The sequence below is a fragment of the Mucilaginibacter sp. genome (assembly GCF_025359345.1).
GTDB lineage: Bacteria > Bacteroidota > Bacteroidia > Sphingobacteriales > Sphingobacteriaceae > Mucilaginibacter.
Window position 1 is genome coordinate 173,015 of sequence record NZ_JANYGQ010000009.1, and the last position, 115,343, is coordinate 288,357.

Annotated in this window: 107 protein-coding genes (2 of these 107 running past the window's edge); 66 read left to right on the forward strand and 41 right to left on the reverse strand. The window is 44.1% G+C overall.

From position 1 onward, the window contains the following. On the forward strand, positions 1-719 hold the 3' portion of the coding sequence (gcvT, locus tag Q0R52_RS04475) for a glycine cleavage system aminomethyltransferase GcvT (protein ID WP_295792549.1). It extends 358 nt beyond the left edge of the window; only the last 719 of its 1,077 coding nucleotides appear in the window; its start codon lies beyond the left edge, outside the window; its stop codon occupies positions 717-719. 67 nt (positions 720-786) lie between these two features. Further along, on the forward strand, positions 787-1,512 hold the full coding sequence (locus tag Q0R52_RS04480) for a 2-phosphosulfolactate phosphatase (RefSeq protein WP_295792551.1): 726 nt from the start codon (positions 787-789) through the stop codon (positions 1,510-1,512). Positions 1,513-1,649: 137 nt separating this feature from the next. Here Q0R52_RS04480 and Q0R52_RS04485 read toward each other — a convergent pair whose 3' ends face one another. The 3 genes from Q0R52_RS04485 to dtd form a co-directional block, all read right to left on the reverse strand. Then, positions 1,650-1,976: a nucleotide pyrophosphohydrolase gene (locus tag Q0R52_RS04485; protein WP_295792552.1), complete on the reverse strand. Its 327-nt coding sequence runs from the start codon at positions 1,974-1,976 to the stop codon at positions 1,650-1,652. A 92-nt stretch (positions 1,977-2,068) separates the two neighbouring features. Further along, positions 2,069-2,443 carry a GxxExxY protein gene (locus Q0R52_RS04490; RefSeq protein ID WP_295792555.1) on the reverse strand — a complete coding sequence of 125 codons (375 nt, stop codon included), beginning with the start codon at positions 2,441-2,443 and terminating at the stop codon, positions 2,069-2,071. A gap of 137 nt (positions 2,444-2,580) precedes the next feature. Beyond that, entirely contained in the window at positions 2,581-3,039 is a 459-nt protein-coding gene (dtd, locus tag Q0R52_RS04495) for a D-aminoacyl-tRNA deacylase (protein ID WP_295792558.1), read from the reverse strand. 171 nt (positions 3,040-3,210) lie between these two features. On the opposite strand from dtd, the gene Q0R52_RS04500 reads away from it, so the two are divergent. Then, entirely contained in the window at positions 3,211-4,446 is a 1,236-nt protein-coding gene (locus Q0R52_RS04500) for a cystathionine gamma-synthase family protein (RefSeq protein ID WP_295792560.1), read from the forward strand. A 116-nt stretch (positions 4,447-4,562) separates the two neighbouring features. Here the strand turns inward: Q0R52_RS04500 and Q0R52_RS04505 are convergent, their stop codons facing one another. Continuing rightward, positions 4,563-5,489, reverse strand: coding sequence for a hypothetical protein (locus Q0R52_RS04505; RefSeq protein ID WP_295792561.1), 927 nt, complete (start codon positions 5,487-5,489; stop codon positions 4,563-4,565). A gap of 52 nt (positions 5,490-5,541) precedes the next feature. Beyond that, complete coding sequence (gene rsgA / locus Q0R52_RS04510; RefSeq protein ID WP_295792563.1) at positions 5,542-6,462, reverse strand: ribosome small subunit-dependent GTPase A; 921 nt, start codon at positions 6,460-6,462, stop codon at positions 5,542-5,544. Between the two features lie 46 nt (positions 6,463-6,508). On the opposite strand from rsgA, the gene Q0R52_RS04515 reads away from it, so the two are divergent. From Q0R52_RS04515 to Q0R52_RS04545, 7 genes are all read left to right on the forward strand, one after another. After that, a complete protein-coding gene (locus tag Q0R52_RS04515) occupies positions 6,509-7,297 on the forward strand; it encodes a carbon-nitrogen hydrolase family protein (RefSeq protein ID WP_295792566.1) in 789 nt (262 codons plus the stop codon). A gap of 60 nt (positions 7,298-7,357) precedes the next feature. Beyond that, positions 7,358-7,570, forward strand: coding sequence for a hypothetical protein (locus Q0R52_RS04520; protein ID WP_295792567.1), 213 nt, complete (start codon positions 7,358-7,360; stop codon positions 7,568-7,570). Between the two features lie 300 nt (positions 7,571-7,870). Beyond that, complete coding sequence (gene thrA / locus Q0R52_RS04525) at positions 7,871-10,318, forward strand: bifunctional aspartate kinase/homoserine dehydrogenase I (protein WP_295792568.1); 2,448 nt, start codon at positions 7,871-7,873, stop codon at positions 10,316-10,318. Between the two features lie 50 nt (positions 10,319-10,368). Then, positions 10,369-11,376 carry a homoserine kinase gene (locus Q0R52_RS04530; RefSeq protein ID WP_295792570.1) on the forward strand — a complete coding sequence of 336 codons (1,008 nt, stop codon included), beginning with the start codon at positions 10,369-10,371 and terminating at the stop codon, positions 11,374-11,376. A gap of 202 nt (positions 11,377-11,578) precedes the next feature. Further along, the gene (gene thrC / locus Q0R52_RS04535; protein ID WP_295792571.1) at positions 11,579-12,889 is read left to right on the forward strand and encodes a threonine synthase; all 1,311 of its coding nucleotides are present in this window, start codon (positions 11,579-11,581) and stop codon (positions 12,887-12,889) included. Positions 12,890-12,968: 79 nt separating this feature from the next. After that, positions 12,969-13,445, forward strand: a complete 477-nt coding sequence (locus Q0R52_RS04540) for a GNAT family N-acetyltransferase (protein ID WP_295792574.1) — start codon at positions 12,969-12,971, stop codon at positions 13,443-13,445. A gap of 18 nt (positions 13,446-13,463) precedes the next feature. Next, complete coding sequence (locus tag Q0R52_RS04545; protein WP_295792576.1) at positions 13,464-14,069, forward strand: HAD family phosphatase; 606 nt, start codon at positions 13,464-13,466, stop codon at positions 14,067-14,069. A 128-nt stretch (positions 14,070-14,197) separates the two neighbouring features. Here the strand turns inward: Q0R52_RS04545 and Q0R52_RS04550 are convergent, their stop codons facing one another. Both Q0R52_RS04550 and Q0R52_RS04555 read right to left on the reverse strand, forming a co-directional pair. Further along, positions 14,198-15,091: a flavin reductase family protein gene (locus tag Q0R52_RS04550; protein WP_295792578.1), complete on the reverse strand. Its 894-nt coding sequence runs from the start codon at positions 15,089-15,091 to the stop codon at positions 14,198-14,200. Between the two features lie 13 nt (positions 15,092-15,104). Continuing rightward, the gene (locus Q0R52_RS04555; protein ID WP_295792579.1) at positions 15,105-16,103 is read right to left on the reverse strand and encodes a fumarylacetoacetate hydrolase family protein; all 999 of its coding nucleotides are present in this window, start codon (positions 16,101-16,103) and stop codon (positions 15,105-15,107) included. A gap of 641 nt (positions 16,104-16,744) precedes the next feature. Here Q0R52_RS04555 and Q0R52_RS04560 point away from each other — a divergent pair. The 12 genes from Q0R52_RS04560 (at position 16,745) to Q0R52_RS04615 (ending at position 32,080) form a co-directional block, all read left to right on the forward strand. Continuing rightward, entirely contained in the window at positions 16,745-17,902 is a 1,158-nt protein-coding gene (locus Q0R52_RS04560; protein WP_295792580.1) for a homogentisate 1,2-dioxygenase, read from the forward strand. Between the two features lie 81 nt (positions 17,903-17,983). Continuing rightward, the gene (gene hppD / locus Q0R52_RS04565) at positions 17,984-19,108 is read left to right on the forward strand and encodes a 4-hydroxyphenylpyruvate dioxygenase (RefSeq protein WP_252788004.1); all 1,125 of its coding nucleotides are present in this window, start codon (positions 17,984-17,986) and stop codon (positions 19,106-19,108) included. A 134-nt stretch (positions 19,109-19,242) separates the two neighbouring features. After that, positions 19,243-19,914: a DNA alkylation repair protein gene (locus Q0R52_RS04570; protein WP_295792585.1), complete on the forward strand. Its 672-nt coding sequence runs from the start codon at positions 19,243-19,245 to the stop codon at positions 19,912-19,914. 185 nt (positions 19,915-20,099) lie between these two features. Next, positions 20,100-21,581: a PAS domain-containing sensor histidine kinase gene (locus Q0R52_RS04575; RefSeq protein ID WP_295792587.1), complete on the forward strand. Its 1,482-nt coding sequence runs from the start codon at positions 20,100-20,102 to the stop codon at positions 21,579-21,581. 167 nt (positions 21,582-21,748) lie between these two features. Next, on the forward strand, positions 21,749-22,627 hold the full coding sequence (locus Q0R52_RS04580; protein WP_252788007.1) for an AraC family transcriptional regulator: 879 nt from the start codon (positions 21,749-21,751) through the stop codon (positions 22,625-22,627). 209 nt (positions 22,628-22,836) lie between these two features. Then, positions 22,837-24,669 carry a sodium:solute symporter family protein gene (locus tag Q0R52_RS04585; RefSeq protein ID WP_295792589.1) on the forward strand — a complete coding sequence of 611 codons (1,833 nt, stop codon included), beginning with the start codon at positions 22,837-22,839 and terminating at the stop codon, positions 24,667-24,669. Positions 24,670-24,887: 218 nt separating this feature from the next. Further along, positions 24,888-26,072, forward strand: coding sequence for a glycosidase (locus tag Q0R52_RS04590; RefSeq protein WP_295792591.1), 1,185 nt, complete (start codon positions 24,888-24,890; stop codon positions 26,070-26,072). 202 nt (positions 26,073-26,274) lie between these two features. Beyond that, positions 26,275-27,471, forward strand: coding sequence for an AGE family epimerase/isomerase (locus Q0R52_RS04595; protein WP_295792592.1), 1,197 nt, complete (start codon positions 26,275-26,277; stop codon positions 27,469-27,471). Positions 27,472-27,524: 53 nt separating this feature from the next. Then, positions 27,525-29,276, forward strand: a complete 1,752-nt coding sequence (locus Q0R52_RS04600) for an alpha-L-arabinofuranosidase (protein ID WP_295792594.1) — start codon at positions 27,525-27,527, stop codon at positions 29,274-29,276. Between the two features lie 55 nt (positions 29,277-29,331). Then, a complete protein-coding gene (locus Q0R52_RS04605) occupies positions 29,332-30,549 on the forward strand; it encodes a glycoside hydrolase family 27 protein (RefSeq protein WP_295792597.1) in 1,218 nt (405 codons plus the stop codon). 55 nt (positions 30,550-30,604) lie between these two features. Then, a complete protein-coding gene (locus Q0R52_RS04610; protein WP_295792598.1) occupies positions 30,605-31,339 on the forward strand; it encodes a YoaK family protein in 735 nt (244 codons plus the stop codon). Between the two features lie 81 nt (positions 31,340-31,420). Beyond that, on the forward strand, positions 31,421-32,080 hold the full coding sequence (locus tag Q0R52_RS04615) for a carbonic anhydrase (protein ID WP_295792599.1): 660 nt from the start codon (positions 31,421-31,423) through the stop codon (positions 32,078-32,080). Positions 32,081-32,240: 160 nt separating this feature from the next. Here the strand turns inward: Q0R52_RS04615 and pruA are convergent, their stop codons facing one another. After that, positions 32,241-33,878 carry an L-glutamate gamma-semialdehyde dehydrogenase gene (pruA, locus tag Q0R52_RS04620; RefSeq protein ID WP_295792601.1) on the reverse strand — a complete coding sequence of 546 codons (1,638 nt, stop codon included), beginning with the start codon at positions 33,876-33,878 and terminating at the stop codon, positions 32,241-32,243. A 160-nt stretch (positions 33,879-34,038) separates the two neighbouring features. Here pruA and Q0R52_RS04625 point away from each other — a divergent pair, with 160 nt between their 5' ends. Next, positions 34,039-34,881 (forward strand): DUF2911 domain-containing protein, encoded by an 843-nt coding sequence (locus tag Q0R52_RS04625; protein ID WP_295792603.1) that lies wholly within the window; start codon positions 34,039-34,041, stop codon positions 34,879-34,881. A gap of 58 nt (positions 34,882-34,939) precedes the next feature. Here the strand turns inward: Q0R52_RS04625 and Q0R52_RS04630 are convergent, their stop codons facing one another. Next, positions 34,940-35,374, reverse strand: coding sequence for a hypothetical protein (locus Q0R52_RS04630; protein ID WP_295792605.1), 435 nt, complete (start codon positions 35,372-35,374; stop codon positions 34,940-34,942). 113 nt (positions 35,375-35,487) lie between these two features. Then, positions 35,488-36,198, reverse strand: coding sequence for a hypothetical protein (locus tag Q0R52_RS04635; protein WP_295792607.1), 711 nt, complete (start codon positions 36,196-36,198; stop codon positions 35,488-35,490). Positions 36,199-36,459: 261 nt separating this feature from the next. On the opposite strand from Q0R52_RS04635, the gene Q0R52_RS04640 reads away from it, so the two are divergent. Next, complete coding sequence (locus Q0R52_RS04640; RefSeq protein ID WP_295792610.1) at positions 36,460-37,689, forward strand: NADP-dependent isocitrate dehydrogenase; 1,230 nt, start codon at positions 36,460-36,462, stop codon at positions 37,687-37,689. A 274-nt stretch (positions 37,690-37,963) separates the two neighbouring features. Here Q0R52_RS04640 and Q0R52_RS04645 read toward each other — a convergent pair whose 3' ends face one another. Beyond that, on the reverse strand, positions 37,964-38,236 hold the full coding sequence (locus tag Q0R52_RS04645; protein WP_295792612.1) for a hypothetical protein: 273 nt from the start codon (positions 38,234-38,236) through the stop codon (positions 37,964-37,966). Positions 38,237-38,562: 326 nt separating this feature from the next. On the opposite strand from Q0R52_RS04645, the gene Q0R52_RS04650 reads away from it, so the two are divergent. From Q0R52_RS04650 to Q0R52_RS04665, 4 genes are all read left to right on the forward strand, one after another. Next, the gene (locus tag Q0R52_RS04650) at positions 38,563-39,543 is read left to right on the forward strand and encodes a type I phosphomannose isomerase catalytic subunit (protein ID WP_295792613.1); all 981 of its coding nucleotides are present in this window, start codon (positions 38,563-38,565) and stop codon (positions 39,541-39,543) included. Between the two features lie 695 nt (positions 39,544-40,238). Next, entirely contained in the window at positions 40,239-41,048 is an 810-nt protein-coding gene (locus tag Q0R52_RS04655; protein WP_295792615.1) for an ABC transporter permease, read from the forward strand. 5 nt (positions 41,049-41,053) lie between these two features. After that, positions 41,054-41,827 carry an ATP-binding cassette domain-containing protein gene (locus Q0R52_RS04660; RefSeq protein ID WP_295792617.1) on the forward strand — a complete coding sequence of 258 codons (774 nt, stop codon included), beginning with the start codon at positions 41,054-41,056 and terminating at the stop codon, positions 41,825-41,827. A gap of 18 nt (positions 41,828-41,845) precedes the next feature. Further along, the gene (locus Q0R52_RS04665; RefSeq protein ID WP_295792618.1) at positions 41,846-42,832 is read left to right on the forward strand and encodes an MlaD family protein; all 987 of its coding nucleotides are present in this window, start codon (positions 41,846-41,848) and stop codon (positions 42,830-42,832) included. A 75-nt stretch (positions 42,833-42,907) separates the two neighbouring features. Here the strand turns inward: Q0R52_RS04665 and Q0R52_RS04670 are convergent, their stop codons facing one another. From Q0R52_RS04670 to Q0R52_RS04680, 3 genes are all read right to left on the reverse strand, one after another. After that, positions 42,908-43,639, reverse strand: a complete 732-nt coding sequence (locus Q0R52_RS04670) for a hypothetical protein (protein ID WP_295792620.1) — start codon at positions 43,637-43,639, stop codon at positions 42,908-42,910. A 145-nt stretch (positions 43,640-43,784) separates the two neighbouring features. Next, positions 43,785-44,543: a hypothetical protein gene (locus Q0R52_RS04675; protein WP_295792622.1), complete on the reverse strand. Its 759-nt coding sequence runs from the start codon at positions 44,541-44,543 to the stop codon at positions 43,785-43,787. Between the two features lie 137 nt (positions 44,544-44,680). Continuing rightward, entirely contained in the window at positions 44,681-46,585 is a 1,905-nt protein-coding gene (locus Q0R52_RS04680) for an SPFH domain-containing protein (RefSeq protein ID WP_295792624.1), read from the reverse strand. Between the two features lie 317 nt (positions 46,586-46,902). Between Q0R52_RS04680 and Q0R52_RS04685 the strand changes: the two genes are divergently transcribed. Next, entirely contained in the window at positions 46,903-47,061 is a 159-nt protein-coding gene (locus Q0R52_RS04685; RefSeq protein ID WP_295792626.1) for a hypothetical protein, read from the forward strand. Positions 47,062-47,068: 7 nt separating this feature from the next. Here Q0R52_RS04685 and Q0R52_RS04690 read toward each other — a convergent pair whose 3' ends face one another. From Q0R52_RS04690 to Q0R52_RS04700, 3 genes are all read right to left on the reverse strand, one after another. Beyond that, positions 47,069-47,647, reverse strand: a complete 579-nt coding sequence (locus tag Q0R52_RS04690; protein ID WP_295792627.1) for a helix-turn-helix domain-containing protein — start codon at positions 47,645-47,647, stop codon at positions 47,069-47,071. Positions 47,648-47,754: 107 nt separating this feature from the next. Beyond that, entirely contained in the window at positions 47,755-47,925 is a 171-nt protein-coding gene (locus Q0R52_RS04695) for a hypothetical protein (protein ID WP_295792629.1), read from the reverse strand. 91 nt (positions 47,926-48,016) lie between these two features. After that, a complete protein-coding gene (locus Q0R52_RS04700) occupies positions 48,017-48,649 on the reverse strand; it encodes a chloramphenicol acetyltransferase (RefSeq protein ID WP_295792631.1) in 633 nt (210 codons plus the stop codon). Positions 48,650-48,777: 128 nt separating this feature from the next. Here Q0R52_RS04700 and Q0R52_RS04705 point away from each other — a divergent pair, with 128 nt between their 5' ends. Beyond that, a complete protein-coding gene (locus Q0R52_RS04705) occupies positions 48,778-49,224 on the forward strand; it encodes a hypothetical protein (protein WP_295792633.1) in 447 nt (148 codons plus the stop codon). 75 nt (positions 49,225-49,299) lie between these two features. On the opposite strand, the gene Q0R52_RS04710 is transcribed toward Q0R52_RS04705, so the two are convergent. Further along, a complete protein-coding gene (locus Q0R52_RS04710; RefSeq protein ID WP_295792635.1) occupies positions 49,300-50,838 on the reverse strand; it encodes an alpha-L-arabinofuranosidase C-terminal domain-containing protein in 1,539 nt (512 codons plus the stop codon). A gap of 83 nt (positions 50,839-50,921) precedes the next feature. Here Q0R52_RS04710 and Q0R52_RS04715 point away from each other — a divergent pair, with 83 nt between their 5' ends. The 4 genes from Q0R52_RS04715 (at position 50,922) to Q0R52_RS04730 (ending at position 52,955) form a co-directional block, all read left to right on the forward strand. Next, positions 50,922-51,323: a hypothetical protein gene (locus Q0R52_RS04715; RefSeq protein WP_295792637.1), complete on the forward strand. Its 402-nt coding sequence runs from the start codon at positions 50,922-50,924 to the stop codon at positions 51,321-51,323. Positions 51,324-51,466: 143 nt separating this feature from the next. Next, positions 51,467-52,003 carry a sigma-70 family RNA polymerase sigma factor gene (locus Q0R52_RS04720; RefSeq protein WP_295792638.1) on the forward strand — a complete coding sequence of 179 codons (537 nt, stop codon included), beginning with the start codon at positions 51,467-51,469 and terminating at the stop codon, positions 52,001-52,003. Then, entirely contained in the window at positions 51,984-52,256 is a 273-nt protein-coding gene (locus Q0R52_RS04725; protein WP_295792640.1) for a hypothetical protein, read from the forward strand. The genes Q0R52_RS04720 and Q0R52_RS04725 overlap by 20 nt, the downstream gene beginning before the upstream one ends. A 12-nt stretch (positions 52,257-52,268) precedes the next feature. Then, a complete protein-coding gene (locus Q0R52_RS04730; protein WP_295792643.1) occupies positions 52,269-52,955 on the forward strand; it encodes an ATP-dependent Clp protease proteolytic subunit in 687 nt (228 codons plus the stop codon). Positions 52,956-53,087: 132 nt separating this feature from the next. Here the strand turns inward: Q0R52_RS04730 and Q0R52_RS04735 are convergent, their stop codons facing one another. Next, complete coding sequence (locus tag Q0R52_RS04735) at positions 53,088-54,314, reverse strand: multidrug effflux MFS transporter (RefSeq protein ID WP_295792645.1); 1,227 nt, start codon at positions 54,312-54,314, stop codon at positions 53,088-53,090. A 155-nt stretch (positions 54,315-54,469) separates the two neighbouring features. After that, positions 54,470-54,868, reverse strand: coding sequence for a VOC family protein (locus tag Q0R52_RS04740; protein WP_295792648.1), 399 nt, complete (start codon positions 54,866-54,868; stop codon positions 54,470-54,472). A gap of 110 nt (positions 54,869-54,978) precedes the next feature. Here Q0R52_RS04740 and Q0R52_RS04745 point away from each other — a divergent pair, with 110 nt between their 5' ends. The 4 genes from Q0R52_RS04745 (at position 54,979) to Q0R52_RS04760 (ending at position 57,559) form a co-directional block, all read left to right on the forward strand. Next, positions 54,979-56,295 (forward strand): gluconate:H+ symporter, encoded by a 1,317-nt coding sequence (locus Q0R52_RS04745; protein WP_295792649.1) that lies wholly within the window; start codon positions 54,979-54,981, stop codon positions 56,293-56,295. A 119-nt stretch (positions 56,296-56,414) separates the two neighbouring features. Beyond that, positions 56,415-56,780, forward strand: coding sequence for an ORF6N domain-containing protein (locus Q0R52_RS04750; protein WP_295792651.1), 366 nt, complete (start codon positions 56,415-56,417; stop codon positions 56,778-56,780). Next, the gene (locus tag Q0R52_RS04755; protein ID WP_295792653.1) at positions 56,758-56,955 is read left to right on the forward strand and encodes a hypothetical protein; all 198 of its coding nucleotides are present in this window, start codon (positions 56,758-56,760) and stop codon (positions 56,953-56,955) included. The genes Q0R52_RS04750 and Q0R52_RS04755 overlap by 23 nt, the downstream gene beginning before the upstream one ends. A 76-nt stretch (positions 56,956-57,031) precedes the next feature. Then, positions 57,032-57,559, forward strand: a complete 528-nt coding sequence (locus tag Q0R52_RS04760) for a DinB family protein (protein ID WP_295792655.1) — start codon at positions 57,032-57,034, stop codon at positions 57,557-57,559. 174 nt (positions 57,560-57,733) lie between these two features. Here Q0R52_RS04760 and Q0R52_RS04765 read toward each other — a convergent pair whose 3' ends face one another. Together Q0R52_RS04765 and Q0R52_RS04770 are read right to left on the reverse strand one after the other, a co-directional pair. Continuing rightward, positions 57,734-58,756, reverse strand: coding sequence for a sterol desaturase family protein (locus Q0R52_RS04765; RefSeq protein ID WP_295792657.1), 1,023 nt, complete (start codon positions 58,754-58,756; stop codon positions 57,734-57,736). A 312-nt stretch (positions 58,757-59,068) separates the two neighbouring features. Then, entirely contained in the window at positions 59,069-60,877 is a 1,809-nt protein-coding gene (locus Q0R52_RS04770) for a DNA polymerase III subunit gamma/tau (RefSeq protein ID WP_295792659.1), read from the reverse strand. Positions 60,878-61,241: 364 nt separating this feature from the next. On the opposite strand from Q0R52_RS04770, the gene Q0R52_RS04775 reads away from it, so the two are divergent. Next, complete coding sequence (locus Q0R52_RS04775) at positions 61,242-63,929, forward strand: alpha-L-rhamnosidase (RefSeq protein ID WP_295792660.1); 2,688 nt, start codon at positions 61,242-61,244, stop codon at positions 63,927-63,929. Between the two features lie 90 nt (positions 63,930-64,019). Here the strand turns inward: Q0R52_RS04775 and Q0R52_RS04780 are convergent, their stop codons facing one another. Next, the gene (locus tag Q0R52_RS04780; protein ID WP_295792664.1) at positions 64,020-64,184 is read right to left on the reverse strand and encodes a hypothetical protein; all 165 of its coding nucleotides are present in this window, start codon (positions 64,182-64,184) and stop codon (positions 64,020-64,022) included. 30 nt (positions 64,185-64,214) lie between these two features. Then, positions 64,215-64,655: a hypothetical protein gene (locus Q0R52_RS04785; protein ID WP_295792666.1), complete on the reverse strand. Its 441-nt coding sequence runs from the start codon at positions 64,653-64,655 to the stop codon at positions 64,215-64,217. 174 nt (positions 64,656-64,829) lie between these two features. On the opposite strand from Q0R52_RS04785, the gene Q0R52_RS04790 reads away from it, so the two are divergent. The 3 genes from Q0R52_RS04790 to Q0R52_RS04800 all read left to right on the forward strand — a co-directional run bounded on the left by Q0R52_RS04790 (position 64,830) and on the right by Q0R52_RS04800 (position 68,525). Beyond that, complete coding sequence (locus tag Q0R52_RS04790) at positions 64,830-67,172, forward strand: DPP IV N-terminal domain-containing protein (protein ID WP_295792668.1); 2,343 nt, start codon at positions 64,830-64,832, stop codon at positions 67,170-67,172. Between the two features lie 139 nt (positions 67,173-67,311). Further along, the gene (locus tag Q0R52_RS04795) at positions 67,312-67,911 is read left to right on the forward strand and encodes a Crp/Fnr family transcriptional regulator (RefSeq protein WP_295792669.1); all 600 of its coding nucleotides are present in this window, start codon (positions 67,312-67,314) and stop codon (positions 67,909-67,911) included. Positions 67,912-68,105: 194 nt separating this feature from the next. After that, a complete protein-coding gene (locus Q0R52_RS04800; RefSeq protein ID WP_295792671.1) occupies positions 68,106-68,525 on the forward strand; it encodes an ester cyclase in 420 nt (139 codons plus the stop codon). Between the two features lie 161 nt (positions 68,526-68,686). Here Q0R52_RS04800 and Q0R52_RS04805 read toward each other — a convergent pair whose 3' ends face one another. Beyond that, positions 68,687-70,159: a SusD/RagB family nutrient-binding outer membrane lipoprotein gene (locus tag Q0R52_RS04805; RefSeq protein WP_295792673.1), complete on the reverse strand. Its 1,473-nt coding sequence runs from the start codon at positions 70,157-70,159 to the stop codon at positions 68,687-68,689. Between the two features lie 11 nt (positions 70,160-70,170). Next, a complete protein-coding gene (locus tag Q0R52_RS04810; RefSeq protein WP_295792674.1) occupies positions 70,171-73,410 on the reverse strand; it encodes a SusC/RagA family TonB-linked outer membrane protein in 3,240 nt (1,079 codons plus the stop codon). A gap of 963 nt (positions 73,411-74,373) precedes the next feature. Here Q0R52_RS04810 and Q0R52_RS04815 point away from each other — a divergent pair. Beyond that, on the forward strand, positions 74,374-74,973 hold the full coding sequence (locus Q0R52_RS04815) for a GDSL-type esterase/lipase family protein (protein ID WP_295792675.1): 600 nt from the start codon (positions 74,374-74,376) through the stop codon (positions 74,971-74,973). A 22-nt stretch (positions 74,974-74,995) separates the two neighbouring features. Here Q0R52_RS04815 and Q0R52_RS29310 read toward each other — a convergent pair whose 3' ends face one another. Then, positions 74,996-75,118 (reverse strand): hypothetical protein, encoded by a 123-nt coding sequence (locus tag Q0R52_RS29310; RefSeq protein WP_366520849.1) that lies wholly within the window; start codon positions 75,116-75,118, stop codon positions 74,996-74,998. A 157-nt stretch (positions 75,119-75,275) separates the two neighbouring features. On the opposite strand from Q0R52_RS29310, the gene Q0R52_RS29315 reads away from it, so the two are divergent. From Q0R52_RS29315 to Q0R52_RS04840, 5 genes are all read left to right on the forward strand, one after another. After that, complete coding sequence (locus tag Q0R52_RS29315) at positions 75,276-75,611, forward strand: hypothetical protein (RefSeq protein ID WP_366520850.1); 336 nt, start codon at positions 75,276-75,278, stop codon at positions 75,609-75,611. Positions 75,612-75,665: 54 nt separating this feature from the next. Further along, positions 75,666-76,781 carry a TonB-dependent receptor gene (locus tag Q0R52_RS04825; RefSeq protein WP_366520852.1) on the forward strand — a complete coding sequence of 372 codons (1,116 nt, stop codon included), beginning with the start codon at positions 75,666-75,668 and terminating at the stop codon, positions 76,779-76,781. An 11-nt stretch (positions 76,782-76,792) separates the two neighbouring features. Then, the gene (locus tag Q0R52_RS04830) at positions 76,793-78,382 is read left to right on the forward strand and encodes a RagB/SusD family nutrient uptake outer membrane protein (RefSeq protein WP_295792677.1); all 1,590 of its coding nucleotides are present in this window, start codon (positions 76,793-76,795) and stop codon (positions 78,380-78,382) included. Between the two features lie 10 nt (positions 78,383-78,392). Next, positions 78,393-79,442 carry a SusE domain-containing protein gene (locus Q0R52_RS04835; protein WP_295792678.1) on the forward strand — a complete coding sequence of 350 codons (1,050 nt, stop codon included), beginning with the start codon at positions 78,393-78,395 and terminating at the stop codon, positions 79,440-79,442. A 225-nt stretch (positions 79,443-79,667) separates the two neighbouring features. Further along, complete coding sequence (locus Q0R52_RS04840) at positions 79,668-81,059, forward strand: alpha-amylase family glycosyl hydrolase (protein WP_295792679.1); 1,392 nt, start codon at positions 79,668-79,670, stop codon at positions 81,057-81,059. A gap of 349 nt (positions 81,060-81,408) precedes the next feature. On the opposite strand, the gene Q0R52_RS04845 is transcribed toward Q0R52_RS04840, so the two are convergent. Both Q0R52_RS04845 and Q0R52_RS04850 read right to left on the reverse strand, forming a co-directional pair. Beyond that, positions 81,409-83,301, reverse strand: coding sequence for an AAA domain-containing protein (locus tag Q0R52_RS04845; protein ID WP_295792680.1), 1,893 nt, complete (start codon positions 83,299-83,301; stop codon positions 81,409-81,411). Between the two features lie 149 nt (positions 83,302-83,450). Then, positions 83,451-83,807: an endonuclease domain-containing protein gene (locus Q0R52_RS04850; protein WP_295792681.1), complete on the reverse strand. Its 357-nt coding sequence runs from the start codon at positions 83,805-83,807 to the stop codon at positions 83,451-83,453. 305 nt (positions 83,808-84,112) lie between these two features. On the opposite strand from Q0R52_RS04850, the gene Q0R52_RS04855 reads away from it, so the two are divergent. Beyond that, complete coding sequence (locus tag Q0R52_RS04855; protein ID WP_295792682.1) at positions 84,113-85,027, forward strand: hypothetical protein; 915 nt, start codon at positions 84,113-84,115, stop codon at positions 85,025-85,027. A 120-nt stretch (positions 85,028-85,147) separates the two neighbouring features. Here the strand turns inward: Q0R52_RS04855 and Q0R52_RS04860 are convergent, their stop codons facing one another. Next, positions 85,148-86,884 (reverse strand): phospho-sugar mutase, encoded by a 1,737-nt coding sequence (locus Q0R52_RS04860; protein WP_295792683.1) that lies wholly within the window; start codon positions 86,882-86,884, stop codon positions 85,148-85,150. A gap of 229 nt (positions 86,885-87,113) precedes the next feature. Between Q0R52_RS04860 and Q0R52_RS04865 the strand changes: the two genes are divergently transcribed. Continuing rightward, positions 87,114-87,311, forward strand: a complete 198-nt coding sequence (locus Q0R52_RS04865; RefSeq protein WP_295792684.1) for a hypothetical protein — start codon at positions 87,114-87,116, stop codon at positions 87,309-87,311. Positions 87,312-87,777: 466 nt separating this feature from the next. Here the strand turns inward: Q0R52_RS04865 and Q0R52_RS04870 are convergent, their stop codons facing one another. Further along, a complete protein-coding gene (locus Q0R52_RS04870; RefSeq protein ID WP_295792685.1) occupies positions 87,778-88,341 on the reverse strand; it encodes a carboxymuconolactone decarboxylase family protein in 564 nt (187 codons plus the stop codon). A 160-nt stretch (positions 88,342-88,501) separates the two neighbouring features. On the opposite strand from Q0R52_RS04870, the gene Q0R52_RS04875 reads away from it, so the two are divergent. Beyond that, a complete protein-coding gene (locus tag Q0R52_RS04875; RefSeq protein WP_295792686.1) occupies positions 88,502-89,230 on the forward strand; it encodes a hypothetical protein in 729 nt (242 codons plus the stop codon). A 145-nt stretch (positions 89,231-89,375) separates the two neighbouring features. Continuing rightward, positions 89,376-91,742, forward strand: coding sequence for a glycoside hydrolase family 127 protein (locus Q0R52_RS04880; protein ID WP_295792687.1), 2,367 nt, complete (start codon positions 89,376-89,378; stop codon positions 91,740-91,742). A 40-nt stretch (positions 91,743-91,782) separates the two neighbouring features. Here the strand turns inward: Q0R52_RS04880 and Q0R52_RS04885 are convergent, their stop codons facing one another. After that, the gene (locus tag Q0R52_RS04885; protein ID WP_295792688.1) at positions 91,783-91,959 is read right to left on the reverse strand and encodes a hypothetical protein; all 177 of its coding nucleotides are present in this window, start codon (positions 91,957-91,959) and stop codon (positions 91,783-91,785) included. Between the two features lie 50 nt (positions 91,960-92,009). Then, the gene (locus Q0R52_RS04890; protein ID WP_295792689.1) at positions 92,010-93,116 is read right to left on the reverse strand and encodes a C1 family peptidase; all 1,107 of its coding nucleotides are present in this window, start codon (positions 93,114-93,116) and stop codon (positions 92,010-92,012) included. Between the two features lie 326 nt (positions 93,117-93,442). Between Q0R52_RS04890 and Q0R52_RS04895 the strand changes: the two genes are divergently transcribed. From Q0R52_RS04895 to Q0R52_RS04905, 3 genes are all read left to right on the forward strand, one after another. After that, positions 93,443-94,060: a TetR/AcrR family transcriptional regulator gene (locus Q0R52_RS04895; protein WP_295792690.1), complete on the forward strand. Its 618-nt coding sequence runs from the start codon at positions 93,443-93,445 to the stop codon at positions 94,058-94,060. 5 nt (positions 94,061-94,065) lie between these two features. Further along, positions 94,066-96,195: a family 20 glycosylhydrolase gene (locus Q0R52_RS04900; RefSeq protein ID WP_295792691.1), complete on the forward strand. Its 2,130-nt coding sequence runs from the start codon at positions 94,066-94,068 to the stop codon at positions 96,193-96,195. Positions 96,196-96,480: 285 nt separating this feature from the next. Then, positions 96,481-97,914, forward strand: a complete 1,434-nt coding sequence (locus Q0R52_RS04905; protein WP_295792692.1) for an ATP-binding protein — start codon at positions 96,481-96,483, stop codon at positions 97,912-97,914. A 37-nt stretch (positions 97,915-97,951) separates the two neighbouring features. On the opposite strand, the gene Q0R52_RS04910 is transcribed toward Q0R52_RS04905, so the two are convergent. The 4 genes from Q0R52_RS04910 to Q0R52_RS04925 form a co-directional block, all read right to left on the reverse strand. Next, positions 97,952-99,859, reverse strand: coding sequence for a class II glutamine amidotransferase (locus tag Q0R52_RS04910; RefSeq protein ID WP_295792694.1), 1,908 nt, complete (start codon positions 99,857-99,859; stop codon positions 97,952-97,954). 218 nt (positions 99,860-100,077) lie between these two features. Beyond that, a complete protein-coding gene (locus Q0R52_RS04915; RefSeq protein WP_295792697.1) occupies positions 100,078-102,048 on the reverse strand; it encodes an amidohydrolase family protein in 1,971 nt (656 codons plus the stop codon). Between the two features lie 145 nt (positions 102,049-102,193). After that, entirely contained in the window at positions 102,194-103,087 is an 894-nt protein-coding gene (locus Q0R52_RS04920; RefSeq protein WP_295792700.1) for a pyridoxal-phosphate dependent enzyme, read from the reverse strand. Positions 103,088-103,358: 271 nt separating this feature from the next. Beyond that, the gene (locus Q0R52_RS04925) at positions 103,359-104,426 is read right to left on the reverse strand and encodes a DUF6588 family protein (protein ID WP_295792702.1); all 1,068 of its coding nucleotides are present in this window, start codon (positions 104,424-104,426) and stop codon (positions 103,359-103,361) included. A gap of 77 nt (positions 104,427-104,503) precedes the next feature. Here Q0R52_RS04925 and Q0R52_RS04930 point away from each other — a divergent pair, with 77 nt between their 5' ends. Both Q0R52_RS04930 and Q0R52_RS04935 read left to right on the forward strand, forming a co-directional pair. Then, the gene (locus Q0R52_RS04930; protein WP_295792704.1) at positions 104,504-105,544 is read left to right on the forward strand and encodes an RluA family pseudouridine synthase; all 1,041 of its coding nucleotides are present in this window, start codon (positions 104,504-104,506) and stop codon (positions 105,542-105,544) included. Positions 105,545-105,657: 113 nt separating this feature from the next. Further along, a complete protein-coding gene (locus tag Q0R52_RS04935; RefSeq protein WP_295792706.1) occupies positions 105,658-106,494 on the forward strand; it encodes an aminotransferase class IV in 837 nt (278 codons plus the stop codon). On the opposite strand, the gene Q0R52_RS04940 is transcribed toward Q0R52_RS04935, so the two are convergent. Beyond that, positions 106,489-106,776 carry a helix-turn-helix transcriptional regulator gene (locus Q0R52_RS04940; protein WP_252788065.1) on the reverse strand — a complete coding sequence of 96 codons (288 nt, stop codon included), beginning with the start codon at positions 106,774-106,776 and terminating at the stop codon, positions 106,489-106,491. The two genes, Q0R52_RS04935 and Q0R52_RS04940, sit on opposite strands and share 6 nt — an antisense overlap. 184 nt (positions 106,777-106,960) lie before the next feature. Between Q0R52_RS04940 and Q0R52_RS04945 the strand changes: the two genes are divergently transcribed. Then, the gene (locus Q0R52_RS04945; RefSeq protein ID WP_295792709.1) at positions 106,961-107,734 is read left to right on the forward strand and encodes a helix-turn-helix transcriptional regulator; all 774 of its coding nucleotides are present in this window, start codon (positions 106,961-106,963) and stop codon (positions 107,732-107,734) included. Positions 107,735-107,801: 67 nt separating this feature from the next. Next, positions 107,802-108,116: a hypothetical protein gene (locus Q0R52_RS04950; RefSeq protein ID WP_295792711.1), complete on the forward strand. Its 315-nt coding sequence runs from the start codon at positions 107,802-107,804 to the stop codon at positions 108,114-108,116. 81 nt (positions 108,117-108,197) lie between these two features. Here the strand turns inward: Q0R52_RS04950 and Q0R52_RS04955 are convergent, their stop codons facing one another. Together Q0R52_RS04955 and Q0R52_RS04960 are read right to left on the reverse strand one after the other, a co-directional pair. Continuing rightward, complete coding sequence (locus tag Q0R52_RS04955) at positions 108,198-108,431, reverse strand: hypothetical protein (protein ID WP_295792712.1); 234 nt, start codon at positions 108,429-108,431, stop codon at positions 108,198-108,200. Positions 108,432-108,506: 75 nt separating this feature from the next. Further along, on the reverse strand, positions 108,507-109,022 hold the full coding sequence (locus Q0R52_RS04960; protein WP_295792713.1) for a hypothetical protein: 516 nt from the start codon (positions 109,020-109,022) through the stop codon (positions 108,507-108,509). Between the two features lie 251 nt (positions 109,023-109,273). Between Q0R52_RS04960 and rpsF the strand changes: the two genes are divergently transcribed. The 6 genes from rpsF to Q0R52_RS04990 all read left to right on the forward strand — a co-directional run bounded on the left by rpsF (position 109,274) and on the right by Q0R52_RS04990 (position 112,413). Beyond that, entirely contained in the window at positions 109,274-109,636 is a 363-nt protein-coding gene (gene rpsF / locus Q0R52_RS04965; protein ID WP_252788075.1) for a 30S ribosomal protein S6, read from the forward strand. Continuing rightward, entirely contained in the window at positions 109,636-109,899 is a 264-nt protein-coding gene (gene rpsR / locus Q0R52_RS04970; RefSeq protein ID WP_252788076.1) for a 30S ribosomal protein S18, read from the forward strand. Before rpsF ends, rpsR begins: the two co-directional genes overlap by 1 nt. Before the next feature lie 16 nt (positions 109,900-109,915). Beyond that, entirely contained in the window at positions 109,916-110,359 is a 444-nt protein-coding gene (gene rplI, locus Q0R52_RS04975; protein WP_252788077.1) for a 50S ribosomal protein L9, read from the forward strand. Between the two features lie 307 nt (positions 110,360-110,666). Next, complete coding sequence (gene mtgA / locus Q0R52_RS04980; RefSeq protein WP_295792717.1) at positions 110,667-111,428, forward strand: monofunctional biosynthetic peptidoglycan transglycosylase; 762 nt, start codon at positions 110,667-110,669, stop codon at positions 111,426-111,428. Between the two features lie 87 nt (positions 111,429-111,515). Continuing rightward, positions 111,516-111,947, forward strand: coding sequence for a hypothetical protein (locus Q0R52_RS04985; RefSeq protein WP_295792718.1), 432 nt, complete (start codon positions 111,516-111,518; stop codon positions 111,945-111,947). A gap of 52 nt (positions 111,948-111,999) precedes the next feature. After that, positions 112,000-112,413, forward strand: coding sequence for a DUF1801 domain-containing protein (locus Q0R52_RS04990; protein ID WP_295792720.1), 414 nt, complete (start codon positions 112,000-112,002; stop codon positions 112,411-112,413). A gap of 44 nt (positions 112,414-112,457) precedes the next feature. Here the strand turns inward: Q0R52_RS04990 and Q0R52_RS04995 are convergent, their stop codons facing one another. After that, on the reverse strand, positions 112,458-113,069 hold the full coding sequence (locus Q0R52_RS04995; RefSeq protein WP_295792721.1) for a YdeI/OmpD-associated family protein: 612 nt from the start codon (positions 113,067-113,069) through the stop codon (positions 112,458-112,460). Between the two features lie 194 nt (positions 113,070-113,263). Here Q0R52_RS04995 and Q0R52_RS05000 point away from each other — a divergent pair, with 194 nt between their 5' ends. Next, positions 113,264-115,343, forward strand: the 5' portion of a protein-coding gene (locus Q0R52_RS05000; RefSeq protein WP_295792722.1) for a carboxypeptidase-like regulatory domain-containing protein. The gene runs 65 nt beyond the window's last position; the window shows 2,080 of its 2,145 coding nt (coding positions 1-2,080); its start codon is at positions 113,264-113,266; the stop codon falls past the right edge of the window.

Sequence of the window (115,343 nt, forward strand, 5' to 3'; positions counted from 1 at the left end):
GGGATTGGATATCAAAATTCAACACGATGGGCGCCGATATGAAAAACATATCCGACCGCACTTCACTTTTAGCTATACAAGGTCCAAAAGCTGCGGCCGCTCTGCAAAGCTTAACCGATATCGACCTGGCCTCGATGGAATACTATACCTTTAAAAAAGGAACTTTTGCTGGTATCGATAACGTAGTTGTTTCTGCAACAGGCTACACCGGCGCCGGCGGTTTTGAAATATATTTTGAAAATGCCAATGCTGAGCACATCTGGAACGCCATTTTTGAAGCCGGTAAATCATTCGGTATAAAACCAATCGGCCTGGGAGCACGTGATACCTTACGCCTGGAAATGGGCTTTTGCCTTTATGGTAACGATATTGACGACACTACTTCGCCGCTTGAAGCCGGCCTGGGTTGGGTAACCAAATTCAGCAAAGAATTTAACAACTCGGCTGCCCTGCAGCAGCAAAAAACCGAAGGACTGAAACGTAGACTGGTTGGTTTTGAAATGATCGACCGCGGTATTCCCCGCCACGATTATCCTATTGTTGATGCCGATGGCAACAACATTGGCCGCGTAACATCGGGCACACAGTCTCCATCACTGCAAAAAGCCATAGGCATGGGTTATGTTGATGTAGCATTCGCCAAAGAAGGCACTGAAATATTCATCAGCATTCGCGATAACAAGATTAAAGCAAAGATTGTAAAACCGCCGTTTGCGTAAATAGTCATTGGGCATCGGTCATTCGTCATTGTTGGCTTTGACCGATAACAATTTTTCAGTTCACCTAATGACTAATGACACAATGACTAATGACTTAAATGTCTGCCTCACCCCTGTTCTTATCCCACTTTACGATGTGGAAAAACATGTGGTGGTTATCATCGATATTTTCAGGGCCACATCATCAATTTGCTACGGCATTGAAAACGGGGCGGAGGCTATAATTCCCGTATCTGAAATTGAAGAATGTGAGGGCTATCGCCCGCATGGCCACCTGCTGGCCGCCGAACGTAACGGCGAGGTGGTTACCGGGTTTGATTTCGGCAATTCGCCATTCTCCTACACTGCCGAAAAAGTTGCAGGCAAAACCATTGTGTTAACCACTACCAATGGTACGCAGGCGCTGCATTTATCACGTGCTGCAAGGCGGGTTGTTATCGGCTCGTTTTTAAATCTTACTGCTATTTGCAACTGGCTTAAAACCCAGAATGAAAATATCCTATTGGTATGTGCCGGCTGGAAAAATAACTTCAACCTGGAAGATACCCTTTTTGCCGGCGCAGTAGTTGAACAGCTAAAACATTCCGGCTTTAAACTCGATGATGCCGCCATCGCCGCAAACGACCTTTACCAAACAGGTAAAGATGACATCAGCCAATACCTCAAAAAAACGTCGCACAGCGAACGCCTCAAAGCCCTGGGCATTGAAAAAGACATAGAATTTTGTTTGCAGGTTGATTTAACAACTGCAATACCAGTGCTGGACGGGGAGCGGTTAATTAAATTACAATAATAAATTTTGTCATTGCGAGCGAGGAACGAGCGCGGCAATCGCACGCATTCACAACCGTCAATGCAAGTCTACCCAATTCTATCCGCCCTATATAGTATGCGATTGCTTCGTTCCTCGCAATGACAAAAGATTAAAATTTACCTTAATTTTTCATTATTCCGGTGCCTTTCGGTGTCGCGAATGGTCTTCTTTTGAAGGTTCTTTTCCAGTGCGTCGGTAAGGTTAATCCCTGTTTGGTTAGCCAGGCAAATCAGCACAAAAAGCACATCGGCCATTTCATCAGCCAGGTTCACTTCCGTATCCGATTTTTTGAACGATTGCTCGCCGTACTGCCTTGCCATAATACGGGCAACTTCACCAACTTCTTCCATCAGGATGGCGGTATTGGTAAGTTCGTTAAAATAGCGGATACCGGTTGTTTTTATCCAGTTATCAACCAGTTGCTGTGCTTCTTCAATAGTCATATAAGCACTAATTACACGAATTATTTCGAATTACACGAATTAAAAAACAAATTTGAATGAGCTCCTGATTTATTTTGGCATAAAGCTGCAACCTAAAAGATTACACGTTGAGATTCCAGCGACGACTTTCCAAAATTTATAACAATACCTAGTCGAAGGCCTGATGCTTTAAGATAATTCAGCGTTTGTTTAATATAAGAATCACCAATGTAGCTCCCGATTTTTATCTCAAGAATGATAGTGTCATAAAGAACAAAATCTGCGACAAAGTAATGTTTTAGTTTTTGCTCTTTATATATAATAGTATACAGCTTTTCCCTCACGAAGGGAATTTCTAATCTCATTAATTCAAGCTCCAGTGCATCCTTATAAACCGCTTCCTTAAAACCATGCCCCAGTATTTTATGCACTTCGAAACAAGCTCCAATAATTTTATATGATTCCTCTTTAAATAATATTTCAGCCATAAAATTCTGCACTAATTACACGAATTTATTCGAATTTCACCAATCATGTTTTTAGCTCATGAAATTAAATTATAAACCTCTCTTCCGATTTCAATTCGTAAAATTCGCCTTAATTCGTGAAATTCGTGTATTTTGTTTTAGTGGTTGTCCTTATCCTTCGTATCCATAATAATAGTCACCGGCCCATCATTCAATAGGCTGATTTTCATATCAGCGCCGAAAATTCCGGCTTCCACTTTTTTACCAGTAAGTTCAGTCATGGTTTTTATCATTTGCTCGTACATAGGTATGGCTTTCTCCGGTTTTGCAGCCCTTATAAACGATGGCCGGTTTCCTTTTTTAGTTTGAGCGAATATGGTAAACTGTGATATCAATAAAATGCCACCATCAACATCTGCGAGGGCTTTATTCATTAACCCGTTTTCATCACTGAATACGCGCAGGTTAGCTATTTTCTGGGCCAGCCATTGCAGGTCATCGTCTGTATCGGCATCTTCAATGCCAAGTAATACCAAAAAACCTAAGCCTATCTCGCCCGTTATTTCGTCATTTACTTTACAGCTTGCTTGGGTCACCCGTTGTATAACAGCTCTCATAAATTATTAAACACTAATTGGCACGAATTTATTCGAATTTCACGAATTAGCCGCAATCAGTTCAAATTAAACCGTAACGGGGCAAATAATGTAAAAGTTCCGTCCAATTTTCATATCCTTTGGTTATTCAATTAGTGAAATTCGAATAAATTCGTGAAATTCGCGCCCATCATGACTACTAAAAGAGGCTTCACTACTACTATACTTCACTCCGACCGCTTAGGCAAACCCGAACACGGTGCATTACACAAACCCATACATACTGCTGTAACTTATGGTTACGACGATGTGCAAGACCTGGTTGATATTTTCCAGAATAAAAAGAAAGGGTATGCTTACTCTCGCCAGGGAAACCCTACTGTAACTGCGCTGGAAACCAAGGTTACTAATATGGAAAATGGCATGGCTACCATCGCTTTTTCAACCGGGATGGCGGCAATATCGGCAACTATTTTGGCGCTGATTAAGCATGGCGACCATGTGCTTGCGAGTTCCTTTTTGTTTGGAAATACACGAAGCGTGTTTCAGTCGTTTATGGATATGGGGCTGGATATTACTTTTACCGATGCTACATCTGTCGATAATATTAAAGCTGAACTAAAAGATAATACCCGTTTAGTTTTTGTTGAAACCATTGCCAACCCTGCTACCCAGGTTGCCGACCTTAAGCAAATCGGCGACTTATGCGAACAAAAAGGGATCATCTACGTGGTTGATAACACCATGACATCGCCCTATATTTTTAAACCGGTTGATGTAAAAGCCAGCCTTGTTATTAACTCATTGACCAAATACATTGGTGGCCATGGCAATGCGCTTGGCGGCAGTGTGACCGATACCGGCTTATTTGATTGGAGCAATTTCCCTAACATATTCCCAACCTTTAAAACCCAGGTTAAGCCCGAAGTTTTGGGAATGACCCAAATTCGCAAAAAAGGTCTGCGTGATGCCGGTGGTACTTTGGCGCCCGAAGCTGCCCACTCAATTTCTGTGGGATCCGAAACATTGGCCTTGCGGCTTGAACGCGCTTGCAGCAATGCGATGGCGCTGGCTACTTTTTTTGAAGGGCACCCGCTAATTAAAAAGGTATACTATCCGGGTTTAGAATCGCACCCGCAACATAAACTGGCAGACGAGCTATTTTACAAATTCGGTGGGTTGATGAGTATCGAACTGGATAACAGCATTGATTGTTTTGCGTTTTTAAATAAACTGAAGCTGGTTATTAAATCGAGCAACCTGGGCGATACCCGTACGCTGGCTATTCCTGTTGCACATACCATATTTAACGAGTTGGGCGCTGCTAAACGGGCCGAGATGGGGATATCTGATTCAATGATTCGCCTATCGGTAGGTATTGAGGATTTGGATGATTTGCTGGAGGATTTTAAGAAAGCGCTAGCATAGAATAAAACCGACGGGAGTCAAGAATTAAGGATGAAAAATACAAACAAACTTCTTTTCTTGATTCTTGCCTTCCGTTGTTACCGGTAAATAATCAGCCAAAGATTTATCGCAGTTGCTTATTTTCCAAAAAACCATTTAACCGTTTCCCAAAAAGTTTTGGTCGGTCCTTCTTCATCTTCTTCAACGTCCTTTCGCTGCCGCTTCGGTCCGGGGGGATTAACCGGCACGGTGTTTCCTGTCGCGGGGAAGGTTTGTTCATTAAATGCCTTAAACCTGTAAAGCGACTCGCGAAACCCGTCTTCGCCAAAGTTGTTAAGTTTGATCAACTCGTCTTTGTCAATCAATTCAATAAATACGTACGCTTTGGTATATAAAATGTGTTCGTTGATTATCGCGGTTATTTCATCCAGGGATTCTTCGGAATCATCATATACCGAGCCTAATACCTTTATTGTGTTTTCCAACGGCTCCATCAGGTACAATGTAAATTTCCCAAACTTTTGCAGCAGCAGTTCATTCATTGTCATATCAACCCGGAATAGAGGATTGTCCTTGTAAGCAACTGCCAGCCCCAACCCGAAAAACTTTAGCGGCCCGTCGTTAATTTGTCCCCAGATGCCTCCTTTTTTTTCAAAATACTCGCGGGTAAAAGGTTCGAAGTGCCAGGTTTGATAGTTGTCGCTGATTAATTTAAGCAGTTTTACATGTGCTATATGGTCAATTTCTTCATCGAGGATTACTTCCCCGGCCAGCATAACCTTCCCTTCAGAAGTGCATTGGCCCCCAAAACAATCCACCTCTACAAAAGCGATCTTTTTTTCAGGGTTCAGCTTCGATATTGCAGCCGGACTATTCTCCAGTATGTCGTCAATTTCTTCCCTGTCTATCTCCTTAAGGTCAATTTGTCCTACAATGCCTTTGAATGGATGTATAACCTGGCGGATTTTTGCCTGCGGAAACAGGTTGCTAATGTCGGTGTGTAATTTTGTATAATCACCGGTTCCATCAACCGCTGTAATTATGCTAAATGTGTTATAGCTCATATTTATTGCTAATTTTCAACTAACCTCTAAACTCCAGCATATAATCACTAACCTACGCCCTCGTATCATTTCCGTTATAAATACTCAAATAACTTTCATAGCGTGACAGTTCGATTTCGCCTTCCTGCACGGCTTCAAGCACGGCACAACCGGGTTCGTTAATGTGGCGGCAGTTGTTAAAGCGGCATTGGTTCATCCGGTCGCGCATTTCGGGGAAGAAGTGGCTTAGTTCCTGTTTTTCTATGTCGATAATACCGAGTTCGCGTATACCGGGGGTATCTATAATGAAACCGCCCTGCGGCAGTTCAAACATTTCGGCAAAGGTGGTAGTGTGCATGCCTTTGTCGCTCCAGTCGGATACCTGGTGGGTGCGCAGGTCGAGGTCGGGCAATAAAGCGTTTATCAGGCTCGATTTGCCCACGCCGGAGTGTCCGGAAAATAGGGTGACTTTATCTTTGAGTAATTCCTGCACCTGGTCAATATTGGTTCCCTCCAGGGCCGATACTTCAAAACAGGGATAGCCTACTTTTTCGTAGACTGCTTTATAATCTGCCAAAACTTCAAGGCCTTCATCGCTAAACAGATCCAGCTTGTTAAAAATCAGTTTGGCAGGGATATCGTATGCCTCGGCCGTTACCAAAAACCTGTCGATAAAACCTAATGACGTGCGGGGTGAAGCGAGCGTAACTACCAGCAAAGCCTGGTCGAGATTGGCAGCAAGTATTTGCCCCTGTTTCGACAGGTTGATGGATTTGCGGATAATGTAGTTTTTACGTTGTTGTAAATTGGTAATTACGCCGGTTTCCTGGTCGGGCTCCATTTCAAAATCTACGATGTCGCCAACAGCCAGGGGGTTAGTGGTAACAATGCCCATTGTGCGAAACTTCCCTTTTATGCGGCAGTCAATACGCTTGCCATCGGGTAGTTGCACCTGGTACCAGCTTCCGGTTGATTTTATAATTAATCCCTGCATTTTGAAGCAAAGGTATTAAATTTGTTAGCATCCGTTTATTTACGTTATGAAAGTAGCAGTTGCCTCTCCTCCATTCCCAAAATCTATTAACGACGGGCTTTACTGGCTTGAAAAATTGACCAAAGAAGCCGCCGGAAAAGGCGCAGCAATTGTTTGCTTCCCCGAGTCGTTTATTCCGGGTTACCCCTTGGAAGAAAATGAAATTGAGCCAGGCTCGCCCGAAAAAATGCAAACGGCACTTCAAAAAGCAAGTGCAATAGCCGCCGAAAACAACATCGCCATTATTTTGCCGATGGACTGGTACGACGACGACAAGGTTTACAACATCGCCCATGTAATTTCGCGCAAGGGTGAGGTACTGGGCTACCAGGCCAAAAACCAGTTAGACCCAAGCGAGGACAATATTTGGTCGGCGGGAACCACGCGCCATATATTTGAAATAGACGGAGTAAAAATTGGCGTCACCATTTGCCACGAGGGGTTTAGATACCCTGAATCTGTGCGCTGGGCTGCACGCAACGGGGCGCAGATAGTTTTTCATCCACATTGCACTGGCAGCAATATTGAAGGGCCGCAGCTAACAGAATTTGGTCACAAAAACAATCCTTATTACGAGAAAGCAATGATGATGCGTGCGCTGGAAAATACTATCTATTTCGCCAGTTCGAACTACGCATCCCTGTTTCCTGATTCGGCCAGCGCGCTGATCGCCCCCGATGGTAAATGTGTTGCCCACAGTGCGTATGGGCTACCGGGTGTTTTTGTGGCTGAAATTAATTTGGAAAAGGCGACAGGACTACTGGCTAAACGGCTTAAGCCGGAGAATTATTATTAAAGTCTGAAAGAATGTATACAGCGACAAATTTATTTCCAAATGGTATTTATATAAAGAGGTATGACAAAAATCAACACTAAAAAAGTAAAATTATCAAAGCACATGAAACAGTTGAAGTTGGATGGTGAATCTGTAGAAAATGATGAGCTGCCCTATACCGATGAAATAAAAAACACCCTCGACAAACGTTATAATGAATATAAAAATGGCATCGACCTGATAAGCCCGAGCGAAAGTCATCGAAAGATTTACAAACTACTCGCTTCGAATTAATTTAACTGCGAAACGCAAAGTATTGCGCCACTGCATGCTTTCAATTACCATAATCGCAATTGGCTTACCGAATTCGGCCACCTTATTCAAATTTTCATAAAAAATAAAATACCTCTTGCTTATTAAAAAAATATCTACTTCCTTTACAGACATTATATGATACTTACAATCACCACATCGACAACTACAACAACCACCAGCATTAAATCCGGAGGAAGATAGTCGTATGGTGTAAAAACATAAAAACCACATGAACGCCTTCCTCCGAAAAGAGGAAGGCGTTTTGTTTTAATAACCATTATGAAGATTCTAAAATTTGGCGGTACTTCCGTAGGCTCTGTTCAAAGCATCCAAACCTTATTAAACATTTTAAAGGCTGAAGTTGATAAAGGCGAAAAGCCTGTTGTCGTCCTCTCTGCCATGAGCGGTGTAACCAACCTGCTGGTATCAATGGCTGAAGGCGCCGCAAACGGGGTTGATTTTACGCCATCGTTAGCTGAATTGGAAAGACGCCATTTTGATGTAGTTAAGGCTTTATTGAACATTCAAAACCAAAACCCCGCCTTAACCCGCCTTAAGATATTTTTTAACCAGCTGGAAGATTTGCTGCAGGGCATACTTACTTTACAAGAACTTACCCCAAAAACCCGCGATCAAGTACTAAGTTTCGGCGAGCGCTGCTCGACCCTGATGATCTGCAAAATTGCCGCGCAGCATTTCCCGCAGTCGCATTGTGTGGATGCTGCGGATTTAATCAGGACCGATAGCTCGTTTGGCCAGGCAAAAGTAAATATCGAATTGACAGAGCAATTGATCCGCGGCTATCAGCAGGAACACAGCGAAAAAATGCTTTTTGTAACCGGCTTTATCGCCGCGAATGATCAAGGTCAGGTAACCACCCTCGGCCGTGGCGGCAGTGATTATACCGCCGCTATATTTGGCTCTGCCTTAAATGCGCAGGAAATACAAATCTGGACCGACGTTAACGGCATGATGACTGCGGACCCCCGCATGGTAAAAAAAGCGTTCAGTCTGCCCGAACTTACCTATACCGAAGCGATGGAGCTATCCTACTTTGGCGCGAAGGTTATTTACCCGCCAACCATGATACCGGCATTTTTGAAGAAGATCCCGATCGTCATCAAAAACACTTTTGAACCGGAGTTTGAAGGAACTGTTATCCGTCACGATTGCAAACCATCAAATCTGCCAATAAAGGGCATTTCGTCCATCAATAACATCAGCATTATTAACCTTGAAGGCAGCGGTATGGTGGGTAAATCTGGCTTTAGCGGCAGGCTGTTTTCATTACTGGCCAGGGAGCAAATCAACATTATATTGATTACCCAGTCGTCATCTGAGCATAGCATTACCTTCGCTGTTCAGCCAGGCGATACTGAAAGGGCCCGCCAACTGATTGAACAGGAGTTTGAGCTGGAGCTGCTTGCCAAAAAACTGGACGATGTGGTTATAGAGCAGAACCTCGCAATTTTAGCCATCGTAGGCGAAAACATGAAGCAAACGCCCGGCGTATCGGGCAAGCTGTTCCATGCCCTTGGCCGTAATGGCGTTAACGTAAGGGCTATTGCACAGGGTTCTTCAGAGTATAATATCTCCGTAATTATTAGCGCACATGATTTGGCCAAAGCGCTTAATGCGGTACACGATGGCTTTTTTACCCAGCTTACCAAAACACTGCATGCATTTTGTTTAGGAACCGGTAATATCGGCCAAACTTTGTTTAAACAATTGAATGCACACAGCGCTTATTTACAGGAGCACAACGGCATACAGGTTAAAATTGCAGGCATCAGCAATACCCGTAAAATGATTTTTAATGCGGACGGTATATCGTTGGATAGCTGGCAGGATGAATTACAATCATCGGACGAAGCGGCCGATTTAAAAGAGTTTGTGGCCCGCATGAAGAGCATGAACCTGCCCAACTGCGTATTTATTGATAATACCGCCAGCCCCAAACCGGTTGAGTTTTATGAAGAGGTTTTTAAATCGAACATCTCCGTTATCACCTGCAATAAAATCGGGAACTCGGCATCATATAAACAATACAAAACCTTTCATGATGCGGCACATCAGCATGGGGTTGACTTTTTTTATGAGACAAACGTGGGCGCGGGCTTACCCATCATCCGCACGCTAAAAGATTTGATGAACAGTGGCGACAGGATAGCGAAAATTGAGGCTATATTGTCGGGCACTATTTCGTTTATCTTTAATAATTTTAAAGGTGATGCCAACTTCCACGATGTGGTAAAAGAAGCACAGGAAAAAGGTTACACCGAACCCGACCCGCGCGATGATCTGAGCGGCAAAGACTTTATGCGCAAGATTTTGATACTCGCCCGCGATGCAGGTTACCCAATGGAGGAAGCCGATGTGCACATCGAGAATATGTTGCCGCAGGCATGTCTTGATGCCCAAACTGTCGACGATTTTTACGCGGCGCTAAAAGCTGAGGATGCGTTTTTCGCAAAGTTGAAAGCAAAGGCAGCAGCGGAAAATAAGGTAGTGCGGTACATCGGTAAACTGGAAGATGGCAAGGCAGCCATTACCCTGCAAATGGTTGATGAAAGCCACCCGTTCTTCACGCTATCGGGCAGTGATAATATTATTTCATTCACTACCGACAGGTACCGCGAACGGCCACTGGTAGTAAAAGGCCCCGGTGCTGGCGCCGAGGTGACCGCAGCGGGCGTATTTGCAGATTTAATAAATGTGGGAATCTAACGCCGAGCCCCCCTAACCCCCTGAAGGGGGAACTATAACTGATAATTAATATGGAAAATAATATACAAGAACTAAAAAGCCCGCTTGCTAATCAAGCTCTTCCGCCAGCTGGCGGAGGCGGGGGGGGCTCAACGATTGCTGTCTTCGCCCCTGCTACCGTTGCCAACGTAGTTTGTGGCTTTGATGTTTTGGGCTTTGCAGTTAATGAGCCCGGCGACGAGGTAATAATGCGCGTCACCAACAAACCTGGTATTACCATCAGCAAAATTACCGGCGACGATGGCCGTCTGCCGATGGATCCTGCAAAAAATACAGTAAGCGTAAGCGTACAACATTATTTAAACAGTATCGGTCGTGCTGATATCGGGCTGGATATTGAACTTCATAAAAGAATGCCTATCGGTAGCGGTTTAGGCTCCAGTTCGGCAAGTACCGTAGCTGGCTTGTATGCAATAAAAACGCTTTTAGGCGATGATACCGACCCCATAAACCTGCTGCCCTTCGCCATGAAGGGTGAGGAAATGGCCTGCGGTCATGGGCATGCCGATAACGTTGCCCCTGCCCTATTCGGCGGTTTTGTGCTGATACGCAGTTATGAGCCATTGGATGTAGTTAGGCTGCCACACCCGGAAGGTTTATATTGCGCAATTGTATTTCCGGATGTTGACGTGCCCACCCGCGAGGCCCGGCAGATTATCCGCAAGAACATCCTGATGAAAGATGCGGTTACCCAGTGGGGCAATATTGCAGGGTTGGTGAGCGGTTTGTTTATGAACGACATTGACCTGATTGGCCGCAGTATGAAAGATATTTTGGTTGAACCGGTACGCTCCATGCTGATACCCGATTTTTATAAGATGCGCGAAATGGCGATGGAGTTGGGCGCAGTAAGCTTTGGTATCAGTGGTTCAGGGCCATCTGTTTTTGCATTTGCAAGGGATGAAGACACTGCTAATCGCATCACCGAAAAATTGCAAAAACACTTAACCGAGATTAGTATTGGAAGCAATGCTTACATATCGACAATTAATGATAAAGGGCCGAGAGTGATTGGATGATGTGCGAATCACTCACCACGCGTCATTGCGAGGAACGAAGCAACCTCTACGCATGCCAATCATGGAGCAAAAGCATTGTGGGAACCAAAAAGCGGCTTTTATCTATCCACAAACATAAAGGTGCCTGATTGTCCTTAGCAGAGGTTGCTTCGTTCCTCGCAATGACGGAGCTTTTTGAGAAAAAATATTAAGAAACAACAAAATGCAACTATACAGTACCAAAAACTCATCCACCCGCGTATCCTTCAAAGACGCAGTTTTTAACAGCATGCCGCAGGACAAGGGCCTTTATATGCCCGTTACCATCCCGCGGCTTGACGACAAGTTTTTAAACAACCTCGACCAATATACCCTGCCTGAAATTGCCTTCCATGTAGCGCAAAATTTAATCGGCGACGATATACCGGCTCATGATTTAAAAGCTATTATTCATGATGCCATCAACTTTTTAGCCCCGGTAGTAAAGCTGGAAGAAAACGTTTATGTGCTGGAGTTATGGCACGGCCCTTCCCTGGCGTTTAAAGATTTTGGCGCGCGCTTTATGAGCCGGGTGATGAGCTACTTTTTGGAAGAAGGCGAAAAACAACTGGATGTATTGGTAGCAACTTCAGGCGATACCGGCGGCGCGGTGGCGCTTGGCTTTTTGGGTGTTCCCAATACCCGCGTTACCATACTTTACCCTAAAGGCAAGGTGAGCGATATACAGGAACTACAGCTAACCACAAACGGTCAGAACATTCGGGCTGTGGAAGTCGATGGTACTTTTGATGATTGCCAGGCGCTGGTTAAGCAGGCTTTTACTGATAAAGAACTGAATGAAAAATTCAGGTTAACTTCGGCTAATTCCATCAATATTGCACGGCTTATTCCTCAAACGTTTTATTACTTCAATGCTTACGCACAATTACTAAAGCAAGGTATCAGTAAAGCGATCTTCTCTGTACCCAGTGGCAATTTTGGCAATATTGGCGCGGGTTTGTTAGCCTGGAAAATGGGGCTGCCAGTTACACATTTTATTGCAGCCACCAACGCTAATGATACCGTGCCGGAATATTTGAAGTCAGGTGTTTATCAGCCAAAACCATCGGTGGCTACGTTAAGTAATGCCATGGATGTTGGCGACCCGAGCAATTGGGTGCGCATTGCTGATATGTTTAAGGAGGACGTTAATGTTCTCAAAACGCTGGTTACCGGTTATCGTTATAATGATGAAGAAACGCTTGAGGCAATTAAGTTTATTAACGACAATTATAACTACGTAGTCTGCCCTCATACGGCCATTGCCTGGCAAGCCTTGCGCGATTACCAGCAGGATAATTACAAGGCCGATACTGCCGGTGTGTTTTTATCAACCGCCCACCCCTGCAAGTTCCCTGATGTTTTCCCTGAAAGTATTGCCGAGAAAATTGAAGTACCGCAGCAAGTGGAAAATCTGCATAAAAAAGAAAAGCACGCAAAAAGTTTGGGTAAGGATTTTGAAGGATTTAAAAGATATTTGTTGGAGAATGAATAAGTAATTGTTGTTGGGAGGGCACAAACAACGGATTCTAATCCGCCAGCTGTGTCCCCACAGCCGGCCGTTTAAATTACAGATGAAAATACAAACTCAAACATATTTGACACCCGAACAAAAGCAGGCAGCTTTAAAAATCTGGAATTCGGAATACCCGGTTAAACTGCAAATGCCAGGGATGAATGAGTTTGATGCCTTCTTAAGTCCACTCGTCGATACAAAACACTACCTTTTAATTGATGCAGGTAGCCTCGCCGGTTGGGCAGCAACATTTGCCGCAGGGCCGGTACGTAGCTTTTTTATTATGCTAAACAGCGCATACTATGGAAAAGGTTACGGCACTATTTTACTGAACGAGCTAAAAAAAGAAGGTCCTAAATTATTCGCATGGGCAATTGACCATAACAATGATGTAAAACCGGATGGCCGGCCTTATCCATCGCCTATAGATTTTTATCTTAAAAATGGCTTCACAGTTAATAAGGAATTGCGGCTGGAAAATGAACAGTTATCGGCGGTGAATATTTTGTGGGAAGCGAATGGCACTTCCGCGTAAGATTTTTATTTTTACCCTATGATAACCACCATCATCTTCGACCTTGGCGCAGTTTTAATTGACTGGAACCCACACTACATGTACCGCACCATCTTCAGCGACGAGGAAGAAATGAAAAACTTCCTCGCTACTATAACCACTTCCGACTGGAACGAAGAACAGGACGCTGGTCGCCCGCTTGCCGAAGGCACCGAAATACTGGTTAAACAATTTCCGGAGCATGAAGAAAATATACGTGCATTTTATGGCCGCTGGGAAGAAATGCTGGGCGACGCTTTTCACGACACGGTTGAGCTCTTTAAAGAGCTGAAAGAAAGCGGCAAATACAAAACATATGCGCTAACCAATTGGTCGGCCGAGACGTTCCCGGTAGCGTTGGAGCGATTTGAGTTTTTGCATTGGTTTGATGGTATTGTAGTATCAGGCGCCGAAAAAATGCGTAAACCTGCGCCGGAGTTTTACCAGTTATTACTGGATAGGCATAATGTTAAAGCAGAAGAGGCTTTGTTTATTGATGATAACTACCGCAATATTTTAGCAGCTGAAAAATTGGGGATAAAATCGATACATTTTACTGGCGCGGATGTTTTGAGGGAGAAATTGAGTGAGTTAAATATCTTATAATTAGCGTTACAAAACTTTGTCAATGCGAGGGACGAAGCAATCGCAAACTTTGCGAGGCCGCCCTGTAAAGTTCGCGGTTGCCGCGCTCGTTCCTCGCTCGCAATGACAAAATGGATTTAACGGGCTTTTTAAGGTTTCATCAACAATATCTTCCACGCTTCGTCAACATTACCCATATCCAGCGATTCTTTAGCTTTCAAATGTAATTGTAGCTCACGGTTTTGATTATCGCCAATAGTGGCATTCAACAGCGCCTTAATCTCAGGTAATTGGGCGTAGTCTTCAATTTCTTCATCGACAGGTAGGTCCTCAACATTCCCTAACTGCCCCAAATTATTACCGGTAAGTATTTTTGAATTACGAATTGCAAAAGGTATGGCATCAATTCCGATCCCAATATTGCGATTTGGCTTTGCTACGTTGAATAGATTATCTGCGGTAACCCGGCAATACCAATCACCACCGAGGCGGGCGACTAAATCTATTTTTGCCTGGTCAATTTTGCCATAAGGATCCAAAATAGCTTCGTCAACATGTATTAGCTTCACCTCAGCGATTACCAGGTTACCTGCGCCGGCGCTGTCACCTAATGAAATAATATCCTTTACTATGCATTCTAATTGCACCGGCGACTCCGCAACTCTTGGCGGCTTAACCAGGTCAGACGGCAGCATGGTGAAGCCTGCTTTTATAAATTCATTAATGCCTTTTGGATACTCCACACTTGCCAACGATGCCTGCTGAACCATATCGTAGTTAACAATATTGATTACACATTCAGGCACTTCCTTAATGTTTTCCAGCGTGTGTTTGGTCGTATTATCCCTCACCCTACGCGATGGCGAGAACACACAAACCGGCGGGTTCACGCTAAAAACATTAAAATAGCTGAACGGGCTAAGGTTTATGTTGCCTTCTTTATCTATTGTAGACGCAAAGCAAATCGGCCGCGGTGCCACGGCGCAATTTAGTAGTCCTTGTATTTCAACAGGCGATAAATCGGATGTTTTCAGCGTGAGCATGATAAAAGCAGGCTTATTTTTTCTTCAGCTTCAATATCGAAAAGTCTGTATCAGCCTTTTCAATTACATTGCCCAGCATGCCCAGGCCGGTTACTTCCATTTCTACCAAGTCGCCGGGTTGCAGCCATTGGGTTTGATAGTTAGGGTCGTTAAGCAAGCCAGTTCCGTTAAGTTCGAGAAAACAGCCGGTACCTACAGTGCCCGAGCCTATTACATCGCCTGGGAGTACATCGCAGCCATAAGCGCAACGTTCTATTATTTCAGCAAATGTCCAGTCCATATCGGCCATATTGCCTTGCGATACCTGCTTGCCGTTAACCACGCATTTCATCTCCAGGTTATAAGCATTACCAGTATGACCTGCTTTTGGCGCTACTTTGTATTTTTCCAATTCATCGGGAGTTACCAGCCAAGGGCCTATAACGGTGGAAAAGTCTTTTCCTTTAGCCGGGCCAAGATTAAGCAGCATTTCTTCCATCTGCAAAGTCCGGGCGCTCATATCATTCATAATCATATAACCTGCAATCAGGCTATCCGCATCAGCAGCTTTAACGTTGCGCGCTTTTTTGTTGAGTACAACGGCCACTTCCAGCTCAAAGTCAAGCTTTTCAAAGTGGTCGGGCATACATTCAATTTCGCCGATGCCTTGTATGGCATTATGGTTGGTGAAGTAAAATATCGGGTATTGGTCGAACTCGGCTATCATCCCCACGCCCCTGTTTCTACGAGCAGACTCTACGTGTTGCCTGAAAGCATAGCCATCTCTGCAACTCGTAGGGTGTGGCACAGGCGCCAGCATCTCGAAAAACAGTTCTTCCTTAGCTTCCATTTTACCGGAGGTAATTGCAGCATTTACTTTCTGCGCGCGCTCCATTAGCTCATCACCGCCCCATAAAAATTCATTCATGTTATCAGGCAGCAACTTATCGCACGAGTTAAGGTTATAAATATGCCCTTTTATAAAAACGCCCAGGTGTTCGCGGTCTTCAGTTTTGTAGGAAACTAGCTTCATACGGTTATAATAATTGGTGGTTGGGCCAAAGCTAAGGAATTAGGTTGTAATTGTTGTAGTGGTTGGAATTGTTGTAAGGTTGAAAAGTTGTAAAGTTGGAATGTTCCCATGGTGTGTTATGGCTGCAGCTTTCTCGTCGCCGGGTAAAAACCGACACTACAACATGTGCCGAGCCGATGGCTCTTTAAAATACTTATCAATTACGCCGGGTTGAAACCCGGCGCTACAACACGGGCCGAGCCGATGGCTCTTTAAAACTTTCAAGCTATTTTTCGTCTTTCCGTCTTTCGGACTTCCCGACTTTCGGACTCCTTTGCATTTTTCAATTAAATTACCCTAACTTTGTATTACCAATTTATGAGCATACAAAGGCATTTTCTTTTTTCCCTCGGCCTCACTTCTATGAGTGATGCCTCTTCTTTCAGGGATGCCGTGCTCGCTAAAATTGTTCTGGCGCAGTACTAAATTTGTTGCAAGGTTTTAAGGTTGAAAAGTTGTAAGGTTTTTACCTGGCACGTTCAGCTAAAACTATTTCTATTATAAAACTGTTTAATTTATATTGCTGATAATAAGTTAGTTGATAACATTTCAACCTTACAACTTTTCAACTTTAAAACGTTTTAACATTTCAACATAAAAACATGCCTGTTTACCATAAATTAGGAGCTATTCCGCCAAAGCGGCACACGCAATTCCGCAAGCCGGATGGTACGCTTTATGCCGAAGAACTGGTATCGACCGAGGGCTTTAGCAGCCTGTATTCGCTGGTTTACCATTGCTACCCACCTACCCTTGTAAAGGAGCTCGGCGAGCCGTATTCTGTTGAGCCAAAAATTGCCCGCGAAAAACACCTTAAACATACCAGCTTAATTGGTTTTAAAATTGAGCCGGAAGATGATTACTTAAAGAGCCGCAAGCCCGTACTGGTTAACAGCGATTTACATATCTCATTGGCTGCCCCGCGCAAGTCAATGACCGACTATTTTTATAAAAACAGCCAGGCCGACGAGGTAGTGTTTATACACGAAGGCTCAGGCACTTTAAAAACCGGCTATGGTAATATCAAATTTGTATACGGCGATTACCTGATCATCCCCCGTGGCACCATTTACCAAATGGAATTCGACACGCCGGATAACCGGCTGTTCATCACCGAAAGTTTTAGCCCTATCCGCATACCCAAACGCTATACCAATGCCTACGGGCAGCTGACGGAACAAGCGCCTTATTGCGAACGCGATATTAAACGGCCCACCGATTTGGAAACCCATGATGAACAAGGCGACTTCAAAATCCTCATAAAAAAACAGGGGCTGATATACCCTTACATCTATGGCACTCACCCTTTCGATTTCATCGGCTGGGATGGATTTCATTACCCCTGGGCATTTTCGATACATGATTTTGAGCCGATAACCGGCCGTTTACACCAACCGCCGCCGGTACACCAAACATTCGAGGGGCATAACTTTGTGATCTGCTCATTTGTACCAAGGAAGTTTGACTATCACCCGTTGTCTATACCAGCGCCATACAACCACAGCAACGTGGATAGCGACGAACTGCTATACTATGTCGATGGTGACTTTATGAGCCGCAAAAGCGTGGTTAAAGGGCAAATAACCCTTCACCCCGGTGGCATACCACACGGCCCGCACCCAGGCTCGGTAGAGAAATCGATAGGCAAAGAAGCAACTGACGAACTGGCCGTAATGATAGACCCCTTTAGGCCATTAATGCTAACCGAAGACGCAATAAAAATAGAAGACGAAAATTATTATAAAAGCTGGGTAAGTTGAGGTGAAAGGTAAAAAGCTGAAAGGCGAAAGCTAAAAAGCGTCCGATTAATCACTAACTCACCAATTCACTAATTAAAAAAAATGGAAACACTTACCATAGATAAACAACAAAAAACAACTGATTTTTTACCGCTTAACGGTACCGACCACGTTGAATTTTACGTAGGCAACGCCAAGCAGGCAGCCTTTTATTACAAAACCGCTTTCGGCTTCCAGGATTTGGCTTATGCCGGGCCTGAAACTGGTATGCGCGACCGCGCTTCGTACGTGTTACAGCAAGGGAAAATACGCCTGGTGCTGACAACGCCGCTGCACTCGGACCACCCGATTGCCGAGCACATTAAAAAACATGGCGACGGGGTAAAAATCCTCGCATTATCTGTTGATGATGCTTACGATGCTTTTTACCAAACTACCAGTCGCGGCGCAGAACCATACCAGGAGCCGCAAACCATGACCGATGAATTTGGCGAAGTGCGCACCAGCGGGATAAAGCTTTATGGCGAAACCGTTCACCTTTTTGTGGAGCGTAAAAATTATACCGGCGCGTTTTTACCACATTACGAAAAGATGGATTCGGGCTACCATCCAACACCAACAGGCCTGGTGCACATCGACCATTGTGTAGGCAACGTAGGCTGGCACAAGATGAATGAGTGGGTTAATTTTTACGAGGAGACTATGGGTTTCCGTAACATTTTAACTTTTGATGATAAAATGATTTCGACCGAGTATTCAGCCCTGATGAGCAAGGTGATGAGCAACGGAAATGGCTTTGTAAAGTTCCCGATAAATGAACCGGCAGAAGGTAAAAAGAAGTCGCAAATTGAAGAATACCTTGAATTTTACGAAGGCGAAGGCGTACAGCACCTGGCCCTGGCAACCAATGATATTGTTAACACAGTTACCACGCTGCAGAGCCGCGGCATCGAGTTTTTAACTGTACCGACCACGTATTACGATGAACTCATTGACCGCGTTGGCCACATTGACGAAGACCTGGAGCCATTGAAAAAACTGGGCATTTTGGTCGACCGTGACGACGAAGGTTACCTGCTGCAAATATTCACCAAACCCGTTGAAGACAGGCCGACGCTGTTCTTCGAAATCATCCAGCGTAAAGGTGCAAAATCATTCGGTGCAGGTAATTTCAAAGCGTTGTTTGAGGCGATTGAAAGGGAGCAGGAATTAAGAGGGAATTTGTAAGAGGTTAGGATGACAGAGGTCAGATGTCAGAGATAACCACGGTATCGATTGTGTTCGAATATCGGACCTCCGATTTCTGACTTCCGTCATCATTCGCTATTTTTAAGCCGGGCATAAGTCCGGCTTTTTTTGTCATGACTATCGACGAAACCATCTCCTTTCTCAAACAAAAATCAAACGCTAAACACCATGCCGGCATGAAGCGTTTTGGGATTGACAACCAATCCGCATTGGGTATCCCCCTCCCCGAATTGAGGAAGATAGCAAAGGAAATAAAGACCAATCATGACCTTGCACTTACCTTGTGGAAAATAAATATTCACGAAGCAAAGCTGCTCGCTTCGATGATAGCCGACCCGAAGCAATTTACCGAACAGCAAGCCGACGAATGGGTACACGACTTTTACTCGTGGGACATCTGTGACCAGGTTTGCGGCAACCTGTTATACAGAACGAATTTTGCACTAAACAAGGCCCTTGAGTACACCAATTGCACCGAAGAATTTATAAAACGCGCTGGCTTTGTGCTAATGGCCGAATTCGCCATTCACAATAAAAAAGACCCTGACGATGCATTTTGGGCCTTTTTCCCTATAATGGAACGCGAAGCATGGGACGATCGTAATTTTGTAAAGAAAGCGATTAACTGGGCCTTGCGGCAAATCGGTAAAAGAAACAATACGCTGCGGACCCATGCCGTTGAAACCGCCCAACGGATTTTATTACAGAACACTAAGAGTGCCAGGTGGATAGCCTCTGATGCGCTAAATGAACTATCAGGCAAACCATTGATAATTAATGGTTAAGTTTTGCCGATTTTGCCCTCCAAATTGTTTAACCTCATAACATTTTACATATTATTGCTAACCATTTCGGGGTGGTTTTCGTATTAAGCAGGCTCGCCGGTTTCGCTCCCGGCCGGCTTTGGCATAGAATTTTCTATTACTAACCCTGTAGCTGTTGATTATAACAAAATGAGTTGGATAACAATATGAGCATTACCGTGGGGAACGACTTTTATTCAGATGATGCATCCCATCTTGCTCAAATAATTGATCAATTAAACGCGGGAATTTGGGAGTTTAACGTCAATACAAAAGAGGTTAAATGGTCTGCCGGTTTCTATAAAATTCTTGGGTACGTACCCGGGGAGATAGAGTGTTCCTACAACTTTTTTTTAGACGAACTGCTTTATCACTATGACAAGCCTGTTTTTTTAAAGGCTCTTCACACACGCAGCGCTGAGCCAAGCAATACTGTACAAATAAGGCTGTTAACCAAAACATCGGGCTACCAATGGTTTGAAAGCATTACCAATAAATGGGATGATAACGGTGCGCCAAAATATACCGGCTCGTTGGTAAACATCAACAAATCAAAAATACTGGGCCTGCGCTCGGCACAAAACGATTTCCTTTTTAACGAAACAGGCACTATCGCTAAAATAAGCGGATTCGAAATTGATGTGCCTACCATGAGCCTGTGGCTATCAAAAGAGGCTTTTGACATTTACGAGCTAAACGACCAGCTTAAACTAAGTATTGAAGAAGCAGTTAGTTTTTTTGAGCCCCAGTACCGCCCGCTGATAAATGATGCCATTGACAATGCCATAAAATTTTGCAAGCCTTATGACCTGGAGCTGATGTTCCGTTCGGCAAAAAATAATTTGATTTGGGTACGCGCTAAAGGGCTGCCCATTATTGATGATTATGGTAAATGCGTTAAAATAAGGGGTATACTGCAGGATATTGATAGCATCAAAAAGAAAGGTCTTGCCCTGCAGACGTCCATCGCCTCGTTAAACGACCAGAATAAACGCCTGCAAAACTTCGCTTACATTGTGTCCCACAACCTGCGTTCGCACTCGGGTAATTTGCAGTTTATGGTTAACCTGCACCAGGAAAGTGAATCGGCCGAAGACAGGGCCGAAGTGTTTGCGCATATCAAATCAATAAGTGCCAGCCTGGCTACTACCGTTGAGCACCTTAACGAGATTGTGATGATACATACCGATATCGACAAGGAGCGCAAAACGCTGGAGTTTGAAGAAGTATTTAAAAACGTGATGTCGGCACTGCAAAGCAATATAGACGCATCCGACGCCAAAATTGAATACGACTTTACCCAGTGCCCGGTAATTGAATACATACCAGCCTACCTGGAAAGCATATTCCAAAACCTGCTTACCAATGCACTCAAATACCGCCATATGGACAGGCAACCGGTTATTACCTGCCGCACCATAAAGGATAATAACCATATCTACATGTTATTTGAAGATAACGGCATCGGCATTGACCTTGAACGGTATGGCGATAAAGTATTTGGCATGTACAAGACCTTCCATCAAAACACCGACGCCAAAGGTATCGGCCTGTTCATCACCCGCAACCAAATCGAATCAATGGGTGGCACCATTAAGTTGGATAGTACAGTAAATGTGGGCACCAAGTTCACCATCCGTTTAGTATAACAACGTCAAAAAGTCTTCCTGGAATTTAACACAGGCACTGCCGGGCTGTAATACTGAGCTACCTGGCGCATTACCCGTAAAAAACTTACTCCAACATATCTAATAATTCAACAAAAGTGTTAAATTCGTATCACCAATTTGACCGATTTATACACTAAACTTAGATTATGACTACGAGCAACGTAATGCGCGAAATCACCCCGCTAACACCAAGCGATTGCTTTACCATTTTTTCGAGAGTAAAAAAGAAGTTTGATTTCCCGCTTCACTATCACGAGGAGTATGAATTGAACCTGATTTTGAATGCAAAAGGCGCCAAACGCGTGGTGGGGGGAAATATTGAAGTAATTGATGACCTGGAGCTGGCGCTGATAGGCCCAAACCTGTACCATGCCTGGTTTACCAACCAATGCCAGAGCGAGGCGATAACTGAAATTACCATTCAGTTTCATAAAGATTTATTTGACGAAAAATTCCTGAAACGCAACCAGCTGAGTTTCTTAAAAAGTATGCTGGAGCGCTCGCAAAGAGGGATCGTATTTACACCCGAAACCATAACCGCGCTTAAAGGCCGCATATTAGCCCTCGATAAAAAGACCGGTTTCGACTCGGTGCTAGAATTGTTATCTATCCTGCACGACCTTTCTATCTCGCGCAATATGAAGGTGTTATCCGATTCCGGTTTTACCAACGAAAAGTTTTTTTACAACAGCCGCCGCATCGAAAAAGTGTTTGAGCATATGAACAACAACTACAACAAGCAGGTTACCCTGGCCGAAGTCGCCCGTATTGCCAATATGCCTGAAGCTTCGTTCAGCCGCTTTATTAAAAAGCGCACCGGCAAAACATTTATCGATAGCCTGAACGAAATACGCCTTGGCCATGCCTCAAGGATGCTCATAGATTCGACCACCACAGTTGCCGAAATAGCCTACAAATGCGGCTTTAATAACATTTCCAACTTCAACAGGATATTTAAACGCAAAAAGCTATGCATCCCCAAAGAGTTTAGGGAAACGTATACCGGGAACCGTGTCTTCATCTGAAGATTTGCTAATTTGAAGATTTGAAAATGGCGAAAAAGACTAACATTCGCGATTGAAAATTTGAAGGTGGTGAAATAATTGAAATTTATGGTTAAAAAAGTATTAGATAACCGCTGTTAATAAATCTACTTTAGGCTTACCAATTATTTAACCATTTTGATGCAGCTAATCTTCAAATCAGCATATCATCAAATTTTCAAATCAACCGAATGAAGCTCAACCCCATTGATATTGCCATAATAGCAGCCTACCTGCTAAGCACCATATTTATCGGGTTGTGGTACCGCAAAAAAGCTCGTGAAAATAAAGAAAGCTACATGCTTGGCGGCAAATCGCTGCCCTGGTACAAGCTGGGCCTGAGCGACGCATCGGATATGTTCGACATCAGCGGCACCATGTGGATGGTGAGCCTGTGTTTTGTTTACGGCATGAAAAGCATCTGGATACCCTGGCTTTGGCCGGTGTTTAACCAGGTTTTTTTAATGATGTACCTCTCGCGCTGGCTTCGCCGCTCAAATGCTGCAACCGGGGCCGAGTGGCTTACCTCACGCTTTGGCAAAACAGGACCGGGCGTAACAGCTTCGCAGATCGTGGTTATCGCCTTTGCCCTATTGAGCTGCCTCGCTTTTATGGCCTATGGCTTTATCGGCTTGGGTAAGTTTATCGAAATTTTTGTGCCCTGGGATATGATAAAGGGTTACATCCCTTTTAACGTTGCCCCGCAATATGTACCGCATGTGTACGGCATCATATTTACGTTGTTTGCTATGTTTTATTCCATACTGGGCGGTATGCATAGCATCGTAGTTGGCGATATGGTGAAATACGGCGTAATGACTGTGGCCTGCGTTTGGATTGGTTTTATAGCAGCCGGGCAGCTAAGCAGTCACCCATTAAATGTGCCGAATGGTTGGTTCAGTCCGTTTTTTGGTTCGCACCTCGGGTTAAACTGGTCGGGCATAATTACTGAAGTTAACGCCAAAATAAAAAGCGATGGCTACTCATTATTCGGCCTATTTTTTATGATGATGACCTTTAAAGGTTTTTTTGCAGCCGTGGCTGGTCCCGCACCAAATTACGACATGCAGAAAATCCTTTCCACCCGCTCGCCGGAGGAAGCCAGTAAAATGAGTGGCTTTGTAAATATCATCCTGCTGCCTATCAGGTACACGCTTATCATCAGCCTCACCATATTGGGGCTGATATTTTATCACCAAATGAATTTGAATGATGGCGCCGGAAAAATAGATTTTGAGCGGATACTACCTGCCGTAATCAATAATTTTTTACCGGTCGGGTTGGTTGGCCTATTGTTGGCAGGCTTGCTTGGCGCTTTCATGAGCACTTTTAGCGGCACTATGAATGCAGCCCAGGCTTATATTGTAAATGATATTTACCTGAAATACGTCCGCCCGGATGCGTCGCCAAAAAAGATAATAACCATGAACTATATTGTCGGCGTTATCGTAGTGGCGGTTGGCGTAATGCTGGGCTTTTTTGTGAAAGACATCAACAGCATGCTGCAATGGATAGTATCGGCGCTTTACGGTGGCTACATTGCATCAAACGTTTTGAAATGGCATTGGTGGCGCTTTAACGCCAGCGGTTTTTTCTGGGGGATGCTTACCGGTATAGCGGCGGCAATGGTATCATCAATAGTTATTCCGGATGGAGAATTGTTATACTGGTTCCCTGTTTTGTTTGCGCTTTCGCTGGCTGGCTCTATCATTGGCGCTTACGCAACGCCGCCAACGGATATGGCTGTGTTAAAGTCATTCTACTCAAATGTCAGGCCATGGGGTTTTTGGGAACCGGTTAAGCAGGCTGTGCTGGCTGACGACCCAACATTTAAAGCTAACAAAAACTTTAAGGTAAATATGTTCAACGTGGTAATTGGTACCATGGCGCAATGCTGCCTCACCATTTTACCCATGTACCTGGTACTGGGGCAGCATATGCCGCTGCTGGTAACTATAGGGATACTGGCGGTGATAATATTGATATTGAAGAAGACATGGTGGAATAGATTGGGGGAATATTGATTGGTGATGGGATTAAGGGGATAATATGTAAACCGAATTCACATGACTTGGTCGCCTCACCTAAAGTCCTCTCCAAAGGAGAGGACTTTAGCTTTGCTCGTTTTTTAGAACCCTCTCCTTTGGAGAGGGCAGGGTGAGGCGAAGACAAGCCAATGTGAGAAGCTTCAATATACGTTTTCAGCAAAACACAAAAATGATTACAAAGCACAAAATACAATATGACAACAGACTTTGAAAAACGCCTTAACCTGCTGGATATTGAGCACCGGCAGTTGCTGAAAAAGCCCAACGAAATTGCTGGACTGGGCAACGGCGTTTTCGACCGTTATAAAAATCCGGTATTAACCGCCGCACATACACCGCTATTTTGGCGCTATGATTTAAACCCCGAAACCAATCCGTATTTAATGGAGCGTTTCGGTATAAACGCAACGTTCAACGCAGGTGCCATAAAGCTTAACGGTAAATATTTAATGGTGGTGAGGGTTGAGGGCGCCGACCGGAAATCATTTTTCGCGGTGGCCGAAAGCCCGGACGGCCTTAGCAATTTTACTTTTTGGGAGTACCCGGTTGATTTACCGGAAACCGATGAGCCGGACACCAACGTGTACGACATGCGCCTAACCGCGCACCAAGACGGCTGGATTTATGGCCTGTTTTGCACAGAGCGCCGCGACCCTGATGCACCCGCTTACGACCAGAGCATGGCCGTTGCGGCCTGCGGGATTGCACGCACCAAAGATTTACTTACCTGGCAGCGCCTGCCCGATTTGATAACCAATTCGCCCCAGCAGCGCAATGTGGTTTTGCACCCGGAGTTTGTGGATAATAAGTATGCGTTATATACCCGCCCGCAGGATGGCTTTATCAGCGCAGGCAAAGGTGGCGGCATAGGTTTTGGCTTAACCGACGCTATGGAAAACGCCCGTGTTGACGAGGAAACCATCATCGACAATAAAAATTACCACACCGTTTACGAGGCCAAAAACGGCCAGGGACCAACACCCATAAAAACGGCAAAAGGCTGGCTGCACCTGGCGCATGGGGTACGTAATACCGCCGCCGGTCTGCGCTATGTGCTATATATGTTTATGACCGACCTCCACGATTTAACCAAAGTACTGCACAAGCCGGGCAGCTATTTTTTAGCTCCCGAAGGTGAAGAACGTACAGGCGATGTGTCAAACGTGGTGTTCTGCAACGGCTGGATAGCGGATAATGACGGGACGGTTTACATTTACTATGCATCGTCGGATACGCGTATGCATGTTGCCACCAGCACTGTCGACAAGTTGGTTGATTATGTGATGAATACCCCTGCGGATGGTTTGCGTTCGGCGTCGTCAGTAAATACATTGAGCAGGTTGATTGATGGAAATTTAAGGGCGAAATCGTTGGTTTGAACCATGATTCGCCTGATTAAAGGATTATTTGATTTTAATTCAAAAACTTACATCCTTTAAGTATAGCAACAACTATGGAGCATTTTGAAAAAATCAAAACACTTGATAATCAACATATTTCAAAGCGTTCCAGGTGTTCCGCGTGTAAAACTGGAACGCTTCGGCATTTGGCGGAGATAGGTGAGACAGGTAAAACACTACCATGAAACAACAACAACTAAATATCTTCAAAAAGGAGCTCACGGATGAATTAAAAAACATCCTCACCTGGTGGGCCGCTCATGCTCCCGACAATGCAAACGGTGGCTTTTATGGTAAAATTGATGACGACAATCTAGTGACAGCCGATGCGCCAAAAGGGTCGGTACTAAACGCGCGGATCTTATGGTCGTTTGCAGCGGCTTATAATCATCAGCCTGAACATGTATACCTGGAGATGGCAGATAGGGCCTATCAATACATCATCAGTCATTTTATCGACAGTGAAGAAGGCGGGGTTTATTGGTCGGTTAATTATAAAGGCGAACCGCTGGATACCAAAAAGCAAGTTTATGCCATCGCGTTTACCATTTACGCCCTGAGTGAATATTATCGCGCCGGCAAAATAGAAAATGCCAAACAATTGGCAATCGACCTATTTTACCTGCTGATTGAAAAAACCTACGACCCAATAAAAACCGGCTACTTCGAAGCTTTTACCAAAGATTGGCACCCCATCGCCGACCTGCGCCTGAGCGCCAAAGACGCCAACGAAAAAAAGACAATGAACACCCACCTGCATGTACTGGAAGGCTATACCAACTTGTACCGCATTTGGCCGGATAAGGCGTTGGGCGAGCATATCAAAATGCTGCTGAATAATTTTTTTGAGCATTTTATCGATAAGAAAACCAATCATCTCAGGCTCTTTTTTGATGAAAACTGGAACGCGAAAGGCGATTTGATATCCTACGGGCATGATATAGAAGCTACGTGGCTGTTGCTGGAAGCGGCGGAGGCAATTGGAGATGAAGCAAGCATCAAAAAAACAAAGGAAATAACGATTGCAATGGCCGATGCAACCATCACCGGACTTGATATTGATGGCGGGCTTTGGTACGAATATGAGCCAAAAGAAAACTGCCTGGTAAAAGAAAAACACTGGTGGGTACAAGCAGAGGCGATGGTTGGTTTCTTTAACGCCTGGCAAATAAGTGGCGATGAAAAGCATTTAAACATCAGCCTGAAAAACTGGGAATTTGTAAAAACGAAAATATTGAATAAGCAAAATGGCGAATGGTTTTGGGGCACAAATGAAAACGGCGGCGTAATGCCGGGCGAGGATAAAGCCGGGATTTGGAAGTGCCCCTATCATAACAGCAGGGCGTGTTTGGAGTTGATTGGGAGAATGGTTGATTAAGTTGATTAGGTTAGATTGGGTTAATTAAATTCAATGATTAAAGAATTTCTAAAATGAAGAATTTTAAAGGAGTTATAATAATAGGGTTATTCGCAATACTGCAATCCTGCAAAAAACAGGGAACAACTAACACAGTTACAGGGGGTGATACAGGCACTGACACAGGTAGTGGTACAATTGTAGCAGGCACCGACGCTGCAGTTGCCGCCACGCAAGGTTTTTTCCTGGATGGGTGGGCAACCAGGACATTTGCAGTGCCCGGAACGCAGGATGCGGCAAAACCATCGACAAGCGGAGTGGTAAACGTTACGGTAGACTTGAGCCAGATTACCACTAAAGTGTCGAAGCTGATATTTGGTAATAATACCAACCCATACATGGGCCAGTATGTTACCGACCCGACGCTGATGGCCAATATAACCGCGTTGGCACCCAATATTTTGCGCGCACCGGGTGGCAGTATATCCGACATCTATTTTTGGAATGGCGATGGCGCTGTTATTAACGCCCCGGCAGACGCCCCTGCTAAATTGCTTGATGGCTCGGGCAATGCCTCCGATGCGGGTTATTGGTATGGGAACAACACCCAAAGCTGGACATTTACAATCGACAACTATTATAAGGTATTGCAGCAAACCAGCAGCACGGGCCTTATCATAGTTAACTATGGCTACGCCCGCTACGGCACCGGCCCCCACCCCGACCAGGCAGCCGCTCACCTTGCTGCCAATTGGGTTCGGTACGACAAGGGGAAGACCCAATTTTGGGACGTAGGCAACGAAAACTACGGCAGTTGGGAGGCAGGTTACCGTATAGATGTATCACAAAACAAGGATGGCCAACCTGAGTTTATAACCGGGAAAGTTTACGGTGCCCATTTTAAAGTATTTGCGGATTCGATGCGGAAAGCTGCTGCAGAGGTGGGGAACGCCAATATAAAAATTGGGGCGGTGCTAACCTCAACAGATGACGTTAACAACAACGCAGGCGTTAAAAACTGGAATGCCGATGTGTTGGCAACTGCAGGTAATTCGCCGGATTATTTTGTGGTGCACAACTATTATACGCCATACAACGACAACTCAAGCGCGTCGGTTATTTTAAACACCGCGGCTACTTCAACAAGCCAGCTGATGGCCTGGGTAAAAAGTTCTGTTAGCAAGGCTGGCGTAATGCAAAAACCGGTGGCGCTGGATGAATGGAACATACAAGCAACCGGATCGGCGCAAAACGTATCGAATATTGCAGGTTTGCACGCGGTAATGAGTTTGGGCGAGATGTTAAAAAACCAATTTAGTATGGCCAGTCGCTGGGATTTAGCCAATGGCTGGGCTGGCGGCGACGACATGGGTATGTTTAACATCGGCGATGAAACCGGCGTAGCCAAATGGAACCCCAGGCCAGCGTTTTATTACATGTATTATTTTCAAAAATACTTTGGCGACAGGATGGTAAACTCGATAGTTATTAATAGCAGCGACATTAGCAGCTATGCGTCGACATTTTCATCGGGACAGGCCGGGGTGGTTTTGGTAAACCAGTCGGATGGCGACCATGTGGTAACCGTAAAAATCAAGAACTTTGCGGCGGGCGACAAATATTACTACTACACACTAAAAGGCGGAGGCGATAACGCTCCGTTTTCCCACCAGGTTTTGATAAACGGCATTGGGCCTGCAAATGGTAAATCTGGTGGCTCGGACAGTTATGCGTCCATTCCTGCAAATACGGCGAGTATTTCTGGTGGCATAACCGTTACCGTGCCTAAGTACGGTGCAGTGTTTTTGGTGGCAGATAAAAAGTGATATATCAGCCAGTATAGTTAGATTTGATTTATCAGCTTAAAACCCAATTATGAATATGAAATTTAAAAGTAAAGCCCTGTTAGCCGTGCTGTTTTGTACTATGGCTTCCGTCTCTGCATTCGCCCAGAAATTTGAGGAACTGGCCCAAACCCCACCAATGGGCTGGAACAGTTGGAACACATTCCAAACCAAGATAGACGAGCCATTGCTGAAAGGAATGGTCGATACTTACCTAACATCGGGTATGAAAGATGCGGGTTATACCTATTTTGTTTTGGACGATGGCTGGATGACGATGGAACGCGACAAAGACGGCAACCTGGTTGCCGACCCACAGAAATTCCCGAACGGTATGAAGGCCTTTGCCGACTATGTGCACTCCAAAGGGTTAAAATTTGGGATATACAATTGCGCCGGCACCAAAACCTGCGCCGGTTACCCCGGTACGCGCGGCTACGAATACCAAGATGCGCGTTTGTATGCATCATGGGGCGTTGACTATTTAAAGTTCGACTGGTGCAACACCGAAGGGATAAATGCCAAAGAAGCCTACGCAACTATGGCTAAAGCTATCCGTGCGGCAGGCAGGCCAATGATTTTCAGCCTGTGCGAATGGGGACAGCACCAGCCCTGGAAATGGGCGGCAAAAGACGGGCAGTTATGGCGCAGTACCGGCGATATTGGCAATGCGTTTGAAGAAACAGTTGCCAAAGATGGCTGGAAACCTTTGAGCGTATTAAATATACTGGACCGCCAGGACAGCATCAGACAGTACGCCGGTCCAGGTCATTGGAACGACCCCGATATGCTGGAAGTTGGCAACGGGATGAAATATAACGAAGATAAGGCCCACTTCTCGCTCTGGTGCATGCTTGCCGCCCCGTTGATGGCAGGCAATGATCTTCGCAAAATGAGTGAACAGACCACCGCCATTTTAACTAACAAAGAACTGATTGCCATTGACCAGGATGCGCTTGGCGTGGAATGTTTTAAATACTATTCGTTTGATGGGATCGAGATCTTTGTAAAGCCACTTGCGAACAACGAGTTGGCCATATGCTTTTTAAACCGCTCAAACCGCCCGCAAAACGTAAACTTTGACTGGAAAGCTCACATAATATCGGATGCAATAACCAAAACAAATATCGACTTCAACCAAGCCACTTATAAGCTGCATGATATATGGGCGAAAAAGGATATTGGCACCACGGATAAGCTTTTCAAGCAAACCATAGGGGCTGATGACGTTGTCGTATTGAGGTTAACCAAATAAGGTTTAAACCTTCGAAAGTTTAGAGGGCGGGATAAAAATTTTTTATCTTGCCCGCATGTTACGTCAATCAAAAGAAGAACGCACATTTAAACAAAACCTGTTACTGGCGTCGTCTACGGCGCTGGCGGCCGGGATAACAAATGCTGCCGGGATGATTGCTTTCCTGGCGTTTACGGCAAATGTGACGGGTCATGTAGCTAACCTGGCAAAGCACATTGTTCAGCAAAACTTTAGGGAGATATTGGTGTTTGTAATTTGGTTGCTTTTATTTTTTGCAGGAGCATTTTTATCAAGCTTTATTGTGCGCTCCTATCGTCACATCAGCGATTACCGCGCCCACTCCATCCCTATTATAATTGAAATTGTAGTATTGGTATTTGTCGCCATTTATGGCCACCACTTTTACACCGAAACGCTGCTTGAGCGCGAAATAGTTATCGGCGCGATAATATTTTCCATGGGACTGCAGAACAGCCTGGTATCAACAGTATCAGGCGGCTTAATTAAAACCTCACATCTCACCGGCTTATTTACCGATTTGGGTGGCGACATAGCCGAATGGTTACACCCCAAAGCTGAGAAAACAACTGCTGTGAAAAACAAAATTTATATCAGGATAACTATACTTGGCTTTTACCTGGGTGGCGCCCTTTTAGGTGGTTTTTTGTTCGACTACTTTGATTTTGCCACGTTTTACTTTGTGCCGGCTATTTTATTGGTGATTTTATATTACGATTTAACCCACCTGGCTGTACACAAGATAACAAAAGCATTTTCAAAGGACGCTTGAATAATTACAAGGCATTAACATGCAGTAATTAAGTAGTTTTAAATTTTATATTTTTGCTCGATAAAAACATCCCTAAAAAACATGAGTCTCAACGAAAACAACCCGCCGATAGACGACCTATACAGCAGCCTGCTTGACGGTAACAAAGAATTTGTAGCCCACTCCTTAAACCAGGACCCTGAATATTTTAATAAACTGGCCGCCGGCCAGGCACCACCGGTTTTGTGGATAGGTTGCGCTGATAGCCGTGTACCCGCTAACCAGATTACCAACACTGCACCAGGTGAAATATTTGTGCACCGCAATATTGCCAACATGGTGGTGCATTCGGATATGAACATGTTATCGGTACTGGATTACGCGGTTAATGTGTTGAAGGTAAAACATGTGATAGTAACCGGCCACTATGGCTGCGGAGGTGTTTTGGCAGCGCTTGGCAACCAGCAAGTAGGTTTAATAGATAACTGGCTGAGGCACATTAAAGATGTTTACCGCCTGCACAAAGATGAACTTGATGCTATTGAAGACATAACCAAAAAAGGCGACAGGCTTGTTGAGTTTAACGTAATTGAAAACGTTTATAATCTTTGTAAAACCTCGATAGTACAAAACGCATGGAAAAGTGGCCAGGGACTGGGTGTACATGGCTGGGTATACAGCCTCAAAACCGGTATTATTACTGACATGAAGGTGAGCGCCTTTGACAATGCCAATATGGATAACGTGTTTAAGTTCAAGTGAGAAAGAACCAAGAGTCAATGAGCAAGAGTCAAGAACCAAGAATCAAGACAGGAAGAAAAATAGCGCGACTAAATAATCGCTAAAAAACAGAAAAGCCGGTAATTATTCAACATACCGGCTTTTTTATCTTGATTCTTGGCTCTTGATTCTTGGCTCTCTTTTAGAGTTCCTTCGTCAAAAACGGGTACCTGTAATCCTTAGGCGGGTCAAAGGTTTCCTTAATGGTCCGTGGCGATACCCATCGCAGCAGGTTTATCATTGAGCCGGCTTTATCGTCGGTTCCAGAGCCGCGTGCACCACCGAAAGGTTGCTGGCCTACTACGGCACCGGTAGGCTTATCGTTAATATAAAAGTTTCCGGCTGCATTGCGTAAGTGGTGGGTTGCTTTGGCAATAGCGTACCTGTCCTGCGAGATAATGGCGCCAGTAAGGGCGTAGATGGAAGTTTTATCTACCACATCCAGTATCTCATCAAACTTGTCATCCTCGTATACATAAATAGTAAGTACAGGACCGAACAGTTCTTCGCACATGGTTACGTAATATGGATCATCAACGCGTATTACGGTAGGCTCAATAAACCAGCCTTTGGTTTTATCATAATTTCCACCTGCAACAATTTCTGTAGCGGCGTCTTTTTTGGCAGCATCGATGTATCCTGCAAGCTTATCGAAAGACGCTTCAGTGATAACTGCATTAATAAAGTTTTCAAAATCCTCAACCGGCCCCATTTTAAACGAGGTGATATCGCGCTGCATATTTGCCTTTACAGCAGGCCATAATGATTTGGGGATATAAGCCCTTGAAGCAGCCGAGCATTTTTGCCCCTGGTATTCAAATGCACCGCGAACAAGTGCAGTGCTAACCACTTCGGCATCGGCACTGGCATGTGCCAAAACAAAGTCTTTACCACCTGTTTCGCCAACTATGCGCGGGTAGGTTTTATATTTATGGATGTTGTTGCCAATAGTTTGCCATATATTCTGGAATACGCCCGTTGAGCCGGTAAAGTGTATCCCTGCAAAATCAGGATGGTTAAATATAACGTCGCCTGCAACCGGGCCGCTAACATACACCAGGTTGATTACACCGGCAGGCATGCCTGCTTCAATAAATACCTGCATCAAAACGTTTGCTGCATAAATTTGAGTGTAGGCGGGCTTCCATACCACCACGTTGCCCATCATGGCAGCCGAGGTTGGCAGGTTACCTGCAATAGCAGTAAAGTTAAACGGTGTTAAGGCAAACACAAAGCCTTCCAGCGGGCGCTGCTCCACACGGTTCCAAACACCTTTGCCCGATACCGGGGGTTGTTGTTTGTAAATTTCGGTCATATACTCTACGTTGAAACGCAGGAAATCTATGAGTTCGCAAGCCGAATCAATTTCGGCCTGGTAGGCATTTTTGCTTTGGCCCAGCATGGTCGCTGCATTTACTTTGGCGCGGTACGGGCCGGCAAGCAATTCGGCAGCTTTTAAAAACACGGCGGCACGCTGTTCCCATGGAAGGTTCTCCCAATCGGCTTTGGCAGCAAGTGCTGCATCAATGGCTGCTGTTACGTGGCTGGCATCACCTTCAGAAAATGTAGCCAATACATGCTGATGATCGTGTGGTGGGCGAATTTCCTTTTTGTTATTGGTGCGAACTTCTTTGCCGCCAATATACATGGGGATATCAATTTTTTTGGCGCGTGCTTCATCCAAAGCAGCTTTAAGCGTAGCCCTTTCCACGCTGCGCGGGCCGTAATTTAATACCGGCTCATTTTGCGGCGTAGGGACGTTGAAAAATCCTTTAAGCATAAAATGTTGTTAGTTACTACGTGGCAAAGATATAAATTTTGACAAGCATAATTTTGAATGAAGTGTCAAAATACAGTTTCAAAAACGAAGGACAATAACAGATAAAAATCAAGTACGCGGCGAGTATATTTTTGATAACTTGCACCAAAATTTTATCACCATGAAATATAACTTAAAACTCATTTTGCTGGCGGCTTTAACCGTTTTTACAGCAAGCACCTATGCGCAGCTAACTCCCGCACCCAGTTCAACCCAAACAATTACACAAGACTTTGGCCTGGGAAAGATAAACCTCACCTACTCGAGACCGAACGTTAAAGGCCGCAAAATATTTGGCAATGTTGAGCCTTACGGCAAAGTTTGGCGCACCGGGGCCAACTCGGCGACAGTAATCAAATTCAGCGATGACGTGTCAATCGAAGGGCACAAAGTTCCTGCAGGCGAATACGGCTTGTTCAGCATTCCTGGCGAAAGCGAATGGACCATTATCCTGAGTAAAAACCCGAAACAATGGGGCGCCTACACCTACAAAGAAGCCGATGACTACCTACGCTTTACAGTTAAGCCTGTTAAACTTAATGAAACCCAGGAAACATTTACCATGCAGTTTGTAAACGTTTTCCCAACCAGCGCCGAGTTGCACTTAATGTGGGAGCACACCGCACTCAATCTGCACCTTACAACCGATATAGACGCAAAGGTGATGTCGAGGATTGACTCGGCTATGAAAACAGATAAAAAACCTTACTATGAGGCCGTTATTTACTACTACAACAATAACAAGGATTTGAAGACGGCATTGCCATGGGCCGAAGAAATGGGTAAAATGCCCGGCATGCCTCCGTTTGTTGCCGATTTATGGAAAGCTCGTGTACAGTTAAAAACAGGCGATAAGACCGGCGCGATAACCACAGCCACCGCAGGCGTTGAAGCTGCTAAAAAAGCCAATAACGATGAGTATACCCGCTTAAATACAGAGTTGATAGCGCTGGCGAAGAAATAAATTTGCGATAGCTACTTCAAAGAAAAAGGCTGTTAACATTAACAGCCTTTTTCTTTTATTATAGCTTCTTATTCAACCTGTCGTTTTTGGGATAACCTTCTTCGTCCAAATCGGTGCGGTCGTCTTCGGGGGTATGACTTAGTTTTTTATCGGCAGCATCAAGCTGAACAATGTGGCCGTCATCAATATGCATTCCTAATTTGTCAACATCAGTTTCTAACGATTCATTGGGGATATATTCCTCACCGGCATCATAAGGATTTGCTTCATCATAGGTCGAGTTCATATCCTCACCGTTTTTTACAGAGGTATTGTACGGATCGGCGTGCTGGTACTCGGGGTCGTCGCTTTTCACATCGTATTCAAAGCTATCATCTTCGGCGTTATATTTCAGATCTTCCTTATCAATGGTTTCGCCAAGCTCATCTTTCAGGGTGCGGTCCCGGTCTTCGCCTTCACTATCAAAAACAGGGTCAAATGGTTCGTTGTTCATAGGTTTTCGTGTTAGTTGTTGTAATGTTGAAAAGTTGGAATGTTGTAAAGTTACTCCTTTTGAAGTGCAATTTAACCACTCACCTAATCAACCCAATCTAAATAATCAACCTATCAATAAGTAATTTGTTTTCGGTAAGATGTAAGTGCTGCACCAATGGCAAATTTTACACCAATGGTAAATTGGGTGTATACGTCTTTTTTAGCACCGGCCGTAAAACCGTCAAGGTTGTCGCCAAAAACATAGTTGTAGTTATAGCCAAGATCAATTTTAGCGCTAGGCTGTGAGTACCTGTTAAACAGCTTAATTTCATAACCTATACGGATAGGTAAAAACGGTTCCTTTGTTTTATCGTCGCCACCAGTATAAAAACCCGGCACTTTTTCGGAAGTGCGGCTTATTTGGGTTATGTTATTGCGCGCAAAGCCCAGGCCAAGCGAAACATACAGGTTTTTAAGACCATTCATAAACGGGCTGCGCGAATAATCCATGATCTCACCCATTTGCAGTTGTCCTCTAAAAACGAAAGCTGCAAAATCATTATTAAAATACCTGCCCGAATTTGTGGCAACAGAGTCGCCGCCGCGCAGTTTACCCAATTGCACCTCGAACACAAAATTGGTATAAGGCGTTGCGTTATAGGTAAAATTAAAATGAATGGCCGGCATCATTGTAGTTGTTTCGGCATCGCCATAAACCGTATTAAAGCTTACAGCAGTACCTACATCATAAAGCGCATAATTGTAGCCTGCCTGACCTTTCGCTATAAATGTAGTACCAACAAACAGGGTTATGAAAATTGTTTTGAGGATATGTTTCATCATAATTTATAGCAGCACCTTTGTAAAGGGTTAACCAGTGGTTTAATTATATTTTATAAAAATAGTATCTAAGTTTAGAAAAATAGCATGTTGGGTAAAGAAAAGTTAAATGATGAGTAGCTAGTGGTGAATAGCAAGTGGTTAAAAACGACAGCAACTGGTAAATTTTGACAAAAAAACGTCAAATACTCACTATAAACTTCTCATTATTCACCAAACCATTTTTATATATTTGGAGCCATTTAAAAAATAACCATACCGAAGATGTCGAAAATTAAAGTAGAAAATCCTGTAGTTGAGCTTGACGGCGATGAAATGACCCGTATTATATGGAAGTTTATCAAAGATAAACTGATAATCCCGTACCTGGACCTTGATATTAAGTATTACGACCTTGGTATTGAGTACCGCGACGAAACCAACGACCAGGTTACTATTGATGCTGCAAATGCTATAAAACAATATGGCGTAGGCATAAAATGCGCCACCATTACACCCGACGAAGAGCGTGTAAAGGAATTTAATTTAAAACAAATGTGGAAATCGCCAAACGGCACTATCCGCAATATACTGGATGGTACTGTTTTTCGTGAGCCTATTGTTATGGCTAACGTGCCGCGTTTGGTACCAAACTGGACAGCCCCTATATGCATTGGCCGTCATGCTTTTGGCGACCAGTACCGCGCTACCGATTTTTTAACCAAAGGCAAAGGTAAGCTGACTATTAAGTTTACACCCGAAGACGGCAGTCCGGAACAATCGTTCGAGGTTTTCAACTTTAAAGGTGATGGCGTGGCGCTGGCTATGTATAACACCGATGAGTCGATAAAAGGCTTTGCACGTGCTTGCTTTAACCAGGCTTTGCTAAAAAAATGGCCTTTATATTTATCAACCAAAAACACCATCCTTAAAAAATACGACGGCAGGTTTAAAGATATTTTCCAGGAGATATATGAAAACGAATTTAAGCAGGAATTTGAAGCCAACCAGCTTACCTACGAGCACCGCTTGATTGATGACATGGTTGCATCAGCACTTAAATGGCACGGTAATTTTGTTTGGGCTTGTAAAAACTATGATGGCGACGTACAATCAGACACTGTTGCACAGGGCTTTGGTTCATTAGGCTTAATGACCTCAACGCTGGTTACTCCTGACGGAACAGTTATGGAGGCCGAAGCCGCACACGGCACGGTTACCCGCCACTATCGTGAGCACCAGGCCGGCAAACCAACCTCAACCAACCCCATCGCATCTATTTTTGCGTGGACACGCGGCTTAGAGTTCCGTGGTTTGTTGGATAAAAACCAGGAGCTGATAAACTTCTGCAAGGCCCTTGAAGAAGTTTGTATTGAAACAGTTGAAAGCGGCAAAATGACTAAAGACCTTGCCATCACCATAAAACCAAAAGTGGAGCACGGTACCGATTATTTGTACACCGAAGAATTTTTGGCTGCTATTGACGAAAATTTGAAAAAGAAACTGGGGAAATAATAATTTACCGGTTTACTGATAATAAGAAAAGCCAATTGGAAATACTCGAGGGCACTGAAAAAGTCCTTCAAATTTAAAATGGTTGTTTTACAACTAAAATAGAGGCTCTGAGAATCGTTTATACAAAAATGCTCTCCACCACCTGCCCGAATACATCAAAGAAAAGAGCCTGTTTTCAAAATTGAAAACAGGCTCTTTTTGATAAGTAGGGACTTTTTCAGTGCCCTCGAAATACTCCGATTGGCTTTTTTAATATAGTGAACCCAGCACTTATTTAAGCAGCAGCGCAGCTTGTTACCGTATGTGCTACGAAATGGCATGAAGGGTTAAGATAACCCAGGTATGCAACGCAACTCGAAACAGTAGGTAATGTTGCAGGCGTACTGATGTTTAAGCACATGTTACCGCAAGTTGTTGATGTAAAATTGCAAATTACCGGCGCCGTACCGCCACCGCTACCACCTGTGCCTCCTGTTCCGCCGGGACCACCGGGAGCAGTTACACCACCCTTAATGTTTTTCATTTCAATCCGTGTTAATTTTTCCATTTTTCTAAAGTTTAAGTTAGTTTTTGGCTTCGGTTTAATAAGGTACAAAGCGCACTACCTTGTATTGAAATACACAGTTTTTAGCGATACTTATAAAGCAATAATTAATTATTGGGGGCCTGTTTGCAATAAGGTTAAGTCAAATATAATTGATGTGTAGAAATAAACAAATTTATTAGTTGAGTGAACGGTAACTTTTGTGCTACCATTTTTTATGCGGAGAGTCAATATTTTCCGTCTGATTGTTATAGTAATAGCATTTTTATAAAACCTTGTTTTATATGCTTCTGTAAAGTGATAACTTAGCGACCTAAAACATCTGCATTATGCCGGCATTATATCCCTTAAAATTCAAAACCATTTTTAAAGACAAAATTTGGGGCGGTCAGAAAATAAAGACTTATCTGCACAAAGATTTTGGCTCGTTACCAAACTGCGGCGAAACCTGGGAAATATCGGGCGTAAAATCGGATGTGTCAGTTGTAAACGGGGGCGCGCTGGATGGCGAGTCACTGGCTGATTTGTTGGAGCAATTTAAAGGCGAACTGGTAGGTGAAAAGGTTTATGCCCATTTTGGCAATATATTCCCGCTGCTGGTAAAATTTATTGATGCGAAGGAAGATTTATCGGTACAGGTGCACCCCAATGATGAGCTGGCAAAAAAACGCCACAACTCCTTCGGCAAAACCGAAATGTGGTATGTGATAGAATCCGACCCGGGCTCGTCATTAATTGCCGGTTTTAATAAAGAACTTACCGAACAGGAATACCTCGACAAATTTAACAGCGGCCATTTGATGGACATCCTGAATAAGGAAGATGCCAATGCGGGCGATGTTTTCTTTTTACCAGCAGGCCGTGTTCATACCATTGGCGCGGGGCTGTTGATTGCCGAAATTCAGCAAACATCGGATATAACCTATCGTATTTACGATTTTGACCGGGTTGATGATAAGGGTAACAAACGCGAACTGCACACCAAAGAAGCACTGGCGGCCATAGATTATCACCATTACCCCAATTACAAAACCCAATATCAACCTGAAAAGAATAAAACGGTTGAGCTGGTAACCTGTCCATATTTTACCACCAACCTGCTTGATTTTACTGCCGACACAACAAAAGACTACAGCAACCTTGATTCGTTTGTAATATTCGTTTGTGTAGAAGGCAGCTTTACGGTTAAAACTGCAGATGCTGAATACCCGGTTAAAATGGGAGATTGCATTTTGTTGCCGAAGATAATGGAGAAGGTTGACCTGGTAACCACCAGCGGTTTTAAAATATTGGAAAGCTACATTGAATAGGTATCCGTGCGATAAGTCAAATTGTAGTGACTGATTTTGGCTAAAGCCTATATTCCATTATTTATATCCCGTCCCTTAAAACGGGACGGCAATGAAAAAAATATTTTCAGTTCATTGCCGTCGGCTTTAGCCGAAGGGTAGAGTTATGTCCCGACAGAGGCTTTAGCCAAATTCCGCTATGTTTTTTGAAAATAATTAGCTTGAGTATTTTAGCGCCGATTTGAATTATCCTTATGTTCTTTCCGTTAATCACCGATCATCTCACTCGTTTGGCCCCCAACCGTTGTCGTAATAAACAGCAAGCCAGGCCAAATAGCAAAATTTTACAATTCGTGGATGTATTTTTTCGGCTCATATAATTTTTTTGCTGCAATAAAACTTAGGTTTGCAACTGCAAAAGCTTTTGGTGCGCTAAAACATTTAAAACAGTAATTTGCACGGTTTATAGGTACGATTATTATTACATTTCTTAATTTTAAATTAACCCGAATGTATTACTGAAGTATCAAATTAAGGCAAATTGCCTTAAGGCTGTGTTGTACTTTTATCACTATTTAAAAGTTGGTTTTTAAGGTTTACACCGTAGTTTAAAAAGTTTGAGGCTTTTTATTTGACCAGAAACAAAGCACTCAAACATACGGCGTATTTGTTTGTAGTTTTATAATGAAAAATTGCAAGTATTTTTATCACAGTTAATGGAGCAATTAAACAGCACATCAAGCCCTGCGCGAAAAAAACGTCCGAAATTTGTCCAAACGATAGTTGATTTTTTTTCAAGCATTTATAATATCCACCTGTTTATCGTTCGCTTTTTTCGCGAGGCGTTCGTGCCGCCGTTTGAATTTAAAGAGATTGTAAGGCAGTGTTATGAAGTTGGTGTACGCTCGTTCACCCTTATTACCGTAACGGGTTTTATAGTGGGCTTTATATTTACCAAACAATCGCGCCCGTCGCTGGTGGAGTTCGGCGCACAATCCTGGATCCCGAAATTGGTATCCATTGCTATAATGCGCGCCCTTGCCCCATTGGTAACCGCGCTTATTGCGTCGGGAAAGGTAGGCTCGAGCATCGGCGCCGAATTAAGCTCGATGCGGGTAACCGAACAGATTGATGCCATGGAAGTATCGGGCACCAAACCATTTAAATTTTTGGTTTGTACACGCGTACTGGCAACCACTATAACCATCCCCATTTTGGCTACTTATACAGGCTTTATCGCGTTGATAGGCGGCTACTTAAACGTAGCTCAAAACGAGGGCACCAGTTACAGCGCCTTTATGGAGGAAGTATTTAAACCTCTTACTTTTGTCGATTTTAATGCATCGCTGATAAAAGCCATTGTGTTTGGCTTCACCATAGGTATTGTGGGCTGCTACCAGGGTTATTATTCAAATAAAGGCACCGAAGGAGTAGGTAAGGCAGCAAACGGAGCTGTGGTAACAGCAATGTTTTTAGTGTTTATTGAAGAGGTGATAATTGTGCAGATAACCGGTAACTTCCGGTAAAATTTATGGAGAAACCTAAAGCACATATCGATTATAACAACCCCGTTATCAGCATCCGGGGCGTGGCCAAGGCATTTGAAGATTTTGCAGTGCTGCGGGGAATTGACCTGGACCTTTTCCAGGGCGAAAACCTGGTGGTACTGGGTCGCTCGGGCACGGGTAAGTCGGTATTGATAAAGCTGGTGTCGGGTTTATTAAAGCCCGACAAGGGCACCATAAAGGTACTTGGACAAGAAGTAACCGAAATCAGCGAAAAGGAACTACAGGAGTTGCGCATCCGGATAGGCTTCTCTTTTCAGAACAGCGCGCTGTACGATAGTATGACTGTTCGTAAAAACCTGGAATTTCCGCTAGTGCGCAACCGTAAAAGCATCACTCGTAAAGAAATAGATAAGGCTGTTGAGGAGGTACTTGATTCAGTGGGCCTTTCGCAAACCATTAACCAAATGCCGGCCGAACTTTCGGGAGGGCAACGCAAACGTATTGGTATTGCCCGTACGCTTATACTCAACCCCGAAATTATGCTGTACGATGAGCCCACTGCCGGACTTGACCCTATTACCTGTACGGAAATTAACGAATTGATAAACCAGGTACAGCAACAATACCACACCTCATCAATCATTATTACACACGACCTTACCTGCGCCAAAGAAACCGGCGACCGGATAGCTATGCTGCTGGATGGTCAATTTCAGCGGGTGGGCACTTTTAACGAAGTATTCGACACAAACGACGAACGGGTAAAACCATTTTTTGACTACAACTTTATACAATAGATATTTATAGCACATATTATGGCTGCATCAGACAATAGGAGAGCAATAACAGTTGGGATATTTTTATCGCTCGGCCTCATTATATTTATAATTGGCGTTTTCACCCTTGGCGGCGAACAGAAAAGCTTTGCCAAAAACATAAAAATCAGCGCCGTTTTTGACGATGTTGCCGGCTTAAAAAAAGGTAATGACGTTTGGTTTTCGGGCGTAAAAGTTGGCACCATTACCAGCATTAAATTTGTGGGCACATCGCAGGTAGATGTAAATATGAAGATTGACCAAAGCGTTCAGCAATTTATTCACCGCAATGCCGGCGTACGTATCAGTTCAGACGGATTTATCGGCAACAAGCTTATCGTAATTGATGGCGGCAGCCCGCAGGCCCCGCAGGTAGATGATGGTGCAGTTTTACAGGCCGAAAAACTTACTTCGACCGATGATATTATGAAAACGTTGCAAAGTAACAATCAAAACCTGCTTGCTATTACCAGCGATTTTAAATTACTGAGCCATAAAATATTACAGGGCAAAGGCACTGTGGGCACTTTGTTGGCCGATAGCCTTATGGGTGAACAACTACGCAGATCGATGGCTAATTTACAGACTGCTACCGCAAGCGCGGCCCGTCTTGCCGGGCAGTTGGATGTTTTCAGCAAAAAGATGAATACAAAAGGCGGCTTTGCCGATAAGGTGCTTACTGATACGGTTGTCTTCAGTCGTATAAAAGCTTCTATTGCACAATTACAACAAGCTGCAACAAACGCGTCAACCCTTACGGATAATTTAAATAAGGTGAGCAATAAGCTAAATGAAAAGGATAATGCTGTCGGCGTTTTACTTAACGATCCTAAAGCAGCAGCACAAATCCGTAGCACATTAAACAACCTGCAGCAAAGTTCCATAAAACTTAACGATGACCTTGAAGCCGCCCAGCATAACTTTTTTCTGAAAGGATTTTTCAAAGACAGGGCGAAGGCGAAAGCGGATAGTTTGAGGAAAAAGTGATTAGAGAATGGAGGTTAGGGATTAGGAGAATCTGTCCGCATTACAACTAACCTCCTATCAACTAATCACTAATCTCTACTTCGCGAATATCTCCCCTGCTTTGCGTTGCTCCGGTGTTAGCGTTTGCCAGTTTTGGTAGCAGGCGTTCAGATAGGGAACCAGCGCAAACTTCTTTTCAGTATATTCTTTAACATCGGGTGTATATAACGACAGGAAATCGTCCATGTCTGTTCCTTTCAGCGGAATGTAATTACTTACGTTTAACGGCGTGAAAATAGCGCTGATGCGTTCGCTTATTTCGCGTTCCTTAGCAGACTGTGCAGCTTTCCGCTTTTGTTTTTCATCTTTCGACCAGTAATGGAGGCGTATGGCAATGCCGCCCACGGCATTAAAGTTTGCATCGCGCTGGTAAACAACCGGCTGGCCATGAAACATCGGATCGTAATACTGTATGGCATTTGGATTTGCCACTGCCCGGCCGCTTGTATCAGTAATGGTTACCTGGTTTAGCTGCGTAGTTTTAGGCGTCATAAATATTTCGCGGGCATGCATATCGGTTACCAGCACGGTATCAGGCTGGTAAGAAAATGAGGTAAAAATCAACAGATCGCCCGGTTTTGCCGCGATACCGAACTGGCCATCTTTAAGACTGATTGTTTTAAGTCCGCTGGTTGAATTCTGGATGCGTACCGACATTAAAGGAATGCGGGTTTTATATTCCAGCACCCGCCCGCTGAAAACCGACTGGCCGCTGGCGGTTAAAATCCCCGAAAAGCAAAAGCAAACTATCAGTAAATTTTTTAGCATTCGTAAATATAGCTTTATCCGTTTTTTATTTGATAGGAGATAACATTATTTAACATTTGGGTGAAGTCATCTGTGGCCGCAAATACATTGTCGATTTAGTGCACTGCAAAAACGAACCTTCGACGACGAGGCAGGCGGGGCAATTCTAAGGATTGGGCGTAGTTTTATGCTCGCCGCCAAAAATATCCCCCGCTTTGCGTTGTTCCGGTGTGAGTGTCTGCCAGTTTTGGTAGCATGCGTTCAGATAGGGAACCAGCACAAATTTTTTGTCGGTATATTCCTTAACATCAGGTGTATACAGCATTAGAAAATCGTCCACATCTGCGCCCTTTAATGGCACATAGTTGCTAATATTTAGCGCCGTGAAAACAGCGCTGATGTGTTCGCTTATTTCACGTTCTTTAACCGATTGCGCAGCTTTTTGTTTCTGGTGTTCATCTTTTTTCCAATAATGCAGGCGTATGATAATGCCGCCCACGGGTTTAAGGAATTTTGGATCGCGCTGGTATACAACTGCCTGGCCATGGAACATCGGGTCGTAATGCGGTACTGCATTTGGGCTAGCAACTGCATGTCCGCTGGTATCGGTAATATTTACCTGGTTCAACATGTTTGTTTTGGGGGTCAGGAAAATCTCGCGGGCATGCATATCGGTTATCAAAACCGTATCGGGCTGGTAGGCAAATGTGGTAAAAACAACCAGGTCGCCGGGCTTGGCGGCTACAGCAAACTCACCGTCTTTCAGGCTGATTGTCTTTAGTCCGTTAGTTAAATTTTGAATACGAACAGAAAGCAACGGAATACGTGTTTTATACTCCAGCACCCGCCCGCTAAAAACCGACTGACCGTTTGCGGTTAAAATTCCAAAGAAGCAAAAACAAACTATAAATAAATTCTTTAGCACACGTAAATATAGTTTTATCGATTTCTATTTGATTGGCGATAACATTATTTAACATTTGAGTTTAAATTAAAAGGCCTTACAAAGTTCAAAACTTCGTAAGGCCTATAGCGCACCTGCTATTGGGTATTTAGTGCCACTTATTTACCCTCTTCCGGTTTAGCAGGCTTTTCCTTGCTCACTTTCTCAACCATCTCTTCGTTAGCCTTTTGCAGCTTTTTCAGCATTTCGGTTCCGATAAGGGCATCAATCATACCGCTGCCGCCACCATCTTTACCGTTCACCAGGATATCGGGCACTAATTTGATACCATGACTTGCGAGGGCTTCGGCTACACGCACTATGGCGTATTGTTCGGTACCCATGGCCTGGGTTTTTTGTTTGGTTACTTCGGCTTCTGATAAACCTATCGCCCTGATTTTGGCAGCTTCGGCCGAACCATTTACTTCGGTTGCGTTTGCGTCAGCCTTGGCGTTAACAGTTTTGGCTTCGGCATCAGCCTTGGCAATAGTGATCCTAACTTCGGCATCAGCCTTGGCATTAATGGTTTTGGCTTCGGCCTCGCCACGTGATGCGGCAACTTTCGAAGCAGCCATTTGAGTGTTTATTTCCACCTGGCGGGTTGATTTTACAACCTCGGGCTGCATATCGGCACCTGCTTTGGCGCTTTCAAACTCCTTACGTTCAATTTGCGCATGGCGCTGTATTTCATAAGTAACTTTTTCCTGCTCGGCCAGTTTACGGTCGGTTAAGGTTTTCATCAGGGCTGGTGGCGGCACAATATCACCAATCAGCGTATCAACACCAACCACGTTATAGTCGTTCAAAACTTTGCTAATGTGCAATTTGGCATCGTCCTGACGTTGGATACGGTTGGCCAAAAACTCAATCACGTCGCTTTTTTGGGCCGAGTTACGGAAATAGTTGGCAATGGTTGGCTCCAGTACCTGCGATACCAGGTTTTTCATGTTACCAAACCTTGCGATAACCTTTGGCGCTTCATTACGCGGTATGTGTATAATCTGCGACACGTCGAGGTTGAATGTAAAACCGTCGGATGAACGAACAGTAATTGTACACAAGTTTTTATCCAGTTCATGCGCTTCGGTGCGGCTATCGGCCCAGTTAAGCACTATGTTGGTGGTTGGTACAACTTCAACCGCATGGGTGTAAATGTTTACCGGGTGTTTACCGGGGTCCAGCGGTTGATCCCACACACCTTTCTCGTTGCGCTTAACAATGTTGCCGTGTTTAAAGCCTTCGCCGCTGGTGTCTGTACCTTCAGGGCCAACAAACGAGTTCACTACACCTACATAACCAATCGGGATATAAATCATATCTACCTGTTCAACCACTACAAACCAGGGGTTTAAATAATAGGTACCTGCAAGTATCACGTCCTCCTGCAAACCTTTCATACCGCCGGCGTTAATAAAGGCCATGGGGTCCTGGTAGTTTTTATGGCCCACTACTGAAACACCGGCAATTTCGCCCTTGTCTAGCGGCTCACCGTCCAGCGTGGTAACAATGCCCACCTTGTTTTCGTGTATCTGGGTAATAGGCACCATCACAATTTCGAACAAAAAGGTGTTGATACGATAGCTACCCGGCGTTAAAAACGCTGCCTGCGGGCCTCTTTGACCTTTATTATCCAAAAATGCTACAGCATCCTGGTATTTGTCGCAGTCTACCGGCCGGCCAAGTACACGGCCTGTGTCCATAGGCGCGCCGTCCTTTGCCTTAACCAAGCCCAGCTTACCCTGCTCAATAATGGTAAAGGCCTCCATGGTAATTGTAAACTGCCACGGCCACATTGCCCAGTATAAACCAGGAGCCAGCGCTTTGGCCTGCATACCGGCCTCGCCGTTAATGGCAATGATACGGCCGTCGGGCAAACGTTTGCTACCCGAGAGGGCATACTTTTTTACCACCAAACCAATGCGGTCGTCGGGCACGATTACCATACCAAAGAAAACGCGCAAAACAAATTTGTACATCACAAGAACAATTATGACAGGCAATACCCACCATAATGAAATAATCATTGGGTTCATTTTTTAGATTGAATTTTAAGATTTTTTAATAAAACATGGCCCTTGAGGTGCGGGCTTTTACGAGAACTTTCAGCATTAACTTTACGTTCCTTAGCTGTTAAGTGATATTTAGATATCAATGCTGTGGCGGTTGTTACAAAAATTGTGATAAATATTTTATAGAAGAATCAAGAGCCAAGATATAAAAAAGGCAAGAATCATGGTAAATGACAATCAAATAATATTCAACAATTGTAAACAATTGTTTCAATGCAATGGTTAGCTAATTACTCCACTAATATCAATCCTAATAAAAAAAGCTTGACGCTGTGAAAAAAACAGAAACTCCCGAAAAATTAAAAGAAGGCTCAAAAGGCGTTGCGCCCCAAAAAGCTGAAGAAATTAAAACTGAAGGCCCGTTAAGTGAAAAAGACGAAGTAAAACAGGCGGAGGAAAAAATGCGAAAAGCAGCGAAAAAATCGTCGTAGATATATTTTACCTAATAAATTTCACCGCAGGCAGGTAAAGCATCTTTTTTGAATTAATGCCAAACAATGCGTTAACTGATATAAAAACGAAATTTATAAAATACAGAATTGCTATACTCAGCATAATAAGCTCTGGTCGACCAATAAAGCGAAAGGCTGGCAAGGGCATATTTATAAAAAACGCAGAATAAATAATACCCGTTATTATACACCACGAAATTTGAAAATTAAGCAACCGCTTTGCAGCGTCTTCTATAGGTTTAGTTTTTTCCCTTATCAATGCCCAGGTAACCAAAGGCGCAATTATTCCAAGTAGGGGAAATACAATAAAGCTTAAAGCCGAAAGGTTTAAAACAGCCAACAATGTCCTGTCTACGTTTTCAACAAGTCCGGTTAATTCTTCAATAGTCACATTTAAACTCGCCGCCAATCGTTGCAAAGTGTCCCCACGAGCCTCTGTCTCACCGTTTTCAATTCTTTGAATCGTCCGCAGGCTTAATTGCGCGTCATCGGCAAGCTTTTCCTGGCTGAAACCTTTTTTGATACGGAGTTCTTTGATTTTGTTAGCGAGGGTGTTATTTTTCATTTACTGTATTTTACCAGGCAAATATATTTCATCGGTGAATAATTTATTGCCGACTTGTTTGCGCCATATTTACGACATACTTTGCATTATTTTAAAAAATGCCGTACCTATTTCTTTTTTACAGGTAATTCAATTTCTTTAAACCCGAAAATAAATGCCATAATAGAACCTAGTACAATACTAGTGCTTAGGCTAAGCATACCCAAGCCTATTGAAATCCCGACAATGGCGCCTACAAATGCCAGCTTATACGAAAAACCTTTATGGGGAACTATCATTTACAATGAAGTGGATATTGGGTTAGGTTATAATTATTGAAGATAGGTCTTAGTTTCAATAAATCAAACTCCAATTATAGGCTGCTACTGCCTAAAACCCCTTATTCAATAATTCCTGGAAAAAATCAACATATTGCCCGATATGTAAGCCATCAACTAAAGCATGGTGTACATGTACCGACATTGGCATTACTCTTTTACCATCCTTCTCCGTCATCTTGCCAAACGAAATACTTGGGCAGCTGTCTTCTTTACCAACGGCAAACATCCGCGCGTGTGAAAGTGATGTAAAATCTATCCATGGTAATGATGAAAAGCGAATGACATTATTCCTGTTGGCTAGCTCCAGATCATTCCTTGCCTGTACCCGTTCAACTTCAATTTTAGCGGCTTCGATATATTTTTCAAACGATGGGTTATAATCGATATAGCTAAAACCAAAAGTACCGTCGGCGCGACCAATGGTTGATGCAGCGTCTATCCGGTCATAAACGAAAGCGTCATCGCCCTCTATTCTTAGCTTAAATGGCTCTAACCTGTTGGCAGTAGTTAACGCATTGTATAAGGTGTACAAGTAAAATGAAACACCTTTTTCTTTTGCAAATTTGTAGGCTTCGGTGCAATCGATAGTTACACAAACGCCATAAACAGGGTCTTCAAATTTGCGGAAGAATTCAAAATGTGCTTTGCGTGCCCAGGTTGAGGTGTCGAATTTTTGTCGCATAGGACAAAAGTAAAACAAGTTTTTCGACGCCGGCTTGCCATGTGACAAGATTTGAAAAGATTCGGTACCCCAATTAACGCGATAGTACTTCAATCGGTTAATACTTATTTTATACATTAGCATCAGATATGCTTAATAAAATACAAAATCAGATTCAAGATATCGACCCGGATTTAAAAATCGGTTCGCTTTATTTATGGGTAGAAGGATATACAGCTGATAACCAAATTGGACAGGGTGATATGGCATATTTAAAAGCCCCTACATTATTGGACAGTGAAAATATGGTTATCTTTTCGCCAACTTCACAGGCACCTTTATTTTCTATCAGAAAATTATTGAACGACCTGGTAAGCGTTTATAATAACATCGAAAAACAACAGGCAATTGATTTTGAACCCATTGACAATGAATTTAGTTTAAGTCTAAAGAATAATTTCGGCCAAATTCTGCTTGTAATCAGGTACAACTCATGGACACACAACAGCAATTTAGAATTCGAGGAAAGAATAGACCAAAGCTATCTCCCAGCAATAATCAGGGATTTGGAAAAGATTTTGGAACGCTTTGCATAACAAAAGTGGTTTCAGAAATGAAAAAGTCTAAGACGCGAAGTACCACGTCTTAGACAACAAATTCCGAAATCCAAATTAAAATAACTCCAACGTCACCACCGATTTTGCCGGCAACGTAACCACCAGGTTATCGCCGTCCTTTTTCGCGCCTTTGAATTCCTTCAGGCTAATTGTGTTTGGCTTATCAAAAGTGTTTACATCGGTAATGTTTGCAGATGTCAATATCTGACCGGTTACCGATTTCCATTTAATATCTTTTAAGCTGGTGCTTATTTTGATGTCGTTGTGCAAGTCGAGATTTGCGAACGAAATATGCACCTTCCCTGCTGCATCCTGCGAAGCAGAAACATTTACAGCCGGCAGCTTTTTATCACCTGAAACATAGTCTGGCGAGGTTAGCTGCATAGGCAGATATTTTGCATCCTGGTGCACCTTGTACATATCGAATATGTGATAAGTTGGCGTCAGCAGCATTTTCTCCTTATCGGTTAAAATAAGCGACTGCAAAACGTTGATGGTTTGTGCCAGCGCTGCTCCCCTAACCCTGTCACAATGGTTGTTAAATATGTTCAGGTTGGTAGCAGCAATCAGCGCATCACGCATGCTGTTTTGCTGGTATAAAAAGCCGGGATTTGTGCCGGACTCAACGTCAGTCCACACACCCCACTCGTCAACTACCAAAGCGACATTCTTTTTAGGATCGTATTTATCCATGATGGCCGAGTGTTTGGTAACCAGCTCTTCCATTTTCAGGCAGCGCTCCATAGTTTCAAAGTACTCCTTTTCATCAAATTTGGTTGCCGACCCTTTGTGCCCCCAATCGCCGGTTGGCACGGTATAATAGTGCAGCGAAATACCCCACATATCCCAAGTGGGTATGTCTTTCATAATAACTTCTGTCCAGTTATAGTCGTCGGAGTTGGGGCCGCTGGCAATTTTCTTCAGCGGTGCGCCTGGGTAATTTTTAGCGAAGGCAGCGTATCTTTTGTACTCATTGGCATAAAATTCAGGTGTCATATTACCGCCGCAGCCCCAGCTTTCATTGCCGATACCCCAAAAAGTAACTTTATATGGCTCGGGGTGACCGTTTTGCTTGCGCAGTTGGGCTATGGTACTGCCGCTGTTGCTGTTTGTGTACTCAATCCACTTGCTCATTTCTTCAACGGTGCCGCTGCCTACATTTGCTGCAAAGTAAGGCTCAGTGCCAAGCAGGCTGCAAAGCTCAAGGAACTCATGCGTACCGAAGCTGTTATCTTCAGTAGTGCCACCCCAGTTGGTGTTTACCATGCGCGGGCGCTGGTCGCGCGGGCCAATACCATCGCGCCAGTGGTATTCGTCGGCAAAGCAGCCGCCGGGCCAACGCAGGCTGGGGATCTTTATTTTTTTAAGTGCGTTAACAATATCGAGGCGTATGCGGTCCTGCTTTTCAACGGGCAGGTCTTTATCAACCCAAAAACCGCCATAAATGCCATGGCCCAAATGTTCGGCAAACTGGCCGTAAATATACTTGCTGATGGTTAGCTTTGAATCATTGCTGAGGGCTAACGTTGCCGTTTCCTGGCTGTAGGCGAAGCACGCCACACATACAAAACAGAGGGTAAGAATTTTCTTCACGATGAATTGGTTTAATAATTGTAAAAATAACACTTAAAACAAATAAACGAAATTTTATTTATAAGTTTAAATTAGATGCTGATATGAAGGAGCTGAAATTTTCTTTGTTTTTTGTTTGCATATGCTTTATTTTAAGCTGCAAACCATCCGTTAATTCGACCGGGCTTTACGGCAAATGGGATTATATAAAAATTGAACACCCCACCCACGACCGGCCGGATATAGCTGCGCCCGAACTAAAACAGCAAGGCGCGTCTATTGAATTTTCAAAAGACAGCACTTTTGTAATTATGTGGGGCGGCCAGGCGTTATCCAAAGGAAAGTTTACTGCCGATGGCGACAAAATCCAGATAAACGAAAGTTTGCCGGATGGGACTACCCGCAGTTTTGTTTTTTATATTACAAAGATTAGCTATACAGAGATTACATTTGAGACAAAGGGGAGTGAGAATTCGAGGGTAACAGCGGTGAGGGAAAGTCCATAGATGATAGACCATGGACCATAGTTATTACTGTATCCGGGAATTGAGGCTACTATCGACTATGGTCTATGGACTCAAGAAAAATAAATAGTGATACTTAAACTCAAATTCGCACTTATCATTAAAACAACAAAACTATGCCGGAGATGAATAATTTGATTCGGGCTACAGCAGCAGACAGGGAGCAACTTTTTATAGCCTTATATAAAAGCGCGTTCCCATCGGTGGCAAGGTATATCAGCAAAATGGGCGGCTCGTTTGACGAGGCGAAGGATGTTTTCCAGGATGCGCTGGTTATTTATTATGAAAAAGCAGCAGTTGGTACGTTTTCGATTAAGACCAATGAGAAAGCTTATTTGCTGGGAATTAGTAAACACTTGTGGCTGCGTAAGTTTAAAGATAACGTGCTGCACTCCCCTATTGACGGAATTGATTTGGCGGCAGTCGCGGATGAAGAAGATTATTCGGAAAACAAACTGATGCACTACCTGGCAACAGCGGGCAAAAAGTGCATGGATTTACTCCGCTCCTTTTATTACGATAGGGTGCCACTTGGTGATGCCGCAACGCTGTTTGGATTTTCAGGCGTGCGCTCGGCTACCGTGCAGAAATATAAATGTTTGGAGAAAGTTAGGGAAACCATTAAACAAAAATCGCTAACGTATGAGGACTTCCTTATTTGAAACCGAGCAAATAGAGGCGCACCTGCTGCAGCTTTCGGCACCCGGCGATGCGCTTGTATTTGAGGCTAAGTTGTTGCTTGATGATGAATTGAACGAAACGCTGCATTGGCAAAATGTTGCCTATAATAAAATAAAACTGTACGGCCGCAACCAGCTGAAACAGGAGATTGAGGCCGTTCACCAAAGCCTGTTCAACAAGGCTCGGCATAAAAGCTTTAGCGAAAAAATAAGGCAAATCTTTAGTAAACGATAAACCAATAATTTTATGAATATCGATAAAAACGAGTTCCGCAAATTTGCGGAGGGGCATTGTTATGTCAAAAAACAACCGCTGGATAATTACATCAACGCGATAGAAAAGGGCCGGTTACCGCAGGCAATGACGCCTTACATCACCGAGGAACGTGAACTGCGTGTATCCCAGATGGACGTGTTTTCACGCCTGATGATGGACAGGATAATTTTCCTGGGTGCTGCTGTGGATGACAACATCGCTAATATTATACAGGCCCAGCTGCTGTTCCTGCAATCGGCCGATCCCAAACGGGATATCCAGATGTACATCAATTCGCCGGGCGGTTCGGTGTACGCCGGTTATGGCATCTATGATACCATGCAACTCATTACGCCCGATGTGGCCACCATTTGCACCGGCATGGCAGCTTCGATGGCATCGGTGCTGTTATCCGCCGGCAAAACGGGAAAGCGTGCCGCACTAACACATTCGCGCGTAATGCTGCATCAGCCGTTGGGCGGCGTGCAGGGCCAGGCATCGGATATCGAAATTACTGCCCGAGAAGTGTTGAAAGTTAAAAAAGAACTGTACACCATCCTCAGCAAACACAGCGGCCAGAGCTACGAAAAAATCCACGAAGTATCAGACCGTGACTTTTGGATGGACGGTGGCGAGGCGAAGGAGTTTGGGATAGTTGACGAGGTGCTGGGGGCGTAGTGTTCATGGTTGATAGTTAATGGTTCATGGCAGAAAAGGAATTAGTGGCAGTGGGGAGTAGCAGTCAATGCTAATCTGATAATCGGCATTGCAGCTACCATGAACTATGAACCATTAACTATGAACTCCTTCCTAATGCACGCCCGCACCAACTTCTTCAGACGCTTCTACACGTTGCCTGATATTTCTTCTGCCCATTATCAGTACTAAAAAGGCTACCACCGCCGCAGTTGCCATTATCCCTGCCATGGGGATGGTACTGCGGCTTTTAAACATGCTAACCACTACTGATGTAAGCGTACCCATGGCCATTTGCAGACAGCCCATCAGCGCGGCCGCTGTTCCTGCATTTTTACCGAAAGGCGCGAGTGACAGCGCCGCTGTGTTGGGATAAGTTATACCCACACAGCATAAAAATGCGAATACGGTAATAATGGTGCCATAAACGCCCAGCCAGTTGCCTGTTGAGCCGATTAAAAATATAATGCCGATAATCACCATCGCGGGCAATGTAACGTTAACTATCTGCTCGCTTTTATACCTCCTGGTGAGCATACCATTAAACTGGCTTGACCCAATAAAACCAACGGAAAGCAGCGCAAAAATCCACCCATAAACTTTGGCGCTGATGCCGTATACATCCATAAAAACAAATGGTGAGGCGGCCAGGTAAGCAAACAAGCCTGAGAAACCTATTGCCCCGCAAACTGCATAAGTATAAAACTGCGGATGCTTCATGATGGACCAAAAGCTGGTAATAATAGGGATTGGTTTTAACGAATAATGCGGATCGGGCTGGTAACTTTCGGGTAAAAGGAAGATTACCGCCAACAATATCAGGAATGCTATTGCTGCCAGTATCAAAAAAATTAACTGCCAGCCAAAGGCCGTGGTAATATAGCCGCCTACAGTTGGCGCCAGCATTGGCGATACGCCTAATATCAGGATCAGCAAGGCAAACACTTTTGCATTATCCCCTACTGGGAAAATATCGCGCACCATGGCCATCGCTGCCACGGTTGCGGCACAGCTACCCACCGCCTGTATAAAACGCAATACGATCAGCTGTTCTATCGACCCAACAAAAAAACACGCGATTGAGGCAGCTATGTATAGCACCAAACCGATGTACAAGGGTTTCTTCCGCCCAAACCTATCAAGCAATGGGCCATATAGCAACTGCCCGGCGGAAATTCCGATAAAAAAGCCTGATAAAGAAAGTGAAACCTGCACCGTGGTGGTGTGCAGAGAGGCTGCAATTTGCGGGAAGCCCGGCAAATACATGTCGATTGAAAATGGTGCAATTGCCGTAAGTGCCCCTAATATTAATACAATAAGTACGTAACGTTTTCTTGTCATGGCGAATAGCCCGGTTATGTCTGCCGGGTTGCTAAGATAGAGATGCTTTTTAAGGAAACCGCCCTGACGCCTCAGGTGACAGGTAAACATGACCTAAAAATTACCTCGCCTACACTGTGGTTAATAGTTCATTGCTCCCCGTTAGGGGCTGGGGCTCACATCTCGCAATTTATCATCCAGCTAACGCCAAACTTATCCATAACCTGGCCGAACAGGGCGCCCCAAAACTGCACTTCGAGCGGCATGGTTATTTTGCCACCTTCGCCAAGCTGATCGAAAATTGAACGGGCCTGGGCCTCGTCGTTGAGGCCGATGCTTAGGTAGATGCCGTTGCCGTGGTCTACCGGTGTGCCGGGCATACCATCGCTAAACATCAGCATGTTATCGCCAAACTCCAGGCGGGCGTGCATAATCTTGTCTTTATAATTTGCTTCGGGCGGGAACATATCGCCAAAGCGGTTTAAATCGTGAACGGTACCATTAAAAACCTTCTGGTAATAATTTAAAGCTTCTTCGGTATTGCCGGCAAAGTTTAGATAGGGTATCAGTTTCATTTGGGTTTATTTTTTACTAAAGTACAAAGTTTTTGTTGGGGGAAAATCTCAAATTGGAATAATGTTATTACTTTAGAGCGTTATCGCTACCAATAAACCAATCATTAACCATGATACTACTAACCATCCTTTTCTGCATTCTCCTTCTTGTTTTATTAGTTAGCTGGCTTAAAGTAACTCCATTTGTGGCGTTTCTTATTGTTTCAATAACAGCGGGTTTGCTGCTGGGTATACCTTTGGATAAAGTTACCGCATCGGTTCAAAAAGGACTTGGTGATACTTTAAGCTCTATTACCATTATCATTTGCCTCGGTGCCATGTTGGGTAAACTGGTGGCTGAAAGCGGCGCGGCCCAAAAGATAGCGGAGGTTTTGGTTAATGCTTTTGGTGTTAAATATATTCAATGGGCTTTGCTGATTGTGGGCTTTATTATTGGGATACCGTTATTTTATAACACCGGGTTTGTGCTGGTAGTACCTCTCATTTTTTCGGTAACTTATAAATACAAATTGCCTGCAGTTTATATCGGCTTACCAATGCTGGCCGCTTTGTCAGTTACTCATGGGTTTTTACCGCCGCACCCTTCACCAACGGCGTTAGTAGCCATTTTCCATGCAAATATGGGCACTACTTTATTTTACGGGCTTTTATTGGCTATCCCCGCTGTAATATTGGCCGGACCTGTGTTTGCACTGGCGTTAAAAAAAATTCCGTCAAATCCTCTGGATACTTTTATCGCCAAAGAAATACCATCCGACAAACTGCCAGGAGCAACCAATAGCTTTTTAACTGCGCTGCTGCCTGTTATCCTTATAATGGCAACTACTGTATATCTTAACCTGGATACATCAAAAGGGCAGGCCCACAGGCTGATCGCGTTTATAGGCGACGCCCCTATTGTTATGTTGATCTCCCTTATTATTGCAACGTTTACGCTGGGTGTTCGCCAAGGAAAAACATTGAAACATCTTGGCGGAATTTACGGGGATGCCGCTAAAGATATATCGCTCATCCTGCTGATTATTGCCGGCTCCGGTGCATTTAAACAAGTGCTTACCGACAGCGGGATCACTCAAACTATTACCATGCTGTTTAAAAGTATGAATGTGCAGCCCTTGTTCCTGGGATGGCTCATCGCGGCCATTATCCGCATCAGCCTGGGATCGGCAACTGTTGCAGGGCTAACGGCTGCGGGCATTATATCGTCGATGGTGACCCACGATCATAGCATCAACCCCAATTTAATGGTGCTCGCAATAGGCGCCGGGAGCCTGGCATTTTCGCACGTAAACGACGGCGGCTTCTGGTTGTTTAAAGAGTATTTCAATCTTTCGATAAAGGATACCATAAAGTCATGGTCGGTGATGGAAACGATAGTGTCGGTTGTAGGGTTGGGTGGGGTATTGGTGTTGAATTTGATAGTTTAGGGAGGTTCATAGTTGATCCCGCACGTGCGGGATAGTTCATAGCTGAAAAGATTAATGCATAGACTTGAAGTCACAATTTGTGACTTCAAGTTTGTCAATAAATATAGATGAGTTCAACAATGAAAGAAGAACAAAACACTTCAATGATACCGGATGAGAAAGTAATGAATAAAATTTACCTTATTCGGGAGCATAAAGTAATGTTAGACAGCGATTTGGCCGAGTTATATGGTATCGAAACAAAAGTGCTGAACCAGGCGGTAGCCCGAAACATAGATAGGTTTCCTTCCGACTTTATGTTTCAATTAAATGAGGCAGAATGGGCAAACTTGAAGTCACAAATTGTGACTTCAAGTTGGGGCGGAAGAAGAAAACTGCCAAATGCCTTCACCGAGCACGGTGTATTGATGCTTTCAAGTGTATTAAAAAGTGCCCGGGCTTATACAAGTAAACATCCAGGTAATGAGAATATTTACACGATTTAGAAAATATCTATTAGACCATGGCGAATTGCGTGAACAAATAGACGAGATAAGAAAGCAACAGCAAAACCAGGGAAAAAACATCGAGTTGGTGTTTCAATATCTTGACGAATTAGTTGAAAAAAAAGAAAATCCTAAACCAAGAAAAAGGATAGGCTACATATCCGATGATTTATAACTGGTTAAATTTATCAGTTGGTTTTAAAAATGCAAGTTGCGACTTCAAGTTTATTAAACAGCCTTGATTTTATTACATGTTAAAAAGACTATTTAACATTGAGTTCGGCAAACTATCCGACCACTCATTAGATTACATACAGGGAATTCTGCAGGATACGCGGACTACAACCATCCTGTCGCTCAAAGAACTTTCGGTGGAGGAATTGGACTGGCAATATAAAGAAGGCTGGAATACAATCGGTGCCCTGTTATCGCATATTGTGGGTATTGAAACTTATTTCCGGGTAGAATTTGTGGAGGGTAGGAAGCTTACCGATGAGGAAAACGAAAGATGGACGCCTGCACTGGACATGGGGGTGCATCTCCCGAAATTGATTATTCAGCAACCGGTTGAAGACTATATTGCGCAGCTAACCGAATCGAGAGAAATGATGCTTGCAGCTCTAACTAACCTTACCCATGAGGATTTTACCAGGCGCATAGATGATTATGATGAAGAAACCGGCTGCAACCTGGCTTGGGTTTTATACCACATGGCCGAGGACGAAATTTATCATAGGGGACAAATAAGCATGATTAGGAAACTTTATAAAGAACGATAGGTTAGAAAGGTTCGGTGTTGAAATACAAAACGCGCTTTGTCATTCTGAACGCAGTGAAGAATCTTATAAAGTTGACAGTAGGCATCATGCAGGTCGCCTCAATACCTTTACAACGTGAATATCAAACGTATAAGATTCTTCGCTATCGCTCAGAATGACAAAAGTTTAGAATGTCTACCCCTTAACCAATTCCTGCGATTTACTTTCCTTCTTCTTCTCTCCCTCAAAATAAGCCTTCCTTACAACTGCCGATGTTTTATGGTCGCCGGTGTGGCTCCAGCCGGGGGGCATGACGATGTAGAGGACTTTATTTTTTAGTCCCGGAGCTTTGGCAACATCTTTTGCAAGGCCGACTATTTCGCCGAAATAAGCATCTAAAAAACTATGCGGTTTCATGGGCCGGGTAATACCGTATTCAATGGGCATGTCGCGGTCTTCTGGTTGGTAGGTGCCGAAAACTTTGTCCCAAATATTCAACAGGTTGCAAAAGTTGGTATCCATGTATTTGGGGTTTTTGGCATGGTGCACGCGGTGGTGGGATGGCGTAAGAATGATCTTACCAAGAAAGCCGAAGCGTGCATCATTGGCTATGTTCTCACCGATGTGGATAAAGCCGCCCCACGTACCGTCGACAAACATAATTACTGCCAGTACCGCGGGATTAACGCCCAACAACATACAAATTGAAGTCCTGATTACCGTAGCGTAAGGCCCCTCGAGAAAGAAATGCGCGTAGGAAACTGACAAGTTCATACTCGATGGTGCATGATGGGTTGAATGCAGGCACCATAATATCCGCACCTTATGCGCCAAAAAGTGATATATAAAATGCGAAAACTCCCAAACTACATAGCTATAAATAAACCAGTACCAGGTAAACGTGGTATCGAAAATAGCGTGTGGCTGGAAAAGCCCGACACAAAAAACGTAAGCGCCGATGGAAATTACCTGGCCAATAAATGCGTTAAATACGAAAGTAAAAAAGGATATTTTATAATCGAAGACCTTAAAACGTTTGTAGAAAGCAGCCCGGATAACTTCAAATACTAATATCAAAGGAAGAATGGGCCCTATTGCGGCTTCGATACCTTTAAGGGTTAAAAGTTCGCTGTAACTACCAGTCTTTAAAATCTTAAGCAATTCGTCGTAACCGAAGAAGCCACTGATGTCGTTCCAGGCACCTTGTAAAATATTCATCGTACAAAATTAATTATTGGTAAATGCAAGGTAAGAAATAACTGCCTAAAATACTTCTTTTTGAGTGTTCAACGTTTTCAACACAGCTATAAAAACGGCAATCCCAGAAGTTATTTAATACTCCCAGCCGCCGTATTTTATATTAGGCTTTTCTGACTGTGCAACCCGCCTTATCATCCTGTTTCTTTGATTTTTCAACCATTTTCGAAACCCTGCTTTAGGTTTCAGTCCAAATTTCTGACTAAATTTATGTTCTATTTGAGAAAGATCACGTCCCATTTACTTTACGTAGCCTGAATATTTTAAGAATAACTAATCAAAATCAAGGTTAAACTTGGTTTTCAATTCAACCAATGCCGGGTTTTTGGCTGCCATGTGCTGAAATTTCTCCGATGCAGTATATGGCCGCTTTACTACCGCTACTTCATCAATGCGCGCATTTATTTCGATATCAAAGTTTTTGAGCGTTGTGCGCAAATAGTTGAGCAGGTTAGGCCGTTCATCTCTGAACACGTTTTCCTGTACCTTATTCTCCACTATTACTTCGAACAAGTTTGGCTTAAGCTGCCTCGGGGGATTAGTGGTAAAAATGGTGAGCAGGTTTTTCTTCCCGTCGGCCTTCATCATCGCGGCGTAGTCGCTCCAGCATTTCAGGAGCTGGTCGGGCGTGTATTCATTTCTGGCATCGCCTTTAATGTAAGGGTCTTCCTCCTCGGCCATAGCCTCCTTGGTTTTACCCACATCTTTTAACGATGGTATTTTTACCGAGGTAGATGGCGAATGCGAGTTTGGTATAAATATTTTAGGCTTTTCGGCCGCTGCTTCTTCTTTTATAATTTCGGCAACCGGCGGGTGTGCCGCCTGTCTTTCTACAACAGGGGCAACAGGCTTCGCCGTATTAACTACAGGCGTTTCGGCAGCCGGTTTTTGTTCAGAAACAGGGGCTATTGCTGCGGAATCAGGTTTTTTTTTTAATTGCTCCTGCGATGCGGGCATTGAAGTGAGCGGCGTAACGGCCAAATTAAAGACCGCCTGCAGGTTACACATCTTTAGCAAGGCGAGCTCCACCTGGAGTCGCTGGTTCTTGCTGAGCTTATAGCCAATATCACATTGGTTAGCAATATTCATGGCCGATAGCAGAAACGAAACTGTGGCCGCCTGCGATTGCTGCAGGTATTTATTGCGGATGCCTTCGCTAACTTCCAGCAGTTTTAAAGTTGCCTGGTCCTTCCCTACCAGCAGGTTGCGAAAATGTTCAGACAGGCCGGATATAAAGTGTGCGCCATCAAAACCGCGCGAAAGGATTTCATCAAACAATAACAGCGTTTGGGCATTGTCCTGGCCCAGCAGCTTGTCGGTTATGTTAAAATAGTAGTCGTAATCAAGTATGTTCAGATTGTCGATTACCGAGCGGTAGGTAACGTTACTGCCCGAGAAACTAACAATCTGGTCGAACATCGACAAAGCATCACGTAAGCCCCCATCTGCTTTTTGGGCGATGATATGCAGGCCGTCTACCTCATAGCTAATATTTTCTTTTTGAGCGATGGATGCCAAGTGCGACGCCATGTCTTCAACCCGGATGCGGTTAAAATCAAATATCTGGCAGCGCGAAAGTATGGTTGGCAGTATTTTATGCTTCTCGGTAGTGGCCAGTATAAATATAGCGTAATGCGGCGGCTCTTCCAGCGTCTTCAAAAACGCGTTGAAAGCAGCCTGCGACAGCATGTGCACCTCATCAATGATATAGATCTTATACCTTACGCCCTGCGGCGGTATGCGCACCTGCTCAATCAGGCTGCGGATATCATCAACCGAGTTATTGGAGGCAGCATCCAGCTCATGGATATTAAAGGAATTACCGTTTTGAAACGACAGGCACGACGCGCAAACGCCGCAAGCCTCGCCGTTTGGCTGTAAATTTTCGCAGTTTATGGTTTTTGCAAGGATACGGGCACACGTAGTTTTGCCCACGCCACGCGGACCGCAGAATAAAAACGCCTGCGCCAGCTGATTATTCTTAATGGCGTTTTTTAGCGTATTGGTTATATGTTGCTGGCCAACAACGCTTTCAAAAGTAACCGGACGATATTTGCGTGCCGAAACAATAAAATTATCCACAGCTACTAAGGTAATAACAATAAAGTTATGTTAAAAGGCATGTGGGTAAATTACAATTGCGATTACGTTTTGCGCAGGCCTGCGACCTGCGCTGACGGACGCCGCCCCGTTGGGGCTGGGTGTTTCTTCGTCGCGATAAGATTTTGGTACCCACAAGCTGTTAATTCTAAGAAGATCTTCAAGCTCCAACGGAGCGAAATTCATCAGCACAGGTCGCAGGCCTGTGCGAGAAATGCGGACGACGAAATTTAAAGATAGTTACAGACAGTGCATGATGGTGCTTGCTTTGGATTCTTTATTTTTGACTGACAAAGCGCAACTATCGAATGTGCAACCTTTGTAATTTACCAATTATAACACATTGATGATTACCAATCCGTCTTATAAACTTTCGTTTTACAAATTATTACTTCTTGCTACATTAATTTTCGTCACCCAAGTTAGTTCCAGGGCGGCAAATGTTGTTATCACCGATCTGAAATGCGAATACCTCACCAACCCTATCGGCATGGACTCCCCTAACCCGCGGTTAATGTGGGTGATGGACGATAATAGGCAGGGCGCAAAACAAACAGCTTACCAATTGTCAGTGAGTACCGATTCGGTTGAGTTAACGAAAGGCATCGCCAACAACTGGCAAACAGTTAAAATTATGAGCGATGTTAACCGCGTAAACTATAACGGCAAAGCGCTGCTACCTTACACTAAATACTACTGGCGGGTACAGGTTTGGGACAAGGACGGCAAAACTGTTACATCGCCGGTGGCTACATTTGAAACCGGCCTGATGGGTATGGTAAACTGGAAAGGCGGCTGGATAAGCGATGGCCATAACGCCAATACCAAACCGGCGCCCTATTTCAGGCATGCGTTTGAGATCAGCAAAAAAATAAAATCGGCGCGGGCTTATATTGCTGTAGCAGGTTTGTATGAGCTGTATGTTAATGGCGAAAAAATTGGCAATCACCACCTCGACCCAATGTACACCCGGTTCGACAGGCGGACGCTTTATGTTACTTATGATGTTACTCATCAATTGCAAACCGGCAAAAATGCAGTAGGTGTATTGCTGGGCAATGGCTGGTATAACCACCAGAGTACGGCCGTATGGTATTTTGATAAATCGCCATGGCGTAACCGGCCGGCGTTTTGCATGGATTTACGCGTCACCTACACCGATGGCACCACAGAAACCATATCATCAAACCGGAATTGGAAGACCCACACCGGCCCCATTACATTCAACAGTATTTATACCGCTGAACATTACGACGCGCGCCTGGAACTACCGGGATGGAACACGGCTTCATTTATCGACACCGCATGGAAAGATGCTTTCGACCGCTCCGCACCGTCAAATAATATAGTTGCGCAAAGTTTGCAGCCGATTCGCGCGATAGAAAAGATCCCGGCGCAAAGCATTAAAAAGCTGGATGATAAAACATACCTTTTTGATTTGGGTCGCAATATCTCGGGCGTAAGCAGTATAACGGTAAAAGGGGAAGCCGGCACGGTTATCCGCCTTAAACATGCGGAGAAACTGGGCAAAAATGGGTTTGCCGACCAATCGAATATCGACATACACTACCGCCCTACTGATGACCAGGACCCTTTCCAAACCGATATATTTATTTTAAGCGGAAAAGGCGAAGAAACCTTTATGCCCCGCTTTAACTATAAGGGTTTTCAATATGTGGAGGTTAGCAGCGATAAACCTATCGAACTAAAAAAAGAAAGCCTGTCCGGCTACTTTATGCACAGCGATGTGGAAGCCGTTGGCAAAATCAATTCATCCAGCAATACACTTAACAAGATCTGGCAGGCAACAAATACCTCTTACCTTTCGAACTTTTTTGGATACCCCACCGATTGCCCGCAGCGTGAAAAGAACGGCTGGACCGGCGATGCACACATAGCCAGCGAAACCGGCTTGTATAATTTCGACGGCATTACCATCTATGAAAAATGGATGGCCGACCACCGCGACGAACAGCAGCCAAACGGTGTGTTGCCTTCTATTATCCCATCAAACGGATGGGGGTACGAGTGGGGCAACGGGCCCGACTGGACCAGCACCGTTGCCATTATCCCGTGGAACCTGTATCTATTTTATGGCGATAGCAAAACCCTTGGCGACAACTACGATGCGATTAAAAAATACGTTAACCATATTGACGACCTATACCCTACCGGCCTCACCACCTGGGGCCTTGGTGATTGGGTGCCGGTAAAATCGGTAACGCCGGTTGAGTTTACCTCGACTGCCTATTATTTTGCCGATGTTACCATTATGGCAAAGGCGGCAAAATTATTTAACCGACTTGAAGACCAGAAAAAGTATGAGGCGCTGGCCCTAAAAATAAAAACTGCTTTTAATGCAAAATATTTGAACACTGCAACCGGGGTTTACGATAAAGGCTACCAAACAGAACAAAGCGTACCGCTGTTTTGGGGCATGGTTCCCGACGGCCTTAAACACAAAGTAGCGTCGATACTGGCAGACAGGGTTAAAGAGGCCAACAACCATTTGGACGTGGGTATCTTAGGTACGAAGGCCATATTAAGTGCTCTGAGTGATAATGGCTTTGCAGATGTTGCTTACTCCATAGCCTCGCAGGAAACCTTCCCGTCCTGGGGTTGGTGGATAGCACGGGGAGCGACTACGCTGTACGAAAACTGGAACATTGATGCGGATGATGCCTTATCGTTAAACCACATTATGTTTGGCGAAATTGGCGCCTGGTACTATAAAGGTATCGGCGGTATAAAACCCGACCCGCAATCGCCGGGCTTTAAAAATGTATTGCTTACGCCAAATTTTGTGAATAAACTTGACCATTTTGAATCAGAGCATACCGGGCCGTATGGTAAGATTGTTTCGGCGTGGAAAAGAAAGGGAAGTGCGGTTGAATATTTGGTGGTTATCCCGGCCAATTCTACGGGGACAATTTATTTCCCAGCGGGGAAAACGATTACCGCCAATGGAAAAGCTGTTAATGCGGTGAATGGGTTGAAGGTTGGTGCGGGGAGTTATGTGTACGAGGTGAAATGATTTATGGTTTTTAAGCTTGACTTTATAAAAAAGAAAGAGGCTTACTCATTTTGAGCCAGCCTCTTTCTTTTTTCATATCTATTTACGAATCTATTTCTTTTCCGTTCCTGGCAGTTTCAGTTTACTTACGGCAATTTTTGCATCCTCTACCTTTTTTACAAAAAAAGGATCATTTTCATGACTTTTTAAATTGTCGACTACTATTGCGCGACCGCTGTAACTAAGATTACTATTTACTTTCTTGGTTGCTGACATAATAACTCCTTTACTATCAAAGATACGATTTCACTTTCTTTTAACCAAGAACGCTTCATAATTAACATTCTTCTCAAATCGATATGGTATACCTCCAACAACGCCATAAATATCAAAATCTATACTAACCTCATCTAATATTCCATTAATTTCTATCTGATACAACCTTGTTCTTACGGGTGTACTACCAGTCGCATATATGAAATGATTACCATAATAATCACAAAAATCATTGATTGTATTAGCCACAGTTGCCAATACAATATCTCTGTCGTTATTATTACTGTTTATGGAATCGCTAACTTCACCTGTTTCCGGATTTTTATCGCCAAAAGCAAGGTTATAAATTTCAGGCTCGTTTTGTAATTTTTGAAATCTAACTATTTTCCTTATTTTCCCCTTTGGCCCTTCACTGTAAAATTCATACTCTCGAAAATCAGTAGTAAAATAGTTATAGTGTGGTAAATTCATTGTCGATTTTAGGCCGGTTGTTCTTCTTAGTCTAAGTGGTCGAATTTAATTAATTTACTGATCTATTTAACTCTTGCCCCCCGTTTCTGCCACAATAATATTACACAAGCGCTCAAATTTGTGAAATCTATTTATTTGCTGTAGCTTGGTTTGCTAATAACTGACTTTTAAGCTATGAACAAATTTTTACTCGCGGCCATACCCTGTGCCCTGGTATTTTCCGCCCGTGCCCAGCAGGGCCCTCCTCTCACAACAAAAGATTACGAACGCGCCGAAAGCTTTTTAAGCTATGGCACCGAACCTTTTATCGACAACGCCACCGTACGCCCGGATTGGCTGCCCGACGGCCGTTTCTGGTACCGCAACCTGAATGCTACCGGTAGTGAATTTATATTGGTGGACCCGGCTAAAGGTACCCGCTCAGCAGCATTTGACCAGGCAAAACTTGCGGCAGGGCTTTCAACTGCAACCGGTAAACAATACACGGCAGCAATGTTACCTTTTCAAAGGTTCACCTTTTCGGCAGATGGGAAAGCCATTGTGTTTATGGCTGATGGCAAGCAATGGAAAGCCGACCTGGGCTCGTATGCTGTTACCGAAGATGGTTCGCCGATGGCTGCTGAAGCAGGCGGTGGCGGAAGACGTGGCGGAAGAGGCGGTGCAGGTGGTGTAAACCTATCGCCAGATGGCAAAAAAGGCGCTTTCATTCGCGACTGGAACCTTTGGGTGCGCGATATGGAAACCAAAAAAGAAACACAGTTAACAACCGATGGTGTTAAAGACTATGGCTATGCCACTGATAACGCGGGCTGGAAACACAGCGATAATGCAATCTTGATATGGTCGTCTGACTCGAAAAAGATCGCCACTTTTAAAGACGACCAGCGCAAGGTTAGCGATATGTACCTGGTTACTACCAACGTAGGTAAGCCAACCCTTAAAGAATGGAAATACCCGCTGCCGGGTGGCGAGATACCGATGATACAACGCTGTATTATTGATGTTGACAATGCAAAAGTGGTAATGACCAAAGTTGCACCCGACCCGCACCGCGCTACACTGAGCGATGATATTGCCAGCAGCGGTACTATGGACGATATTTACTTCAGCTCAGATAATTCGAAAGTTGCTTTCGTATCGACCTCGCGCGACCATAAAAACGAAAAAGTTCGCATTGCTGATGCTGCTACAGGCGACGTACGCGAAGTTTTTGAAGAAACCGTAAAAACGCAGTTTGAATCGGGCCATGGCGGCATTAACTGGCGCTATTTAGATAAATCGAACGAAATTATCTGGTTTTCGGAACGCGATAACTGGGGACACCTTTATTTGTATGATGCCACAACCGGCAAGGTTAAAAACCAGATAACATCAGGCGACTACCTTGTTACCCGCATTTTAAAGATCGACGAAAAGACCCGCATGATTTATTTCACGGCTGATGACCGCCAGGCGGAGAACCCCTATTTTGCACAGTTCTGCAAAGTTGGCTTCGATGGCAAACATTTCGCCAATCTTACACCTGAGGCGGGCAACCATAACGTTACCTTATCGCCCGACGGGAAATATTTTGTTGACAGCTATTCAAAACCAGACGTACCACCTGTTACCGTGCTGCGCGATTTGAACGGCAAAATGATTGCCACATTAGAGAAAGCTGATGTGTCAAGACTGATGGCTACCGGCTGGAAACCGTTGACCACCTTCTCGGTGAAAGCCCATGACGGTAAAACCGACATTTACGGCTTGATGATAACTCCGTCAAAACTCGACCCGAACAAAAAATATCCTATTATTGATTATATCTATCCGGGTCCACAGGGCGGTAGTGTAGGCAGTTGGTCGTTTGCCGCCTCAAGAGGCGACGGACAGGCATTGGCCGAGCTGGGCTTTATAGTGGTTGAAGTTGAAGGCACCAGCAACCCGCTGCGCTCAAAAAGCTTTCACGATATGAGCTATGGTAACATGGCCGAAAACACCTTGCCCGACCAGATAACAGCTATTCGCCAACTGGCCTCGAAATATGGTTACATGGACACAACCCGCGTTGGTATATGGGGACACTCGGGCGGTGGTTTTGCAACTGCCGGCGCTATGTTCCGTTATCCTGATTTCTTTAAAGTTGGTATATCAGAATCGGGCAACCACGAGAACCTTAACTATGAGGACGACTGGGGCGAACGCTATAACGGATTAGTAGGCAATGCTGACTACGCTGCCCAGGCCAACCAAAACCTGGCAAAAAATCTGAAAGGTAAACTGATGCTTGCCCACGGCTTAATGGACGATAACGTACCACCCTACAACACCTTATTAGTTGTTGAAGCGCTTGAAAAAGCCGGAAAGGATTATGATTTGGTGGTATTCCCGAATATGCCGCATGGTTATGGCCAATATTCGTCGTACATGATGCGTCGTCGCTGGGACTATTTTGTTAAAAATCTGCTTGGCGTTGAACCGCCCCACGAGTACCAGCTAAAAGCAAAATCCGACCCGCGTAATGGTGGCGGACGGTAAAATTTAGGAAACCTGTATTTTTTATATGGCCTGCTCCATTTTCGGGGCAGGCTTTTTTGTGTTTGGGATTATTTTTTGTGATTGCGGCGATGTGTTACAAGCATACCGATGTATATTTATCCTTTATCTCCATTAAATTTTGACTGATATAACGGCTTCAACCACACAGCTTCTGCAATACTTCAAGAATTACTTTCCGCTAAACGAAGAGGAAGAGGAGCGGCTACAGGTACATTTTACTGAACGCAATGTAAAACGACGCGGTTTTATTTTGCAGCAGGGAGAGGTATGCCGCCACTTTACGTTTGTGGTTTCCGGTTGTTTTAAAATGTACGCGGTAGATAGTAAAGGTAACGAGCACAACCTGCAATTTGCTGCCGAAAACGATTGGATTACCGAACTTGATAGTTTTTATTCAGAGAAACCAGCAGAGGTTTACATAGAAGCTATTGAGCCATCGGTAATACTGCAAATCAAACGCCCTGATTTAATTCGATTATATACGACCGAACATAAAATCGACCATAATTTTCGGGTAATCATTGAGAATAAATTCATCGAGCTGCAAAAAAGAGTACTGCAAAGCATCAGTTCAACAACCGAAGAGCGATACCAATATTTCTTAAATCAATATCCAAAGCTTTCACAACGTATTCCCAATACACAAATTGCTTCTTACCTGGGTATTACGCCAGAATTTCTTAGCAAAGTCCGCAAGAATATTTTACGTAACCTCTAACTCTTAAACTTTGTTAAGACTATTTCTTAAGACTGTTTATAGGTTGCATTTTCTCCTAATATGCAATTTTGCTCCGCCGTTTAAAATTCTGTTAATAATACGGGACTAAAAATGTTCCCAAATATTAAAAGCAAATGCAGACGAACTTTTGGCGTATAATCAACAATGTAAAATAAACTTAACAATTAAATATCATGACAAACGAGAGTGCCAAAACGGTGATGAGCCGTTTCATAAAATTTATTAATACAGCAGACGAAAAGTTGGCGCAGGAGATTATATCGCAAAAGGCCGTGTTTTATGTACCGGGCCGTCCGGATCCACTGAAGGGCCCGGAGGGATACTTATCTATTGTCGGTATGATGCGTGGCGGTTTTTCCGACGTTCAATGGTATTTAGATGAATTGATAGTCGAAGATGATAATGTGGCCGCAAGGTTTACTATGACCGGCACACATGACGGGGCTTTTTTTGGTGTGCCGCCCACACGAAAATCAATCAATATAAGGGCAATTAACATTTATCATTTGCAGAATGGCCAAGTTGTGGAAGAGTTTAGTGCCCCAGACCTTATTGGATTACTAGGGCAAATTGGTGCATTTCCGCCTCAATAAAAAACAGAGACATAAAGCGATTTACAATCCTTTACTTGCAGCACATAATAAATCGATTCGGTTTATCTTCGTTAAATAACCACAATAAAAACCCCGGCTGCTTTCACAACCGGGGCTAAAAGTTTATTAGGTATTAAAACTTCGACTTTAATGAAGCCAAATTAATGGGTGTCAAAGAAAAGCTTAGTAGTAACCACATCACCACCAATGGCGGCGGATGCTTTATCGTAATTTGGCTTGTTAACATTTTGCTCGCTTATAGGATATGTAAAGCGCACCGGGAAATCGCTAAACGCGCTGGGTGGCGGTACCAATGCCGGGTAATCCAGTTTCCTGTTTACTATCCAGGCATCCCATCCCCTGTTATAAAGGGCGATATACTCCTGACCGGCAATTTTTTGTAGTGGTGTAGCACCGGCAGCGGTTGCATACGCAATATTGGTTTGTGCAAGGAAAGCTCCGGTTGGGTTGGCGCCTGTCCAATACAATACAGAGGCGCTTATTGCGGCCGTATAATGCGATTGAATAGTACCACCAACAGCGTATCCCCGTGCAACTGCCTCGGCAAGGTTAAATTCTGTTTCCGAATAGTCTAACAGCAAGCCCGGGAAATCGGGGTTGGTAAGGTTTCCGATAGCGCCTGGCGTTAACAGTGCTCCTGCCGGCAACGAGTAATCTGAAAATGCAAGCGAACCATCGCCTGTGCCGTTGTCTGCACCTTCGTAAATGTTGTTGGATGCACTTTTGGCAAAGAAATACGGAAGCCTTGGGTCCTGTGTTGGGGTATTAGGCTTAAGCAAATCGATGAATTGACTTGTACCCACAAAATCGTGCCTTTGGCTTTGTACCAGGTTAACCCAAATTGGATTGGTATTCGGCGGGGTTGCAACATATTGGAATAAGGCATTATCATCATTCGATGTAAAAACACCTGCGGTAACAGCAGCCTCAACCGTGGATTTGGCAGTTGCCGGGTCTGAATCGGCGATGGTTATGCCCATTTTTAGTTTGAAAGTATTGGCAAACTTTTTCCATTTGTTTATATCGCCACCATAAATTATATCGGCTGCACCTATGCTGCCAGAATTTGGATCAAGTGCTGCAATGTCGGCATCAAGGCGGGTCAACAATGCAGTGTATACAGTTTTGGCATCGTCATACTTTGGAAACGGCTTGTTAATGTCCAAAGCTTCAGAATATGGAATATTACCGAACGTAGTAACTAAATAATAATAGCTGTACACCTGCAAAATATCGGCAATAGCTGTTTGATTTTTAAGTATTCCGGCGTCTTTCACATCAAGAACCATAGCTTGTTTCGACTTTTCGAAATTTTGCAGTGTGTTGGTATAAAGGGCTGTCCAGATGCCATCGGGTTGTTTACGGTAGCTTATCTGGTATTGGGTTTCATTTAAATATTGGGTTTCTGTCCATTGCTGCTCAATTAACCTGAATATATTTAAATTCACACTTGGCGAGGTTACCGTATTGGTCAACAACCTCTCAGCCTCGGTAAACAACGAGTAGGATGGCACGGAGGAAGGGTTTTTCGGATCGACATTTAAACTTGTCAAATCCTTTTTGCAGGCCCCCAAAGTAAGCAAGGCTGCAAAAATTAATGCTGTTTTTTTCATATCTGTGATGATTAGAAACGTAGTTTTAAATTAAACGAAATGGTACGCACAGTTGGGTATGCACCTTCCTGTATGCCCTGCAGGTTGCCTGATGATAATCCCTCTTCAGGGTCGGCATAAGGCAGGTTTTTATGGATTATCCATAAGTTACGGCCAATAACCTGGAACGTAACCTCTTTTACCGGCCCTAACTTGCCAATTGCACCTTGTGGCAGTGTGTAGCCCAAAATAGCTTCCCTTAATTTAATGAAGCTGGCATCGTACACAAATGCTTTTAACGGTAATAAGCCGGCGCCATCGCCAAATGAGCCGTATGGGCCACCGGGAACGCGCACGGTGTTAGGCGCTCCGTCGGCAGTAACACCGGGACGAATAAAGCCACCGCTGTTTGAACCTGTGGTAAGCGGGCTGCGTACCGGGTTACCTAAATCGTTTGTATAAGCAGTTAACGGGTAAATTCCATCAGCTAACCCATAAGCAAGGTCATTTGAGAATACCGAACCGCCTTTACGGATATCGATAAGGAAGCTTAAATTAAAACCTTTGTAAGTAAAATTGTTATTGATACCACCGGTCCAATCGGGGTTTGTGTTACCGATGTCGTGGTTTGACGAACCTGTTAAAACATACTGACCATCAGGACCAACTATTGGCTGGCCGTTTTTATAGTAAGTATAATCTGTTCCCCTGATGGTACCCAGCGAGCCATGAAGCGGTGCGTTTAAGGTTTCGCCATTCTGGAAGCTGCCCAACTGCAGGTTTTGCGCCTCGTTGCCGGTTGCGTCTTTAAACAATGCGGTAACTTCGTTGCGGTTGCGGGTATAATTCAGGTTAATTTTCCAGCTAAAATCCTTCGACTTCAACGGGGTACCGTTTAATGAAAGCTCGAAGCCTTTATTGCGCACGTTACCTGCATTTAAATATTCTGCAGTGTAACCAGTAGCCCCGGATACGTTTACAGGCAATATTTCATCAAAAGTATTGGTTACGTAGTAGCTACCGTCAAAACCTAAACGATTGTTAAAGAATGACAACTCCAGGCCAATTTCCTTGCTTTTGGTTTGCTCAGGTTTCAGGTTGGCGTTGTTTTTGGTTGTGCTGGCAACTGTTTGCGGGTTTGAGCCAAACGGCGGCACGATAGTATAAGTATCGTTAACACTGTATATCGGCGCATCGGCACCAACCTGTGCATAGCTGGCCCTTAACTTTCCGTATGATAACCAGCTGTATTGTTTAAGCAGTTCAGAAAAAATAAAGCCTGCCGAAACTGACGGGTAGTAATATTTATTATTTACTGCCGGTAAGGTTGATGACTGGTCCCTGCGGATTGTACCATCAACCGTTAACATGTTTTTCCAGGTAAGGGTAGCGCCTGCAAAAACACCATTGATTTCCCTGCGTTGATAAACCTCGGTTGGTGATAACGGCGAACTTAATGTATTGTTCAACGAGTATAAACCAGGTATAATTAAACCGCCGTTGGTGCTCGCAAAAATACTATTATCGCTGTTTTTCCTGATGTTGGTACCCAACAATGCTTTCAGGTTAAAATCGTTACCCAGGTTTTTATTAACGTTGGCTAACAGGTCGAAGTTGGTTTCGGAGTAGTTATGGTTAAACCTTGAATAGTATGGAAGGCCAATACTGCCCACGTCATAACGCTCTTCCTGCAGTTCCGAATAAGTATCCAACGATACACGGCCCATGAAGCTTAACCAGCTTGTTGCTTTATAATTCAGGTTGATATTACCTAAATACCTGTTACGCGAGTCGGTTTCATAATTATGTTCGGTTACCCAATACGGGTTGTTCCAATAAGCCGGGAACGTGTTGCCGTGTCTTGGGTCGGCCATGTTCCAGGTTATGTTTGATTTTGTACGGTCGTAAGCAGCTTTAAGCTCCTGCACGTCAACGTTTGTTTCCCACCATTGCCTGAAACCAGAAACAACGTTCCTGTTATCGGAGTTTGCACCGTCATAACCGGTTCCGCCGCGGCCGGTACCATTGGTGTTGTAATAGTTTATGCTTGCGCCTACAATTAATTTGGGAGTAATGTTATAAGTCCCCGAGAAATCAACCAGGTTCTTTTTTAAATTGCTGTTTGGTATTACACCATTTTCGTTACTGTTGGTATATCCCAATTTAAAAGTGCCATTGTCACCGCCGTTGGTAATCATGATACTGTTATTGGTTGATACCGGTTTTTCAAAAAATGTTGTAGGGTCGTTTTTAGCGGCAACCCAAGGCGTAGCTTTACCATAATTTGGTGAACTTGGGTCGAACGCATCCCACTGGTAAATCATCAAATTGGGGTCAAAAGCTGAACCATTTGAAGCATCTGCATCAGTTTGCGCTACTTTAACCCCTGTTTTGCCAAAGATATTGCCGGTATAAAAACCAGGGCCGTAGCCGGCGCCATACTGCTTTTGGTATTGTGCGAAGGTTGATTTGTCAATAGAACCAAAGCTAACAGTTGAGTTAACAACAATACCCAGGCCTTTTTTGGCTTTCTTGGTGGTAATTAAGATAACACCGTTGCTACCGCGTGAGCCATACAATGCTGTTGCACCGGCACCTTTTAACACAGTAACGTTTTCAATATCATCAGGGTTAATGTCAGATGCAGGGCTACCATAGTCATAACCGCCGCCACCTTGCTGTTGGTCGCCACCGTTGGTATTGGTATTATCAACCGGTACACCATCAATAACAAACAGCGCCTGGTTATTACCGTAAATTGATTTGTTACCACGCAATACCACGTTTGTTGACCCGCCCAAAGCATTATTCTGGCGAATCTCCAAGCCGGCTACCTTGCCCGACAGTCCATCAATAAAGTTGGTTGAGCGTTGCTTGCTAACTTCATCGCCATTAACCTGTTGCGCCGCATAGCTTTGCTGGTTACGTGTACGTGTTAAACCAAGTGCGCCGGTAACAACCACTTCCCCAAGCTGTTGGGCGGTTGCAACCATTACCACATTTAGTGTGTTTCCGGTTGGGGTTTGTAACTGGGTAGCATAACCCAAAAAGCTGAACGAAAGTGAACCACCATCGGGTATGCTTACAGTATATTTACCATTAACGTCGGTTTGGGTACCGTTTGTTGTTCCTTTTATGGATACCGTTACGCCTGGCAGCGGTAAGCCATCTTCTTTAGCCGTAACTGTCCCGGTTACGGCATGAGTTTGTGCAAATAGCCGGCCCGCGGCTAAAAGGAGAAAGCACAAATTCAGTAGTAGAATTTTTTTCATGAATAAATAGATAATTTAATAGTTAATGTTTAGCGTTAGTTAGTTAACGCAATAAAGGCGGTAAACGTACGGCTACTTTTCGTTTAACTAAAATTTATTTCTGTAATATTTTGTTTACAGAATGTAAATTAATCGTAACGAACTATTTACAATAATTTAGTATAACAATTCAGATTTTCGGCCGTTTCAAAAGCGCAACTACCTGAGTTATTTGTAACTATTAGTTAATAGTAAATCTATAATAATAAGGCAGTTATTAGTTAATTGTGGCCGGAAAATACGCGAGGTATTTTCCGGCTTCTTTTTTAATAAAGGGAGATATTGGTGGGATATTGAGATATATTATAAAACATATTGGAATGTATTGTGCAATATGACATCGTATTTAAATTCCGCCTTTTTTTTGGATATTGCCCTAAAACCTATTTTAAGCGGCTTTTTCACCTCCCAAAGTTTTAGTTTAAGTTTAAATTTCGACCTTGAAAAATGGGTTATCAGGCGAGAAACAGCCAAAATAAATGCAGATTTTTTGGTGTAAAATATTGTAGCGGACTACTGCCAGTAACCACAATATGATGAGTTTCTAACTTTTTTGTAACCGCGCCGGGGCAAATCCCCGCAAAAAAATTTTCTAAATCGGGGTTATTTAAAATCGCGAATTCCACATGTATGTAAAAAACAATTCGACTTGTATGTTTTTTTTGCCCATTTAGAGGTTAAAAACGATTGATTAGAGGGCTTAAAAAGGCCCTTTTTTTACGCTAAAAAGTTACTTTTTTTGTCTATCCCTTTTTAAAAACTGCTTTAAAAACCCGTTAATAAGCCTCGTAATGCAATGATAATTTTTTTTTGTTACTAAAGCAGCTTAAAATCGCCTAAAAATAATAATTGATTATAAGGGCTAATATCAAACACCTTCAATCTGGCAAATGAGGTTTAAAGCTTTTTTAATACCTTGCAAAAATGAAATCATATTACAAATTAGCGCTTGCAACCTCAATCACTCTTAATATACTATTCGTGTCGTTTTTTATTGGAAAGCGGTTTTACTATTCGCATCAGGATTACATAAAAACGCTGACAACGCCAACTAATGATAGCATCATAACCTACAGCATTAACAAGTACAAGAACAACGAAGCGCAATTGAGGCTTTTTAAAATCCTGCCACATTCAAAAGATGATATAGTATTTGTTGGCACCAGTTTAACGCAGGGGTTTCCATTGCAGGAGTTTTTTACAAATACGCATCTTAAAAACAGAGGGATTGGCGGCAATACCGTAACCGACATACAGGCCAGAATAGGGGAAGTTATTGCAGGCAAGCCGCATAAAATATTTTTAGAAATGGGCACAAATGATATTGGCACAGGCGTTGCAATTGACACCGTTTATAAAAAACTAATAGCACTAATTAGAGCTATTAAGAGCGGCACACCTGCCACAAAGTTATACGTGCATGCTGTTTTACCTTTCGCCAAAAACTACACACAAAAGGTAAAAGCCTACAACGCGAAGGTTGCAGGCTTTTGCAAAATGAATAACATACCCAACCCGTTTTAAACGGCAATACCCGCTGGAGAGGCTATACCACCTGGACCACCAATGGTAATACCGACATAAACGGTGCACCGGTAACCCTGGCACCTGCCAACCCGCTTGCCCGCTTAAACGAAACCGACAATACATCAACCTCGCGCCGCAGCATTGGCAACGTACAGTTCGATTACAAAATTCCTTTTGTACCGTTTCTGCGCGCCAACCTGAACTTAGGTTATGATTATGGCGAAACCTTTGGCCACAACAACGTAAAAGACAGCACCCAGTGGATTTATGTTCCCGTTGCATCTGGCGGACAAAGGGCAATGTATAACACTGTTAACCGTAACCAGCTGGCCGAGTTTTTCCTGAATTATAAAAGGAATTTAAAATCGATAGCGAGCACGGTTGATGTAACCGGTGGCTATGCCTACTCGCATTTCTATACCGAAGGTGGTTCATCGTCGTATGATTACCACCAGACAACGCTGAACGCTGCTTCGGCCTACAAAACAGAATACTACCTGATATCATTTTTCGGAAGAGCAAACTATACCTTTAAAGATAAATACTCACTTACCGTAACTGTAAGGGACGACGGTACTTCCAAGTTCTCACCAAAAAACCGTTTCGGCGTATTCCCGGCAGCTGCATTTGCGTGACGCTTAAAAGAGGAAGACTTTTTAAAGGGCAGCAATACCCTGTCTGATTTAAAGCTGCGCATTGGCTACGGTACAACCGGTCAGCAGGATTTAAATAACAATAACAACTATCCTTACCAGGCGCGCTTTAGCCGCAGTGATAACTCATCAAGGTATCAATTCGGCGACCAGTTTTACTATACCCAGCGCCCTGAAGGCTATGATGCAGGCATTAAATGGGAATCGACAACCACAAGCAATATCGGGCTTGATTTCGGTTTCCTTAACAACCGTTTAACAGGTAGTATCGATGCTTATTATAAGAAAACATCGAACCTGCTGATTGTAACCAACGTGCCGGTATTGAGCAACTTCTCGTCGGTATTATTGCAAAACGTTGGCGATATGGAAAATCGCGGTGCGGAGTTAAACCTGACCGGCGTCGCCATAGCAAGCCCTGATGTTAACTGGCAAATTGGCTACAACATATCGTACAATAAAAACAAAGTAACCAGGCTGAACAACAGCAACGATCCTAACTTCATCAACACTAACCCATTCTCAGGCATAGCCGGAACAACATCGGGATTAATTCAGGCTGATAAGGTAGGTTACCCTATCAACTCGTTTTATGTTTTCCAGCAGATATATGACACCAATGGCAAACCTATTGAAAACGGTTATGTTGACCGCAACAAAGACGGCCAGATAAACAGCGCCGATTTGTACCTCTACAAAAAACCGGACCCTACTGTGTTAATGGGCATCAACTCATCATTAAAGTATAAAAAGTTCGATTTCAACTTTTCGGGCAGGCTGAGCCTGGGCAACTACAACTATAACAACGTAGCATCGGGCAGCACTTACCGTGGTTTGTACTCGTCGCTTGGTTATTTGGCTAACCAAACCAAAGCTGCTGAGGATACCAAATTTACCAACGCACTGCAAACCAACCTGTCTGACTATTATATCCAGAATGCATCGTTTTTCAGGATGGATTATATGAACGTAGGTTACACTTTCCCTAACTACGGCAGCAAAAACTTTAAGCTGCATGTTAGCGCAGGCGTGCAAAATGTATTTGTGATAACTGGCTACAAAGGGCTCGACCCCGAAATAAGCGGCGGTTTGGATAATAACTTCTTCCCTCGGGCACGCATTTACCAGCTTGGTTTAAACTGTAATTTTTAATAATAAAGATAATGAAAGTACTTAAAGTATTAATACTACAGGCAATCATGATAGTTGTGTTTGCCACCTCGTGTACCAAAAAGCTGGACACGAAACCAATCGACCCACTGGTTACCACATCGGCGACATTGCTGGATAAGCCGGCAGCTTACAAAGAGTTTTTGGCCAAACTGTATGGCTCGTTAGCTTTGTCGGGCCAAAAGGGCCAGTTTGGTGCGCCAGAGATCCAGGCATCTGATGAGGGTACCACCTGCTTTTTACGCGAATACTGGGCAGCCCAGGAAGTAACGACTGACGAGTGCATCAACGCCTGGGGCGATGGCGGCCTGGTTGAGTACCACGGCGGCATATGGAGCGATAACAACCTGTATGTACAGCTGATGTACGAACGCTTGTTCATCAACATTGCCTACACCAACGAGTACATTCGCGATGTAAACGCTAAGCTAGGCGGCTTGACCGGTCAGCTAAAAACAGATGCAACCGGTTATGTAGCCGAAGCACGTTTTTTAAGGGCATATTTTTACTATATCGCGATGGATTTGTACGGAAAAACACCGTTTGCCACCGAAACGGATTTGCCCGGCACATTTTTACCGAAGCAAATATCGCGGGCCGATTTGTTTAAATATGTTGAATCGGAATTAATTGCAATCCAACCATTACTGCCCGAAACGAACGAGTACGCTCGTGCCAACAGGTTTACCGACTATGCTTTAATGAGTAGGCTATACCTGAACGCGAAAGTGTTTACCGGCACCGACAGGAACACCGATTGCATTACTTATTGCAACAAAATTATCAGCGCAAACAAATACACGCTTAACCCGAGCTACAAAAACCTGTTTTTAACTGATAACAACACCCTTACCAATGAGATTATTATGCCAATTGCCGAAGACGGTGTGAACACCGAAAGTTATGGCGATATGACATTTGTTATCCACGCAGCAGTTGGTGGTTCGGAAGATGCTACCAATACCTTCGGCATTGCTTCAGGTGGCTGGGGTGGTAACAGGATGACAACCTCGTTTGTAAACAAAGTATTTGCCGACCCATCCGGCGCTACCGACAAAAGGGCCATATTTTACACTTCGGGCCAGGACCTGAACATCAGCAACCCAACAGTATTTACCCAGGGCTACCTTAGCGCCAAGTTTAAAAACGTAAGCTCGGCCGGCGTGCGGGGTTCAAATGACACCTTCGTTGATACCGATTTCCCGTTGTTCAGGTTTGCTGAAATATACCTGAACTATGCAGAAGCCGTTGTACGCGGCGGTGCAGGCGGCGACGCAGGTACAGCGCTTACTTATATCAATGCACTAAGGCAACGTGCCTACGGCAACACCAATGGCAACATTAATGCCGGGCAGCTAAATCTTAGCTTTTTAATTGACGAGCGTGGCCGCGAACTATATTGGGAAGCATTCCGTCGTACAGATCTGATCCGCTTCGGCCTGTTTACCGGTGGCGATTACCTGTGGGATTTTAAAGGCGACATACAAGCAGGCCGGGCAACCGACGCACACTTAAACGTGTTCCCTATCCCCGCTTCCGATTTATTATTGAACGGTAACTTAACTCAAAACCAGGGCTATTAAAATCAACATCATGAAAAAAATACTTTTAATTATAATGGCACTGACCATCGGGATGTTGTCGGCCTGCAAAAAAGAGGCGCTGGTAACCGTGTCGTCGAACATCGGCGCACCGGTGCTGAAAAATCCTGCGGATGGTACTTCGATAGCAGTTACAGCGGCAGACTCGAACCAAATGTTAACTACTAAATGGCAGAAAGCAGATTATGGCGTTAGCGCAGTGATCAGCTACTTTGTACAGGTAGCGCCAACCGGCAACAACTTTAAAACCAAAATCGTAATTGGCGCAACCACTGCCGATTCGCTGCAAATAACCTACGGCGGCTTAAATAACCGGCTGATTAACCAGTTGCACCTGCCTGCCAACTCAGCCTCGACGATCGAGGTGCGTACCGGTGCGGCTATTTACGGCAAAGATTCGGTTTTTTCAAAATCGGTTAAGTTAACGGTTACCACCTTTAAAGTACTGGCTCCCGATAAGCTTTCGGTACCCGGCGCCTACCAGGGCTGGAACCCGGGCGCAGCCTTGACCATACCGGCGGTTACCACCTTTACCTACGAAGGCTATATTTATATGAACGTTGGCGATTACTTTAAATTTACCAGCGCACCCGATTGGGACCACATTAATTATGGCGATGCGGGCGGCGGCAAACTAAGCACAGATGGCGCAGCAGCAGGCTTAAAAGTCGACGCACCGGGCGTATATAAGTTGAATGCAGATATTCAAGCGCTTACTTACTCAGCTACGCTGATAAATAGCATAGGTATTATCGGCACCGCTACCCCGCATGGATGGGATGCATCAACCGCAATGACTTATGATGTGGCGACCAATAAATATAGCATTAAGCTGAACCTGGTACCGGGCGCGCTAAAATTCCGCGCTAACGATGCCTGGGATATCAACTATGGCCCTGCCGATGCAAATTCATTAATCGGTAAGCTTATTTTTAACGACCCGGGAGCAGTTACCATTAACGATGCAGGTAACTACACCGTTACGCTGGACATGAGCCAGACTAACCCAAAATATTACGCTTATACTATAGTTAAAAACTAATTTAAAACAGCCGCCGGCAATCGGTACGGCCGGCGGCTGTTTCCATACACACTTAAATAATTAGACATTTTGGGCAGATGCCCGGTTCACTGTTTATTTAAAACAGGCAATGCTATAATCCAGTAAAATGCCGGTATTTTTGAGGTAGATAATAAAAAAACAGGGTAGCATTTAATTAAGAAAAAAAGGAAAGTGAGTATGAAAATTTACAATTTAAAATTCCAAATGAACAGTTTACTAATAATACTATTATCGGCCTTTTTGGGGACGGGCTGCGGTAAAAAAGCAGTTACCCCAACCAAGCCCGATACCATTGCTACCAAACCTGTTGACACTTATAAAGACCCTGCGGCCTACGGCACACCATTTACAGGCGTACCAGATTCCAAGGATATTGTAATGTACGAGGTTAACCTACGCTCATTCAGCGCAACACACAACTTTGCAGGCGTGCTTGCCAGGCTCGATTCAATAAAAGCGCTTGGCGTTAATACCGTTTGGTTGATGCCTACGTACCCGGTAGGTGTACTAAAATCAGCGGGGGGCCTTGGTTCGCCTTATGCTGTTAAAGATTACAATGCCGTAAACAGCGAATTTGGGAACCTCGACGACCTGCGTAATCTTGTAACCGAAGCCCACAACCGCAATATGGCCGTAATACTTGATTGGGTAGCCGACCATACAAGCTGGGATAACGCCTGGATAAACAACAAATCGTGGTATAAACAGGATGGAGCGGGTAATATTATAAGTCCGCCGGGAACAGGCTGGAATGATGTGGCCGCATTGGATTATAACAGCAGTGCGATGCGTACTGCCATGATACGCGCCATGAAGTTTTGGGTATTAACCGCCAATATTGACGGTTACCGTTGCGACGCCGTGGATTTTGTACCGGATGATTTTTGGAAACAAACGATTGATACGTTACATAAGTTTACCAACCGTAAACTGGTGTTACTTGCCGAGGGCGTAAAAACCAGCATGTTTAACAGCGGTTTCCAAATGACTTATGCCTTTGATTTTTATGGCACGCTGAAAGGAGTTTTTGCCGGTACGCAAGCACCTAGCGCATTGTTTACAAGCAATACAAATGAAAATAACACATTAGCAGCGGGTGGATTTAAGTTAAGGTACAGCACCAATCACGATGTAACATCGAGCGATGGCGCCACGGTGACCGTTTACAAGGGTAAACAGGGCGCGCTTGCTGCTTATGTGCTGGCCGCCTATATGAACGGAATACCATTGCTTTATACAGGTCAGGAAGTCGGCAGCCCTAAACAGTTAAGCATTTTTAGTAACGACGCCATCGACTGGAGCACCAACCCCGACATGACGGCTGCTTACAAAAAGATAATAGCATTCAGAACTGCACACGAAGCCATTAAAACCGGGACATTAACGCCTTATAACGACACCAACGTCATCGCTTTTGAAAAGAAAGCCGGGACTGATGATGTGCTGATATTAGTGAATGCCAAAAACGGTGTAAATGACTTTACCGTTCCCGCAGCCATACAAGGCGCATGGACAAACGGAATTACAAATGCAAGTGCCACATTAGGCGCAAAGGTTACTTTGCAACCTTATGAGTATATGATATTAAAGAAATAATTTGAAGATGTGGTGATTTGAAAATTTGAAGATGCCCCGAAAAGCACTAATGACTAATGATCACTGACTAACAATAAAGATTTTTTCTCTTCGTACAATTGGTTTACAAGGGGCGGGAGCCCTCCCGCTTCCTTGTATTAATTAATTTAAAAATCAAACCATTTCAATAACAATTCCGTCACTACTGATGACATTAAACATAACGTAAAAAAAAATCATGTCATTTCGAGCGACAGCGAGAAAACTTCTGCTCTTGACATTCCCGCGGGAATAGCGGGTGTACAAGTTTTCTCCTCGTTCCTCGTCGAAATGACATGATTTTTAGAAAGAAGTTAAATCGGTGAAATCATCAAATAAACTCCCACGCGCTCTTATATCCCCCTACCCCTTCAGCATATTTAATCAAATCCCCATAAAAAGGAAAATTACCCAGCGTTGAGCTATCTCCAATAATAACCAGTTTCTTTTTTGCGCGGGTAATGGCTACATTCATCCGGCGGATATCCGCAAGGAAACCGATGTCACCACTCGTATTGCTGCGCGTCATGCTGATATAAACTACATCCCGCTCCTGTCCCTGGAAACTGTCGATGGTGTTAACCGATATTTTATCAGCATGGGCTTGTAATACTTCAGAGCTTAACAACAGCTCCTGCAAAATGCGTATCTGTTCTTTATAGGGTGATATTACCGCAATGGTTGGAAAACCTGCTGCATCTGCCTGCAATGATTCTGCCAGTTGCGTTAAGTGCCTTATTAAAAATGCCGCTTCCTCCGGGTTTACCGAACTTGTACCTTCCAGTTTTTCGTCAAAACCGCAGCCGGCTGTATCAATAAACGTAAAAGGCAAGTCGCCGGGAATTAATAACCGGTGAGCAACGGATTCATGCGCCATCAGCCTGTCGCCGTAAAACTCTTTTGATGAAAAGCCCATGATAGTTTCGTTCATCCGGTATTGCTCCTCAAGCAGTGTTACTGCTTCGGGGTGCAGGGCAACGCACTTTTCCAGTAAAGTGGTGCTTAGCCCGGCACGTGCGGCCTCGTTCGATTTGATGGTGGGTGCCAGTTGCAGGTGGTCACCGGCCATAATTAGCTTTTGGGCTTTCAATATCGGTATCCAGCAGGCGGGTTCAAGTGCCTGGCCGGCTTCATCAATTACGACGGTATTAAACTTTACATTGCGGACGGTGTAATGGTTTGAGCCGACCAGCGTGGCTGTAATAACCTGCGCTTTGGCAACCAAATCGTCGATGATAAATTGCTCGGTTTTATCAACCTCGCGCATAATTTTGTGGGCCTCATCAAACAAGGCCTTACGCTGGTCGCGTTCTGCTTTGCCAAAGCTGCGCTTGTATTTATGGGCCATGTTTTTGTATTCGGACGCCTGTTTTTTGAGCTTCTTTACATCTTTCACGTAGCTGTGCTCCGCCATTTTGCTGTCAAGGGTTAACGACATCAGCCTTTCAGATACCCGCGCCGGGTTCCCTATACGCAAAACATTCAAACCCTCCAGGCTTAATTTTTCGCTCAGTAAATCAACAGCGGTATTGCTCGGCGCCACCACCAGTATTTGTTCTTTATTTTGGGCGATGAGCGCTTTAATGGCCTGCACCAAAGTAGTAGTTTTTCCCGTTCCCGGCGGACCGTGAACGATAGCCAAATCCTGTGCCGCCAATATATTTTGAACCGCTTGTTGCTGCGAGGAATTTAATCCCGGAAAGGATGGATATTGATTTTGACGGCTGAACACCGGGGCCGATTCGCCCGTTAATATATTTACCAGCCTGCCTTCCGGCTTTTCTTTTACTGCCGATGCCTGTTTAACGGCATTCTGCATTTCATCGTAGCTGTTGTTATCAAAAAGCAGCTCGATGCCCAGTTTGCCATCACGGCTCCAATCAGGCAGTTCTTCCGTAAACAACGTAATTTTTAAACGATTGCCGCCCTGGTAGGTAACTGTACCTTCAACGCGGTCTTTCTTCGGGTCGTGGTTGGTAAACAATACGGCTGGCGACCCAAATCTGAACTGGTGTGAAATATCATGATGTGTAGTGCGCTCCACCTCAACGGTTAAATAATCGCCACGACTGGGTTCAGTCCCGCGTATGGCTATAGGATACCAGGTGAGGCCGTTTGCCCGGCGGTCGGCTACAGACGATGTTTCGGTAAGTTTTAAATAAGAATTGCGGTCTTCCTCGCGCTCGATCTTTAACAAATCAAGCAGCTTTTTAAAATAAGGCATGTGCAAAGATGGGAGAAATTTTTTGAAGGATAGATAGTGGCTAACGGCGCGCTGGCTTTAATGTCCGCCGGAGTGGACTCACCCGGACATTGCTTCGCTCGTCCTGCCCTCTCTACGGCAAGCCGTAAAGAGGGCGGCGGAATTATAATTTATAAATACTCTTTGATTTTTCGTAAAACATCCTGGAGATCAATTAAAACTTCTTCATTTTGGAATCGCAACGTAGTTAGCCCCAAGCCCAGCAATACTTCATCCCGATTTTTATCAAAATCCTTTTTATAAAGATGTACAGGGCCGTCGGCTTCGATAACCAATTTCGCTTTATGGCAATAAAAATCGGGGATATAATATGAGTTCCTGCCAAACGCATTAATAACAAAAATTGGATGTTGCCGCAGGAATTTGTAGTTCGAAAATTTCCTGTTTCTAAGATGTTCCCACAAAACTCTTTCGGCGACGGTTTCCCGTTGCCTCAATTCACGACACAGTTCGATTATAGACGCCATAACCGAAAAGTAAATAAATCTTTATTTATCGCAAAACTCAAGTAGAATTTAAAAACAGAAAATCCCCCGCCCTCTTTACGGCTTGCCGTAGAGAGAGCAGCTCCAGCGAAGCGTCGAGCGGGTGAGTCCACTCCGGCGGACATTCACGCTAATCACCTGCGCAAGTGCATTCACTACATACCTCATTTATACTACATATGTATTATTGCCAATCCACTAAAACACAGGCATTTTTACATCAACGGCCCAACAATAAAAAACAACCACGGGCCATACAAATTAATTGACCCTAAAAATCAACCACGATGAAAAAAACTTCGACTCTACAACTACTTAAAGGCAGCCTGTTTTTGGCCTTATTCTTAATGGCAGGCAAACAAACAGCATTTAGCCAGGATTGCAATGCCCTGTTTATGCACAAGGTAGGCTCCGAAGCCGAGCTAACTATTTACTCGGCAGCGCATGCGGCCCTCGGGAAAAACGTAACTGCAGTGACAGAAGTTAAGGATGAAGATAAGGTACACGTAATTAAAACAACAAGCACACATTACACAGCTGCAGGTGTTTCAAACAGCATATCAAACCTAACTTATGTTTGCAATGATACTGTAACCCGCCTTTTTTATGATAACAAAGCTATAGCCGAAAAAACCGCCCACGACCTGGAAGAAATTGCCACCAAAAAAGGCGGCAAAGGCTTTGTATATGCCAGTTCGAGCGACCCTATTGAGTTCCCGCTGGAACTGAAAACAGGCATGACGCTTAAGCCTTACGAAAATCTTTCGGCAATGGCTTATACTGTAACCGAAAAGCAGTGGAAGGAAGTTGGGCTGCCTAAGTTTACCAACGTAAATAACTCGGCAGGTTATTACGACCATACAAATGTTAGCCGCACTTATGTTGAACAATTGGTCGACCTTGGAATTGGCACAGGCAGCCGCATGGTTACCACCAATATACAGGTTGGCGCACTGGAATCAGTAACTGTACCCGGCGGAACCTTTAACTGCTTTAAAATTACTGCTGAGATGTACACCATGACGGTCGCCAAAAAAGAAACCGGCCGCTGGTTTATCGGTTCGGTTACCCGTAAGTTCACCACACCAAAACAGGAAATTGTACAATGGTTTTGCCCCGGAGTTGGAACTGTAAAGCAGGAAATTCATGGACCGGATGGAAAGATTATGCTTACGTCGGAGCTGACGAAGTTGACGAATTAGTCTTCAATTGCAAACCTGATTGTCATTGCGAGCGAGGAACGAGCGCGGCAACCGCAAACTTTACAGAGCGGATCTGCATAGTTCGCGGTTGCTTCGTTCCTCGCAATGACAAATTTTTTATTATACCCCCAAATCCTTCATCACACTATTCACCTTTTCATCCAGTTGCTTGTCAGTTTCGGCATAGGCTGCTTTGCTGGCCAGCTTGCCGTTAACGCTGCAATAGAATTTTATCTTGGGCTCGGTTCCTGAAGGCCTGGCCGAAACGATGGTGCCATCCTCCGTAATAAACTGCAGCACATCGCTAGTTGGCAGTTCAATCTTTTTAGTGGTATTGGTCAGTAAATCCGTTTCAATGCCTTTTTCATAGTCCTTAAGCGTAGCCACTTTTGAGCCACCTAACGTAGCCGGCGGGTTGCTGCGGAACGTCTCCATCATTTCCTTTATCTCTTCGGCGCCGGTTTTTCCTTTTTTGGTGAGGGAAATCAGTTTCTCCTTGTAAAAACCATATTGCACATAAGTATCAATCAACGCCTCGAACAGGCTGCTGCCTTTATCTTTGTAATAGGCTGTCATTTCTGCTATAAAGGCGCTGCTTATAATTGCATCTTTATCCCGCACCAATTCACCAATTAAGTAGCCATAGCTTTCTTCGCCACCGCCGATGAAGGTTTGCTTGCCTTCAAATTGGGTCATAAGCTCGCCGATGTATTTAAAGCCGGTTAAAGTGTTATAGCAGGTTACATTTTTGGCTTTGGCAATAGCATCAATCAGGTTGGTGGTAACAATGGTTTTAACAATATACTCGTTGCCTGTTAATTTACCTTTTTCTTCCCACGCGGTTAGCAGGTAGTTGATCAGCATTGTGCCGGTTTGGTTACCGTTTAACAGGATAAACTCGTTGTCAGTATTTTTTACGGCGATGCCCACACGGTCGGCATCAGGGTCGGTGGCCAGCACCAGGTCGGCATCCGTTTCCTGCGCTTTTTTAAGGGCAAGGGTTAACGCTTCCTTTTCTTCGGGATTTGGATATATTACCGTTGGGAAATTACCATCCGGTGTAATTTGCTCTTCAACCAAAATAACGTTCTCAAAACCAAAACGCTTTAGGGCCTGCGGAGTAAGTGTAATACCGGTTCCGTGTATCGGTGAGTAAACAATTTTTAAATCTTTCTGGCGCTTAATGGCTTCGGGCGATACAGATAGCTTGGTTATCGCATCCAGGTAAAGCTCATCTATTTCCTCACCTATCTCCTCTATGTTGGCATCTACCCGGTTAAATTTAATATCATCAACACTGCTTATGGCAGCAACTTCATCCATCACAGCCTTATCATGCGGCGACACAAACTGTCCGCCATCTGCACCATAGGCCTTATAACCATTATACTCTTTAGGGTTATGCGACGCAGTAAGCATCACCCCGCTGCGACAACCCAGGTGGCGCACCGCGAACGAAAGTTCAGGTGTTGGCCGCAGGGCCTTAAAAAAGTAAACGTAAATATCATTAGCCGAAAACACTTCCGCAGTAATACGCGAAAACAAGTCGGCATTATTACGGCTATCATGCGCAATGGCAACCTTCACCTTTTCGCCGGGATAGGTTTTTTTCAGGTAATTAGCCAGGCCCTGCGTTGCTGCGCCAATGGTGTATTTATTAATACGGTTGCTGCCCGGCCCCATGATGCCACGCAAACCGCCGGTACCAAACTCAAGGTCGCGGTAAAACGAATCGGTAAGTTCGGTATATGCTTTATTGTCAATTAAAGTCTGTATTTCCTGTTTCACATCAGCGTCATAGTTGCCGGTAAGCCACACGTTGGCCTTCTGTAAAATGGTTGGGTCTAATTCCTGCATAGTAGTATGTATAATGTCGGTTAATCCCGTATTGGGTTACAATCCAAATATGATAATAAAAAAGTATTTTAAACAGGGGTTGATTGCAGCAAATAAAAATATTTTAAGACCGTTGCTACACCTCCTCCCCTACGACTTTGAAATACGGCCAATAGATGCTTTTGCGCGCTAAATGACAAAATGAACAATGGTAATTAAATATCTATATTAGTAGATATTGATAAGCCTTATGAAATTAGCATTTTTAAATATCGGGGGTGCCGAACTTATCTTAATTATTGTAGCTATATTATTAATAGTGGTGATAGGCAGGTATGGTAAAGACACAGCATTGGGCTACTGGGGTTCTATCCTGCTGGCCATATTTACCACTCCAATTATAGCTTTTATTGTAATTACGTTTCTAAAATTCAGGAAAAGCAGTTAATCTTACCTCGCTACCCGAATCAGGTATAACCTCAATGAACATTTGCGTGGTTCAAATAAACCTATCGATAAGTGAATTACAATTTTGCATGTATACTATAATTGATAATAATCATACCCAATGCTACCACGCAAATAAGTGACAGTATGATCATCATCCATAATATTAATTGTTTCATAAAAGGTTGGCGGTGTTTTAATTTATCCAATTGTAAATTATCCGCCATGTAGTCGGGCTTGCCAGTGTGTTGAATTTCCATAGTGTCAATAATCTATCACTTCAGAAATAACACATACCATGCCAAAGCAGCAATAATTTAATTAGAAATATAAATTATTACTTAAAACTATCTCTAAATGGTAAACATAGCCATGCCTGTCTTTGAAAACTGAGTTGTTTTAACGAATCTCGTCGAATATACAGGCCAGAGAGCATGCCGTTAAAAGGCCAATCAACACTAATTGATTTAACTTTTATTCAGGCTCGCATACCTGTTTTCAGACGGTAAATAACCGCTGGTTTTCAAAATATTGGCTAGCCGGTTGTAAAAAGCTGGCTCGGTTGGCGTAACGCTGGCCAGGCCGTCTACATATTTATTGTACAGGCAAAACAGGGCAGCAATTAAAACGGTATCGTGTAACTCCAGGTCGGTAGCACCAGCTTCCTTTGCTTTATCCACCAGTTCGGTGCTAACTGTACGTGCATCGGCCTGCACATTGCGGGCTATTTGCAGCAAGTATTTCATCTTTTGGCTTACCGGCGCGTTTTCCGGGTCGTTTTTAACCATTTCAGCAGTGGTGGTTTCACCTAAAAGCGCATCCGCAGCAGCAGTATGAGCGTTACAGCAAAAATCACATTGGTTGCCCTGCGATACCACGGTGGCAATTAACTCCCGCTCGCCTTCCGTTAACGTCGACTCACCGCGAAGCAATATTTGGGTAAGCTGTCGGATGGGCAAAGCGGTATCCTGGCGATAATTCAGCAGGCCGGTAATGCCGGGCAGATTGGGGTCTAAGGGTATGTGGGGCATGGCGGTTAAATTTATTGTGCATTTATTAACGGAGTAAATTTATTAAAAAGGCACGAAGGAACGAAGCTGATGGGCAGACCCTCTCGCCCGGTAAAAAATGCCATGTAACCTCCCGCGTTAAACCTGCGTCACAAAGCCATCTTTACAAATCGCAATCTAAATGCCAGCCACTTCCTCTTTACAAATTCAGCTTACTTTCAAAAACCTCCTGGTATTTATATTTTTCTTTTTTTTGATGCATGAGCTGCACGAACTTGCCCATATAATTACCGGCCGGCTGATTTGCGGCTGCTGGGGTACCCGCGATTTTAATGTTTGGGATATCTGCACCGACTGCCAGCGACAACACCCGCTGGCCATTTTGGCGACTTTTGCCGGGCCGATATTTACATTTATTATGCTATGGCTTGGCAGATATTGGTTAAAATATGGAAAATCGAACGGGGTTAAATCATTTGGTTTGATTTTAATATTGGGTAATATGCAATTTGGACGCATGTATATGGCTGCCACCGGATCGGGCGATGAAGTGTGGGGCCTGCGGGCGTTGTTTTTAAACCACGACCATTCGAATTTACAGGTTATAAAAATTGCAGCCTTTGCTATCGTTGCAATTATTTGTATGCCTCCGTTAATAACAGCCTACAAGGCTATTGTAAATAAACGAAAGATTTTAGTTTTCATAGGCTTCCTGGTGATACCTCTTATTTTAGATACAGTAGTTATTTTGATATTACTAAACGGCATCCTGCTAAAAGGCCTGTTAAACCAGGTTTGGATTATGGGCACACCTTTGTTAGTTACTGCCTGGTTTATTTTGTGTGCTGTAATGGTGTCGATCAACACCGGTTGTTTAAGCCGGTTTGCCAAAAGCACCGTGATTGGATAATCCTGTATTCCCATATTTTATTCCGGCTGGCCATTATCAAAATTAAAACCGGCTAATATCCTGCTATCAACTGCAAAATATCAGGCACAATAAATAGTGTTACACCCGTAACTTTATAACCCGTATATTTATAAATTACCGATTTATGATGATGAATAAGTTGCTTAAATACAGCCTGGTTATATTTTGTGGATTAACAACAGTAAGAGCGCATGCCCAATCATACGTACCTGAATGGAATGACGCCCGGATAAAAGTAAAACCGCAGGTGCCCATAAAGGCATATAGCTTTGATTTGAAAGACGTAAAACTTCTGGACGGCCCGTTCAAGCAGGCAATGGAGGCTGATGCCGCTTATTTATTAGCTATTGAGCCCGACAGGCTGCTGGCGGCTTTCCGCGCACATTCCGGTCTACAACCCAAAGGCAAAATGTACGGCGGCTGGGAGTCATCAGGCCTTGCGGGGCATACGCTGGGGCATTATTTGTCGGCCCTCTCCCTGCATTATGCTTCAACCCGCGAGCCTGAGTTTTTAAAGCGGGTAAACTATATTGTTAGCCAACTTAATGAATGCCAGGTAGCCCGCAAAACCGGCTATATTGGCGCCATTCCCAAAGAAGATACTATCTGGGCCGAGGTTGCCAAAGGCGATATCCGCTCGCACGGCTTCGATTTAAATGGCGGCTGGTCGCCCTGGTACACGGTGCACAAGGTAATGGCTGGGCTGTTAGATGCTTATTTATATTGCAGCAATACCCAGGCGCTTCAGGTTTGCAAGGGTATGGCCAACTGGACAGGCGAGACAATCAAAAACCTTGACGACGAGAAGCTGCAAAAAATGTTGCTGTGCGAATACGGCGGGATGACGGAAGTACTGGCAAACTTATATGCCATAACCGGCGATAAGAAATACCTGGCGCTGTCCTATAAATTTTACGATAAAAGCATACTCGACCCGCTTGCCAAAAAGGAGGATATATTGCCGGGCAAACATTCAAACACCCAAATCCCCAAAATAATTGCCAGCGCTCGTCGCTACGAACTTACCGGCGATGCCAACGATAAAGCCATTGCTGATTTCTTTTGGGAGACGGTAGTTAACAATCACTCCTACGCCACCGGCGGCAACAGCAATTATGAATATTTAAGCGAACCGCGCAAGCTGAACGACAAGCTCACCGAAAACACTACCGAAACATGCAACACTTACAATATGCTGAAGCTAACGCGGCATTTGTTTGCAACCGCGCCTTCGGCACTGCTGATGGATTACTACGAAAAAGCGCTGTATAACCACATACTGGCATCGCAAAACCACGAAACCGGGATGATGTGTTATTTTGTGCCCATGCGTATGGGTGGCAAAAAAGAGTACAGCGACCAGTTTGATACATTTACCTGCTGCGTGGGTTCGGGCATGGAAAACCATGTTAAATATAACGAGAGCATTTATTCGCGCGGGGCCGATGGTTCCGTTTATGTAAACCTGTTTATTCCGTCGCTTTTAAATTGGACCGCTAAGGGTTTGATTCTGAAGCAGGAAAGCAACCTGCCAGCTAACGACCATATTAGTTTCACTGTAAACACCACTAAGCCGGGCCCGTTAACTATCCGCATCCGCAAACCACATTGGGCGATAAATCCCGCCATCAGCATAAATGGCAAACAACAGCCCGTTAAGATTGACGAGCATGGTTATATTGCTATCAGCCGCAGTTGGAAAAATGGCGATAAGATAACCTTCACCGCACCCGAAAATTTGTATACCGAAGCGCTGCCCGATAACGCCAACCGTCGCGCCATATTTTACGGCCCCGTTTTACTGGCAGGCATTTTGGGTGATAAAGAACCCGACCCGACAAAAGGCATCCCCGTATTTGTCACCAGCGAAACTGATCCTAACAAATGGCTGCAAATGGTGGACAAAAACCAGCTGACCTTCCGCACCCTGAATACTGCACAGCCACAGGATGTTAACCTAATCCCCTTCAATCGAACCAAAAATGAATATTATTCGGTTTACTGGGATGTGTTTACACCTGATGCATGGACGGTACAGCAAAAAGCCTACGACGAGCAACGCAAACAGCAACAGGAATTGGATGCGCGCACCACCGATATTTTGCGTGTTGGCGAAATGCAGCCCGAGCGCGACCACAGCTTTAGCGGCGAAAACCTCACCACCGGCGAGGATCACCAAAAAAAATGGCGCTCCACAGAAAATGGCGGCTTTGTTTCGTTTGATATGAAGGTTGATGCGAATACTGAAAATACACTGATCAATACCTATTGGGGCATGGACAACCGCGGTCGGGTATTTGATATTATGGTCGATGGTACCAAGCTAACCACTGTTGATTTAAACAAATATAAGGAAAGCCGTTTTTACGATATCAGCTACACTATCCCGATAGAGTTAACCAAAAACAAGCAAAAGGTAACGGTGAAGTTTGTGCCAAAGCAAGGCAATAGCGCCGGGCCGGTTTATGGAAGCAGGATGGTGAAGAATTGAAGGTGGTGGGCTTATACCTATCACACCGCTAATTAAACATTTAAAATGATGAAAGTGCTGACACTGTTTTGTCAGCACTTTCATCATTTTTTGTGGCGCTTTTAGTTAAAAAACTGCCATCTTGAGCCAAAAATGCACTTTTTTCCAAAATGTATTGAATTTTACCGTTCCACCCCGTTCCTTGTGTTTCACTGTGAACAGCAACGTTTTTTTGCAATCATTTGCACCCGAAACTTAAATTGTCCCCCCGCAGAGGTATGGAAATTTCTACTTCCCAACCCTGGCCAGCATAGCCGGCTCCAATGCATCCTTATTTAACAATACCGAAATGGTATTGATAACGAAGTAATTCATACTTACATAAATATAACCTTTATAAGGTCCTACTTCGCCCCACGAGTTTTTCACGATAAAGTACTCATTGCCTTTGCTATCTTTTGCAAGGCCGGTTATCTGCATCAGGTGGTCGTCCTGCGTAACCTGGGTATCAAACAGTTGCTGGCGTATTTCGGGTGTTGCATTTTTTTCGGTAAACGTGGCGTAATCTTTCAGCTCGGTGTCGTCGCTAACCCATTTGGCGTAGCCTTTCATCTGCTGAAATCCTTTATTGCTTACGTCGGCGTCCCAGGCTATGGTATAGCCTTTCATAATAGCTGTTTTAATATCTCTCATCAGCTCATCAAGCGGCAAATTGTAATACATGTTGCTGTTGTAATTATCCGGCACTTCCATGGCAAAAGTGGTATAATATGGATGGTGCTGAAACGAAGTAAGCCCAATATACCCGGTTGATTTTACAGGTACATTTTCGCGTGCATAGCTTTTCGGGGTGTAGGTTTTACCGTTAAAAGTAAACGTAGCAGGCGGTGCGCCAAGGTAGCCATCAAGTATAGCTTTAAATCCAATTTTCCAGTCCATCGGCACCGTATTCGGGTTATCCTGTAAAACTTTGTTGAGGTATGCTTTTAGCTTCCCTTCCATTGCATAATCGTGTTTTAGCACAGTATCGCGCCCTAGGCCCGGATAAACACTTTGAGGCACAGCCCCGTAAGTATCTGTTGAATAAAGCATGTCCTGCTCCAACCCACCTTCGCTAAACCGGGTGGTACCACGCCCGCGGATATACTTTTCGGCTTTATCAAGGTATAAATTGTAAACCGTAAACACTTCTGACAAATCGGCTTCTGGTTGTTTTTTGAACAGCAATTCGCTCTCGGTTAATGCCGTGCTCGAAAAGCACCAGCACGTACCCGATTGCCCCTGGTTTTTAACCGGCGTGGCGGCATTATTTTTAACGGTGGTAAATTGCGGCTCCTGGGCAAATATATTAACAGCGACAAAAGATGCCGCGAGCAGTGCTATAATTGGTTTCATAATTGGTTTATAAAATTCAAATATATACAAAACACAATATGTTCAATATGCCAATAACACAAATTATCGGGATAACCGCCTGCTAAAACAGCGCTGCCATGATTTTGATGACCGCACAACTAAAGTATTTTTAATGGTAATTATATCCTGTAGCTCCGCTTTCACTTCCTCGCTTAAGCCGGCATTAACCAGTTTTTGTTTTTGATTGTATTCCTCGTCGTTCTTAAATTTTATTTCAATATCTATTTCAGGAAAACATTTATCTAAAAATATTTTCCTATACTTGTATGGAAAATATTTAAACAAAATAATTTTCCGTCAATTAAATGAAGTCCGAAATTATCGAAACCTCGCTGCAGCAATTCTTAACGCATGGCATCCGCAAGATGACCGTTAAAGAAATTATTGCACCCTTGGGCATTTCTACCAAAACAGTTTATAAATATTTCGCCAACAAAGAGGCGCTGCTTGAAGAATGCCTCGACCTGCATTACAGCCGCTTACATGCTGGTTTAACAGACACCACCACTCAATACAGCAACCCGGTTATATTGCTTTTCCAGGTATTTATAAAAGGAATTGACCTTGATTTTAAGGTAAACGAAGTTTTTTATCACGATTTGAATTATTACTACCCCGAACTGCAGGACAAGATCATCCAGCAAAATTCGGCAAAGCTTGGCAGGCCTTTGATTAAGGCATTTAATGATGGAATTGCCGAGGGCTATATCCGCGCCAACCTTTCTGCTGAAGTTTTTTTTGAAGGGATTGGCGTTTTATATAGCTCGCTTACCCGTACCAGCCGCTTTCATAAATTCGGGTTATCTCCATTCGAACTGGCGGCCAACACTATGGAAGTTTACCTGCGCGGACTCTGCACCCAAAAAGGACTAAAAGAAATCGACGATAACCCAAAACTCACCTCATTTAATTATAAACCCTGATTGCGATGAAAAAGCTTTTACTGTTTTGCCTGTTCCTATATGCCGCCACTATCACCTATGCACAAACCGCGCCCTTAACTAATTTAATGCCGATGCCCAAAAGCATGGTGTTTGGCTCCGGCCAGTTTAATATAAAACCCAATTTTACAGTGGCCGTTAAAGCCGATGCAACGGATACTATTTTATATGCTGCTGTAAACCGCGCCTACCAAACCCTTAACCGCAAAACAGGTTTGCACTTTGGTCAGCAATATATCACCCAAAATGACAAAAGCGACACTGCCGCTTTGATAGTAACCGTTAAACAAAAAGCCCCTGCGCAATTAGGCGGCGATGAAAGCTACACGCTAACCATCACCCCAAAGCAAATAAACCTTACAGCTAACACCACAGCAGGCGCCTTGCACGGGCTGGAAACCATCGTACAATTAACCACCAGTAACAGTCAAGGCTATTATTTACCAGCAGTTACCATTAATGATGCCCCGCGTTTTCAATGGCGCGGCCTGATGATTGACGTTGCCCGGCATTTTATCCCGCTGGATGTGGTTAAAAGGAACATCGACGCAATGGCTGCGGTAAAAATGAACGTACTGCACCTGCATTTATCAGATGATGAAGGTTTCCGGATCGAATCAAAAATATACCCGGATTTGCAGCGTAAAGGCTCTTTAGGAGATTATTATACGCAGGTTCAGATAAAAGACCTAGTAAAATACGCCCAGGCACGCGGCATTATCATAGTGCCCGAGTTTGATATGCCGGGCCATACCACCAGTTGGCTTGCCGGTCACCCTGAACTGGCGGCAGCACCCGGCCCTTACCAGCCCGGCCCAAGGTTTAAAATGACTAGTACCAATGGCAAGCCGATGGGGCTAATGGATATCATGAAAATGATCACCACCGCTCCCACCCCTTCGTTCGATCCCTCAAAAGAATCGACTTACCTATTCCTGGATAGGTTTTTCGGCGAGATGGCCGCTCTGTTCCCATCACCCTACATTCACATCGGTGCCGATGAAAATAACGGCGTTGCCTGGAAAACAAATCCTGCAATTGCTGCCTTTATGAAGAAGAACAATATGGCCGATACCCATGCACTTCAAGCCTATTTTGTAAAGCGGGTATCGCAACTGCTTGCCAAACACCATAAAAAAACACTGGGCTGGGAAGAACTTTTCTCTACCGATTTACCGAAAGATGTTGCCGTGCAGGTTTGGAGCAACCCTGCCTATGCAGGTAAGGCCTTGGCACATGGCAACAAAATATTGGTGTCTAAAGGGTTTTATCTTGATGTATTTATGCCTGCCTACGTACATTATAACAACACGGCGATACCAGAATCCATCACCGCCGAAAACAAAGCACTCTTTACCGGCGGCGAGGCTGCCCAGTGGAGCGAGGCGGTTGATAAGGATAATATTGAAACCCGCATCTGGCCGCGCGCAGCTGCAATTGCTGAGCGATTATGGTCTCCCGCCGCAGTTAAAGATGTGCCGGATATGTACCGCAGGTTATTTGCCATAAGTAATCAGCTGGATGAATTGGGCGTACAACACATTGGCGATTACAACCGTTCGCTCCGCAGGTTAACCAGCGGGCGGGATATTGCACCGCTAAAAACCGTTACAGATGTTTTAGCCCCGATAAAAGGTTACAAAAAAATGTTTGCCCGCATTACAAAGCCTGCCGGCGCATCGTACCAAACTGCACCGCTTACAGCAATATCAGATATTATTTTTGTCGATTCGGAAGTAAAAAGGCGCTTCAGGAAATTGGTGGCTGATTATTTGCAAACCAAAGACGCCACTACTGAACAGGCCATCCGCATCCAACTAATGCTATGGAAAAACCACCGCACCGCACTGGAGCCACTGCTGCAAAACATACCCAACAGTGCCGATATCGATGCATTCTCAAAAAACCTGGTCATTGCTGCCAATGCCGGCCTCGAAGCACTCGATAATCTAAAGGCCGGGAAAGCCCCGTCAGCCGATTGGATAAAACAAAAAACCGATGAATTGGCCACTACCAAAACAGTTTATGGTGAAGCGGGGCTGGATATTATTGTTGAAATTGAAGGCTTGGTAAATGGCAAATTGGCTGCCGAGCCGGCTGATTACCCGTTGTTTTAACCTGTTTTTTTAAAAAAAAAGTATTGAACTTTTATCCATTGCCTTAAAAAGAGCAAATCACCTCCGCACCTTTTCAATTAAACTCAGCCACAAGTGAACTAATTCATGCAGTTATGGCTAAGTTTACCTTATTATAAGTAGCCATAAATATATAAAAATTACATTTATGGCTGATTATAATTTTTAATATTTAGCCATAAGTATATATATTTACATAGTTATGGCTGAATATAATTACTACTCAACTACGTCAAAAAACTTACAACTATCTGAAACAAAGCAAATATGGAAGAAGTAATAGGACGAACCGAGGAAAAAGAAATTCTTAACGGGATACTAAAATCAAACCGGCCCGAATTAGTCGCCATGTTTGGGCGAAGGCGGGTGGGCAAAACTTATCTCATACGAAAGCACTTAAAGGGAAATTTAATATTCGAGTTTTCGGGCGTCCATAATGCTACGGTAGCTGAGCAGCTAACCAATTTCAGGAACACGTTTGCCGAAAGTATGAACTTGCTTATTGCCCCCGCTATACCGGTTAACTGGACAGAAGCATTCCAAATGTTGAAGAAATATGCAGAACCGCTGCTAAAAAAAAAGAAATGCGTTATTTTTCTCGACGAGTTTCCCTGGCTAAGCTCGGCAAAATCAGGTTTCTTTCAGGCGTTTGAGTTTTTCTGGAACATGTGGGGCACTAAGCAAAATAACCTGGTTGTTATTATTTGCGGCTCGGCAGCCTCGTGGATGATTCAAAAAGTAGTGAATAATAAAGGTGGCCTTCACAACCGTATAACACACAAAATACGGTTGTTACCATTTACGCTCAAAGAAACCGGCGAATACCTTAAATACAACAAAGTAAACCTCGACCACTACCAGGTGGTACAACTGTATATGGCCTTAGGCGGCATTCCCCAATACCTTAAAGATGTTTTGCCCGGCAAAAGCGTGGCCCAAAATATCGACAGGATTTGCTTCAGTAAAGATGGGGCATTACAAAACGAATTTAATACGCTTTATCAATCACTATTTGCAAGTGCAGATAAACACATCTCAATAGTACGGGTGCTTGCTGCCAAACCTGCAGGGTTAACCCGCAAAGAGATTATTGCCGCATGTGGCCTTTCAACCGGTGGTACCACCACGGCCTTGCTTGAAGAGCTAACCGAATCAGGTTTTATTTCAGCATACTTACCATTTGAGAAAAACCTGCGCGATGCCATTTATAAACTATCAGACGAATATTCCCGGTTTTACTTAAAGTTTATCGACAACAGCCGGGCAGGCGGCGCCGGCAGCTGGATAAAGTTATCTGCCATGCCTTCGTGGCGAAGCTGGAGCGGCACAGCATTTGAAAGCGTATGCCTTAAGCATATTAAAGAAATTAAAGCGGCATTGGGAATTGCAGGCGTTTATACCGAAGAATCTGCATGGCGATACGTACCGGGTAAAGGTGAACCCGGCGCACAAATTGACCTATTGTTTGATCGGCAGGATTTTTGCATCAGCATTTGCGAAATGAAATTTTCGACTACCAGGTTCACAATAGACAAAGCCTACGCCGAAGATTTGATGCGAAAACAAGAAGTTTTTAAGCTTAAATCCAAAACAAAAAAGACACTATTTATTGTAATGGTCACCACATTTGGCACACAGGACAATAGCTACAAAATTGGCCTGGTGCAAAATGATATTGTACTGGATGACTTGTTTAAATAAAACCCAAGATCAAATCTCCTAACTCAAGACTAACGACTTAATTATACCCCCTTGTATTTTTTCCTTCCATCCAGTTAGCAAAGGCCTTATTAACCACCTTGTTACCACCTGGTGTTGGGTAATTTCCTGAGAAGTACCAGTCGCCCTGGTGATCCGGGCAAGCCTTGTGCAGGTTATCAAGGGTTTGGTAAATAACCTTTACATCGGCTTTTATCTCTTTTGGGGTGATAATTTGCGCAATGCGATCAGATATTTCCTGGTCAGTGAAAGGTTCGTATATTGCCTTAACATAGTTTTCCACTTCCTCTTTAGGCAGCTTGGCACTGTCCTTACATTGCTGATATACTTTTAATATCACATCGTCTTTACCTGCATCTTTCAGCAGACTGATAGCCGCTTCAAAGGCCACAAACTCGCCCATGCGCGACATATCGATACCATAACAATCAGGGAAACGTATTTGCGGCGCTGATGATACCACCACAATTTTTATAGGGCCAAGCCTGTCCAGTATCTTTAGTATACTTTGCTTAAGCGTAGTACCGCGCACTATGGAATCGTCCAAAACAACCAACGTGTCAGTTCCCTTATTTATCAGGCCATAAGTGGTGTCGTAAACGTGCGCCACCATTTCACTGCGGTCAGCATCCTGCGTAATAAAGGTGCGCAGCTTAACGTCTTTTATTGCAATCTTCTCCACACGGGGCGCCATTGCAAGCACCTCAGTCAGTTCTTCTTCGGTAATTTTATCTTCGCGGTTCAGCAACCTGTCACGCTGGTATTTTTTGATGTACTTATGCACACCCTCAACCATACCATAGAACGCTACCTCGGCAGTATTCGGAATGTACGAGAAAACGGTGTTTTTTACATCATGGTCAACATATTCCAATATCTGCTGGCACAGTAAACGACCAAGTTGTTTACGCTCACGGTAAATATCGGCATCGCTGCCGCGCGAAAAATAGATCCGCTCAAATGAACATGATTTCTTTTCGGCCGGCTCGCTCACCATATCCTCGGTTATTTTGCCGTTCTTTTTTACAATAAGGGCATGACCGGGTTTTATCTCCTTAATATCCTCAATAGGTATATTAAAGGCTGTCTGCAACGCAGGCCTTTCGGATGCGGCTACAACAATTTCATCGTTATAATAATAAAACGCAGGTCTTATGCCTGCAGGATCGCGCATTACAAAGGCATCACCATGTCCCAAAATGCCGGCTATTGTATAGCCACCATCCCAGTTTTTTGCTGATTTGCGCAGGATTTTGGCAACATCCATATCATTAGCGATCAGCTTGCTAATCTGTATGTTGTCGTCTAACCCTTCGCGTTTGTATTGGTCAAACAAACCCTGGTTTTCGGTATCAATAAAGTGGCCTATTTTTTCGAGTACGGTAACGGTATCCGCTTTTTCTTTGGGGTGCTGGCCAAGGTCATATAGCTGTTGTAACAGCTCGTCAACGTTGGTCATGTTAAAGTTGCCGGCAATAACCAGGTTACGCGTCATCCAGTTGTTTTGCCTTAAAAACGGGTGGCAGTTCTCGATGCTGTTTTTGCCATGGGTGCCGTAACGCAGGTGCCCCAGTAAAACTTCTCCAGTAAAGCTCACATGTTCTTTAAGCCACGCAGCATCCTTCATTTTTTCAGGTGTTTCCTTCTGAATTTCGGCGAACTTCTTTTGTATATACTCAAAAATATCGGCTACCGCATTCGAGGCCATCGACCGGTGGCGGCTTATGTAGCGTTTACCGGGTTCAATATCCAGTTTAATGGTAGCAACACCGGCGCCATCCTGGCCGCGGTTGTGTTGTTTTTCCATTAAAAGGTAAAGCTTGTTTATGCCGTACAGGGCCGTTCCGTATTTTTGCTGATAAAAAGAAAGCGGTTTTAACAGGCGAATAAATGCCACACCGCATTCATGTTTAATCTGATCACTCATGCTTGGTAATGAGCGGCAAAGTTATAATTTAAATGTTAAAACTCGGAATTAACAATGTCATAAAATTGCATTAATGTTGAGGACGAAAAATTGATGAATTAGTGAGTTGGTGAATTAGCGATTTTTTTAGAAAAACCTATGATTAAGGGATTTCATAGTTTCCTGATTTCTAATGTACCAGGCATCCTATTAATCTAAAAAATCCCTTAATCCCGGTTCTATTTCCCAAACCCAACCAACTTATGCAGCATCCCCGGGTCGTAAATTTTACCGCCTTTTATTACGGTGGTAACCTTGCGGATATCGCGGATAGTTGTTAACGGGTCACCGTCTACTATAATAATATCCGCCTTTTTGCCAACTTCAACAGATCCTGTTTCCTTATCCATCTTCATGACAGCAGCAGGAGTAATAGTTGCGGTACGGATTGCCTGAATGGGCGTTAACCCCGCATTCACATATAATTCCAGCTCACGGTCAAGGCTATAGCCGGGAAAACCCTGGTCGGTGCCGGCAACAATGGCTATGCCGTTATCATACATCACTTTTACCAATTTCTGAAAGCTGTCCCAAATGGGTTTCAGCCTTGTGGCGCTTGCCGGGTCGGTACCCGTGTTTTTAAAAATGGCCTGCAACGGCAGCGGCAACGAATAAAACGCCGGCTCCATTTCAGTTATATCATCCTTCGTCGACCGGAAAAACATTTCAAATACACCCACCGTAGGATCAATAACCGTATGGTGCGCCTTAATAAATTTAAGCGCAGCTATACTGGTCGAGTCCTCAAAATTTACAGAACGGTCTTTATTCCGTTTCATAACCGAGTATACATACTGCACGTGGTTAACCATATCCATACCCGAATCAACACCTGCCTGCAAAGTCATTCCATTAGGTATATGCCCGGTAACGGTTAGACCAAGTTTATGCGCTTCATCGCAAATGGCTTTTACAATGGCGGGTTTTGCCGAGCTGTAAATTTTTATCTGAACAAAACCGTTATCCTTATAACGGTCAACTTCTTTTATCGCTTCTTCTTTGGTATCGGCCTGTATAATGCCCAGCGCCATTGGGCCCTTGCCGTCAATAATACCTGCCTTTAATATTTTAGGTCCAATACCTTTTCCATTGTCAATTGCGCTTTGCACCGAGTTTATAAAACCAAACTCGTTACCGCAATCGCGTACCGTAGTTACGCCTGCTGCAAGGTAAGCCGGCCCCCAGTCAACCTGCTCAAAGTGGGCATGCATATCCCACAGGCCGGGTAATATGGTCTTGCCTTTGGCATCAATAATTTTTGCGCCTGCCGGTATAGTTACTTTACCTGCTTCGCCAACTTTTTTGATGATGCCGTTCTCAATTATTACTGTCGAATTAGGTATCGATTTCGAGTTAACCACATCTATTACCGTACCGCCGGTTATGGCAATTACTTTATCGGCAGCTGTAGATTTTGGCGTCGATTTTGTGAACAGTTCCATACCATAGGTAGCTGCTTTGCCAATAAATTGCGGCAGCAGGCTTTCGTAGGGCTCCAGCATCATTTCCAGTTTGTCGGCTTCCGCATCATTGGTTATCAGGCATACCAGTTGCCCTGCTTTATCAGTCCACACAATTTCGTTGCCCCAAATTAACCCGCCAATGGTGTAGCGGTCGAACTGCAGCGTTTTACCGTTGAAGGTAAAAGTGTCGTCGCCGCTCTTTTTTATCTGAACACTCCCGAATGGCAGCGTGGTGATGCTCGCCGGTTCATGATGGTTTTTCCAGTATTGTATCAGCACTTGCTGTACCGTTCCAGGTGCGTAGCTGGCAACCGGGAAAGCAAGTGTGGTAAGCTGCTGCTGGTACGATGAGTCGTTAACCTTTATGCGTGCCAGCGTACCCGAAATGCCAATGGTATCGTTAATAGTAGCCGATCGCGCCGTATTACCTTTTATTTTCAAGCTGATAGGTTCGTTGGCCGTTGTGAGCTTCAGTTCAGCTTTTAGCGGAACAGGCGAGCCCCGGTCTACAAATTTAAAGTCGACTGTATAAGTAATTTCGTTGCTGGTTTTGCTAACGCGATAGACCTCTTTGCCAATATGCTGTTCAAATTTGTGCAGCAAAAAGGTAACGCTATCCGGTTTATTTTGTGCGTTAGCGCCAAAAACAGAACATAATAAAAGTGCCGGGAGTATGTATTTTTTCATAGGATTTACTAAAGTTTCGGAAAGTTAAAGATAGGTATTTTATTGATTTTCGAAATTCAACACAAGCCCGATTATTTAGTGAGGGCCTCCACTTAATCTATCAAATCACAAATCAAAATCAGCGAAATCAACGTAATCAAAATAATCAGCGGTTAAACTTATCCTTCATCCCCAACAATCCCCATATGCCACCGCTGTGAATAGCCAGTACCCGGTCGCCCGGCTTAAAATAATCTGAAGCTGCCATATCAAACAAAGCATACAGCATTTTACCCGTATAAACCGGTTCAATTAATATCCCTGTTTCGGCAACAAATTGTTTAATAAAATTGATCAGCCTTTCGTCGGTTTTTCCGTAACCGCCAAAGTGATAGGAAGTATGTAAATGATAATCAGCAGGCGCCGTTAAAAATTTATCTATTTCGTCTCTAATAAAGTCTCCATTTTTCAGCACGGGGATTGCATGAAATTGGGTGGGCAGCTGGTTCCGTTGGATTCCATTAATAATTCCGGCAGCTGTAGTGCCCGTTCCGCAGGCGCAAAAAACATGGTCGTAGGTCTCAGTAAGTTCATCAACCAATTCGCTGCAACCTTTTGCGCCCTCGGCACTTGCGCCGCCCTCGTCAATAAAAATCGCGTCTGCGTCATCGCCAAAATATTTATCAAATAAGGCCGGCTTGTCGCGGTAGCTTTCTCTATCGGTAAAAATCAAATCCATGCCATGTAAGCGGCATAAAAAAAGTGTGTCGTTGGCTACTTCTTCACCCCTTACAAAGCCTGTTGCGTTAAAGCCAAATTTTGCGGCAGCTGCTGCCGTGGCCAGCAAATGGTTGGAATACGCCCCGCCAAATGTTACCAGGTGATGTTTATTCTCAGCTTGTGCGCGTTTGAGCAAATACTTCAGTTTGCGCCATTTATTGCCCGATATAATAGGATGGATAAGGTCGTCCCGCTTTATAAAAACCTCTATGCCCTTTTCATCAAACAACTTGTTTTTTATTTGATGGATGGGGCTGTAAATTTCGAGGTTGATGTGCATTGGGCAAATTTATGGAAAAAGATGATGGGGAGTGAATGTCCGCCGGGGTGGACTCACCCGCTCGACGCTTCGCTGGAGCTGCCCTCTCTACGGCGAGCCGTAAAGAGGTCGGAAAAAAATTATGTATATATATGAAAGGTGATTTGCCCTCTTTACCGTTTACGGTAGAGAGGGCAGGACGAGCGAAGCAATGTCCGGGTGAGTCCACCCCGGCGGACATTCACAGCGGACATGCGATGTCCAAAGTTAACTTAGTTAGTTAAGTATTCAATCAAATCCCAAACCCTATCCCCGCATTAACCGATTTATATTGCGCCAAACTGCCTGACGCATACAAACGGAAAAAGCCAAGGCTCAATTGAAAACCAACATCAGCACGCACGCCACTAATTACGTTCTCGCTGATGGATACCGGGTTGGTAAACGTTGTATAGGTATTTGTTATTAACGTGCCACCGGTGGTCACAGGGTAATTTCCTACTGCTGTAACACCTGCATGAGTAGTATTATAGCCCAGAGCCAAAAACGGGGTAAACGACAGCAGCTTTTTTGATATGATAACCTCGCCCGTAAAACTGTTGAAACTACCATCCAGGTATTGATTACTAAAGTTGGTGCTTTGCTGGCTGTCTTTAGGCTGCGCGCCGTTTTCGGGGGTAACGTTAAGTGTTTTGGTTAAATTTAAATGGCTGTACCCAATGGCAATGGCCAGATCAAAAGGTAACAATTCACCGGCAGTCTTTCCATAAATATCCTGCATTATGTTGTGTTTTAAGCCGAAGCCTATCATTGATATGCTCCCAAAGTCGCTGCCTACGGTTACCTTGGGTATGGCACGTAAGGTAATGTCCGTATTTTGAGGCAGGCCAACCGTAACCTGTATCTGCGGGGCCGGTATTACCGCTATAACACCGGCGGGGGTATTAAAATCGGCTACTTTGTTGCCGTTATCGTCGTAGATGTTAAGCTTTGGGCCGTCGGTATTCTTAGCGCCCCCAAAGGTTGGGGCAATAGTCAGACCCGGATCGGCGGGCTTTACGTGGTTTGACAATCCTATTTTAGTAACATCAAAAGTTTTATCAGCCGACGAAATAAATGCTGCCGATGCGGTAATGCGTACATCAAATTTAAGTATGCCTTTCGTTTTGGCGGTGTTGGTCCAGCCACTGTTTTGATCCACGCCCAGGCCCTTAAAAAACGGCAACGCATAGGCATTTAATAATTTTGTAGCATCGGCGGGGCTCGATTTAATAAGGCCCGAAAAGGAGTTCTGCGCATTTGCAACAGAAACGGTGCTAACTAAGAAAGCTACTGCTAAAAAGTAATAATATTTTCTCATACAGTACTAAACGCTTATTGCCGGGACATATTTTTTTACTATTATCATTATGTGAAAAAACGACTACTTTTGCCCCGATGATCGACGACGCCGCATTTATTGAGCAGGAAGAGCAAGACCTTTATGAGCACCTAAGGATTGTGGTTGATAAGGGCCAGTCGCTGTTGCGTATTGATAAGTTTTTGATGCACCGCGTTGAAAATGCATCGCGTAACCGCATACAAAACGCTATCGAGCTTGGTAATGTGTTGGTTAACGATAAGGTCACCAAATCAAGCTACCAGGTGAAACCGCTTGACGTCATTTCGGTGGTGTTGCCGCATCCGCCGCGGGATACCGAAGTTTACCCGGAAAACATCCCTATTAATATTGTTTACGAGGACGATGATGTACTGGTGGTTAATAAACCGGCAGGCATGGTGGTGCACCCCGGTTACAACAATTATACAGGCACACTGGTTAATGCACTGGTTTTCCATTTTCAGCAATTGCCAACCTTACCGGGTAATGATGGCCGCCCGGGCCTGGTACACCGAATAGATAAAGATACATCAGGACTGTTGCTGATCAGTAAAAACGAACGCAGCATGACCTGGCTTGCTCGTCAGTTTTTTGAGCATACCATAGCCCGCAAATACATTGCCCTGGTTTGGGGCGATTTACCCGAAGACGGTACCGTAACCGGTTACATAGGCCGCAGCATAGCCGACCGGCGGGTAATGAGTATTTACGACGACCCCGAAAAAGGAAAATGGTCGGTAACGCATTACCGGGTGCTGGAACGAATGGACTACGTCACCCTGATAGAATGCCAGCTTGAAACCGGCCGCACGCACCAGATACGAGCCCACATGAAACACATCGGCCATCCCCTGTTTAGCGATGCCACTTATGGCGGCGATAAAATATTAAAAGGAACTGTTTTCAGTAAATACAAACAATTTGTCGAAAATTGCTTTGAGTTAATGCCACGCCAGGCGCTGCATGCACAGTCGCTGGGGTTTTTACATCCAACAATAAAAAAACAATTACATTTTGAAGCGCCCCTGCCCGAAGATTTTGCCGCAGTTTTGCAAAAGTGGAGGAAATATGTAGGAGAGCGCGTAGCCGACAGTTGATGGTTCATAGTTGATGGTTCATAGCCGCTGCACTTTTTGCACCATGAACCATGAACTGTGAATTTCCTACAATGAACTATGAACCATTAACCATGAACAACTAAAAAACAACCATGACACCCGTTTTTATCAATTTTAATGGAGAAATACTTCCGGCTGATACCAAACTGGTTTCGATAAATAACCGTGCTTTTAAATATGGCGATGGCCTGTTCGAAAGCATGCGTATGATGAAGGGGCAGCTAAAATTCCCGGAACTGCATGCCGAACGCCTGCAAAAAGGGATGAAGGCTTTAAAGATTGATGGCTACTCGGCTATGGATGCCTGGTTTTTAAAAGAGAAAGTTGCCGACCTCGCCCGCCGCAACAAAGCCAAGCATGGCAGGCTGCGCTTAACCGTTTACAGGGATGCAGGCGGCTTATATACCCCAACCCAAAATAAAATGGGCTGGTGCCTGGAGCTGCAGCCAGTGGATGAGCCCCGTTATTTTTTGAACGACAAAGGGTTGATAATGGATATTTACAGTGAACTGCCCAAGCCTACCAATTACCTGTCGAACATTAAAACCTGCAACTCATTAATTTACGTGATGGCAGGCCTATACAAAACCCAAAACAAACTGGACGATGTTTTCTTACTGAACCAGGCCGGCAATTTATGCGAAGCCAGCAGTTCGAACATTTTCATATCCTACAAAAAACACCTTTACACACCCGCTTTAAGCGAGGGCTGCGTGGAAGGCGTTATGCGCCATGTGCTGATCGACCTGGCAAAAAATAATAACATCCCGGTTACTGAGGCACAGATCAGTCCGGATATATTGTACGAAGCCGATGAGGTGTTTTTAACAAACGCCGGCCGTGGTATTCAAAGTGTAATAGGGTTTGGGGTACGGCGGTATTTTAATGAATTGAGTAAAATACTTGTCGAAGAGCTTAATAAGCTATAGCGAACCGCCGCTTTGCCTTAGTTGCCGGCTGGCTAATTTTAATTTTATAACATCTTCCCAGTCTTCGCAAATTAAATCAACAAGTTCAATTTCCAGTATTTCTGCAATTTCAACTAGCCTGTTCAGGGTAATATTACTGTATCCCAGTTCAATTTTGCTGTAGGCATTTTGGGATATTTTAAGTTTAGCCGCCAGGTAATCCTGCGTGTAATTTCTGAATTCCCGAATCTTACGGATATTCGAGACTATGGCTTTGGTTTTTAAATCGCTTATCGACCTCATAAAAATTTAGTTATAAAGTAGTATAAACGAAGTAATTAGCTGAACGGTTTTTTTTAATGCAAATAACCTTATATCCAAATTTTACCGGTGACTGCCCATTTTTTGTACCGGCAATAAAATGACGTAAAAAAGGGGGATTTTAACACAATTGTTGCCTAACTTGCTTTGTATTCTATTTAAGGAAATGACCGTTACCACCTGCATACCCACGGATGCTTTAAAGCCGTTTATCAAACATTACCTGGTAATTGAAAGCGACCGGGAGGTTATAAACCGGTTGGTGCCCGACACCTCGGTGGTGCTGGTTTTCAGGTATAAAGGCAATGTAAACTTTACAGTCGGGGGCACCGAAACCAATATACCGGCATCGGTTTTAACGGGGTTAAAAAAATCTTCGCGGCTGGTAAACTACTCAGCCGGGTCTGCAGCTATACTGGTTATTTTTAAAACTGCCGCGGCGGGCAGCTTTTTCAAAGTACCACTTCACGAAATATTCGAAGGCAGTGTTCCCCTCGATAATTTTGTCAGCAACGGGCAAGCCTCAGTAATTGAAGAGCAACTATCGGCCGCGAAGAATAACGTTGAAAGAATAAATTTGATTGAGCATTTCCTTTTTTCTCAATATAAAGGTGCAGGCGGGGATCAACTGGTTTTAGCAGCAATAGAAAAGATGTATACTGCCAAAGGTTTTTATAAAATAAAAGAGCTGGCCGACTCCCTGTATATAAGCCAGGACGCCTTTGAAAAAAGGTTCAGAAAGGCCACCGGAGCATCGCCCAAGCAAGTTTCGTCCATTATACGCCTGCGGAATATCGTGGTAAACGGCAAGAAGCATGAAAACTTTAACCAACTGGCTTACGATGCGGGCTATTTCGATCAATCGCACTTTAATAATGATTTCAGGCTATTTACCGGCCAAACCCCGTCAGACTTTTTTAAGTCGCCAATCTTCTGGTAAAATCAATGATTTTTTACAAGGTCTGAATCTGCTATAAGCGGAACTTTGTAGAAAACACTGAAATAAAATGAAACAAATACTTATTGACAAGTTCGTAGTGCCGGCAGCAGCTTTTGCTGAATTCACAGAACGGATGAACTACAACCGTAACTTTATAAAAAAGCTGGACGGATTTGTGCAAGACGGGGTGTACAAGCGCACAAACGAAGCCGGAGACCCGGTAATAGTTACCATGGCTGTTTGGGAAAATGCAGGTATGATTGAAAAAGCCAAAATTGCTGTACAGGCCGAATATCTGCGAATTGGATTCAAGATGGTTGATTTTATAACCAACCGGGGTATTAAAATAGAACGGGAGTTTTACGAAGAACTAACCGACTAATGTTAAGTCGGAAGTCTTTAGTCAATTTTTTGTCGCTTCCGACTTAGGACTAAAGACTTTCGACTTGAGACTAACGCCATACTAGTAATCCTCACTGGGCAGATGGTCATCGTCATCCGCGTCATCAATGTTTTCTTCTACAATAATTTCATGCAGGTCATTATTATCGCCGGCCTCGTCGTCAAATGATTCGTCTTCCTCGTCATCCCAGTCATCATCTGTGTCGTCATTACCGTCAGGCGAATACTCCGTGTAGGTATCATCGGCATCAATGGTTTGGATGTGGTTGTCGTTGTATGTTGAAGGGGTTATCATCGTATTGATTAATAAAAGTGTTAAAATTAAACGCCGGCGGCATTATATATCAAAAACAATACCGTAACATGCGATTTATAAAAAATCTACTGCAGTTATTTCTTTTACCTTATAATAACCCTTTGCTTGTGGCAGGTAAACCTCAAGTTCATGCCAGGTTATCTTAACCGGTTTGCCAAGCAAACCGGTTACTCCATTGGCAAATTTTTCTGAACCAGGGAACTGACGCAACCACAAAAATGATTTTTCGCTGCCGCTTTTGTCGGTTGCAACAATGTAGTTAAAGCCCTTCATGTCAATTCTTCTTATTTTACCTGTAGTAGAACCTATCCCTTCTTCGGCATTTTCACTTTTTTCAGTTTCAGCAGCCACCATTTTTACCGATATTTTGGTAAAAGCAGCGCAGTTTTGGTTTAATAATTGTTTGCCAATCTCAATTCCCAGATCGCGCATTTTGGCGTTGTCGGTAGGGTCAATATTTTTCTCGGTTGCCAGCTTCATTAAAAAGTCGGTGTGCTTGGTAAAGCAGTCTGTAAAAACCGCAACAGCCTCTTTCTTGGAATTTATCTTGTCAACATTTACTTGCGTCATGCAAGTACAAATGCTGTCTGTTAATTTTTTTTCCAGTTCGCTGGGCGCAGACTGCGCAAACAGGTTTTGAGTTAGAATTATGCAAAATCCTAATAAAAAAAATAATTTCATCTTTTTGGGTGGTGAAGTATAATATAGTCTATTGTTCCGGTGCTAAATATACCTTTATTTCTATTTGAAAAAATAAAATATTCTTCATACATTTGCAGCCCCGTAATAGCGGGTAATTTATTTAAAATCAAAGTATAACAATGCAACAGTACGAAATTGTGATCGTTCTAACCCCGTTGTTGTCAGTTGATGTTGCTGCAGAGGCTAACGCCAAATTCAGCAAAATTTTAACTGATAACGGAGCCGAAATTGTCCAGGAGGATAATTGGGGTTTGAGAAAATTAGCGTACCCTATCCAAAAAAAGACGACAGGGTATTATCACTTAACTGAATTTAAGGCCCCGGGTGATGTAATTAACAAACTTGAAGTTGAACTACGCCGCGACGAGCGCGTGTTACGCTTTTTAACCATTGCCTTAGATAAGCACGCTGTTGCTTACAACGACAAAAAACGCAGTGGTGCTTTCAACAAAAAACCTAAAGCAGAGGAGGCAGCACACTAATGGCTAACGAACAAATTAAATACGTAACCGCCCCTAAAGTAGAGGACACACGTAAAAAATACTGCCGTTTCAAAAAGAATGGTATCAAGTATATCGACTACAAAGACGCTAACTTTTTATTAAAGTTTATTAACGACCAGGGTAAAGTATTACCACGCCGCTTAACCGGTACTTCGTTAAAATTTCAGCGTAAGGTTGCACAGGCTGTTAAGCGTGCGCGCCACATCGGTTTATTACCTTATGTTACAGACTCATTAAAATAATCAGGAGGTAAAGAAAATGGAACTTATTTTAAAACAAGACGTTAAGCACCTGGGTGATAAGGATGATGTAGTGAAAGTAAAGCCAGGTTATGGCCGTAACTACCTTATCCCTAAGGGTTATGCCATACAGGCCACTGTAAGTGCCCGTAAAGTTTTAGCTGAAAACCTTAAACAGGCCCAGTTTAAACAAGATAAAATACGCAAAGATGCTGATGCTATTGCAGCCCGTTTAGAAGGCGTTAAGCTTACTATCGGCGCTAAAGCTGGCGAAACCGGTAAAATTTTCGGTGCAATCAACACTATCCAGGTTGCTGATGCATTGAAGAAATTAGGCTTTGAAGTCGACCGTCGCCGCATCACTTTTGAAACTGAACCAAAATTTGTTGGCGAATACGTTGCCAATGTTAACCTGCACAAAGAGGTTAAAGTACAGGTTCCTTTCGAAGTAGTAGCAGAGTAATCTGATTTCGGACGTCGGATTTACGATGTCGGAATTTGAATTAAAAATTTATATAAAGGTGTTGAGCGAAAGCTTGACACCTTTTTTATTTTTACAAAACACTCAAAATCTTGTCATTGCGAGCGAGGAACGAGCGCGGCAACCGCATGCGCTACAGAGCGGCTGTGCAAGTTATCAACCTTTCTATTCGCTCTGTAGAGCATGCGGTTGCCACGCTTCGCTCGCAATGACATAATTGATATGGCTCCCCAAAATAAATCCGAAATCGAAATTCCGACTTCCGAAATAAAAAATTATTTTTAACCCAATGAAAACCACGCGGAGTAAAAGTCCCGCTTCAAATAACAAATCGGCCAGCGGCAAAAAGAAAGGCATCTTTCGAAACGGCTGGCTTAAGCTCGTTTTGCGCGTTGTAAAACTGGTGTTTATAGTTTTTGTGTTGGGCAGTTTGTTTTTTGTGATACTGTACCGTTTTGTTAACCCGCCTGTTACCTGGCTGATGATACAGCGTGGCTTTGAACGCAAAGCCGACGGCAAGGACTGGAAGATAGACAAGCAATGGAAAGACTTCGACGATATTTCGCTATCCATGAAACGCGCCGCCGTAGCCGCCGAAGACCAGACTTTTTTAGAGAACCACGGCTTCGACTTTAACGCCATTGAGAAGGCCTATGAGAAAAACTCGAAGAGTAAAAAACTCATAGGAGGTAGCACCATAACCCAGCAGACCGCGAAAAATGTATTCCTGTGGCCGGGCAGATCGATAATTCGTAAAGGGTTCGAGGCCTGGTTTACGGTGTTGATGGACATATTCTGGAGCAAAAAGCGCATTATGGAAGTTTACCTCAACGAAATTGAAATGGGCGACGGCATTTACGGCGTGGAAGCGGCAGCCCAGGCCTATTTCCATAAACCGGCATCGCAGCTAACCAACCGCGAAGCAGCAGCTATTGCGGTTATATTTCCAAACCCGCTAAAATGGTCGGCCACAAATCCAAGCGATTATTTACGTCACCGGCAGTATTTAATAATGAAGAATATGCGAAGGTTAGGGCCGCTGGAATTTTAGTGCGCCCCCCTTGCCCCCTAAAGGGGGAATGATAAACGAATAACACACCCGTTGGCTGTGTCGTTACAGACAATTTACTATTACATTATGAGAAAGCTTCTGTACAATGTTTATTCAAATATCAACGATGATGAATTTTTCGAAATTGAAGATAAATTGGTAAAACTGGAATCTGCAATTGCGAGAATATTACAGCCTAAACATTGGAGGCTTACAAATACTGTGAGAAATAACGATGCCTTAATAATCGACCTAACTTGCAGAGATGGCGAATTTTATGGCAATATTGGTGTAGAATTTGAAGACAAACCGCAAAAGAAAACCTTTAGATTTTATGTTACAAAATCGTTCGACGAAAAGAACAAGCGGTATTTTATAAGGACCGATATTTTTAGCAATAAAGAGTTTAGTTGTTTTGAGAATAATATAAACGATTTCGTTTTTGCAGCACTTAAACAATTTGACGATTGGTCGAGATATAACATTATCTACTATGGTACGGTTATCTCACTTGGGTGAATTTATTTAGGCAATGATTATATTTGATTAAGTAACGCCAACTCAAATCATTATGCCTAATTTACCCAAACTTACCGACCAACAACAAATCGCCCAACTCATCCAAAACCTTGATGTATCCATCAGGGATGTAGTGGAAACCCTTCGCCAAATCATCCGAAGCGTTAGCAATGAAATAAGCGAGCGGATAAAATGGAACAACCCGAGCTTTTACTACAACGGCGAAATGCAGCCTTTCGACCCCAAAGAATATAAACGGGAAATAATAGTGTTCAACTTGCATAAAAACAGGATAATGCTGGTTTTCCCCAGCGGCGCCAAAGTAAACGATACCACCGGCCTGCTAACCGGCGACTACGCAGACGGCCGCCGGATTATTGTTTTTAAAGATTTGGAGGATGTAAAAGCAAAAGAATCGGCCTTACAAAATGTTATTAAGGACTGGTTGGGTCTGGTTGACAAATAACTGTACACGTCTTTCGGACTTTACTGACTTTTCGGACTTTCGGACTATTTCTGGTACTTCCAGTGCCTCGATTTCCCCTCGCTTATCCACTCTAACGCCTGTTCCATACGTTTCTGCCGTGTGTCATCACTTTTTGCCTCGGCAAACCATTCGAGGTATTCCCGTTTTTTAGATGGCGAAAAGTCAACAAAATAACCAAGGGCAGTGGTGTTGCTGCTTAATATTTGGTTAAAATCATCAGGCATGGGTAGTTCCGCTTTGGCGGGAGCGGCTTTTTTGGGCTCCTTAATACCGCTTTCATTCAGGGCAATCACCTGCAATATAAAACCGATCATCGCCTCATCAGGCGGCAGGTCCTCCATTTTTTCAATACGGCCAAAGCTTCCGGCAGCAGCTTCTTCGTCGCTTCCCTGCAGGTAGCCGTCGGGGTCGTTCAACCGCGACGACTTCCAAAAACCAAAGCCAAGATGCTGCTTAAACGATGCCATCATACAAACAGGGCCCTTGTAGTCAAAAAAAGGCATGCCCCATTTAACAGTTTCCGTTATCAATGGCGAAGCTTTATGTACAACCTCGCGGATATGTTCAAGTATTGGTTTTGCAAAAGGTGCGGCCTTGGCTATGTAGGCGTCAACCCGGGCGTCGTATTGTTCCATAGCTAAAGTTAATTACAAAAATTAACTCAGCAAATTTTTTAAGTCGGGATGATATTCTGACATTGAGAATTCTGCGATTGGCGATCCTAAAGTCCATCCACACCGTTCATCCCACAAAATCAACCACTCGTCAGCATTCTCTTAGTTTCAACGCTGTTTCGGGGCATTTTTGATGCGTCAACCAGGAACAGACCATGAAAAAATATATTTACTTGTTTATCATATTCGTCAGCAGCTTTTCTGCTTTCGCCCAGACCCGGGTTTCCGGCATAATCAAAACTTCGAACGGAAAAACTATACCCGGCGTAAACATCACCCTTGTTAATACTTATGATGGCGCATCCACTGATACTGCCGGGCACTTTGCCTTCACCACAACTGAGATAGGCCAGCACGTGCTGCATTATGTAACAGTCGGCTTTAAGCCCGATAGTGTTGCCGTAAACCTCGACGGAAAGCCTTTAAACCTCAGCTTAACTATTAAAGAAGCAGTAAATGAGTTAAATGCAGTAACAATAACCGCAGGCACCATTGAAACCGGGGACGCCAAGAAAGGCGCGGTGCTGTCGTCCATTGATATTGCCACCACCGCCGGCGCGGTTGCTGATATTGTTGCTGCCCTGCAAACCTTACCGGGCACCAGCCAGGCCTTTAGCGAAAATGGCTTGTTTGTACGTGGCGGCTCGGGCGCCGAAACGCGAACTTATTTTGATGGTATGTTGGTAAAAAGCCCGTTCAGCAGCCAGTTGCCCGATATTTCGTCGCGGAGCAGGTTTTCGCCCTTTCTTTTTAAGGGGACTACTTTTTCGTCGGGCGGTTATTCTGCACAATACGGGCAGGCTTTGTCGTCGGCCCTGATACTGGAAAGTAAGGACCTTGCTGAAAAAACATCGACGGAATTTTCGGTGCTTACCGTGGGCTTCGGCGCGGCACACACCGAAAGGTTTGAGAACAGCTCGCTTACCGTCGGGGGTACTTATTACAACCTTCACCCCACCTACTCAGTATTCAAACAAAACATACACTGGGACCAGGCGCCCATTGATAAAACCGGGAATATTCAATACAAATGGAAACCCACTAAGAGCAGCATGCTGAAAATATTTTCGCAATACAGCAATAACGATGTTTCGCTCTTTACCGACAACCCCGATACTGCAGGTGTCATTCATGTTATCGATCATAACAAAAATACCTATACCAATATAACCTACCAGGACAATTTCAACCCCGACTGGCGGATACAGGCGGGCGCCTCCTACGGCAATACCCACGAAAGCGGCAGGCTCGATTCAAACAACTTCCGCAAAAACGATCACCTGCTGCAAGGGCGGTTTACGCTGACACGCTACTTTGGCCAGCGCTCATTATTAAGGGCAGGTGCCGAAGCCTACCAGAACGGTGCGCTGGAAGGCTGGAACTACCAGAGCCGCTCTTTCAATGACAATATGCAGGCAGCCTTTACCGAAGGCGAGGTTTTCCTGGGTGATAACGTTGTAATGCGCTTAGGCGGCATGGCCGAGCATTCATCGTACCTGGCTGATTGGAACCTGGCCCCGCGTACATCGCTGGCTGTAAAAACCGGCACGCACAGCCAGGTATCAATGGCTTACGGCATTTTTTATCAAAACCCCGATGATACCTACCTGCTGCAAAGCCACCAGCTGGGTTACGAAAAAGCTACGCATTACCTGCTGAATTACCAGTATTTAACCAGCGGACTAACCTTCCGTGTTGAGGCTTTTTACAAACAGTATGCCGACCTCACCAAGTACGACTACAACGGTTTCCCGAAAACCTATGCGGTAAACAACTACAGCCACCTGTATAACGGCGGCGACGGCTACGCAAAAGGAATAGATGTTTTTTGGCGCGATAAACAGAGCATTCCCGGCGGAGACTACTACATCTCGTACTCATACCTGGATACCAAACGCGACTTCCGCAATTACCCCATCCAGGCTACGCCCCCGTTTGCCGCTAAACACACGCTTAACATTGTTTACAAGCAATATATCCCGGTCATTAAATCAGAACTAAGTGCTGCCTATGCATTTTCGAGCGGCCGCACTTACTATAATCCAAACAATCCCGATTTTCTATCCGACAAAACAAAAGCCTACAATAACCTGAGTATGAACCTCAGCTACCTCACCCGTTTGTTTAAACAGTTTGCCGTGGTGTACGTGTCGGTAAATAACATTCCGGGTTTTAATAATATTTATGGCTACAACTACCCGTCAAACGGCAACACCCGCGAACCCATTTTACCTG

Bases quoted from the DNA above. Each gene is read 5' to 3' on its own strand.
- Q0R52_RS04480 (WP_295792551.1), top strand. From the start codon at position 787: ATGACTAATGACACAATGACTAATGACTTAAATGTCTGCCTCACCCCT.
- rpsF (WP_252788075.1), top strand. From the start codon at position 109,274: ATGCAACAGTACGAAATTGTGATCGTTCTAACCCCGTTGTTGTCAGTT.
- Q0R52_RS04550 (WP_295792578.1), bottom strand. From the start codon at position 15,091: ATGCTCACGCTGAAAACATCCGATTTATCGCCTGTTGAAATACAAGGA.
- Q0R52_RS04865 (WP_295792684.1), top strand. From the start codon at position 87,114: ATGAAATTAGCATTTTTAAATATCGGGGGTGCCGAACTTATCTTAATT.
- Q0R52_RS04895 (WP_295792690.1), top strand. From the start codon at position 93,443: ATGAAGTCCGAAATTATCGAAACCTCGCTGCAGCAATTCTTAACGCAT.
- Q0R52_RS04635 (WP_295792607.1), bottom strand. From the start codon at position 36,198: ATGATGAAACATATCCTCAAAACAATTTTCATAACCCTGTTTGTTGGT.
- Q0R52_RS04745 (WP_295792649.1), top strand. From the start codon at position 54,979: ATGATACTACTAACCATCCTTTTCTGCATTCTCCTTCTTGTTTTATTA.
- Q0R52_RS04830 (WP_295792677.1), top strand. From the start codon at position 76,793: ATGAAAGTACTTAAAGTATTAATACTACAGGCAATCATGATAGTTGTG.
- Q0R52_RS04730 (WP_295792643.1), top strand. From the start codon at position 52,269: ATGAATATCGATAAAAACGAGTTCCGCAAATTTGCGGAGGGGCATTGT.
- Q0R52_RS04945 (WP_295792709.1), top strand. From the start codon at position 106,961: ATGACCGTTACCACCTGCATACCCACGGATGCTTTAAAGCCGTTTATC.
- Q0R52_RS04645 (WP_295792612.1), bottom strand. From the start codon at position 38,236: ATGGAAAAATTAACACGGATTGAAATGAAAAACATTAAGGGTGGTGTA.
- Q0R52_RS04680 (WP_295792624.1), bottom strand. From the start codon at position 46,585: ATGATTATTTCATTATGGTGGGTATTGCCTGTCATAATTGTTCTTGTG.
- Q0R52_RS04500 (WP_295792560.1), top strand. From the start codon at position 3,211: ATGACTACTAAAAGAGGCTTCACTACTACTATACTTCACTCCGACCGC.
- Q0R52_RS04960 (WP_295792713.1), bottom strand. From the start codon at position 109,022: ATGACGCAAGTAAATGTTGACAAGATAAATTCCAAGAAAGAGGCTGTT.
- Q0R52_RS04870 (WP_295792685.1), bottom strand. From the start codon at position 88,341: ATGCCCCACATACCCTTAGACCCCAATCTGCCCGGCATTACCGGCCTG.
- Q0R52_RS04610 (WP_295792598.1), top strand. From the start codon at position 30,605: ATGTTACGTCAATCAAAAGAAGAACGCACATTTAAACAAAACCTGTTA.
- Q0R52_RS04585 (WP_295792589.1), top strand. From the start codon at position 22,837: ATGAAGCTCAACCCCATTGATATTGCCATAATAGCAGCCTACCTGCTA.
- dtd (WP_295792558.1), bottom strand. From the start codon at position 3,039: ATGAGAGCTGTTATACAACGGGTGACCCAAGCAAGCTGTAAAGTAAAT.
- rplI (WP_252788077.1), top strand. From the start codon at position 109,916: ATGGAACTTATTTTAAAACAAGACGTTAAGCACCTGGGTGATAAGGAT.
- Q0R52_RS04780 (WP_295792664.1), bottom strand. From the start codon at position 64,184: ATGTCAGCAACCAAGAAAGTAAATAGTAATCTTAGTTACAGCGGTCGC.
- Q0R52_RS04785 (WP_295792666.1), bottom strand. From the start codon at position 64,655: ATGAATTTACCACACTATAACTATTTTACTACTGATTTTCGAGAGTAT.
- Q0R52_RS04880 (WP_295792687.1), top strand. From the start codon at position 89,376: ATGATGATGAATAAGTTGCTTAAATACAGCCTGGTTATATTTTGTGGA.
- Q0R52_RS29315 (WP_366520850.1), top strand. From the start codon at position 75,276: ATGTATAACACTGTTAACCGTAACCAGCTGGCCGAGTTTTTCCTGAAT.
- pruA (WP_295792601.1), bottom strand. From the start codon at position 33,878: ATGCTTAAAGGATTTTTCAACGTCCCTACGCCGCAAAATGAGCCGGTA.
- Q0R52_RS04485 (WP_295792552.1), bottom strand. From the start codon at position 1,976: ATGACTATTGAAGAAGCACAGCAACTGGTTGATAACTGGATAAAAACA.
- Q0R52_RS04555 (WP_295792579.1), bottom strand. From the start codon at position 16,103: ATGAAGCTAGTTTCCTACAAAACTGAAGACCGCGAACACCTGGGCGTT.
- Q0R52_RS04985 (WP_295792718.1), top strand. From the start codon at position 111,516: ATGAGAAAGCTTCTGTACAATGTTTATTCAAATATCAACGATGATGAA.
- Q0R52_RS04505 (WP_295792561.1), bottom strand. From the start codon at position 5,489: ATGAGCTATAACACATTTAGCATAATTACAGCGGTTGATGGAACCGGT.
- Q0R52_RS04835 (WP_295792678.1), top strand. From the start codon at position 78,393: ATGAAAAAAATACTTTTAATTATAATGGCACTGACCATCGGGATGTTG.
- Q0R52_RS04935 (WP_295792706.1), top strand. From the start codon at position 105,658: ATGACACCCGTTTTTATCAATTTTAATGGAGAAATACTTCCGGCTGAT.
- Q0R52_RS04850 (WP_295792681.1), bottom strand. From the start codon at position 83,807: ATGGCGTCTATAATCGAACTGTGTCGTGAATTGAGGCAACGGGAAACC.
- Q0R52_RS04705 (WP_295792633.1), top strand. From the start codon at position 48,778: ATGCTTAATAAAATACAAAATCAGATTCAAGATATCGACCCGGATTTA.
- Q0R52_RS04655 (WP_295792615.1), top strand. From the start codon at position 40,239: ATGGAGCAATTAAACAGCACATCAAGCCCTGCGCGAAAAAAACGTCCG.
- Q0R52_RS04580 (WP_252788007.1), top strand. From the start codon at position 21,749: ATGACTACGAGCAACGTAATGCGCGAAATCACCCCGCTAACACCAAGC.
- Q0R52_RS04940 (WP_252788065.1), bottom strand. From the start codon at position 106,776: ATGAGGTCGATAAGCGATTTAAAAACCAAAGCCATAGTCTCGAATATC.
- Q0R52_RS04575 (WP_295792587.1), top strand. From the start codon at position 20,100: ATGAGCATTACCGTGGGGAACGACTTTTATTCAGATGATGCATCCCAT.
- Q0R52_RS04875 (WP_295792686.1), top strand. From the start codon at position 88,502: ATGCCAGCCACTTCCTCTTTACAAATTCAGCTTACTTTCAAAAACCTC.
- Q0R52_RS04905 (WP_295792692.1), top strand. From the start codon at position 96,481: ATGGAAGAAGTAATAGGACGAACCGAGGAAAAAGAAATTCTTAACGGG.
- Q0R52_RS04540 (WP_295792574.1), top strand. From the start codon at position 12,969: ATGAAAATACAAACTCAAACATATTTGACACCCGAACAAAAGCAGGCA.
- Q0R52_RS04930 (WP_295792704.1), top strand. From the start codon at position 104,504: ATGATCGACGACGCCGCATTTATTGAGCAGGAAGAGCAAGACCTTTAT.
- Q0R52_RS04900 (WP_295792691.1), top strand. From the start codon at position 94,066: ATGAAAAAGCTTTTACTGTTTTGCCTGTTCCTATATGCCGCCACTATC.
- thrC (WP_295792571.1), top strand. From the start codon at position 11,579: ATGCAACTATACAGTACCAAAAACTCATCCACCCGCGTATCCTTCAAA.
- Q0R52_RS04890 (WP_295792689.1), bottom strand. From the start codon at position 93,116: ATGAAACCAATTATAGCACTGCTCGCGGCATCTTTTGTCGCTGTTAAT.
- Q0R52_RS04660 (WP_295792617.1), top strand. From the start codon at position 41,054: ATGGAGAAACCTAAAGCACATATCGATTATAACAACCCCGTTATCAGC.
- Q0R52_RS04925 (WP_295792702.1), bottom strand. From the start codon at position 104,426: ATGAGAAAATATTATTACTTTTTAGCAGTAGCTTTCTTAGTTAGCACC.
- Q0R52_RS04630 (WP_295792605.1), bottom strand. From the start codon at position 35,374: ATGAACAACGAACCATTTGACCCTGTTTTTGATAGTGAAGGCGAAGAC.
- Q0R52_RS04605 (WP_295792597.1), top strand. From the start codon at position 29,332: ATGAAATTTAAAAGTAAAGCCCTGTTAGCCGTGCTGTTTTGTACTATG.
- Q0R52_RS04590 (WP_295792591.1), top strand. From the start codon at position 24,888: ATGACAACAGACTTTGAAAAACGCCTTAACCTGCTGGATATTGAGCAC.
- mtgA (WP_295792717.1), top strand. From the start codon at position 110,667: ATGAAAACCACGCGGAGTAAAAGTCCCGCTTCAAATAACAAATCGGCC.
- Q0R52_RS04815 (WP_295792675.1), top strand. From the start codon at position 74,374: ATGAAATCATATTACAAATTAGCGCTTGCAACCTCAATCACTCTTAAT.
- Q0R52_RS04800 (WP_295792671.1), top strand. From the start codon at position 68,106: ATGACAAACGAGAGTGCCAAAACGGTGATGAGCCGTTTCATAAAATTT.
- Q0R52_RS04950 (WP_295792711.1), top strand. From the start codon at position 107,802: ATGAAACAAATACTTATTGACAAGTTCGTAGTGCCGGCAGCAGCTTTT.
- Q0R52_RS04725 (WP_295792640.1), top strand. From the start codon at position 51,984: ATGAGGACTTCCTTATTTGAAACCGAGCAAATAGAGGCGCACCTGCTG.
- rsgA (WP_295792563.1), bottom strand. From the start codon at position 6,462: ATGCAGGGATTAATTATAAAATCAACCGGAAGCTGGTACCAGGTGCAA.
- Q0R52_RS04920 (WP_295792700.1), bottom strand. From the start codon at position 103,087: ATGCACATCAACCTCGAAATTTACAGCCCCATCCATCAAATAAAAAAC.
- Q0R52_RS04840 (WP_295792679.1), top strand. From the start codon at position 79,668: ATGAACAGTTTACTAATAATACTATTATCGGCCTTTTTGGGGACGGGC.
- Q0R52_RS04790 (WP_295792668.1), top strand. From the start codon at position 64,830: ATGAACAAATTTTTACTCGCGGCCATACCCTGTGCCCTGGTATTTTCC.
- Q0R52_RS04995 (WP_295792721.1), bottom strand. From the start codon at position 113,069: ATGGAACAATACGACGCCCGGGTTGACGCCTACATAGCCAAGGCCGCA.
- Q0R52_RS04855 (WP_295792682.1), top strand. From the start codon at position 84,113: ATGAAAAAAACTTCGACTCTACAACTACTTAAAGGCAGCCTGTTTTTG.
- Q0R52_RS04545 (WP_295792576.1), top strand. From the start codon at position 13,464: ATGATAACCACCATCATCTTCGACCTTGGCGCAGTTTTAATTGACTGG.
- Q0R52_RS04860 (WP_295792683.1), bottom strand. From the start codon at position 86,884: ATGCAGGAATTAGACCCAACCATTTTACAGAAGGCCAACGTGTGGCTT.
- Q0R52_RS04765 (WP_295792657.1), bottom strand. From the start codon at position 58,756: ATGAATATTTTACAAGGTGCCTGGAACGACATCAGTGGCTTCTTCGGT.
- Q0R52_RS04720 (WP_295792638.1), top strand. From the start codon at position 51,467: ATGAATAATTTGATTCGGGCTACAGCAGCAGACAGGGAGCAACTTTTT.
- Q0R52_RS04690 (WP_295792627.1), bottom strand. From the start codon at position 47,647: ATGAAAAATAACACCCTCGCTAACAAAATCAAAGAACTCCGTATCAAA.
- rpsR (WP_252788076.1), top strand. From the start codon at position 109,636: ATGGCTAACGAACAAATTAAATACGTAACCGCCCCTAAAGTAGAGGAC.
- Q0R52_RS04955 (WP_295792712.1), bottom strand. From the start codon at position 108,431: ATGATAACCCCTTCAACATACAACGACAACCACATCCAAACCATTGAT.
- Q0R52_RS04810 (WP_295792674.1), bottom strand. From the start codon at position 73,410: ATGAAAAAAATTCTACTACTGAATTTGTGCTTTCTCCTTTTAGCCGCG.
- thrA (WP_295792568.1), top strand. From the start codon at position 7,871: ATGAAGATTCTAAAATTTGGCGGTACTTCCGTAGGCTCTGTTCAAAGC.
- Q0R52_RS04740 (WP_295792648.1), bottom strand. From the start codon at position 54,868: ATGAAACTGATACCCTATCTAAACTTTGCCGGCAATACCGAAGAAGCT.
- Q0R52_RS04625 (WP_295792603.1), top strand. From the start codon at position 34,039: ATGAAATATAACTTAAAACTCATTTTGCTGGCGGCTTTAACCGTTTTT.
- Q0R52_RS04490 (WP_295792555.1), bottom strand. From the start codon at position 2,443: ATGGCTGAAATATTATTTAAAGAGGAATCATATAAAATTATTGGAGCT.
- Q0R52_RS04735 (WP_295792645.1), bottom strand. From the start codon at position 54,314: ATGACAAGAAAACGTTACGTACTTATTGTATTAATATTAGGGGCACTT.
- Q0R52_RS04520 (WP_295792567.1), top strand. From the start codon at position 7,358: ATGACAAAAATCAACACTAAAAAAGTAAAATTATCAAAGCACATGAAA.
- Q0R52_RS04695 (WP_295792629.1), bottom strand. From the start codon at position 47,925: ATGATAGTTCCCCATAAAGGTTTTTCGTATAAGCTGGCATTTGTAGGC.
- Q0R52_RS04750 (WP_295792651.1), top strand. From the start codon at position 56,415: ATGAAAGAAGAACAAAACACTTCAATGATACCGGATGAGAAAGTAATG.
- Q0R52_RS04615 (WP_295792599.1), top strand. From the start codon at position 31,421: ATGAGTCTCAACGAAAACAACCCGCCGATAGACGACCTATACAGCAGC.
- Q0R52_RS04560 (WP_295792580.1), top strand. From the start codon at position 16,745: ATGCCTGTTTACCATAAATTAGGAGCTATTCCGCCAAAGCGGCACACG.
- Q0R52_RS04915 (WP_295792697.1), bottom strand. From the start codon at position 102,048: ATGAAAAAATACATACTCCCGGCACTTTTATTATGTTCTGTTTTTGGC.
- Q0R52_RS04805 (WP_295792673.1), bottom strand. From the start codon at position 70,159: ATGAAAAAAACAGCATTAATTTTTGCAGCCTTGCTTACTTTGGGGGCC.
- Q0R52_RS04600 (WP_295792594.1), top strand. From the start codon at position 27,525: ATGAAGAATTTTAAAGGAGTTATAATAATAGGGTTATTCGCAATACTG.
- Q0R52_RS04845 (WP_295792680.1), bottom strand. From the start codon at position 83,301: ATGCCTTATTTTAAAAAGCTGCTTGATTTGTTAAAGATCGAGCGCGAG.
- Q0R52_RS04775 (WP_295792660.1), top strand. From the start codon at position 61,242: ATGATTACCAATCCGTCTTATAAACTTTCGTTTTACAAATTATTACTT.
- Q0R52_RS04640 (WP_295792610.1), top strand. From the start codon at position 36,460: ATGTCGAAAATTAAAGTAGAAAATCCTGTAGTTGAGCTTGACGGCGAT.
- Q0R52_RS04700 (WP_295792631.1), bottom strand. From the start codon at position 48,649: ATGCGACAAAAATTCGACACCTCAACCTGGGCACGCAAAGCACATTTT.
- Q0R52_RS04990 (WP_295792720.1), top strand. From the start codon at position 112,000: ATGCCTAATTTACCCAAACTTACCGACCAACAACAAATCGCCCAACTC.
- Q0R52_RS04650 (WP_295792613.1), top strand. From the start codon at position 38,563: ATGCCGGCATTATATCCCTTAAAATTCAAAACCATTTTTAAAGACAAA.
- Q0R52_RS04760 (WP_295792655.1), top strand. From the start codon at position 57,032: ATGTTAAAAAGACTATTTAACATTGAGTTCGGCAAACTATCCGACCAC.
- Q0R52_RS04670 (WP_295792620.1), bottom strand. From the start codon at position 43,639: ATGCTAAAAAATTTACTGATAGTTTGCTTTTGCTTTTCGGGGATTTTA.
- hppD (WP_252788004.1), top strand. From the start codon at position 17,984: ATGGAAACACTTACCATAGATAAACAACAAAAAACAACTGATTTTTTA.
- Q0R52_RS04910 (WP_295792694.1), bottom strand. From the start codon at position 99,859: ATGAGTGATCAGATTAAACATGAATGCGGTGTGGCATTTATTCGCCTG.
- Q0R52_RS29310 (WP_366520849.1), bottom strand. From the start codon at position 75,118: ATGCTGCGGCGCGAGGTTGATGTATTGTCGGTTTCGTTTAAGCGGGCA.
- Q0R52_RS04665 (WP_295792618.1), top strand. From the start codon at position 41,846: ATGGCTGCATCAGACAATAGGAGAGCAATAACAGTTGGGATATTTTTA.
- Q0R52_RS04515 (WP_295792566.1), top strand. From the start codon at position 6,509: ATGAAAGTAGCAGTTGCCTCTCCTCCATTCCCAAAATCTATTAACGAC.
- Q0R52_RS04595 (WP_295792592.1), top strand. From the start codon at position 26,275: ATGAAACAACAACAACTAAATATCTTCAAAAAGGAGCTCACGGATGAA.
- Q0R52_RS04755 (WP_295792653.1), top strand. From the start codon at position 56,758: ATGAGAATATTTACACGATTTAGAAAATATCTATTAGACCATGGCGAA.
- Q0R52_RS04530 (WP_295792570.1), top strand. From the start codon at position 10,369: ATGGAAAATAATATACAAGAACTAAAAAGCCCGCTTGCTAATCAAGCT.
- Q0R52_RS04570 (WP_295792585.1), top strand. From the start codon at position 19,243: ATGACTATCGACGAAACCATCTCCTTTCTCAAACAAAAATCAAACGCT.
- Q0R52_RS04715 (WP_295792637.1), top strand. From the start codon at position 50,922: ATGAAGGAGCTGAAATTTTCTTTGTTTTTTGTTTGCATATGCTTTATT.